This is a genomic window from Glycomyces niveus (assembly GCF_017592475.1).
Lineage (GTDB): Bacteria > Actinomycetota > Actinomycetes > Mycobacteriales > Micromonosporaceae > Glycomyces > Glycomyces niveus.
Genome location: NZ_JAGFNP010000007.1, coordinates 1 through 115,343, shown reverse-complemented (window position 1 = coordinate 115,343; position 115,343 = coordinate 1). Strand labels below are relative to the sequence as shown.

97 protein-coding genes (1 of these 97 running past the window's edge) are annotated in these 115,343 nt (G+C 71.1%); 43 read left to right on the top strand and 54 right to left on the bottom strand.

The window, feature by feature from the left end; all coding sequences use genetic code 11:
* Nucleotides 1-526, top strand: the 3' portion of a protein-coding gene (locus tag J5V16_RS14185) for a glycoside hydrolase family 6 protein (RefSeq protein WP_208497003.1). 1,241 nt of this gene lie to the left of the window's left edge; only the last 526 of its 1,767 coding nucleotides appear in the window; its start codon lies beyond the left edge, outside the window; it ends in the stop codon at nt 524-526.
* A 237-nt stretch (nt 527-763) separates the two neighbouring features.
* Here J5V16_RS14185 and J5V16_RS14180 read toward each other — a convergent pair whose 3' ends face one another.
* Both J5V16_RS14180 and J5V16_RS14175 read right to left on the bottom strand, forming a co-directional pair.
* Nucleotides 764-1,456: a TetR/AcrR family transcriptional regulator gene (locus J5V16_RS14180; protein ID WP_208497002.1), complete on the bottom strand. Its 693-nt coding sequence runs from the start codon at nt 1,454-1,456 to the stop codon at nt 764-766.
* Nucleotides 1,457-1,470: 14 nt separating this feature from the next.
* The gene (locus J5V16_RS14175; RefSeq protein WP_208497001.1) at nt 1,471-3,063 is read right to left on the bottom strand and encodes an MFS transporter; all 1,593 of its coding nucleotides are present in this window, start codon (nt 3,061-3,063) and stop codon (nt 1,471-1,473) included.
* A gap of 282 nt (nt 3,064-3,345) precedes the next feature.
* On the opposite strand from J5V16_RS14175, the gene J5V16_RS14170 reads away from it, so the two are divergent.
* The 3 genes from J5V16_RS14170 to J5V16_RS14160 all read left to right on the top strand — a co-directional run bounded on the left by J5V16_RS14170 (nt 3,346) and on the right by J5V16_RS14160 (nt 7,210).
* Nucleotides 3,346-4,806, top strand: a complete 1,461-nt coding sequence (locus J5V16_RS14170; protein WP_307792962.1) for a menaquinone biosynthesis decarboxylase — start codon at nt 3,346-3,348, stop codon at nt 4,804-4,806.
* Nucleotides 4,799-5,686 carry a menaquinone biosynthesis prenyltransferase MqnP gene (mqnP, locus tag J5V16_RS14165; RefSeq protein WP_208496999.1) on the top strand — a complete coding sequence of 296 codons (888 nt, stop codon included), beginning with the start codon at nt 4,799-4,801 and terminating at the stop codon, nt 5,684-5,686. The genes J5V16_RS14170 and mqnP overlap by 8 nt, the downstream gene beginning before the upstream one ends.
* A gap of 75 nt (nt 5,687-5,761) precedes the next feature.
* Nucleotides 5,762-7,210 (top strand): ATP-binding protein, encoded by a 1,449-nt coding sequence (locus J5V16_RS14160; RefSeq protein WP_208496998.1) that lies wholly within the window; start codon nt 5,762-5,764, stop codon nt 7,208-7,210.
* On the opposite strand, the gene J5V16_RS14155 is transcribed toward J5V16_RS14160, so the two are convergent.
* Both J5V16_RS14155 and J5V16_RS14150 read right to left on the bottom strand, forming a co-directional pair.
* Nucleotides 7,134-7,706 carry a GntR family transcriptional regulator gene (locus J5V16_RS14155; protein WP_208496997.1) on the bottom strand — a complete coding sequence of 191 codons (573 nt, stop codon included), beginning with the start codon at nt 7,704-7,706 and terminating at the stop codon, nt 7,134-7,136. The two genes, J5V16_RS14160 and J5V16_RS14155, sit on opposite strands and share 77 nt — an antisense overlap.
* 196 nt (nt 7,707-7,902) lie before the next feature.
* Complete coding sequence (locus tag J5V16_RS14150; RefSeq protein WP_208496996.1) at nt 7,903-8,616, bottom strand: NAD(P)-dependent oxidoreductase; 714 nt, start codon at nt 8,614-8,616, stop codon at nt 7,903-7,905.
* Nucleotides 8,617-8,734: 118 nt separating this feature from the next.
* Here J5V16_RS14150 and J5V16_RS14145 point away from each other — a divergent pair, with 118 nt between their 5' ends.
* From J5V16_RS14145 to htpX, 6 genes are all read left to right on the top strand, one after another.
* A complete protein-coding gene (locus J5V16_RS14145; protein ID WP_208496995.1) occupies nt 8,735-9,406 on the top strand; it encodes a TetR/AcrR family transcriptional regulator C-terminal domain-containing protein in 672 nt (223 codons plus the stop codon).
* 185 nt (nt 9,407-9,591) lie between these two features.
* Nucleotides 9,592-9,912 carry an NADH-quinone oxidoreductase subunit NuoK gene (nuoK, locus tag J5V16_RS14140; RefSeq protein WP_208496994.1) on the top strand — a complete coding sequence of 107 codons (321 nt, stop codon included), beginning with the start codon at nt 9,592-9,594 and terminating at the stop codon, nt 9,910-9,912.
* Entirely contained in the window at nt 9,909-11,699 is a 1,791-nt protein-coding gene (locus J5V16_RS14135) for an NADH-quinone oxidoreductase subunit 5 family protein (RefSeq protein WP_208496993.1), read from the top strand. The genes nuoK and J5V16_RS14135 overlap by 4 nt, the downstream gene beginning before the upstream one ends.
* The gene (locus J5V16_RS14130) at nt 11,699-13,252 is read left to right on the top strand and encodes a complex I subunit 4 family protein (protein ID WP_243901247.1); all 1,554 of its coding nucleotides are present in this window, start codon (nt 11,699-11,701) and stop codon (nt 13,250-13,252) included. The genes J5V16_RS14135 and J5V16_RS14130 overlap by 1 nt, the downstream gene beginning before the upstream one ends.
* Nucleotides 13,253-14,833 (top strand): NADH-quinone oxidoreductase subunit N, encoded by a 1,581-nt coding sequence (locus J5V16_RS14125; protein WP_208496991.1) that lies wholly within the window; start codon nt 13,253-13,255, stop codon nt 14,831-14,833. It begins immediately after the preceding gene.
* A gap of 73 nt (nt 14,834-14,906) precedes the next feature.
* On the top strand, nt 14,907-15,770 hold the full coding sequence (gene htpX, locus J5V16_RS14120; RefSeq protein ID WP_208496990.1) for a zinc metalloprotease HtpX: 864 nt from the start codon (nt 14,907-14,909) through the stop codon (nt 15,768-15,770).
* Nucleotides 15,771-15,854: 84 nt separating this feature from the next.
* Here htpX and J5V16_RS14115 read toward each other — a convergent pair whose 3' ends face one another.
* The 10 genes from J5V16_RS14115 to J5V16_RS14070 form a co-directional block, all read right to left on the bottom strand.
* Entirely contained in the window at nt 15,855-16,181 is a 327-nt protein-coding gene (locus tag J5V16_RS14115; RefSeq protein WP_208496989.1) for a DUF2516 family protein, read from the bottom strand.
* A 43-nt stretch (nt 16,182-16,224) separates the two neighbouring features.
* Nucleotides 16,225-16,326, bottom strand: a complete 102-nt coding sequence (locus J5V16_RS14110; RefSeq protein WP_081687713.1) for a 30S ribosomal protein bS22 — start codon at nt 16,324-16,326, stop codon at nt 16,225-16,227.
* Nucleotides 16,327-16,470: 144 nt separating this feature from the next.
* Complete coding sequence (locus tag J5V16_RS14105; protein ID WP_208496988.1) at nt 16,471-16,674, bottom strand: helix-turn-helix domain-containing protein; 204 nt, start codon at nt 16,672-16,674, stop codon at nt 16,471-16,473.
* A 198-nt stretch (nt 16,675-16,872) separates the two neighbouring features.
* Nucleotides 16,873-18,660: a hypothetical protein gene (locus tag J5V16_RS14100; protein WP_208496987.1), complete on the bottom strand. Its 1,788-nt coding sequence runs from the start codon at nt 18,658-18,660 to the stop codon at nt 16,873-16,875.
* Nucleotides 18,661-18,854: 194 nt separating this feature from the next.
* Nucleotides 18,855-19,775: a proline dehydrogenase family protein gene (locus J5V16_RS14095; RefSeq protein WP_208496986.1), complete on the bottom strand. Its 921-nt coding sequence runs from the start codon at nt 19,773-19,775 to the stop codon at nt 18,855-18,857.
* A gap of 182 nt (nt 19,776-19,957) precedes the next feature.
* Entirely contained in the window at nt 19,958-20,590 is a 633-nt protein-coding gene (locus J5V16_RS14090; RefSeq protein WP_208496985.1) for a hypothetical protein, read from the bottom strand.
* Nucleotides 20,587-21,918 (bottom strand): glycosyltransferase, encoded by a 1,332-nt coding sequence (locus J5V16_RS14085; protein WP_208496984.1) that lies wholly within the window; start codon nt 21,916-21,918, stop codon nt 20,587-20,589. Before J5V16_RS14085 ends, J5V16_RS14090 begins: the two co-directional genes overlap by 4 nt.
* Complete coding sequence (locus J5V16_RS14080) at nt 21,908-22,432, bottom strand: hypothetical protein (RefSeq protein WP_208496983.1); 525 nt, start codon at nt 22,430-22,432, stop codon at nt 21,908-21,910. Before J5V16_RS14080 ends, J5V16_RS14085 begins: the two co-directional genes overlap by 11 nt.
* Nucleotides 22,429-23,640, bottom strand: a complete 1,212-nt coding sequence (locus J5V16_RS25505) for a glycosyltransferase family 4 protein (protein WP_208496982.1) — start codon at nt 23,638-23,640, stop codon at nt 22,429-22,431. The genes J5V16_RS14080 and J5V16_RS25505 overlap by 4 nt, the downstream gene beginning before the upstream one ends.
* Nucleotides 23,637-25,151, bottom strand: coding sequence for a glycosyltransferase family 4 protein (locus tag J5V16_RS14070; RefSeq protein WP_208496981.1), 1,515 nt, complete (start codon nt 25,149-25,151; stop codon nt 23,637-23,639). The genes J5V16_RS25505 and J5V16_RS14070 overlap by 4 nt, the downstream gene beginning before the upstream one ends.
* A gap of 229 nt (nt 25,152-25,380) precedes the next feature.
* Here J5V16_RS14070 and J5V16_RS14065 point away from each other — a divergent pair, with 229 nt between their 5' ends.
* Nucleotides 25,381-25,983: an acyltransferase gene (locus tag J5V16_RS14065; protein WP_243901215.1), complete on the top strand. Its 603-nt coding sequence runs from the start codon at nt 25,381-25,383 to the stop codon at nt 25,981-25,983.
* A complete protein-coding gene (gene wecB, locus J5V16_RS14060) occupies nt 25,980-27,059 on the top strand; it encodes a non-hydrolyzing UDP-N-acetylglucosamine 2-epimerase (protein WP_208496979.1) in 1,080 nt (359 codons plus the stop codon). The genes J5V16_RS14065 and wecB overlap by 4 nt, the downstream gene beginning before the upstream one ends.
* Before the next feature lie 57 nt (nt 27,060-27,116).
* Here wecB and J5V16_RS14055 read toward each other — a convergent pair whose 3' ends face one another.
* The 5 genes from J5V16_RS14055 to J5V16_RS14035 form a co-directional block, all read right to left on the bottom strand.
* A complete protein-coding gene (locus J5V16_RS14055) occupies nt 27,117-28,688 on the bottom strand; it encodes a glycosyltransferase family 4 protein (RefSeq protein ID WP_208496978.1) in 1,572 nt (523 codons plus the stop codon).
* The gene (locus tag J5V16_RS14050; RefSeq protein WP_208496977.1) at nt 28,685-29,968 is read right to left on the bottom strand and encodes a nucleotide sugar dehydrogenase; all 1,284 of its coding nucleotides are present in this window, start codon (nt 29,966-29,968) and stop codon (nt 28,685-28,687) included. Before J5V16_RS14050 ends, J5V16_RS14055 begins: the two co-directional genes overlap by 4 nt.
* 25 nt (nt 29,969-29,993) lie before the next feature.
* Complete coding sequence (locus tag J5V16_RS14045) at nt 29,994-31,004, bottom strand: Gfo/Idh/MocA family protein (RefSeq protein ID WP_208496976.1); 1,011 nt, start codon at nt 31,002-31,004, stop codon at nt 29,994-29,996.
* Nucleotides 31,001-32,101: a DegT/DnrJ/EryC1/StrS family aminotransferase gene (locus J5V16_RS14040; protein ID WP_208496975.1), complete on the bottom strand. Its 1,101-nt coding sequence runs from the start codon at nt 32,099-32,101 to the stop codon at nt 31,001-31,003. The genes J5V16_RS14045 and J5V16_RS14040 overlap by 4 nt, the downstream gene beginning before the upstream one ends.
* Nucleotides 32,102-32,312: 211 nt before the next feature.
* Complete coding sequence (locus J5V16_RS14035; RefSeq protein ID WP_208496974.1) at nt 32,313-33,113, bottom strand: sugar phosphate isomerase/epimerase family protein; 801 nt, start codon at nt 33,111-33,113, stop codon at nt 32,313-32,315.
* A gap of 78 nt (nt 33,114-33,191) precedes the next feature.
* Here J5V16_RS14035 and J5V16_RS14030 point away from each other — a divergent pair, with 78 nt between their 5' ends.
* The 6 genes from J5V16_RS14030 to J5V16_RS14005 all read left to right on the top strand — a co-directional run bounded on the left by J5V16_RS14030 (nt 33,192) and on the right by J5V16_RS14005 (nt 43,122).
* Nucleotides 33,192-34,016, top strand: coding sequence for a hypothetical protein (locus J5V16_RS14030; RefSeq protein WP_208496973.1), 825 nt, complete (start codon nt 33,192-33,194; stop codon nt 34,014-34,016).
* 326 nt (nt 34,017-34,342) lie between these two features.
* Nucleotides 34,343-35,824 carry a bifunctional cytidylyltransferase/SDR family oxidoreductase gene (locus J5V16_RS14025; protein WP_208496972.1) on the top strand — a complete coding sequence of 494 codons (1,482 nt, stop codon included), beginning with the start codon at nt 34,343-34,345 and terminating at the stop codon, nt 35,822-35,824.
* Between the two features lie 74 nt (nt 35,825-35,898).
* Nucleotides 35,899-37,986, top strand: a complete 2,088-nt coding sequence (locus tag J5V16_RS14020) for a hypothetical protein (RefSeq protein WP_208496971.1) — start codon at nt 35,899-35,901, stop codon at nt 37,984-37,986.
* Between the two features lie 7 nt (nt 37,987-37,993).
* A complete protein-coding gene (locus tag J5V16_RS14015; RefSeq protein ID WP_208496970.1) occupies nt 37,994-39,637 on the top strand; it encodes a CDP-glycerol glycerophosphotransferase family protein in 1,644 nt (547 codons plus the stop codon).
* A 184-nt stretch (nt 39,638-39,821) separates the two neighbouring features.
* Nucleotides 39,822-41,414 (top strand): glycosyltransferase family 2 protein, encoded by a 1,593-nt coding sequence (locus tag J5V16_RS14010; protein WP_208496969.1) that lies wholly within the window; start codon nt 39,822-39,824, stop codon nt 41,412-41,414.
* A 76-nt stretch (nt 41,415-41,490) separates the two neighbouring features.
* Nucleotides 41,491-43,122 (top strand): glycosyltransferase family 2 protein, encoded by a 1,632-nt coding sequence (locus J5V16_RS14005; RefSeq protein WP_208496968.1) that lies wholly within the window; start codon nt 41,491-41,493, stop codon nt 43,120-43,122.
* A 40-nt stretch (nt 43,123-43,162) separates the two neighbouring features.
* Here J5V16_RS14005 and rfbC read toward each other — a convergent pair whose 3' ends face one another.
* The 12 genes from rfbC to J5V16_RS24470 form a co-directional block, all read right to left on the bottom strand.
* Nucleotides 43,163-43,756 carry a dTDP-4-dehydrorhamnose 3,5-epimerase gene (rfbC, locus tag J5V16_RS14000; RefSeq protein ID WP_208496967.1) on the bottom strand — a complete coding sequence of 198 codons (594 nt, stop codon included), beginning with the start codon at nt 43,754-43,756 and terminating at the stop codon, nt 43,163-43,165.
* A 26-nt stretch (nt 43,757-43,782) separates the two neighbouring features.
* A complete protein-coding gene (locus J5V16_RS24475) occupies nt 43,783-45,783 on the bottom strand; it encodes a glycosyltransferase family 2 protein (protein WP_307792973.1) in 2,001 nt (666 codons plus the stop codon).
* Complete coding sequence (locus tag J5V16_RS13995) at nt 45,665-47,725, bottom strand: glycosyltransferase family 2 protein (protein WP_208496966.1); 2,061 nt, start codon at nt 47,723-47,725, stop codon at nt 45,665-45,667. Before J5V16_RS13995 ends, J5V16_RS24475 begins: the two co-directional genes overlap by 119 nt.
* Nucleotides 47,726-47,730: 5 nt before the next feature.
* Complete coding sequence (gene rfbD, locus J5V16_RS13990; RefSeq protein ID WP_208496965.1) at nt 47,731-48,603, bottom strand: dTDP-4-dehydrorhamnose reductase; 873 nt, start codon at nt 48,601-48,603, stop codon at nt 47,731-47,733.
* Entirely contained in the window at nt 48,600-49,586 is a 987-nt protein-coding gene (gene rfbB / locus J5V16_RS13985; RefSeq protein WP_208496964.1) for a dTDP-glucose 4,6-dehydratase, read from the bottom strand. The genes rfbD and rfbB overlap by 4 nt, the downstream gene beginning before the upstream one ends.
* Nucleotides 49,583-50,650, bottom strand: a complete 1,068-nt coding sequence (locus J5V16_RS13980; RefSeq protein WP_208496963.1) for a glucose-1-phosphate thymidylyltransferase — start codon at nt 50,648-50,650, stop codon at nt 49,583-49,585. The genes rfbB and J5V16_RS13980 overlap by 4 nt, the downstream gene beginning before the upstream one ends.
* A 162-nt stretch (nt 50,651-50,812) precedes the next feature.
* Nucleotides 50,813-51,508 (bottom strand): phosphocholine cytidylyltransferase family protein, encoded by a 696-nt coding sequence (locus J5V16_RS13975; protein WP_208496962.1) that lies wholly within the window; start codon nt 51,506-51,508, stop codon nt 50,813-50,815.
* A gap of 81 nt (nt 51,509-51,589) precedes the next feature.
* Nucleotides 51,590-52,768, bottom strand: coding sequence for a glycosyltransferase (locus J5V16_RS13970; RefSeq protein WP_208496961.1), 1,179 nt, complete (start codon nt 52,766-52,768; stop codon nt 51,590-51,592).
* A 41-nt stretch (nt 52,769-52,809) separates the two neighbouring features.
* A complete protein-coding gene (gene topA / locus J5V16_RS13965) occupies nt 52,810-55,569 on the bottom strand; it encodes a type I DNA topoisomerase (protein ID WP_408612442.1) in 2,760 nt (919 codons plus the stop codon).
* A 154-nt stretch (nt 55,570-55,723) separates the two neighbouring features.
* Nucleotides 55,724-58,057 carry a sodium-translocating pyrophosphatase gene (locus J5V16_RS13960; protein ID WP_208496959.1) on the bottom strand — a complete coding sequence of 778 codons (2,334 nt, stop codon included), beginning with the start codon at nt 58,055-58,057 and terminating at the stop codon, nt 55,724-55,726.
* Between the two features lie 222 nt (nt 58,058-58,279).
* A complete protein-coding gene (locus J5V16_RS13955; RefSeq protein ID WP_208496958.1) occupies nt 58,280-58,795 on the bottom strand; it encodes an ATP-binding protein in 516 nt (171 codons plus the stop codon).
* Entirely contained in the window at nt 58,792-59,151 is a 360-nt protein-coding gene (locus tag J5V16_RS24470; RefSeq protein ID WP_307792961.1) for an STAS domain-containing protein, read from the bottom strand. The genes J5V16_RS13955 and J5V16_RS24470 overlap by 4 nt, the downstream gene beginning before the upstream one ends.
* Nucleotides 59,152-59,421: 270 nt before the next feature.
* Between J5V16_RS24470 and J5V16_RS13945 the strand changes: the two genes are divergently transcribed.
* On the top strand, nt 59,422-61,746 hold the full coding sequence (locus tag J5V16_RS13945) for a DEAD/DEAH box helicase (protein WP_408612457.1): 2,325 nt from the start codon (nt 59,422-59,424) through the stop codon (nt 61,744-61,746).
* 416 nt (nt 61,747-62,162) lie between these two features.
* Here J5V16_RS13945 and J5V16_RS13940 read toward each other — a convergent pair whose 3' ends face one another.
* Nucleotides 62,163-62,753, bottom strand: a complete 591-nt coding sequence (locus J5V16_RS13940; RefSeq protein ID WP_208496956.1) for an FABP family protein — start codon at nt 62,751-62,753, stop codon at nt 62,163-62,165.
* 151 nt (nt 62,754-62,904) lie between these two features.
* Between J5V16_RS13940 and J5V16_RS13935 the strand changes: the two genes are divergently transcribed.
* Both J5V16_RS13935 and J5V16_RS13930 read left to right on the top strand, forming a co-directional pair.
* Complete coding sequence (locus tag J5V16_RS13935) at nt 62,905-63,690, top strand: HAD-IIA family hydrolase (protein ID WP_208496955.1); 786 nt, start codon at nt 62,905-62,907, stop codon at nt 63,688-63,690.
* A gap of 11 nt (nt 63,691-63,701) precedes the next feature.
* Entirely contained in the window at nt 63,702-64,094 is a 393-nt protein-coding gene (locus J5V16_RS13930) for a DUF3263 domain-containing protein (RefSeq protein ID WP_208496954.1), read from the top strand.
* 101 nt (nt 64,095-64,195) lie between these two features.
* Here J5V16_RS13930 and J5V16_RS13925 read toward each other — a convergent pair whose 3' ends face one another.
* The 3 genes from J5V16_RS13925 to mdh form a co-directional block, all read right to left on the bottom strand.
* Nucleotides 64,196-65,434: an APC family permease gene (locus J5V16_RS13925; RefSeq protein WP_208496953.1), complete on the bottom strand. Its 1,239-nt coding sequence runs from the start codon at nt 65,432-65,434 to the stop codon at nt 64,196-64,198.
* A 36-nt stretch (nt 65,435-65,470) separates the two neighbouring features.
* Complete coding sequence (locus J5V16_RS25065) at nt 65,471-66,214, bottom strand: phosphatase PAP2 family protein (protein ID WP_208496952.1); 744 nt, start codon at nt 66,212-66,214, stop codon at nt 65,471-65,473.
* 114 nt (nt 66,215-66,328) lie between these two features.
* Nucleotides 66,329-67,279: a malate dehydrogenase gene (mdh, locus tag J5V16_RS13915; RefSeq protein WP_208496951.1), complete on the bottom strand. Its 951-nt coding sequence runs from the start codon at nt 67,277-67,279 to the stop codon at nt 66,329-66,331.
* Nucleotides 67,280-67,642: 363 nt separating this feature from the next.
* Between mdh and J5V16_RS13910 the strand changes: the two genes are divergently transcribed.
* The gene (locus tag J5V16_RS13910) at nt 67,643-68,545 is read left to right on the top strand and encodes a sulfite exporter TauE/SafE family protein (protein WP_208496950.1); all 903 of its coding nucleotides are present in this window, start codon (nt 67,643-67,645) and stop codon (nt 68,543-68,545) included.
* A 142-nt stretch (nt 68,546-68,687) separates the two neighbouring features.
* On the opposite strand, the gene J5V16_RS13905 is transcribed toward J5V16_RS13910, so the two are convergent.
* The gene (locus J5V16_RS13905) at nt 68,688-69,854 is read right to left on the bottom strand and encodes an acyl-CoA dehydrogenase family protein (RefSeq protein WP_208496949.1); all 1,167 of its coding nucleotides are present in this window, start codon (nt 69,852-69,854) and stop codon (nt 68,688-68,690) included.
* A 265-nt stretch (nt 69,855-70,119) separates the two neighbouring features.
* On the opposite strand from J5V16_RS13905, the gene J5V16_RS13900 reads away from it, so the two are divergent.
* Nucleotides 70,120-71,514: a UDP-glucose dehydrogenase family protein gene (locus J5V16_RS13900; protein ID WP_208496948.1), complete on the top strand. Its 1,395-nt coding sequence runs from the start codon at nt 70,120-70,122 to the stop codon at nt 71,512-71,514.
* Nucleotides 71,515-71,606: 92 nt separating this feature from the next.
* Here the strand turns inward: J5V16_RS13900 and J5V16_RS13895 are convergent, their stop codons facing one another.
* Both J5V16_RS13895 and J5V16_RS13890 read right to left on the bottom strand, forming a co-directional pair.
* On the bottom strand, nt 71,607-71,858 hold the full coding sequence (locus J5V16_RS13895; protein ID WP_208496947.1) for a hypothetical protein: 252 nt from the start codon (nt 71,856-71,858) through the stop codon (nt 71,607-71,609).
* A 2-nt stretch (nt 71,859-71,860) separates the two neighbouring features.
* Nucleotides 71,861-72,445, bottom strand: coding sequence for a non-oxidative hydroxyarylic acid decarboxylases subunit B (locus tag J5V16_RS13890; protein WP_208496946.1), 585 nt, complete (start codon nt 72,443-72,445; stop codon nt 71,861-71,863).
* Between the two features lie 51 nt (nt 72,446-72,496).
* Between J5V16_RS13890 and J5V16_RS13885 the strand changes: the two genes are divergently transcribed.
* Nucleotides 72,497-73,381, top strand: coding sequence for a polysaccharide deacetylase family protein (locus tag J5V16_RS13885; RefSeq protein WP_208496944.1), 885 nt, complete (start codon nt 72,497-72,499; stop codon nt 73,379-73,381).
* A gap of 91 nt (nt 73,382-73,472) precedes the next feature.
* On the opposite strand, the gene J5V16_RS13880 is transcribed toward J5V16_RS13885, so the two are convergent.
* From J5V16_RS13880 to J5V16_RS13860, 5 genes are all read right to left on the bottom strand, one after another.
* Entirely contained in the window at nt 73,473-73,922 is a 450-nt protein-coding gene (locus J5V16_RS13880) for a hypothetical protein (protein WP_208496942.1), read from the bottom strand.
* Nucleotides 73,923-74,067: 145 nt separating this feature from the next.
* Complete coding sequence (locus tag J5V16_RS13875) at nt 74,068-76,050, bottom strand: CDP-alcohol phosphatidyltransferase family protein (RefSeq protein ID WP_208496940.1); 1,983 nt, start codon at nt 76,048-76,050, stop codon at nt 74,068-74,070.
* Nucleotides 76,047-76,901 (bottom strand): ABC transporter ATP-binding protein, encoded by an 855-nt coding sequence (locus J5V16_RS13870; protein ID WP_208496938.1) that lies wholly within the window; start codon nt 76,899-76,901, stop codon nt 76,047-76,049. Before J5V16_RS13870 ends, J5V16_RS13875 begins: the two co-directional genes overlap by 4 nt.
* Before the next feature lie 130 nt (nt 76,902-77,031).
* Entirely contained in the window at nt 77,032-77,379 is a 348-nt protein-coding gene (locus tag J5V16_RS13865) for a hypothetical protein (RefSeq protein ID WP_208496936.1), read from the bottom strand.
* The gene (locus J5V16_RS13860; protein WP_208496934.1) at nt 77,376-79,904 is read right to left on the bottom strand and encodes a glycosyltransferase; all 2,529 of its coding nucleotides are present in this window, start codon (nt 79,902-79,904) and stop codon (nt 77,376-77,378) included. Before J5V16_RS13860 ends, J5V16_RS13865 begins: the two co-directional genes overlap by 4 nt.
* Nucleotides 79,905-80,160: 256 nt before the next feature.
* On the opposite strand from J5V16_RS13860, the gene J5V16_RS13855 reads away from it, so the two are divergent.
* Together J5V16_RS13855 and J5V16_RS13850 are read left to right on the top strand one after the other, a co-directional pair.
* On the top strand, nt 80,161-81,561 hold the full coding sequence (locus J5V16_RS13855) for a glycosyltransferase (protein WP_208496932.1): 1,401 nt from the start codon (nt 80,161-80,163) through the stop codon (nt 81,559-81,561).
* On the top strand, nt 81,558-83,048 hold the full coding sequence (locus tag J5V16_RS13850) for a glycosyltransferase (RefSeq protein WP_208496930.1): 1,491 nt from the start codon (nt 81,558-81,560) through the stop codon (nt 83,046-83,048). Before J5V16_RS13855 ends, J5V16_RS13850 begins: the two co-directional genes overlap by 4 nt.
* On the opposite strand, the gene J5V16_RS13845 is transcribed toward J5V16_RS13850, so the two are convergent.
* Nucleotides 82,971-84,161: a glycosyltransferase family 2 protein gene (locus J5V16_RS13845; RefSeq protein ID WP_208496928.1), complete on the bottom strand. Its 1,191-nt coding sequence runs from the start codon at nt 84,159-84,161 to the stop codon at nt 82,971-82,973. The genes J5V16_RS13850 and J5V16_RS13845 overlap by 78 nt on opposite strands.
* Nucleotides 84,162-84,497: 336 nt before the next feature.
* Here J5V16_RS13845 and J5V16_RS13840 point away from each other — a divergent pair, with 336 nt between their 5' ends.
* Nucleotides 84,498-85,775 carry a nucleotide sugar dehydrogenase gene (locus J5V16_RS13840; RefSeq protein WP_208496927.1) on the top strand — a complete coding sequence of 426 codons (1,278 nt, stop codon included), beginning with the start codon at nt 84,498-84,500 and terminating at the stop codon, nt 85,773-85,775.
* Between the two features lie 197 nt (nt 85,776-85,972).
* Here J5V16_RS13840 and J5V16_RS13835 read toward each other — a convergent pair whose 3' ends face one another.
* A complete protein-coding gene (locus J5V16_RS13835; RefSeq protein ID WP_208496924.1) occupies nt 85,973-86,734 on the bottom strand; it encodes an ABC transporter permease in 762 nt (253 codons plus the stop codon).
* A 1-nt stretch (nt 86,735) separates the two neighbouring features.
* On the bottom strand, nt 86,736-87,704 hold the full coding sequence (locus J5V16_RS13830; RefSeq protein ID WP_208496922.1) for an ATP-binding cassette domain-containing protein: 969 nt from the start codon (nt 87,702-87,704) through the stop codon (nt 86,736-86,738).
* A 131-nt stretch (nt 87,705-87,835) separates the two neighbouring features.
* On the opposite strand from J5V16_RS13830, the gene J5V16_RS13825 reads away from it, so the two are divergent.
* The 3 genes from J5V16_RS13825 to J5V16_RS13815 all read left to right on the top strand — a co-directional run bounded on the left by J5V16_RS13825 (nt 87,836) and on the right by J5V16_RS13815 (nt 92,074).
* Nucleotides 87,836-88,537, top strand: a complete 702-nt coding sequence (locus J5V16_RS13825; protein WP_208496920.1) for a PadR family transcriptional regulator — start codon at nt 87,836-87,838, stop codon at nt 88,535-88,537.
* Between the two features lie 175 nt (nt 88,538-88,712).
* Nucleotides 88,713-90,455, top strand: a complete 1,743-nt coding sequence (locus J5V16_RS13820; protein ID WP_208496919.1) for an acetyl/propionyl/methylcrotonyl-CoA carboxylase subunit alpha — start codon at nt 88,713-88,715, stop codon at nt 90,453-90,455.
* A 182-nt stretch (nt 90,456-90,637) separates the two neighbouring features.
* Nucleotides 90,638-92,074, top strand: a complete 1,437-nt coding sequence (locus tag J5V16_RS13815) for a GuaB1 family IMP dehydrogenase-related protein (protein WP_208496917.1) — start codon at nt 90,638-90,640, stop codon at nt 92,072-92,074.
* Between the two features lie 310 nt (nt 92,075-92,384).
* Here the strand turns inward: J5V16_RS13815 and J5V16_RS13810 are convergent, their stop codons facing one another.
* Together J5V16_RS13810 and J5V16_RS13805 are read right to left on the bottom strand one after the other, a co-directional pair.
* Nucleotides 92,385-93,035 (bottom strand): response regulator, encoded by a 651-nt coding sequence (locus J5V16_RS13810; RefSeq protein ID WP_208496914.1) that lies wholly within the window; start codon nt 93,033-93,035, stop codon nt 92,385-92,387.
* Nucleotides 93,032-93,898, bottom strand: coding sequence for a sensor histidine kinase (locus J5V16_RS13805; protein WP_208496912.1), 867 nt, complete (start codon nt 93,896-93,898; stop codon nt 93,032-93,034). Before J5V16_RS13805 ends, J5V16_RS13810 begins: the two co-directional genes overlap by 4 nt.
* Before the next feature lie 108 nt (nt 93,899-94,006).
* Here J5V16_RS13805 and J5V16_RS13800 point away from each other — a divergent pair, with 108 nt between their 5' ends.
* From J5V16_RS13800 to J5V16_RS13790, 3 genes are all read left to right on the top strand, one after another.
* Nucleotides 94,007-94,753, top strand: a complete 747-nt coding sequence (locus J5V16_RS13800) for an ABC transporter ATP-binding protein (protein ID WP_208496911.1) — start codon at nt 94,007-94,009, stop codon at nt 94,751-94,753.
* Entirely contained in the window at nt 94,750-95,505 is a 756-nt protein-coding gene (locus tag J5V16_RS13795) for an ABC transporter permease (RefSeq protein WP_208496908.1), read from the top strand. The genes J5V16_RS13800 and J5V16_RS13795 overlap by 4 nt, the downstream gene beginning before the upstream one ends.
* 197 nt (nt 95,506-95,702) lie before the next feature.
* Complete coding sequence (locus J5V16_RS13790) at nt 95,703-96,731, top strand: L-type lectin family protein (protein ID WP_208496907.1); 1,029 nt, start codon at nt 95,703-95,705, stop codon at nt 96,729-96,731.
* Nucleotides 96,732-96,787: 56 nt separating this feature from the next.
* Here the strand turns inward: J5V16_RS13790 and J5V16_RS13785 are convergent, their stop codons facing one another.
* A complete protein-coding gene (locus J5V16_RS13785; protein WP_208496906.1) occupies nt 96,788-98,173 on the bottom strand; it encodes an NAD(P)H-quinone dehydrogenase in 1,386 nt (461 codons plus the stop codon).
* A 60-nt stretch (nt 98,174-98,233) separates the two neighbouring features.
* Between J5V16_RS13785 and J5V16_RS13780 the strand changes: the two genes are divergently transcribed.
* Nucleotides 98,234-98,677 (top strand): gamma-glutamylcyclotransferase family protein, encoded by a 444-nt coding sequence (locus J5V16_RS13780; protein ID WP_208496905.1) that lies wholly within the window; start codon nt 98,234-98,236, stop codon nt 98,675-98,677.
* Nucleotides 98,678-98,732: 55 nt separating this feature from the next.
* On the opposite strand, the gene J5V16_RS13775 is transcribed toward J5V16_RS13780, so the two are convergent.
* Nucleotides 98,733-99,923: an amidohydrolase gene (locus J5V16_RS13775; protein ID WP_208496904.1), complete on the bottom strand. Its 1,191-nt coding sequence runs from the start codon at nt 99,921-99,923 to the stop codon at nt 98,733-98,735.
* Between the two features lie 515 nt (nt 99,924-100,438).
* Nucleotides 100,439-102,025, bottom strand: coding sequence for an acyl-CoA mutase large subunit family protein (locus J5V16_RS13770; protein WP_208496903.1), 1,587 nt, complete (start codon nt 102,023-102,025; stop codon nt 100,439-100,441).
* 184 nt (nt 102,026-102,209) lie between these two features.
* Between J5V16_RS13770 and J5V16_RS13765 the strand changes: the two genes are divergently transcribed.
* Both J5V16_RS13765 and J5V16_RS13760 read left to right on the top strand, forming a co-directional pair.
* Nucleotides 102,210-104,291 carry a serine/threonine-protein kinase gene (locus J5V16_RS13765; RefSeq protein WP_208496902.1) on the top strand — a complete coding sequence of 694 codons (2,082 nt, stop codon included), beginning with the start codon at nt 102,210-102,212 and terminating at the stop codon, nt 104,289-104,291.
* Between the two features lie 56 nt (nt 104,292-104,347).
* Nucleotides 104,348-106,006: a phospho-sugar mutase gene (locus J5V16_RS13760; protein WP_243901212.1), complete on the top strand. Its 1,659-nt coding sequence runs from the start codon at nt 104,348-104,350 to the stop codon at nt 106,004-106,006.
* Between the two features lie 45 nt (nt 106,007-106,051).
* Here the strand turns inward: J5V16_RS13760 and upp are convergent, their stop codons facing one another.
* A complete protein-coding gene (upp, locus tag J5V16_RS13755; protein WP_208496900.1) occupies nt 106,052-106,684 on the bottom strand; it encodes a uracil phosphoribosyltransferase in 633 nt (210 codons plus the stop codon).
* 93 nt (nt 106,685-106,777) lie between these two features.
* Between upp and deoC the strand changes: the two genes are divergently transcribed.
* From deoC to J5V16_RS13725, 6 genes are all read left to right on the top strand, one after another.
* Entirely contained in the window at nt 106,778-107,692 is a 915-nt protein-coding gene (deoC, locus tag J5V16_RS13750; protein ID WP_208496899.1) for a deoxyribose-phosphate aldolase, read from the top strand.
* A 3-nt stretch (nt 107,693-107,695) separates the two neighbouring features.
* A complete protein-coding gene (locus tag J5V16_RS13745) occupies nt 107,696-109,120 on the top strand; it encodes an aldehyde dehydrogenase family protein (protein WP_208496898.1) in 1,425 nt (474 codons plus the stop codon).
* Nucleotides 109,113-109,988: an aldehyde dehydrogenase family protein gene (locus J5V16_RS13740; protein ID WP_208496897.1), complete on the top strand. Its 876-nt coding sequence runs from the start codon at nt 109,113-109,115 to the stop codon at nt 109,986-109,988. Before J5V16_RS13745 ends, J5V16_RS13740 begins: the two co-directional genes overlap by 8 nt.
* 131 nt (nt 109,989-110,119) lie before the next feature.
* Entirely contained in the window at nt 110,120-110,938 is an 819-nt protein-coding gene (locus tag J5V16_RS13735; RefSeq protein WP_208496896.1) for a hypothetical protein, read from the top strand.
* A gap of 322 nt (nt 110,939-111,260) precedes the next feature.
* Complete coding sequence (locus tag J5V16_RS13730) at nt 111,261-112,847, top strand: hypothetical protein (RefSeq protein WP_208496895.1); 1,587 nt, start codon at nt 111,261-111,263, stop codon at nt 112,845-112,847.
* Nucleotides 112,844-113,266, top strand: coding sequence for a roadblock/LC7 domain-containing protein (locus J5V16_RS13725; protein ID WP_208496894.1), 423 nt, complete (start codon nt 112,844-112,846; stop codon nt 113,264-113,266). Before J5V16_RS13730 ends, J5V16_RS13725 begins: the two co-directional genes overlap by 4 nt.
* A gap of 43 nt (nt 113,267-113,309) precedes the next feature.
* Here the strand turns inward: J5V16_RS13725 and J5V16_RS13720 are convergent, their stop codons facing one another.
* On the bottom strand, nt 113,310-114,149 hold the full coding sequence (locus tag J5V16_RS13720) for a formate/nitrite transporter family protein (RefSeq protein WP_208496893.1): 840 nt from the start codon (nt 114,147-114,149) through the stop codon (nt 113,310-113,312).
* A 129-nt stretch (nt 114,150-114,278) separates the two neighbouring features.
* A complete protein-coding gene (locus J5V16_RS13715) occupies nt 114,279-114,620 on the bottom strand; it encodes a YciI family protein (RefSeq protein ID WP_208496891.1) in 342 nt (113 codons plus the stop codon).
* Between the two features lie 435 nt (nt 114,621-115,055).
* On the opposite strand from J5V16_RS13715, the gene J5V16_RS13710 reads away from it, so the two are divergent.
* Nucleotides 115,056-115,343: hypothetical protein (locus tag J5V16_RS13710; protein ID WP_208496889.1), on the top strand; the 288-nt coding region annotated here is incomplete at its 3' end.

The following is a 115,343-nucleotide window of genomic DNA, read 5'->3' as shown; positions in this document are numbered from 1 at the left end:
GAACGGCGACGTCAAGTGGGTCGACTGGAACGCCTACAACGGCGAGATCGACTTCGCCACGGCACTCCGTGAAGAGCTGATCGACAACGGCTTCAACTCGAACATCGGCATGCTGATCGACACCAGCCGCAACGGCTGGGGCGGCGACTACCGCCCGACCGGCCCGTCGACCTCGAACGACCCGATCACCTTCGTGGACGAGTCCCGGATCGACCAGCGCTACAACAAGGGCAACTGGTGCAACCAGGCCGGCGCCGGCCTCGGTGAGCGCCCGACCGTCTCGCCCGAGCCGGGCATCGACGCCTACGTCTGGATGAAGCCTCCGGGCGAGTCCGACGGCTCCTCGCAGTACATCCCGAACGACGAGGGCAAGGGCTTCGACGAGATGTGCGACCCCGACTACCAGGGCAACATCCGCAACGGCAACAACCCCTCCGGTTCTCGCGACAACATGCCGCTCTCGGGCCACTGGTCCTCTGAGCAGTTCGCGGAGCTCCTGGAGAACGCCTACCCGCCGGTCAACTAGTCGGCCTTGGAGCTCCGCGAACCAAGAAGCACAGCGCGGAGCTCCTGCCGGCGAACTAAGGCGGAACGACGGCCCGGCTCGCCGGGAGGCGGTGAGCCGGGCCCCCTAGACCAGATCCTCGGTTCCTTCCGGTGACCGGGCCCCGCGGGACGGCGGGGCCCGGTCGCATCTGGTCGGAGGAACGGACGCGGCCTTCACGATCGGCGGATCGTGAAGGCCGCGATACGTTTGCGCGCCTTAAGAAGCCAGCGCGGTGCCGATCCCCTTCAGGAAGGAGTCGACGAGGCGCTCGATGGTGTCGGGCGCCTGGACGTCGGCGTACTGGCCGTACACGTAGATCGTCAGCAGCGGGCTGATGAACATGGCCACGGCCAGGTGCAGGTCGAGATCGGGCCGGGCCTGGCCGCGGTCGATCCAGTACGAGAACGTGTCGCGCACGAACTTGCGGCGGTGCTCGACGAACCGGTGGTGGTGATGCTGGTAGTCGGGGTCGTTGACCGCCAGCATCATGCATTTGACGACCTTCATGTCACGCGGGTCGACGACCCGGGTCATGCTGTGCGCCAGGTGGATCAGGTCGTCGCGCAGCGAGGTGCGGGGCATGTCGGCCGGGAGCGGGGCCTTGACGCTCTCCATGGCCGCGGCGATGATCTCGCCCTTGGCCGAGAAGCGCCGATAGATGGAGGCCTTGGAGACGCCGGAGCGCTCCGCGATGGCCTCCACGCTGACCTCGGTGACGTTCTCGTACTCGGCGATGAGGTCGAGGGTGGCCTCCAGGATGGCCTGGCTGACCGCCTCGCTGCGGGGCCGGCCCTTGTTGGGGGCCGGGGCCGCGGCGCCGCCGGGGGCAGTGTCGCCGGCAGCGCCGGTGGCGCTGTCCGGAGCGGCATGGTCCGGGACGGTCGGCGTCTCGCTGAGCTCGGCAGGCATGGCCCGATTCTCCCCTAGGCCTCGATGAGGGCGGCTTCGGCGGCCTCCGCAGGGGTCTCGGTCTCGCGGCGCTGCCGTCCGGGGAAGAAGAGCGCGATGATGACGAGGCCCACGAGGGCGACGCCGATGGCCGAGAACGCGGTGATGTGCAGGGCGTCGATGAACGAGCTGTCGGCCGCGCTGGTGACGGCTGCGGCGGCGTCGGCCGGGAGGGCCCCGCTCTCGAGGGCGCCGTACGTGGCGGCGTAGGACTCTCGGGCGGCGTCGGGCAGCTGCGGGGCGGCGTCGCCGATGCGGGACTGGTAGGCCTGGGCCATGACGGTGCCGAGCACGGCGACGCCGAGTGCGCCGCCGACCTGGCGGAGCGTGTTGGCGAGCGCGGAGCCGACGCCGGCCTTCTCCTTGGGCACCGAGGACATCAGCGTGTTCATCGCGGGCGGCATGAGGTTGGCCATGCCGGCGCCGGTGATGAGGAAGAGGACGATGACGACCCAGACGGGGGTGTCGGCCTCGAAGACGAGCGCGGTGACCGTGAAGTTGGTGATGACCAGGAGCATCGCGACGATGCCGACGGTCTTGGCGCCGAAGCGCTGCACGAGGGTGTTCGAGAGCGGGGCGAAGACGAGCATCGAGGCGCCGAACGGCAGGAACAGCAGACCGGTCTCCAGCGGGGTGTAGCCCTTGAGGAGCTGGAGGTAGAAGGTCATGAAGAACATCAGGCCCATCATCCCGAAGAAGGTGAGGGTGATGATGGCCGAGGAGGCCGAGAACCGGGTGTTCTTGAAGAGGTTCATGTCGAGCGAGGCGTGCGGGATGCGCTTCTCCCACAGGACGAAGCCGACGAGGACGATCACGCCGAGCGCGATGGTGCCCCAGACTTCGATGCCGGACCAGGAGCCGGAGTCGCCGGCTTCGATGATGCCGTAGGTGAGGCTGACGAGGCCGATCATGGAGAGGGCCATGCCGACGAAGTCGGCCTTGGCCTGGCTGCCCTTGGACTCGGGCGCGAGGATCGAGACGGCGACGATGCCGAAGACGACGATCGGCACGTTGATGAGGAAGACCGAGCCCCACCAGAAGTGCTCGAGGAGCGCGCCGCCGACGATCGGGCCGATGGCGCCGCCGATGCCGACCGCGCCGGTCCAGATGCCGAGGGCCTTGGGGAACTCCTTGGCGGAGAAGACGTTGCGCAGCAGCGACAGGGTGGAGGGCATCATGACGGCGGCGCCGGCGCCCATGAGGGCGCGGTACCAGATGAGCTGGTCGGGCGTGCTGGCGTAGGCGGAGAGCAGCGAGGCGAGGCCGAAGACGACGAGGCCGCCGATGAGCATGCGCTTGCGGCCGATGCGGTCGCCGATGATGCCGGAGGCGAAGAGGAGTCCGGCGAAGACGAGGGTGTAGGAGTTGATCATCCAGGCGAGGTCGCTCTGGCTGGCCTCGACGCCTTCGGGCGCGGGCGCGGCCAGGGTCTTCATGGCGACGTTGAGGACGGTGTTGTCGAGGACGACGACGATGAGGCTGATGACCAGGACGCCGAGGATGGCCCACCGGCGGGGGTGGCCTTGGTCCTCGACTTCAGGGGTCGGTTCGGAACGGGTGTCGCTCACAGGGTTTCCGTTTCTGTGTTTCAGAGAGTCAGTGCATCTTGGCGATGTCTCGCCGCGGCGCCGACCGCGGCTCGCGCGCGGCGGGCTCGGCCCGGGGCGCGCTGGTGTTCGACCGGCGGGGTTGTCGTACCCCGCTCGTATCGTGGTGTTGCCTCGAGCCTACGCCTTTTCGAAACGAGACGGTACCGTATCGTAATGTACCTCACAGGTGCAGTGCCCGCCATCACCAGGTCGAAGTAGAGCCCGGAAATGTGACCGCGGGCGGGTGGTTGAATGAACTCCGTGGCACCCAAGTTCCCGTACGAAGACCTGCAGGCGTTCCTGGCCGCCCTCGAAGCCGACGGCGACCTCAAGCGCGTCAAGGCCGAGGTCGACCCGCACCTCGAGATCTCCGAGATCACGCAGCGGGTGATCCGCGAGGACGGCCCGGCCCTGCTCTTCGAGAACCCGGCCGGCAGCCACATCCCCGTGGCGATCAACCTCTTCGGCACCGAGGCGCGCATGGCCAAGGCCCTCGGCGTCGACTCCCTCAACGAGATCGGCGACCGCATCGGCGCCCTCGCCAAGCCCGAGCTGCCGGTCGGCTGGGCGGGCATCCGCGACGGCCTCGGCAAGCTCATGCAGCTCAAGTCCGTGCCGCCCAAGAAGATCCGCAAGGCCCCGTGCCAAGAGGTGGTCTTCACCGGCGACGACGTCGACCTGGACATGCTCCCGGGCCTCCAGGTCTGGCCCGGCGACGGCGGCGTCTTCCACAACTTCGGGCTCACCCACACCAAGCACCCCGAGACCGGCAAGCGCAACGTCGGCCTCTACCGGCTCCAGCAGCACACCGAGCGCTCGATCGGCCTGCACTGGCAGATCCACAAGAACTCGACCTCGCACTACGCCGAGGCCGAGAAGCGCGGCGAGCGGCTGCCCGTGGCGATCGCGATCGGCCCGGACCCGGTGATGGCGTACGCCGCGACCGCGCCGCTCCCGCCGGACATCGACGAATACCTGTTCGCGGGCTTCCTGCGGGGCGAGCGCGTCGAGATGGTCGACTGCCTCACCGTCCCGCTCCAGGTTCCGGCGAACTCGCAGATCGTGCTCGAGGGCTGGGCCGAGCCGGGCGAGCGCCTGCCCGAGGGTCCGTTCGGCGACCACACCGGGTTCTACACGCCAGTGGAGCCGTTCCCGGTCATGCACATCGAGGCGATGACGATGCGCCAGAACCCGATCTACCACACGATCATCACCTCGGCCCCGCCCCAGGAGGACCACGGGCTGGGCAAGGCGACCGAGCGGATCTTCCTGCCGCTCGTCAAGATCATGATCCCGGAGATCGTCGACTACGACATGCCTGCGGCCGGGGTCTTCCACAACTGCGTGATCGTCTCGATCGACAAGAAGTTCCCGAAGCAGGCGCAGAAGGTCATGAGCGCGATCTGGGGCCTGCAGATGATGAGCCTGACGAAGCTCATCGTCGTGGTGGACGCCGACTGCGACGTGCACGACTACCGCGAGGTCGCCTGGCGCGCACTGGGCAATGTGGACTACTCGCGGGACCTGCTCCTCACCGAAGGCCCCGTCGACCACCTCGACCACGCCTCCTACCACCAGTTCTGGGGCGGCAAGGCCGGCATCGACGCGACCGCGAAGTGGCCCGAGGAGGGCTACACGCGCGGCTGGCCCGAGGCGATGCAGATGAGCTCGGCAGTCAAAGCGTCCGTCGACCGCCGCTGGAAAGAGTACGGACTTGACTGAGACCCTCACCCCGAAGCCCAACCACGTCAAGGACTTCCTGAAGCTCGTCGCCTTCGAGCACTCGGTGTTCGCCCTGCCCTTCGCGTACCTCTCGACCCTGACGGTCATGACCCTGGAGGACGCCTTCAGCTGGTGGGTCCTCGTCCTGGTCACCGTCGCGATGGTGAGCGCGAGAACCCTGGCGATGGCCGCCAACCGCATCATCGACCGGAAGATCGACGCGAAGAACCCGCGCACCGCGAAGCGGGAACTCGTCACCGGCAGAGTCTCGCTGAAGACCGCCTACATCGGCTGCGGAGTCAGCCTCGTGGCACTCCTCGCCTCGGCCTGGTTGCTGAACCCGCTCTGCCTGGCGCTGAGCCCGCTCGCCGTCGCCCCGCTCATCGTCTACCCGTACGCGAAGCGGTTCACGGACTACCCGCACGCGATCCTTGGCTTGGCCCAGATGGTCGCCCCGGTGGGCGCGTGGCTCGCGGTGACGGGCACGTTCGAGGGCTCGGCCCCTTCGATCGTCCTCGGCGCGGCCGTTGGCCTCTGGATCGGCGGCTTCGACCTCATATACGCCTGCCAGGACATCGACATCGACCGCGAAATCGGCGTCCACTCCACCCCGGCCCGCTGGGGCGTCAAGGTCGCCCTCCACGCCTCCACCGTGACCCACGCGATCGCCTGGGCCGCCTTCGCCTGGTTCGGCGCCCTGACCGGCTTCGGATGGATCTACTGGATCGGCCTCGCGGTCGTGGCGATCGCCCTCGCCTACGAGCACGCGGTCGTCAAACCGCACGACCTCTCCAAGGTCAACCGCGCCTTCTTCACCGCCAACGGCTTCGTGGCGGTGGCCCTCTTCGCCTTCGCCCTGGCAGACCTGCTGCTCCGCTGAGGAATTTTTCATGGAACTATAGTTCATGGAAGTATACTTCTATAAACTATAGTTCCATGAAAGACAGGGTAAGTGATGGACAAACCCGACCTTCTCTTCGCCCGCGATCGAGAGTGGCAGGCGCTCGACCAGTTCGTGACCAGCCCTGAACCGGATCTGACCCTCGCCATCGTCAGCGGGCGCCGACGCCAGGGCAAGACCTTCCTTCTCCAGGCGTTGACACGCGCCACCGGTGGCTTCTACTTCGCTGCGGAATCTGCGACAGAGCACGAATCTCTGGCCCAGTTCGGACAGGCGTTGGCCAGCTACCTGCAATTCCCGATGGCCTTCACCTTCGATTCATGGAAGGACGCCTTCGATCAGATGCTGGAGCACTGCCGCGGGCGAACCATCGTCATCGACGAATTCCCGTACATCCTTCGCGCCTCGCCGTCGGTGGCTTCCATGATCCAGCACCAGATCGACGGCCGTCAGCAACCGTGGAGCGACGCTGGCGGGACCCGCCTCATTCTTTGCGGGTCTGCGATGGCCGTCATGGGCGGACTTCTGAAAGGCAACGCCCCACTACGAGGCCGCGCCTCCCTCGAACTGGTCGTCAAACCCTTCGACTACCGGACCGCTGCCCGGTTCTGGGAGGCCGACGATCCTCGCCTGGCCGCGCTGCTCCACTCGGTTACCGGCGGTACCCCCGCGTACCGAACTCGGTTCGTCAGGTTTCAGACGCCGGCGGACCTCGCGGAATTCGACGAGTGGGTGGTCAGGAGCGTGCTCGACCAGGGATCGCCGCTGTACCGCGAGGGCCGCTATCTCATCGCGAGCGAGGGCGAGGTCCGAAGCGATTCGCTGTATCACGCAGTGCTCGGTGCAATCGCCTCCGGACGGCGCACTCGCAGCGGCATCGCCGAGCACTGCGGCCGACAGGCCGCCGACCTCACACATGCGCTGTCAGTACTGGAGGACTGCGATCTGATCCGCATCGAGCCCGATGCGTTCAGATCGAACCGTCATCTGTTCCGCATTAGTGAACCGCTGATCCACTTCTACGAGGCGATCATGCGCCCGGAGTGGTCGCGACTCGAACTCGGCAAGGCCGAAGCGGTGTGGCGCGAGAGCGCGCCGAAATTCGACAGCCGGGTCATGGGACCCCACTTCGAACAGCTCTGCCGTGCTTACGCCGCCACGACCGACCGCTTCGGCGCCTACCCCGCCGAAGTCTCCTCGGGAACTTTGACCGACAAGGAGACCAGGACCCCTATCGAGGTCGATGTCGTCGCAACGACAGCGGCTGATGCCAATCGGCCCAAGCGACTGCTGTGCGTCGGCGAGGCCAAGTGGGGCACACGCATGGACTTGCACCACCTCGCGCGCCTCGCCCGGGTCCGAGACCTGCTCGCGGCCAAGCACGACGTGTCGGAGGCCGCATTGGCATGCTTCGGCGCCAAGGGCTTCAGCGACGACCTCGTCGCGGCTGCCTCGAAAGACACGCGAATTCACTTGGTCGGCCTTGCAGACCTCTACCGATAAAGACAGGGCTCTGGATCGAAGCGTGGTATTCGAGCTCGTAGGCGCTGCTGTCGAGGATCATCTCGGTGACTTCGACGCAGCGGTCTTCGGCGTCGTAGGCGGTGCGGGTGATCGCGATGACCGGTGTGCCGCCGGGGAGTTCGAGCGCGGTCCGCTCCGCCGGGAACGGCATTCGGGCGTGCAGGCGCTCGGTGAAGCGGATCGGTTCACGGCCGATTTCGGCGAGGCGCGCGTAGACGCCGCCGGGACCCGTGTCGGTGTAGACGATCGGGGTGGCCCGGACCATGCCGACCGGGTAGAAGGAGTCGGCGAGCTGCACGGGCCGCTGCTCGACCGCGAACCGCCTCGAACGGCACAGGACCGGGTCCCCGGGCGCGATGTCCAGACAGGAGGCGACTGTCTCGCTCGCGGGCCTCTCGCCGACGGTCACCTCGACTACACGTCCCCGCTTGCCGGTGTCGGTGTCCTGGATCGCCTCGATGCTGGTCGTCCGCATACCCTTCGGATCCTTGGACGGCGATGTGGTCGTTGATGGGGTCGGCGAGCGCGGGAGCGGCGACCGCCCAGGACGCCATGGGAATGCCGACGACGGCCGCGACCAGGGCCGCACGGATCTTGCCTTCTTTGACCATTGTGTACTCACACCGTGGCGGCTAGGTCGAATAGGCGGTTGAAATACATGGCGGTCGAGGTCAGGCGGCTGCTTGCTTGTGGGCGAGGGCTGAGGGGGTTTGGCAGCCGACGATGGCGGGGGCCTCTTGGACGAGGGCGTCGTTGCCGGCGGCTTCGACCATGAAGAGGGCGAAGTCGGTGCGGCGGGTCATGTTGCTCTCGAGGACGGGGTCGCCGACGTGGCGGGTCCAGACGGGGAGGCCCTGACTCGGGCCTTCTTCGAGGTCGGAGCCGCGGACGACCGTCCAGCGGGTGCCGCTGTTGAAGATCAGGTCGGTGGCGCGGTACTGGTCGTCGAGGTCGATGAGGCGGGTGATCCGCATGAACCGGGCGAAGGCGACCTGGGCCTTGAGGAGCCGGGAGTACTTGTCCCGGCCGTCGCGGGTGATGTGCCAGCCGCACGAGAAGATCAGGCGCGCATCGGGTTTCGCGAAGTCGATCACGGCCCGGGCGGTGCCCGAGGAGTAGTCCTGGACACCCCAGGGCACGAGCACCGTCAGCACGGCGTCGCAGCCTTCGACGGCCTTCTTGATGACCTCGCGGTCGTTCGTCTGGCCGCCGATGATCGTGATGCGGTCGGCGTAGTCGGCGAGCTTCGGGATGCTCTTCTCGCGGCAGACGCCCACGACCTCGTAGCCCCGGTCCAGCGCGTGCTGCACCATGTAGCGCCCGAGCTTGCCGGAGGCGCCGACGATGCAGAGCTTCTTGCCCGTGTGCTGCTCGATGGGTTCCATGACGTGCTCCTCAGAGTGAAGGGTGGCTCGAACTCTTAATCCGTACCTTTACACTGTACAGGAAAACTGTACGGTGTAAAGTACGGCGCGGGAGACTTCGGCGGACCGGGAGTTCTGAATGACGGAAGAGGCTGCGCCCAAGCACGGCCGGGGGTCGTTGAGCAGGGAGAAGGTGCTGCGCGAGGCCGTCGCGATGGCCGACGCGGCCGGGGGCGAGGTGCCGAGCACCCGCAAGCTCGCCGAGCGGCTGGGGGTGCGGGCCATGGCGCTCTACCACCACTTCAAGAACAAGGACGAACTCCTCGACGGCATGGTCGACCTCGTGTTCGCCGAGATCGAGCTGCCCGAGGACGGCGTCGCCTGGGACGAGGCGATGCGTCGGCGCGCCTCCTCGATGCGCGACGCGCTCAACCGGCATCCGTGGGCCATCGCGCTCATGGACTCGCGGGCCGACCCCGGCCCGGCGACGCTGCGGCACCACAATGCGGTGATCGGCTGCCTGCTCGCGGGCGGGTTCACGATCGCCGGTGCGGCGCATGCGTTCTCGCTGCTCGACAGTTACGTCTACGGCTTCGCGATCCAGGAGCAGGCGCTGCCGTTCGAGAACGGCGCCGACATGGAGGAGGTCGCCGCGGGCCTCGTGACCGAGGAGGCGGCCGCGGCGTTCCCGCACCTCGCGGCAATGGCGCTCGAGCTCACCCTCAAGCCGGGGTACCGGTACGGGGACGAGTTCGCGATCGGGTTGGGGCTCATCGTGGACGGGCTCGCCGCGCGCCGCGAATCCTGGTAGGCCGAGCCGGGAGCTCATTTCGGCGGCAGGGCCGCCGCCGTGGCGACAATGGGTTCCGTGCCCCCGCCTGCCGGTTTTTCAACGGCATCGACACGGCCCCGGGTCTGGACTTTCGCAGGCCGCGTGGTCCAAGATGGGGCCATGTGGCCCCGATCGACCGATCCCTTCCCTTCGGGGAGGATCCCGTGCACCCGCTTATCGGGTTCCTGATCGCCGTGGGGCTGTTCGCGATCGGCCTCTACGGGGTCCTCACGCGCCGCAACGCCGTCCTCCAGCTCGCCGCCGCCGAACTCATGCTCGGCGGCGTGCACCTCGTGCTCGTGACCGCCGACCTCGTCCACAATGCCTACACCGGGCAGAGCTTCGCCCTGTTCATCGTGGTCATCGCCGCCGCAGAGGTCGGCGTCGGACTCGCGCTCATCCTCAACCTGTGGCGCGAGCGCGCCACGATCGACACCGACGACCTCCCCGAAGAACCGCCGCACGACGCCGGGAGCGGCCGATGACCCTCGGACTGCTCCTCATCGGCGTCCCCGCCGCGGCGGGCCTCGCCGGGCTGCTCATCCGGCACCGCGGCCTCGCGAGAGTCCTCGCGATCGCCGGACCCGCGGCCGCACTGCTCCTGGCGGCCTGCTGCGCCGTCGCCAACCCCCGGTTCGCCTTGACGCTCGCGGACTTCGGCTCGATCCAGGTCGACCTCGCGCTCGACCTGTCCGGGACGGCGACGGCGGTGGCTCTCGCGAGCGCATTCGTGACGCTCCTCGTCCAGGTCTACTCGGCCGCCTACCTGCGCGACGACCCCCGATATGCGCCGTTCGCGGCGCAGGTCAACCTGTTCTGCGCCGCCATGCTCCTCGTGGTGGCCGCCGACGACCTCGTGTTCCTCCTCATCGGATGGGAGGTCATGGGCGCCTGCTCCTACCTGCTGATCGCCCACTACGCGAAACTGCCCGAAGCGCCGGGCGCGGCGGCGAAGGCGTTCCTCGTGACGCGGTTCGGCGACGTGGCGTTCGTGCTCGGCGTGATGGTCCTCGGCGCGGCCGCCGGATCGTTCCGGGTCGAAGCGGCCGCGGCCGCGCCCGAAGGGGCCGCGGCGGCGGGCATGCTGCTGATCCTGTTCGGCTGCATCGGCAAGTCCGCGCAGTTCCCGCTGCAGATCTGGCTGCCACCGGCGATGGCCGGCCCGACGCCGGTGAGCGCGCTCATCCACGCGGCGACGATGGTCGCGGCGGGCGCGTACGTGCTGACCCGGCTGGCGCCGGTCTGGCCCGAGCCGCTGCTGCTCGTGGTCGCTCTAGTGGCGGCGGTGACGATGGTCGGGGCGGGCCTGTGCGCGCTGGCGGCGAGGGACCTCAAGGGCGTGCTGGCGTGGTCGACGGTGAGCCAGGTCGGGTTCATGTTCGCGGCCGTGGCGGTGAGCGCCGGGGACGCGGCGCTGTTCCATCTCGTCTCGCACGCGGCGTTCAAGGGGCTGCTGTTCCTCACGGCGGGCGTGATCATCGCGGTGGCGGGCACGAACGGCTCGCTGCTGACGACCCGGCTGCGGCCGGGCGACGCGCCGCTGGCGTTCGCGGCCATGACGATCGGGCTCGCGGCGATGGCGGGGCTGCCGCCGCTGGGCGGCTTCTACAGCAAGGAGGCGGTCCTCGGCGCGGCGTACGAGGCCGGGAGCCCGGCCGGGGTGGTCGTGTTCTGGGCCGGGGTCGGGGCGAGCATCCTGACGGCGGCGTATTCGGCCCGGTTGTGGCTGCTGCTGTTCTGGCGCGGCGCGCCCGAACGGGAGGAGCGGGCGGCGGTGCCGGGTGCGGAGTCGTTCAGCTTGTGGGCGTTGATGATCGCGACGGTGGCGGTCGGGGCGGTGTACTACGCGGGGCCGTTCGACGTGCCGGAGCTGCACTTGGACTTGATGGCGTTGCTGCTGCTGGTGACGGTCGGCGGGTTCGCGGTGATCGCGGACGCGTGGTGGCGCCGGCGGCGGGCGACCGGGATCGACCGCGACCCGGCGGGCGTCCTGGGCCGGACGCGGCCCGCGTTCGCGGAGGGCTTGTACGCGGAACGGATGGCAGGCAAGGCGACGCGGGCGCTGGCCCGGGGCGCGAGCGCGGCGGCGCGGGAGCTCGATGAGCGGCTGGTGGACCGGACGGTCGTCGAGGGGTCGGCGCGGGCGACGCTCGTTGCGGCCGAGGACACCGCGACCGGGCACCGGGGCGGGCTGGTGCGGTACCTGCGGTTGAGCGCGGCGGGGACGCTGCTGGTCGCGGTGGCGGCGATCGGGGTGAGCCTGTGGAGCTGATGCTGGTGCTCGCGGTGGCGGCGCCGCTCTTCGGGGCGGTGCTGGTCTGGGCTTGGCGCGAGCGGGCGGCCGCGCACTGGGTTGGCGTAGGTGCGGCGGCTGCGGCACTGGTGGCGGTGGCGTTGCTGCCGATCGGGCGCGGCAACGGGAACTGGATGACCTACGGGGCGAGTTTGGAGGGAGGGTGGTGGCACCAGGTCGATTTCACCTGGGCGCCTTCGCTCCACCTGGACTTCGCGATCGCGGTCGACGGCATCTCGTGGCCGCTCGCGCTGTTGACGGCACTGCTCGGCTTGCTGTGCTGCCTCCACAATGCCCTGGGTGCGGAACGGCACACTTCAGGTTCGCTTCAGGTCGGCGCGGCTAACGTTGCAACCGGGGGCCCTTCCCTGGCCGCGGGTAAGACGGTCGGCGTGCCCGGGAAACCGTCGCCCATGTTGACCGTGCTGCTGCTGGCGGTCCAGTTCGCTTCGACGCTCGTGTTCTTCGCGGACAACCTGATCCTGTTCTTCATCGCGTTCGAGGCCGTGCTCCTCCCGATGTGGGCGATGATCCGCCGGTACGGCGATCCGGCCGCGCGGCGGCATGCGGCCGCGAAGTTCGCGCTGTTCACCGTCGCCGGGTCGCTGCTCATGGCCACGGGCCTGTTCGTCGCGGTCGCCGACATCGGGACCGCCGACCTCGGGGCGATCATCGTCGCCGGAGGCGTCAGCCCGGGCCTCTCGCTCCTCGTGTTCGCCTTGCTGGCCATCGGGTTCGCGGTCAAAGCCCCGCTCTGGCCGCTCCACTCGTGGCTCCCCGACGCGCACACCGCCGCCCCCACGGTCGGCTCCGTGCTCCTCGCGGGCGTGCTCCTCAAACTCGGCACCTACGGCCTCATCCGAGTCGCCGGCGGCCTCGCCCCGCAAGGCGCGGCCGACGCCGCGCCCGTGCTCGCGGTGCTCGCCGCGCTCGGCATCCTCGTCGCCGGCCTCGTATGCCTGAGCCTCCCCGAACTCAAGCGGCTCATCGCGTACTCCTCGGTGGGCCACATGGGCTTCGTGGTCCTCGCGTTCGCGACCGGCACCGAAGCGGGCGTCAACGCCGCGCTCTTCGGGAACCTCGCGCACGGCCTCATCACGCCCCTCCTGTTCTTCCTCGTCGGCGCCCTCAAAGCCCGCACGCACACCGGCCTCCTCGGCTCCCTCGGCGGCCTCCGGCTCGCCGCGCCGATGCTCGCCGGGGTGCTGGGCTTCGCGGCGCTGGCGTCGCTCGGGCTGCCGGGGCTCGCGGGCTTCTGGGGCGAGGCCTTCACGGTCTACGCGGCGGCGGAACGCGGCGGCGCGTGGTTCGCGCTCGCCGCGGCGGCGGCGTTCGGGGCGTTCCTGGCCGCGGCGTACCTGCTGCGGATGCTGCGGCGCGTCAGCCACGGCCCGGTAGCGCCCGCGACGAAGGGCATCGGCGACGTCTCCACTGTGGAACTCGTGGTGTGGGCACCGCTCGTGGCGGGGACGCTGCTGCTCGGCCTCGTGCCGGGGCCGCTGCTGGACCTGTTCGGGGAGGGGCTGCTGTAGATGCGGGTCCAGGCGATCGACCACGTGGCGCTGCTGCCGCTCTACCTCGCGGCGGGAGCGGCCGTGCTCGCACTGTTCGCGGGCCGGGCTGCCAAGGGCTGCATGATGATCGGACTCACAGCGGCCGCGGTCGCGGCGCTGTGGGTGGGCGGCGGTGAGGACCGGTCGACGTTCGCGGTCGGCACCTGGCACTCGTTCGTCGCCGACGACGCCGCGATGGGCGCGGCGGCCCTGTTCGCCGGGTTGAGCGTCCTCGTCGCGGCGGTGAGCGGGCGGCAGTCGGGCGAGTACTGGTTCCTGCTGGCGGTCTCGGCGGCGGGCGGGATCACGCTCGCGGGCGCGCGCGACCTCATCACGCTGATCGTCGCGCTCGAGACGCTGACCGTGCCGCTGTACGTGCTCGTCACCAAGCCCGGCCGCGACGGCGCCGAAGCGGGCGTGACGTTCCTGATCGCCTCGATCGCCTCCTCGGCAACCGCGCTCATGGGCGCGGCGTTCCTTTACGCCGCAGCGGGAACACTGCACTTGGAAGGGCTCGCGGCGGGCCTGGCGGGAGCGGACCCGGCGCTCGTGGCGGCCGGCGCGGCGCTGCTGCTCGGCGGGTTCGCGTTCAAGCTCGCGGCCGCGCCGCTGCACGCGTGGGCGCCGCTGGTGCTCGAGCGGGCGCCGCTGCCGATCGCGACGTACCTCGCGAGCGCCTCGAAGCTCGGCGGCGCGATCGCGATCATCTGGGTGGTCTTCTTCGGGCTCGAGGCGGGTGCCGGGACGGCCACCGGGATCGTGGTTGCGGCGCTGAGCGTCGCCTCGATCGCCATCGGGAACCTGGGCGCGCTGGTGCAGCGCCGGACGGTGCCGCTGCTCGCCTGGTCCGGCATCGCCCACGCCGGCTACGCGCTCGCCCCGCTCGCGGTCGTCACGACGGCGACCGGCCGCGAAGACGCCCCGGCCGCCGCCTCGGCGGCCCTCGCCTACGCGGTGTTCTTCGTGCTGCTGGAGGCGGGCGCCTTCGCTTCCTTGACGGCGGTCAGGCCGGCCTGGACTTCGGACCGGGCGGCCGGAGTGGAAGCACTGGCCGTCGGAGAGCACGCCACGGGCGAAAGACGAGATGAGATCGCGATCGGCGAGCGTCGTACCCCTCTGGAAGGATTGAAAACGGGGGGTCCCCAGGGGTCCGATTTGAAGGCTAGCGCCGGGAACATCCCCGTCCAGGGGTCGGGTGAGGGCGGCGCCATCGCGGAGCTTTCCGGGCTTTGGCGCTCTGCTCCGCTGCCCGCTTCGCTCTTCCTCTTCTCGGTGATCGGGCTCGCCGGACTGCCGCCCGCGCTCGCCGGGACCTTTGCGAAAGTCGCGATCCTGGAGGTGCTGGCCTCGTCCGCGCTGTGGCTGGCCGTGATCGTGGCCGCAGGGGCGGTCCTCGGGCTCGCCTACTACCTGCCGCTCGCGCGCACCGTCCTGCTCGGCCGCGGGCCGTCGACCGCCAAGGGCCGCTTCGCGATCGCCCTCGCCGCAGTCGGGCTCGCGCTCCTCGCCATGACGCTCGCGCCGCAGGTCGTGTTGGACTTCACCGCCGTTTCTCGGTGAATTCCCAGCTCACGAAGAAATACTGGCCGTAACCAGGATGTTGCATTTCCCACAAGGAGGGAAACCAACCACCATGAAGCACCACAACGGCCTCAAAACGGCGGTGCTGCTCGGCGCGATGTCGGCGCTCGTGATCGCCGTCGGCTACCTGCTCGGCGGCTCGACCGGCATCCTCATCGCCGGTGTCATCGCCGTCGGCATGAACGCCTACGCCTACTTCAACTCCGACAAGATCGCGCTGCGCGCCATGCGCGCCCAGCCGGTCTCCGAAGCGCAGGCCCCGCAGCTGTACGCGATGGTGCGCGAACTCGCGCACCGCGCGAACCAGCCGATGCCGCGCCTGTACATCTCGCCCACCATGCAGCCGAACGCGTTCGCCACGGGCCGCAATCCCGAGAACGCCGCGGTCGCCGTCACCGAGGGCATCCTGCAGCTGCTCACCCCCGCCGAGCTGCGGGCCGTGATCGGGCACGAGCTGTCGCACGTCTACAACCGCGACATCCTCATCTCCTCGGTCGCCGGGGCGCTCGCCAGCATCATCACGATGCTCGCGAACCTCGCGATGTTCCTGCCGTTCTTCGCCTCCGACGACGAGGACCGGCCGAACCCGCTCGTGCTGCTGCTGACGATGATCCTCGGCCCGCTCGCGGCCGGGCTCATCCAGATGGCCGTGTCGCGCTCGCGCGAGTACGAGGCCGACGCCGACGGCGCCCGCCTCACCGGCGACCCGCTCGCGCTCGCGAGCGCGCTCGAGAAGATCGCCGCCGGGGTCGACCGGATGCCGGCGCGGTCCGACAGCCGCATCGCGGAGCAGTCGCACCTGATGATCGAGTCGCCGCTGCGCGGCGGCGGGCTCTCCAGTCTGTTCTCGACCCACCCTCCGACGGCCGACCGGGTCAGGCGGCTGCGGGAGATGGCCCGCGGCATCGTCCGCTAACGGGCGCGGCACTGAAGCAGGGCATGGCGAAAGCCGCGTCGACAGATGTCGACGCGGCTTTGTCACGGGTGCCGGCGGCACCGCTCAGTACGAGGAGCCGCCGCCGTGAAGGTCTTTGAAACCGGTCCGCACGTCCAGGAGGTACACCAGCGCCGCGGCGATCGCCACCAGGGTGAAGATGAGCCCCGATCCGGGGCTCGTCAAGCCGAACAGCACGGACAGACCCAGGCTCACCGCCAGGATGCCGAGCCAGGCGCCCTTCGAGAGGGTGCCGACGGCGTTGAACGCGTCGGGCTTCTGCACCGCGCAATGAGTGAGAGCGATCACCGAAAGCAAGGCAGATCCGAGTGAGATCGCCAAGTAGACGTAGGCGCGTACATCGAAGGCGAACGCTGCTGCGAACTCTGGCATGCGAACAGCCTACCCGCAGGTACTCGGGAGCCGGTCGACTCGGTTACTTGCCGAGCTTGCGACGCTGCACGCGGGTCTTGCGGAGCAGCTTGCGGTGCTTCTTCTTCGCCATGCGCTTGCGCCGCTTCTTGATGACCGAGCCCATAGAGCTTCCTCACAGATGTTCACTAGACAATTTTTCGAGCCCGACCAGCCTAACGCGCCCATCCGGCGGCCCCCGCGCCGGGCGAGCGGAACCGCAGGCCCCGTCACAGCTGGCGCGTGGCGGGACCTGCCGGGCCGAGGGGGATCAGTCGTCGGTCTGGAGCGCTTCGGAGAGGTAGGACTTGACCGCCGACTCGGGCACGCGGAAGGAGCGCCCGACCCGCACCGCCGCGATTTCGCCGTTGTGGACGAGCCGGTACACCGTCATCTTCGAGACGCGCATCAGCTCGGCCACCTCCGTCACCGTCAAGAACTTGACCTCGTCGAGGAGGTCCCCGGGTTCGCTCATGTGTCTCACCGTTCTGTCGAGGGCTGTTGCGAGCACTGCTGCAAGGACGTGGGGTTGTGTGATGTGTTTGAGGTGCGGCGGACGCGAATGCCCATATGAACCGAAACAAGTCGGTCGTCACAGACTGTGACGTTGATGTCTTTCGATTGGGATGAGGCTCATGTTACGGCAGTCCGGGCCACCCGGCAACACCCGATCTCACACGGTCTGGGCAATGAAGGCCGTAATCTCCTCCATCAGCTCCGCATAGCTCTTCCCGTAGATCTCGGGCGCCATGTCCACCGCCGGCTCGCCCTCACGCGCCGTCGCCCCGAAGAACTCGGTGAACTTCTCGACCCCGTACTCGTCGATCATGTAGTGCACGCCGAGGAACCCGCACCCGTACTTGCCGGAGCCGGCGAGCGTGTCGTCGTCCCCGTCGGGCGGGAGGATGTCGGTCTCGCAGCCGCCCTGCTCGACGTAGTCGCGCACGTCGAGCGCGCGGTCGTACTCGTCGAGCGAGCGGTCGCCGTGGTCGATGTACTCGGCGACGCCCTCGACCATCCACCACGTGTCGTCCGCGTACCGCTCCGACGGCGCGGCCCACAGCGTCACCGCGTGCCCCAGCTCGTGCCGGATCACCGAGGTGAGGCCGTAGCCCCAGCCGGTGCGGTCGACGCCCATCACCGTCGCGTACGTGGAGGGCTGGCGCTCGCCGTTCACCGTGCCGTTGAGCGGCAGCGCGAACCCGAGCACGTCCTCGGAGTCCCAGAACCCCCCGAACCAGGACTCGAACTCGGCGTCGCTCGCGATGTAGATGACGTACCGGTCGGGCTTCTCCCAGTACGCCCACTTGTCGGCGTTCACCGCGGCGGCCTCGGAGATCTCCAGGGCCTCGTCGAGGCGGTCGGCCATCTCCAGCGGCACGGCGGTCACGGTGCGCTCGCCAACGGCCGCAACGAGATCGGTGACCTCCCACGGGTGCGGGCCCTCGCCGTACTCGGAGTTGGCGACCTCGACCATGACCATCCCGTCGTCACCCGCGCGCCAGCGCGAGTCGAAGACGATGTCGGCGGCCTTGCAGGTCTCGGCCGGCTCGACGAAGCAGTAGGAGAGCGCGACGGAGATGTCGTAGAGCGGGACGGCGCCCGACGCGTCCTCGATCGGGCCCGAGGCGATCTGGTAGTCGAAGCGGGAGACCTGCATCGAGGTGAGCGAGTCGAAGCGGCGGGTCATCTGGTCGTGGATCGTCGGGTCGTACGCGGCGAGCCAGCCGTCGAGGCTGTTGTTGAGCAGGGACTCGCTCTGGGCGTCGAGGACGAGCTGCGCCTGCTCCTTGAGGTAGGCCAGGATCTCCGCTTCGGAGGCGTTCGGGCCGGGGCTGGGGACGGTGCCCTCGCCGGGCTGGACCGCGAGTCCCTCGATGGTGCCGGTCTCGCCGGCGGGCATGCCCGGGCGCCAGCCGTTGACGAGGGCCCCGCCGAAGACGGAGCCCGTGACAAGGAGGAGGACGACGAGGATCGTCCCGAGTGGTGATCGTCGCCGATCGGGCCGCGGCGGGGGGAAGTGGACGTGGCCGCCGGGCCAGGGCGGCATGGCGCTGACCGGGATCGGGCCGGGCGGGATCTGGCCGGGCGGGACCGGGCCGCCCTGGTGCGGGACGGCCGCGTAAGGGGCGGTCGGGTAGCCGGGCGGCATCTGGCCGGGCATCTGCCCCGGCATGGGCGCCTGGGGCGGGACGGCGCCGGGCGGGAGCATGTCGACCGGGAGCGTCGAGGGCGGGGCGGTCGGCTCCGGGAGGGGCGGCATCGGGGCGGCCTGCGGGATCGCCGCGTTCCCCGTGTCCGCTTGCGGCAGCACCGGTTCCGGTGAGGTGCCGAGCGGCGTCTCGGACCCGGAGCGCTGGCCGGGCACGAGCGGGGCCGAGGCGGCCTGCCCGGGGCGGGGTTCGCCGGGGCGGTCGTTCTCGGGGGTGTCCGGGGTGAAGTCCTCGGGGGCTTGAGTCACGTTCGCAACTGTAGTCGCCGATCGCTACCCGTGCGAGCCCCGAACTGCGGGTGTGGCCTGGGCGTCCAGGGGTTGTGACCAGGACGATGCCGGGCCGCGGCCGCTCGGGTACGGCACGGTTCCTCAGAGGACTCCAAGGGACGCGGCGGGCGCGCCTCCGCCGGAGACGCGCCCGTGGCGGCTTTGCACGCGCCCTACGACTTCGTCCACAGTGAGCGGGCGAAGACGGCGAGGTTCGCGGGGCGTTCGGCCATGCGGCGCATGAGGTACCCGTACCACTGGTCGCCGTAGGGCACGTAGACGCGCACGCGGTAGCCCTCGGCGGCGAGGCGCAGCTGCTCGGTGGGGCGGATGCCGTAGAGCATCTGGAACTCGAACGACTCCTTGCCGCGGTCGTACCAGCGGGCCCGGTCGATGCCGATCTCGATGAGGCGCGGGTCGTGCGTGGCGAGCATGGGGTAGCCCTCGCCGGCCATGAGCGCGTTGATGCAGCGCACATAGGACCGGTCGACGTCGAGGCCGCGCTGGTAGGCGACGGTCTCGGGCTCCTTGTAGGCGCCCTTGCAGAGGCGGATGCGCGAGCCGGCGACGGCCTGGGACTTGCAGTCGTCCTCGGTGCGGCGCAGGTAGGCCTGGAGGACGGCGCCGGTGGAGGCGTGCGTCTCGCGGAGGCGCTGCACGATCTCCAGGGTGGAGTCGGTGACGGTGTGGTCCTCCATGTCGACGGTGACCGTGGTGCCGGCGTCGGCGGCGGCGACGCAGATCTCGCTGGCGCGCTCGTAGGCGAGTTCGGGGTCGATGCGCTGGCCGAGAGCGGAGAGTTTGACGCTGACCTCGGCGGAGGCGGAGAGGCCTTCGGCCTTGAGGGCGGCGAGGAGGCCGAGGTATTCGTCGCGGGTGGCGTCGGCCTGTTCGACGACGACGGTGTCCTCGCCGAGGTAGTCGAGGGTGGCGAGCAGTCCGTCGGCCGCGAGGGTCCTGGTGGTGGCGACGGCGTGGGCCGTGGTCTCGCCCGCGACGTAGCGGCGGACGAGCGATCGCGTCACCGGCGCGGTGCCGACGAGCCGTTCGATCTTCGATGACCGGGCGGCGGCGAGAATGACAGAACGCAGCATGCCTGCAGCGTAGCCGCCCGCGGCCCGCCGCCAGGTCACGGTGGCGTAACACGTGCGCCGCAACATTGGAAACCGCGCCTCAGGACGGGAATGATCGTCTCATTCCAAGGTTCTGAGGCGCGGATGCCTGTGTTCGAGCCGAGTGCTGGGTGGGTTTCGGGTGGTTTTGCGGGTTTCGTGGCTTAGAGCTGGCGGTAGGGGCGGGGGGCGGCGGGGCGGTCGGGGCCTTCGGGGACCGGGGCGATCACCGGGTGGTCCTGGTAGGGGCCGAGGTGGAGGGAGCGGGTGACGTCGAGGCGGGGGTGGCGTTTGGTGAGGGTCCAGCCGAGGGGGACGGCGGCGTCGTCGGCGAGGACGAGGCGGGAGGCCGTGTCGAGTTCGAGCGGGCCGAGCCGGCGGAGGGCGGCGCGGCGGACCGCGTGGGACCGCAGCGGCCGGTAGACCGGCCAGAACACGCGGCGGCGGAGCCTCCCGGCGATCTTGCGCTGCACCCGGCCCGCTTTGCCCGCGGCGCGGCCGAGCGGGCCGGGCAGGTGCTCGAGGCGGCGCAGCACGCCGCCGGGGATTCGCTCGACGAGCGCGGTGTAGGTCCACACGAAGGGCCGGCGGGATTCGGCCCGCCCCAGGGAGTACACCTCGACGCCGGCGGGGAGCGGAGGCGGGTTGTGCCAGCCGAGGCCGTCGGCGACGAGGGCGCTCACCCGCACGCCGCGGGCGGCCACGGCGTCGATGAAGGGGACGGCGCGGCGCACGGAGTTCTTGTGGAACAGGACGAGGACCACCCGGTCCGGGGCGGCTTCGCGGGGGTCGGTCATCGGGGCTTCCTCTCGGCCACGGTGTCGCGGGCCCACTGCTCGAACCCTTCGAGGGCGTTGCCGCGCGTGAACGCGGCGGCGTGGGCGCGGGCCTGGGCGGTGACGGCCGGGTCGGCTTTGCGGGCGGCGTCGCCGGCGTCGGCGAGGGCCGCGGCGATGTCGGCGGGGTCGAGGCTGGCGGGGACGAACCAGAGCGGGTAGCCGCGGAGCACTTCCTCTGCGGCGCAGCCGGGTTCGTGGATGGAGACGATGGGTTTGCCGGAGGCCATGTACTCGAAGACCTTCCCGGTGGTCACGTACTTCGAGCCGCCGGTGACGAACAGGAGCACGTCGGTGGCGTCGTAGGCCTCGGCGATGCGCGGTTTGGGGACGGCGCCGCGGTAGTTGACGCCGTCGATGGGGTCGGCGAGGCCGAGTTCGGTGCGGAGCACGGTCTCGCCGCCGGCGAAGAACCCGTAGTGGCCGTAGAGGTCGAGGGAGGCGTCGGCGTGGCGGCCGGACTCGCGCATGAGCCGGAACGCCTCGAGCATCTCGCGGATCGGCTGCACGAGGGTGATGGTGCCGATGAAGGAGAACGCGAGCGGCCGGTGCTCGTCGGCGGGCGCCGGGTCGGCGGTCTCGGCGAAGACCTCGGGGTCCCAGCCGTTGAGGACGACCTGCATGCGGTCGGCGGCCTCGGGGTACCGCTCGGCGTACCAGTCGAGCATGTTCCGGTTGACGTGCAGGGAGGCCGCGGCCGAGCGCAGGATGCGCCGCTCCCACTTCCAGGCCGGGTGGTCGGGCGGGAAGGCGGGCTCGTTCTTGAACTGGCTGAGGGTCCACGAGTCGCGGTAGTCGACGACGAACGGGCGGCCGGTGAGCTTCCCGAACGCCCACGCCGCCCCGAAGGCCGCGAACGGGTTCCCGGTGGCGACGACCATGTCGAAGGGGCGCTTGCGGTGGCGGCGCAGGGCCTCGCGGAGCGAGGAGACGCCCCAGGACAGGTAGTTGTCGGGGAAGACCTTCAGGTGCAGGAAGTCGTTGAGGCGGCGGGCGAGGACCGGGAAGTTCCCGCGGAAGCGCCCGTAGCGGCGCACGTCCGTCTCCCACTTGAAGTGGCTGACCGGCGGGGCCGCGATCTCGACGCGGGGGTCGACGGACGCGGCGAACTCGGGGTCGATCGAGCCGGTGACCCGCTCGTAGTAGTCGTCGGGGGCTTTGAAGACGGTGACGTCCCAGCCCTTGGCGGCGAAGTGGTCGGCGGTGGCGCGGGCGCGGAAGACGCCGCTGGCGCGCGAGGGCGGGAAGAAGAACGCCAGGTACAGCAGGCGGGGGCGGTCAGATCGCATGGGGGGCTCGCGGTTCGTAGGAGAACGTGGTGGTCAGTGCGGGCTTGGCGTCGAGCACGGCGGGGAGCCAGTCGACGGCGAGTTCCACCGCCTGGGGTTCGCACAGGACGATCCAGTCCGCGTCGTACTCGGCGACGGCGGCGCTGATGCGCTCGATGCGGCGGGCGACGCGCAGCGCCTCGGTGGCGCGGCGGCGGTCCTTGTCGCGCGGGTCGATCACGGTGCGCTTCCAGCGGCGCGCGACCTTCTCGGCCGGGCGGCGCAGCGGGCCGCGGCCGATGCGGCGCAGGCCGCCGAGCGGCAGGCGGCGCAGCAGCAGCCGCTGGAGGCGCGGCTCGGGGGTGTGCAGTTCGCCCGCGCTGATCCAGCGGACCTCCACGCGCGGATCGAGTTTCAGGCCCGGGTGCTCTTCGGCGACGACGCGCACGGTGTGGCCCTCGTCGAGCGCGAGCCGGGTCTCGAGGGCGAGGGCCTTGCGCCACACGCTCCTCGGGGCGATGAACAGGAGCTTCACCGGGGGCCTCCGTCGGTCCGGTCCCAGATCTCGAAGTGGCGCTCGGCCACCGTCGCATAGGAGTACTTGCCGCGCAGGTGCTCCCGCGCGGCCTTGAGGTCGGTCTTCTCGGGGTGGCGCTCGCAGAGGTCGCGGTAGGCGGCGACGAGCACGTCCGGGTCGTCGTCCACGTCGTACATGCCGCCGGCCTCGGTCTCGATGCCCTGCAGCACCTGGTCGGAGCCGCCGCAGCGGGAGACGAGGACCGGCAGGCCCGCGGCGACCGCCTCGACCACGACCACGCCGAACGTCTCGTACCGGCTGGTGTGGACGAACAGGTCGTGCGAGGCCATGAGCGACGGGACCTCCTCGGGGGCGACCGCGCCGAGGAACCGGACGGCGCCGGCGACGCCGAGGTCCTCGGCGAGGGCCTCCATCTCGGCGCGCTGCTTGCCGTCACCGGCGAGCGTGAGGGTGAGCCGCGGCCGCTCCTCGCGGCAGCGGCGGAACGCCTCGAGCAGGTAGTCGATGCGCTTGCGCTCGGTCATGCCCGCCACGGACAGCCAGTGGTCGAGCGAGGCCGGGGGCGCGGCGCGCGGCCCGTCGAACGCGATCGGGTTGGCGATGTACTCGAGCTTGTGCGCCAGGTGCGGGAACGCGGACGCGATCTGGTCGTGCAGGGGCTCGCCGACGACGAAGAACCCGTCCGCGCGGTCCAGGACCTCCTCGTACCGGGCCCGCGCCTCGGGCTGCTCGAGGACGCGGTCGAGGAAGGACGAGTGCTCGGTCATGTAGACCTTCGCGTCCGGGCGGGCGTTCTCGAGCGCCGCCCAGCCGCCGGTGATCGGCACGTGCGCGTGGACGATCGGCGCATCGAGCGGCTCGCCGCGCAGGGCGGCGGTCAGCCACCGCGCCGAGGCGTCGGAGTGCGCGATCCACGCCGGGTCGCGCGGGGTGAGCGTCACGACCCGGTGCAGGACCGCCCCGCCCGCGGTCGCCAGCGGCGCGTCGGTGCGGCCCAGGAGCCGGGTGTGCAGGTCGATGAGCGCCGGGTTCGCGTCCAGCGCGGCCCGCGGCGTCCCGACCGGCCAGCTCTTCAAGTGGTACACGGTGAGCTCGTCGCAGCCGGGCGCGACGGCCTCCACTTTGGCCTGGACGAACGCGCCGCCGTAGGCCACCTCCGGGTCGGGGTACCAGGGGGTGACGACCGCGACCCGCCGCCCGCTCACGCCCGGCCTCCGACGAGGCCGCGGTACACGCCGTCGAGGACGCGGGCCTGCGCGGCCCAGGTCCACTCCTCGAGCGGGACCTTCTCGGCGTACGCCCGCCGGTACGACTCGGGGTCCTCGAGGACCTTTTCGACGGCCCTGACGAAGTCCGCGGTGTCCTCGGCGCGGAACACCTCGCCCTGGCCGGTGCGGCGCACCTCCGCGGCGATGGTCTTCACGTCCGAGACCACCAGCGGCAGCCGGGCGTGGGAGTAGTCGAAGAACTTGGTGTTCAAGGAGATCTCGTGATTCTGGTGGTGGTGGTTGGGACTGACGCCGATGTCGGCGGCCGCGACGAACCGCACCACCTGGTGGTGCGGGACGTGGTCGAGCAGGTGGACCCGGTCGGCGACCCCGAGCTCGGCGGCGCGGGCCATGAGGGACCGCACGTACGCCCAGTGGTGCTTCGAGAGCACCAGGGCCGCATGCGCTTCCGGCAGTCGCGGCAGGGCCTCGACCATGATGTGGATGCCGCGCTGGACGAGCGGGACGCCGCTGTAGATCATGAGCGGCACCGTCTTCCCGATCCCGCACAGCTCGCGCAGGTCGGGGACCTCGTCCGCGTCCGACCAGTCGCCCTGCGGGGGGATGTCGGGGGTGTTCATGACGACCGCGGGCCGCTCGGCCAGGCCGTGCTCGGCGACGAGGAGGTCGGCGAGCGGCTCGGAGACGGTGACGACCGCGTCGGCGAACGGCGCGAACTCGCGCTCGTGCGCGACCTGCGCGGCGTGCCACCACGGGTGGTCCTTCCACGGCTTCATGCCCGGCAGGAACTCGTGCGCGTCCCACACGAGCTTCACGTCCCGTCCGGCCGCTGCCGCGCGCGCCTTGGCGCGGGCGCCGACGCCGAGCATCTGGAAGTCGTTGGCGTGGATGAGGTCCGGCTCGAGCGCGTCGACGACCGGGCCGAACGCGAGCTCGAGGTCCCACAGGGCCGGGTCGAGCCGCCGCCACGCCCGGTCGCCGAGCGCGGCCTTCCAGAACCGGAACGCGATCCGGTCGACCGGGGCGCCCGCCCGCTCGCGACGCTCGCGCACCCGGCGACTGAGCCGGGTGCGGGCCTTGATCCACCCGCTCGCGGCCTTCACCGCGAACGTGCGGCCCGCCAGCGCGAGCGAACCGGCCGCGCTCGGGTCGGCCTTCAGGCGGGCCTTCTCGTACGCGAGGTCGGCGTTCCAGGCCTGGACCTGCTTGCGGCGGTACGACTCGAGCGGCCCGGGCGGGTACGCGAACGGGCTCCGCAGCCAAGGGCGGCGCACTTCGTGGCGGCGCTTGTCGAAGTCGCGCCCGGTCGGAACGAGCCGGACGGTCGCGCCGCCGAGGTCCCATTCCTCGGCTCGTTTGTCGGTGCGTCCCAACAGGAACACCTCCCATCCCGCGGCGGCGGCCGAAGCGGCCTCCTTCTGCACGCGGGAATCGCCGACGACGCCGTTCTGGACCAGCATCACGATGCGGCCGGCGCGCTCAGTCATCTGTTCCTCCGAAAGTCCCGGCCGGAGGCGATCCGGCCGTGTTTCAAACGAAGATGATACGGAATCACTTGATTCACCTTTCGTTTTCCCGCAGTTGGCCGCTTATCCAAGTCGCGTCCGAATGGCGTTCTCTCACATTCGATTGGGTCGGATCCGAATCGGCGATCCGTATAATTCGCCCAGCGGGCGCCGGCCCTCTGCCGCGCCATTTCTCTATCGAAAGCAGCAAATGCCTTACAGGATTCAGGAATCCGCGCAAGTCGACCCGACGGCGAGCGTCGGCGACGGCTCCGCGGTCTGGGAGCTCGCGCAGATCCGCGAGCGCGCGAGCCTCGGCAGGGACTGCGTCGTCGGCCGCGGCGCCTACATCGGTGCCGGCGTGCGCATCGGCGACAACGTCAAGATACAGAACCTCGCCCTGGTCTACGAGCCTGCGACACTCGCCGACGGCGTCTTCGTCGGCCCCGCCGCGGTGTTCACGAACGACCACCAGCCGCGCGCGGTCGCCCCCGACGGCACGCCCAAGCGCGCGGCCGACTGGAAGCCGGTCGGCGTCGACGTCGCCGAGGGCGCGTCGATCGGGGCGCGCGCCGTGTGCGTCGCGCCGGTGCGGGTCGGCCGCTGGGCGATGGTCGCCGCCGGGGCCGTCGTCACGAAGGACGTGCCCGATTTCGCGCTCGTCATGGGCGTCCCGGCCCGGCGGGCCGGCTGGGTGGGCCGCGCGGGCGCGCGGCTCGAGGAGGACGGGGAGGGCCGCTGGCGCTGCCCCGAGACCGGTGCGGTGTACCGGGAGGCGGACGGCGCGCTGTCCGAGGGCGAGGAGGAGTCGTGAAGGTCGTCAGCATCGTCGGGGCGAGGCCCCAGCTCGTGAAGCTCGGCGCGGTCGCGCAGGCGTTCGCGGGCACGGACCACGAGCACGTCGTCGTGCACACCGGGCAGCATTACGACCCGGAGCTGTCGGACGTGTTCTTCGCCGAGTTCGGCATCCCCGCGCCCGACTACCACCTGGGGATCGGCTCGGGCGGGCACGGCGCGCAGACCGGCGCGATGCTCGCCGCGATCGACCCGGTCCTGGACGGCGAGCGGCCCGACTGGGTCCTCGTCTACGGCGACACCAACTCGACGATCGCGGGGGCGCTCTCGGCGGTCAAGCAGCACCTGCCGGTCGCGCACCTCGAGGCGGGGCTGCGCTCGTTCAACCGGCGCATGCCCGAGGAGCACAACCGGGTCCTCACCGACCACTGCGCGGACCTGCTGCTCGCGCCGACCGAGGAGGCCGTGCGGCACCTCGCGGCCGAGGGGCTCGCGGCGCGGGCCGTGAACGTCGGCGACGTCATGGTGGACGTGTGCCACCGCACGCGCGACGCCGTGCTCGCCGCGGGGCTGCGGCCCGAGCTGGGAGTCGACCCGGACGAGCCGTTCCTGGTGGCGACGCTGCATCGGGCCGAGAACACCGACGACCCGGAGCTCCTCGCGGCCCTGCTGGAGTCGATGGCGAACCTGCCGGTGCCGGTGGCGCTGCTGGCGCACCCGCGGCTGCGGGCGAAGGCGGACCAGTTCGGGCTCAAGCTCGCGCAAGGGTCGTTGGCGGCGGCGAAGCCGCTGCCGTACCGGGAGCTCGTGGCGGCCGTCCTGGCCTCCGCGGGGGTGCTCACCGACTCCGGCGGCCTGCAGAAGGAGGCGTACCTGCTGGGGCGTCCGTGCACGACGCTGCGCACGGAGACCGAGTGGGTGGAGACCTTGGAGGACGGCTGGAACGTGCTGGCCCCCAGGCCGGACCGCCTGCCGGTGGCCGAGTGGCACGCCCTCGCCGTGCGGGCGGCGCCGAGCGAGCGGCGCGGTGAGCCGTACGGGAACGGGCATGCCGGCGCCGCGGTCGTCGCCGCGCTGGAAGCGCACTTGCGCTGAGCCGCAACGTGAAGGAGGCCCCGCCGTTACCGGCGGGGCCTCCTCGCGTTCGCGGTTCTAGGCGCGTTCGGCGAGCGGGGTCGGCGTCATGCCGAGCAGTTCCTCGTAGAGGCGCTGGTAGTGGACGGCCTGGCGCTCCCACGTGTACTCGGCCATGAGTGCCTCGTCCTGGTAGGACACCCGGTAGGCGTCGGGGTCGACCAGGACCTTCTCGATGGCGGCGACGAGGCTGCCGAGGTCGCCGGAGGTGAAGACCTCGCCGTTGCCGAGGCGGCGGACCTCGGCGGCCATGGTCTTGACGTCGGAGACGACGAGCGGCAGTTTCGCGTGGCTGTACTCGAAGAACTTGTTGGGCAGCGCGATCTCGTGGTTGATCGGGCCGGTCTCCATCGGGTGGATGCCCATGTCCGCGGTCGACAGGTAGCGGGGCAGGTCCGCGTAGGCGACGTAGTCGAGCCAGTGGAGGCGGTCGTCGATGCCGTACTCCTCGCCGAGCGCGACGAGCGACTTGAAGTACGGGTCGTTCGGCCGGCTCGTCAGGAACGCGACGTGCAGCTCGGGGATGAGCCGGGCGGCCTCGATGATCGTCTCGATCTTGCGTTCCGGTGCGACCCAGCCGGAGTAGACCGCGAGCGGCGTCTCGGCGTCGAGCCCGCACGTGGCGCGCACGTTCCCGGGGTCGGGCCGGGAGGCGTCGGCGGCGAGCGGCGCGTTGAGGACCACCGTGGGCAGCCGCGGGAGGCCGTGGCGCTCCTGCAGCAGTTCGGCGAGCGGCCCGGAGACGGTGACGACCGCGTCGGCGTAGGGCATGTAGCGGCGCTCGTACCGGGTCATCCCCTCGAGGCGGTTCGCCGGGAGCGAGTCGCAGCCGGGCACGAACTCGTGCGCGTCGTAGAGGAACTTCACGTCGCTCCCCTTGCGGCGCATGGCGAGCACCGCGCGGGCGCACAGGCCGACCGGGATCATGTCGTGGGCGTGCACGAGGTCCGGTTCGAGCCGCATGATCTCGGGGCGCAGGGCCGCCTCGATGCGGATCGCGTCGAAGTCGAGCTTGCGCCAGACGCGGTCGCCGAGGAGCAGGACCCACCAGCGGCGCGAGAGCCGGTCGAGGAACCGGTCGTCGTCCTCCAGGGACCGGGCGCGGGCGCGGGTCTGGTCGATGCGGCGGCCGATCCAGAACCGCTGCACCTTGCGGCCGAAGCGCCGGGCCAGGCGCGGGACGCGCAGCAGGCCGTCATTGCCGCCGCGGCCGGCCTCGTCGCGGCTCGCCTCGAGCTCGATCCGCTCGACCTTGATGCGGGTCTGGCGGTGGTTGGCGCGCAGCGAACTCGGGTAGGCGAGCGGGTACCGCAGGCGCGAGAGCCGGTTGCGCAGGCTCTTGGGGGCGTTCATCTTCGGCACCTGGATCTTGTGGTACTCGACGTCGCCCTGGCGGTAGTGCTGGTGCTTGGTGGTGGTGAGGCCGACGAGGTGGACCTCCCAGCCGTTCTCGGCCATGGACTGCGCGGACTTCTGCACCCGCGAGTCGCCGTCGATCTGGTTGGCGACGACCATGACGACGCGCCCGGGCGCGCCCTCCGGCCGGGGGCCGAGCGGCCCGGGGTTGCGCGTCCCGCCGGCGCCGCTCATGCGCCGAGCACCAGGTGCCGGACGCCCTGCCAGCGCTCGGGGTCGGTGACGCGCCGCCCGTCGAGCAGCACCCGGGCCTCCGGGAAGTCCTGAACGGACAGTTCGCGGTACTCGGCGTGGTCGGCCTGGACCACGACGGCCGTGACCGTCTCGCCGCGGTGCGCGGGCAGCCCCTCGTGCTCGAGCTCCTCCACCGAGTACATCGGGTCGGACACGAACGGCACGGCGCCCTTGGCGCGCAGCGACTCCACGAGCGGGAACACGCCCGAGAACGCCGTCTCCTTCACCGCGCCCCGGTAGGCCGCGCCGAGCACGAGCACGTTCGCGCCCGCCAGGTCGCCGTAGGCGGCGGCGAGCACGTCGACCGCATAGGCCGGCATGTCCGCGTTCGCCTCGCGGGCCGCGCGCACCACCGTCGCCTCAGGGTCGTTCCACAGGTACATCTGCGGGTAGATCGGGATGCAGTGCCCGCCGACCGCGATGCCCGGCCGGTGGATGTGGCTGTACGGCTGCGAATTGCAGGCCTCGATGACCTTCATGACATCGAGCCCCTGCTTGTCGGCGAAGCGCGCGAACTGGTTCGCCAGGCCGATGTTCACGTCCCGGTACGTCGTCTCGGCGAGCTTCGCCATCTCCGAGGCCTCGGCCGAACCGAGGTCCCACACGCCGTTCGCCCGCGGCAGGTCCTCGCGCTCGTCGAAGTCGAGCACCGACTCGTAGAACGCCACGCCGGCCTTCGCCGACGACTCGTCCACGCCGCCCACGAGCTTCGGGTACCGGCGCAGGTCCGCGAACACGCGGCCCGTCAGCACCCGCTCGGGGCTGAACACCAGCGGGAAGTCCACGCCCGCGCGCAGGCCCGACCCGGCCTCCAGCATCGGCGCCCAGCGGCCCCGCGTGGTCCCCACCGGCAGCGTCGTCTCGTACGACACCAGCGTCCCCGGGCGCAGGCCCGCCGCCACGGCCTTCGTCGCCGCGTCCATCCACCCGAAGTCGGGCGTGCCGTCCGCGTCCACGAACAGCGGCACGACGATCACGACCGCCTCCGACTCGGCCACGGCCGCCGTCGTGTCGGTGGTGGCCCGCAGCGTCCCGTCCGCGACCGCGGCCGCCATGAGCTCCTCCAGGCGGTGCTCGCCCGGGAACGGCTCGCGCCCGGCGTTCACCGCCTCCACCACGGCCGGGTTCACGTCGGCCCCGACGACCTTGTGGCCCTTGGAGGCGAACTGGACCGCCAGCGGCAGCCCGATCTTGCCCAGGGCGACCACGCAGATGTTCATGTGATCCATTCTCTCGATTGCGATGTCAAATGCCGGCGGGCGCGGCGTCGGCCAGCGCCACCGTCGAACCGGTCTCGGCCGACAGCAGCATCTGCTCGGAGACCTCCACGGTCGCCAGCCCCTGCCGCAGCCCCACGATGTCGGACTCCTGGCCCAGCACCGCGTCCCGGAAGTGCTCGTGCTCGACCAGCAGCGGCTCGCGCTTGCGGATCGCGTACCGCACCATGTCCCCTTCGGACACGCCGCGGAACGCCCGCAGGGCCTCCCACTCAGTGTCGACCACGCCGTTGGCGTAGAACGTCAGGTCGGCCGTGAGCGTGTCGGCGATGAAGCAGCCCCGATCCCCGGTCACGACCGCGGTGCGCTCCTTGAACGGGCTCAGCCAGTTCACCGAGTGGTTCGCGATCGCCCCGCCCGACAGGCGCCCGATCGCCGACACCAGGTCCTCGTGCTCGCGGCCCGACCGCGACACGGTGCTCGCCGCGATCGACCGGTACGACTGGCCCGTCACCCACGAGGTGAGGTCGATGTCGTGCGTCGCCAGGTCCTTCACGACCCCCACGTCCGCGATGCGGTGCGGGAACGGGCCCTGGCGGCGGGTGACGACCTGCAGGATCTCCCCCAGCTCGCCCGCCTCGAGCCGCTCTCGCAGCGACATGATCGCCGGGTTGCACCGCTCGATGTGCCCGACCCCGCCGACGAGGCCCCGCGACTCGAACGCCTCCGCGAGGCGGCGCGCCGCCTCCGTCGTGTGCGCCAGCGGCTTCTCGATGAGCGCGTGCACGCCCGCCTCGGCCAGCGCCAGGCCCACCGGCTCGTGGTACGCCGTCGGGCACGCCACGACCGCGTAGTCCAGACCGAGCGCGATCAGCTCCTCCACCGTGGCCACCAGCTTCGCCCCGGAGGGGACGGCCGAGCCGTCCGCGACCGGGTCGGCGATGCCCACCAGGTCGACCCCGTCGAGGCCGCCCAGGACGCGGGCGTGGTTGCGGCCCATGGCCCCCAGGCCGATCAGGCCCGCTCGCAGCGTGCTCACAGCCGCCCCTCCAGTCCGGTCAGGGCCGCGGCGATCCGCTCGAGGTCGAGGTCGGTCAGCGACGGGTGAATCGGCACCGACAGCACCTCCGCGGCGGCCCGGTCCGTCTCCGGCAGGTCCGCTTCCATGTGCGCGTACGGCGCGAGCCGGTGGATCGGCGTCGGGTAGTACACCGCCGACCCCACGCCCGCCTCCGACAGGAGCTCCTGCGCGCGGTCGCGGCCTTCGGGGATGCGCACCGTGTACTGGTGGTAGACGTGCCGGGCGCCCTCGGCGACCGGCGGGGCGACGACCGCGGTGAGCTCCTTGAGGGCCGCGTCGAGGCGCGCCGCGTTGCTCCGCCGCGTCTCGGTCCAGCCCTCGAGCCGCCCCAGCTGGACCCGGCCGATCGCGGCGGCGACGTCGGTCATGCGCATGTTCGCGCCGACGATCTCGTTCTGGTAGCGCGCCTCCATGCCCTGGTTGCGCAGCAGCCGCAGCGTGCGCGCGAGCTCGGCGTCGTCCGTGGAGACCATGCCGCCTTCGAGGGCGTGCATGTTCTTCGTCGGGTAGAAGCTGAACGTCCCGGTCTTCCCGAAGGAGCCGACCGGCTTCCCGTCCACGGCCGCGCCGTGGGCCTGGCAGGCGTCCTCGATGACCGCGAGCGAGTGCCGCTCCGCGACCGCGGTCAGCGCCGTCATGTCGGCGGGGTTGCCGTACAGGTGGACCGGCATGATCGCGGCGGTCGCGGGGCCGACGAGCGCTTCGGCGGCGGCGGGGTCGAGGTTGAAGCTCGCCGGGTCGATGTCGGCGAACACGGGCTCGGCGCCGACGAGGCGGACGGCGTTCGCGCTGGCGGCGAAGGAGAAGGAGGGGACGATGACCTCGTCGCCGGGGCCGATGCCCATGGCCAGCAGCGCGAGCTGGAGCGCGGACGTTCCGGAGTTGACCGCGACGCAGTGGGCGGTGCCGGCGACGGCGGTGAAGCCCGCTTCGAACGCGGCGACCTCCGGTCCCTGGACGACCATCCCGCTGCGGAGCACCGCGACGGCCGCTTCGATCTCGGCTTCGCCGATGTGGGGCCGGGCCGGGGGGATGACCCCGAGTTCACTTGGCATCGGATCGCGCCTCTTCCTGTCGACGACGGCGTCTTTCGCTCCGTTATCTTTGCCAGGCGAGGGTTACATCGGGGGGAACGCCACCGGAAAAACCAGTGGCACGTGAATGTCGCGGCGGTGGCGACGGTCCATGAAGGATGTTCAACGGCAACGTTCGGCACCGTGTGTCACGCGGCGGGAAGCCTTGGCACGGTTCGGCAGCGGCGGCTTTTCAGGGCCGCTTGTCCGCGTTGAGGGCGTCGCGGGCGAACTTCACCGACTCGTAGAGGTCTTCGGCGCGCCGCGTGCGGTTGCCGCTCTTGCGGGTGCTCACCTCGACGGTGATGGAGCCGTCCCAGTCGGAGGCGCCGAGGGAGCCGAGCAGCTCGGCGCACGGCTGCGTGCCGCGCCCGGGGACGAGGTGCTGGTCGGCGCCCGGTTCGGTGCCGTCGCACAGGTGGATGTGGCGCAGGCCCTTGCCCATCCGCTCGGCCATGGCGATCGCGTCGGCGCCGGAGGCGGCGCAGTGGGAGAGGTCGAGGGTGTAGGAGTCGTAGCCGTGCCGGGTGGGGTCCCAGTGGGGGCGGTAGGGCACGAGCTTCCGCTTGCCGAGCTTGAGCGGGAACATGTTCTCGACCGCGATGGTCACGTGCGGGTAGCGGGCGCGCAGCCCGTCGAGGACGGTGGAGAACTTCGCGGCGTAGTCCTTCTGCCAGGAGAACGGCGGGTGGATCACGACGGTGGGCGAGTCGAGGTACTCGGCGGCCTGCACGGAGCGGCGCAGCCGCGTCCACGGGTCGGCGCTCCACACCCGCTGGGTGACGAGGAGGCACGGGGCGTGGACGGCGCCGATCTTGACGCCGTAGTGCTTGGCGAGGCTGGCCGCGGCCGCCGGGTCCTGGGAGACCCGGTCGGTGAAGACCATCAGCTCGACCCCGTCGTAGCCGAGCTCGGCGGCGAGCTCGAAGCCCACGGCGGTGGGCTCCGGGTAGACGGAGGTGGTCGACAGCAGAACCGGGACGGACTGGGTCACGACCTCCAGGGTACGCCGTAGTCCCTGTCGCGGTGGCGCGTCCCGTTCGAGACGGGTCCGGGCGGGTACCTTGGTGGGATGACCGACGAGGTGGCGCAGGACTTCGACCGCGAATGGGTGGAGTTCCTCGATCCCGACGACCCCGAGACGATGGTCCGGGCCGATCTCACCTGGCTGCTGTCGCGCTGGGGGTGCGTGTTCGGCAAGCACCCCGATGAGGGCGGCTGCCCCGGCATCGAGGCCGACCAGCCCGCGGACGGCTGCTGCCTGCACGGGGCGTTCTACACCGACGAGGACGACATCAAGCGCACCAGGCAGATCGTGAAGAAGCTGACGCCGGAGACGTGGCAGCTGCACCGGCGCTGGAAGGACACGATCGTCGACGACACCCTCGAGAACGAGGACGGCGAGGAGGAGCCGGCGAAGAAGACCGCGGTCGTCGACGGCGCGTGCGTCTTCCACAACCGCGAGGGCTTCCCGGCGGGCGCGGGGTGCGCGCTGCACCAGCAGGCGATGCGCGACGGCGTCCACCCGATGGCGTACAAGCCCGAGGTGTGCTGGCAGCTGCCGGTGAAGCGGGACTTCAAGACCGAGCACCGGGCGGACGGCACCGACGTGTCGGTCACCCTCATCACCGAGTTCGACCGGGCCTCGTGGGGCCCGGGCGGGCACGACTTCGACTGGTGGTGCACCGCCTCGCCGACCGCGCACACCGCGTCGGAGCCCGTATACCTCTCTTATGCGGTGGAGCTGACCGAGCTGCTCGGCCCGGCGGCGTACGAGAAGCTCGCGGACCTGTGCGACGCCCGCGCGAAGCTGGGCCTGGTCGCGCCGCATCCGGCGACGGTGCAGGCCCAGGCCGCGAAGGCGGCGACGGCGCTGGGGATGCCCGTCCGCCTCTGAGGTTCCGCGTGCGGTCCCGCGCCCCCGGCGCGGCGGCGGGTTGTGAGCCTGTTCTCGGCCGGACGGCCGGTGCGTGTCGGACAACCGTGCGAGCGAGTAAATTCACGGCAACATCCGGGAAAACGGACATCGTCGCGATGCTAAAATCCACCGCGACCCGGGGCCGTCGGTATCCGGCGCCTCCCGGCCGCCCCTGATCTCGCGACGCACCGGCCCGACCGCACCCGCGGGCCGTCCCAGGCGGCGACCCGCCGCCCACCGAGCAACCGTACGAGGCCTCCGGCCGCTCCAGTCCGGCCGGGCCGCACACCAGAGGAGGACTTGACTTGTCGAGTCACGGAGACAGCCGGCGCCCGGGGACCACCGCGGTGATCCTGGCGGGCGGCACCGGCCAGCGGGTCGGGCTGAGCATCCCCAAGCAGCTCATCAAGATCGCCGGCAAGCCCGTGATCCTGCACACCCTCGAGGCGTTCGAGGCGGCCGCCGAGGTCGACGACATCCTCGTGCTCATGGCCGAGGGGTACATCGACGAGGTCAAGGCCATGATCGCCAAGGCCGGGCTGCAGAAGGTCGCCGACGTCATCCCCGGCGGCGCCACCCGCTCCGACTCGACCAAGGCCGCCATCGCGCACGTCGAGGCCCGCCCCGACGCCGACGAGCGCCACCGCCTCGTCTTCCACGACGCGGTCCGCCCGCTCATCTCGCGCCGGGTCATCGCCGAGACCGTCGCCGCCCTCGACCGCTACGACGCGGTCGACGTCGCCATCCCGTCCTCCGACACCGTGATCGTCACCCGCACGCACGGCGACGACGGCGAGTTCATCACCGACGTGCCCGAGCGGGCGCGCCTGCGCCGCGGCCAGACCCCGCAGGCGTTCACCCTCGCGACCATCCGCGCCGCCTACCAGGCCGCCGACAAGGACCCGCAGTTCGAGGCCACCGACGACTGCTCCGTGGTCCTCAAGTACCTGCCGAGCGTCCCGATCCACGTCGTCGCCGGCGACGAGTGGAACATGAAGGTCACCCAGCCGGTCGACCTGTACATCGCCGACAAGCTGTTCCAGCTCGCCTCCACCGCGGTGCCGTCCCCGGACGACGCCTCGTACCGGGAGCGGCTGACGGGGAAGACCCTCGTGGTCTTCGGCGGCTCATACGGCATCGGCGCCGACCTCGCCGACCTCGCCGAGTCCTACGGCGCGGACGTGTTCCGCTTCGGCCGCTCGACCACCGGCACCCACGTCGAGGACCCCGCCGAGGTCGAGGCGGCGCTGAAGACCGCGCACAGCGCGACCGGCCGCGTCGACTACGTCGTCAACACCGCCGGCATCCTCCAGATCGGACGGCTGAACGAGACCTCGCAGGAGGACATCGACCAGACGTTCAAGGTCAACTACCTCGCGCCCGTGCAGATCGCCCGTGCCGCCTACCCGTACCTGGCCGCCACCCAGGGCCAGCTGCTGCTGTACACCTCCTCGAGCTACACGCGCGGGCGCCGCGACTACAGCCTCTACTCGTCCACGAAGGCCGCCATGGTGAACCTCACCCAGGCCCTCGCCGAGGAGTGGAGCGACGACGGCGTGCAGGTCAACTGCGTCAACCCCGAGCGCACCGCGACCCCGATGCGCACCAAGGCGTTCGGCTCGGAGAACCCGGACACGCTGCTCGCCTCCGAGACCGTGGCCCGCACTTCGCTCGACGTGCTGCTCTCGGCGCTCAACGGCGCCGTGATCGACGTGCGCAAGGACGACCCGACGACCGGCGGCTTCGAGCAGGCCATCGCCCGGGTCCTCGACACCGGCATCGAATAGCCCGACCGCCGCGGCCCGGCGCCTCCCGCGCCGGGGCCGCGGCGACCTCCAGCCAGACAGGAACCGACCAGCCCATGTCAATGCGCGCACTGTGGAACAGCCCCGCGGTCCAGGAGGCCGGGCGAGCCGGGCTCGGACTCACCGTCCTCATGCTGCTCACGTACCCGGCGATGCTCATCGCCGCGCTCGTGCCCTCCCCGGCCGCGTTCGCCGCCGCGCTCGTCGTCAGCTACGCCACCGACATCGTGCTCCACAGCCGCTACCAGGACCTCATCGTCCGGCTGCGGCAGCTGCGTTTCGGCATCTCGAACCGGTTCCTCGTCCGCGAACTGCTCGTCATCCTCCTGGTCAGCCGCCTCGCCGGCTCGCACGGCCTGAGCTACCGGGCGGTCCTGCTCGCCACGCTCGCGTTCGTGGCGCTCGTCGCCGTCCAGGTCCTCCACGGCGGCCTCACCGCGATGGTCCGCAAGACCCGGTCGCTGCCGTTCGCGGCCCGCAACATCGACCTGTCGACCCTGAAGATCTCGGACGCGCCGCCGCCGTGGCTGGAGAACCGCGCGGGCGAGAAGGTCCTCCACACCGACCTGCCGCTCGTCATCGGCCTCGTCGTCTCCTCGTTCACGCTCACGAACACGCCCGGGTACCTCGGTGCGGCCGTCACGTTCGCGCTCGCCCTCGGGTACCTCGCGGTCCTCAGCGTCTGGGCGGGCCCGTACCACCAGGTGCCGAGCCCGGGCCGGGCCATGAAGTGGCTGAACCAGTGGCTCACCGAGGGCTACCGGCCCACGGTCGCGCTCTCGTTCTCCGGCACGAAGGACGCGACCTACCAGGTCAACATGTGGCTCGAGACGCTCGAGCGCATGGAGGGCGAACGGCCCCTGGTGATCCTGCGCGAGATGCACTCCATGCCCGACCTCGCGCGCACCACCGTCCCGGTCCTCGTCGTGCCCAGCGCCGTCGACCTCATGAACATGGACTTCTCCACGGTGCGCGTCGCGCTCTACCCCGCGCACGTGGGCAAGAACCTGCACCTGCTGCGGGTCCCGACCATGAAGCACGCCTTCATCGGGCACGGCGACAGCGACAAGGTCGCCTCCATCAACCCGTTCGGCAAGGCCTACGACGAGCTGTGGACGGCCGGGAAGGCCGGGCGCGACCGCTGGGCCCTCGCCGACGTCGGCGTCCGCGACGAGGACATCGTCGAAGTGGGCCGCCCCCAGCTCGACGTCATCTCGACCGAGCCGCCGGGCCGCGACCTCCCCACGGTGCTGTACGCCCCGACCTGGGAGAACTGGACCGACGAGCCGGGCACGACCTCCGTGATCGTCCAGGGCGAGATCATCGTCAAGGCGCTCCTCGAGGCCGAGCCGCCCGTCCGCGTCGTCTACAAGCCGCACCCGTTCACCGGCACCCGCTCGGCCAAGGCCCGCGCCGCCGACCTGCGCATCAAGGCCCTCATCGAGGCCGCGAACCTGGCCTCCGGGGCCGCCCCGACCGCCGAGGTCCCGCCGCCGCCCGGCCAGGTCGACACCGACGCCGCCGGTCTCAAGTGGACGGATGCGGCCGCGTCGCGCGACGCCCTCGCCCCCCCCGAGCACGTCGCCGCCGAACGCGACGCCGCCCGCGCCTGGAACACCGCGTACTGGGCCGCCCAGCCCGCGAACCGGCACCTCGTCGTCACCGGCTCCCAGCCGAACGTCTTCGACTGCTTCAACGAGGCCGACGCGCTCGTCTCCGACATCTCCAGCGTCGTCTCCGACTTCATCGCCAGCGGCAAGCCCTACGCCGTGGTCGACTCCGCCGGCGTCGGCGAGAAGGCCTTCAAGGCCGCCAACACCGCCGTCCGCGCCGCCTACATCCTCGACCCGCAGGCCGAAGGCCTCGACGAGCTGCTCGCCGCCGTCCGCGACCCCGAGCGCGACCCGCTCAAGGCCGAGCGGACCGAGCTCAAGACCTACCTCCTCGGCCCCGACGAGCCCTCCTCGCAGGAGCGGTTCAACGCCGCCTCCCGCGACCTCGCCCGCCGCGCCGAGCAGCGCAACCGCGCCCAGGACGGCGACACCGACGAGGAGCCGGTGAGCCACGACGCCGAGACCGCCACCGCCCCGGCCACCGAGATCATCGCGCCCGACCCGGCCCCGGCCGAGACCAGCATCGACTAGGACGGCCGTGAACCTGCTCCGCAAGCTCCTGTCCCGCACCGCGACCACCGGGCTCGCCGCCGCCGCGCTCGCGGCCGCGCTCCTCCCGTGGGACTGGAGCGCCTGGGCCGCATGGGCGTGCGCGACCGCCGCCCTCGCCCTCGCGTGGCGGGCGCACCCCGAGCTCGGCCCCGACCGGGACCGGTTCGCGCGCGGCGCCGCCATCGCGGCCGTCGGCGTGCTCGCGGCGCAGCAGGGCCCGGTTCCGGCCGCGATCGCCGCGGGCGCGCTCCTCGTCGTCGTCGGCTTCGAACCGCTGCTCGCCGTCGCCGTCGCCACCGGACACATGACCACCGCCAACCTCGCCGTCCAACGCGACCGGGCCTGGTTCACGCCGCGCGTCACCGGCGAGGCGATCACCGCCGGAGGCGGCGTGTTCGCGCTCGCGGCCGCAGGATCGCTCATCACCGGGTCGGCCGGTCCGCTGTGGATCGCGGCGGCCGCCGCGATCGCCACCGCCGGCACCGCCGCCGCCGGCGCGGCGGGAGCACTCCTGCACCGCCGCCGCTCCGCCCACGCCGGGGACGGGGCCGTGATCGCGGCCCTCGAAGCGCTCGAACCGGCGTTCATCGTCCACTTCTCCGGCCCGCCCGGTTCGGTCTACCAGCTCGACATGTGGCTGCCCTACCTCGACCGGCTCGGCGACCCGTACGCGATCGTCGCCCGCGAGAAGGCCCACCTCGAGGAACTGCGCGGCCGCACCGAAGCGCCGATCATTGTCGCCCCCTCCATGTCCGAGCTCGAACGGCTCCTCGTGCCCAGCGTCAAGGCCGCGTTCTACGTCAACGGCTCCGCGCTCAACACGCACCTCGTGCGGTTCGGGCACCTCAAGCACCTGCAGCTGTTCCACGGCGAGTCCGACAAGGCCTCGAGCTTCAACAAGGTCACCTCGATCTACGACGCCGTGTTCGTCGCCGGGCAGGCCGCCGTCGACCGGTACCGCGCCCACGGCCTCGACCTCGACTTCCGCAAGGTCGGCCGCCCCCAGCTCGCCGCCGTCGCCACCGGCCCCCGCACCGCCTCCGGCCCGCGCCCCGTGCTCCTGTACGCCCCCACCTGGACCGGGCTCACCAGCGAGTTCGACTACTCCTCCCTCGCCATCGGCAAGCGGATCGTCGAAGAGGCCCTGCGCCGCGACCTCGCCGTCATCATGCGCGCCCACCCCTACACGCGGTTCAACCTCGCCGCCGCGCGCCGCCTCGACGAGATCGAACGCCTCCTCGCCGACGACGCCGAACGCACCGGCCGCGCCCACCTGTGGGGCACCCAGGCCACCGGCCCCAGCCTCGTCGACTGCGTCAACGCCGCCGACATCGCCGTCTGCGACGTCTCCGGCGTCGCCACCGACTGGATCGCCTCCGACCGGCCCTTCGCCGTGACCGACATGGCCGGACTCGGCGAACGCTTCCCCGACGAGGCCTGGATCGCCAAGGGCGCCTACCGCGTCGACCGCGACGCCGCCAACCTCGCCGCCGTCTTCGACGAGCTGCTCCACACCGACTCGAAGGCCGCCCAGCGCAAGGAGACCCGCGAGTACTTCCTCGGGGCGACCACCGGCGACGCGGCCGTCGAGCATTTCATCGCCGAAGCCCGCCGCGCCTACCGCGGCTAACTCGCGCGGCCACCACCGCATATAGACCGTCTTCATTAGGCAACCGGCGACCGCCGGACCAGCCCGAACCCCAAGTCACCCGCGGAAAATGCAACCTTCCGGGGGTGCTCGCGCGTATGCTCTCTAGGCCCGCGATCCCGCAGGCCGCGAGCAACCGTACGGGGGAGTCGTGAGACCGCCAGTCGTGTCAGTGATCATGCCGGCGCACAACGCCATGCCATACCTGCACAAGGGACTGTCCTCCGTCACCAGGCAGACCATCGGGGTGCGCAACCTCGAGCTCATCGCCATCGACGACGGCTCCACCGACGGCAGCGGCGACGCCCTCGACGCCTTCGCCGCCCAGCACCCCGGCCTCGTCCAAGTCCACCACCAGGAAGCCAGCGGCACCCCGAGCGCCCCCCGCAACCGCGGCATCGACCTCGCCCGCGGCGAATACGTGTTCTTCCTCGACGCCGACGACTACCTGGCCGACCGCGGCCTCGAACGCATGGTCGCCATGGCCGAGGCACACGACTCGGACGTCGTCCTCGGCAAAGTCGTGGGCCACGGCGGCCGCGGCGCCCCCCGCTCGATGTTCCACCACGACCAGCCCCGCGCCGACCTCTACACCTCCCGCGTGTACTGGACCCTCGGCCCCTGGAAGCTCTTCCGCCGCAGCCTCCTCGAAGACCACCACGTCCGCTTCCCCCTCGACCGGCGCACCGGCGAAGACCAGGTGTTCACCTTCCTCGCCTACTACCACGCCCGCAACATCTCGGTCGTCGCCGGCCACGACTGCTACCACATCGTGCAGCGCGACGACGGCGGCAACCTCACCAGCGGCGGCATGAAACCCCCCGCGCACGCCGAATTCAACCGGCAGACCACGCTCGAACTCATGACCGACCTCGTCGGCACCACCGTCCCCGCCGGACCCGGCCGCGACCACCTCATGAAACGCCACTGGGAGGTCGAGGGCGCCAACGAACTCGCCCGCCTCCTGCGCATGCGCACCCCCGAGGAGCAGCAACGCCACTTCGAGAAGCTCCGCGACCTCCTCGAACGCTGGTACACCCCCGGCACCGCCGCCACACTCCACCCCGACCTGCGCCTCGCCTACCACCTCATCCTCACCGCCGGCCTCGACGACGTCCTCGAAGCCCGCCGCCGCAAGGACGACATGGACCTCACCGGCGCCGCCGGCCGCCTCTGGGCCGCCCTCCCCGGCCGCGGCCCCGACGCCCTCGCCAAAGGCGACACCACCACCGGCCCCTGGGTCGAGGTCACCGACGGCGTCCCCGTCATGCAATGGCTCGACGAGGCCGCCGCCCGCGGCACCCGCCTCCACCTGCGCGGCACCGGACGCCTCGACGGCGTCCCCTCCGACCGCCTCACCCTGCACCTGGAACTCGCCCACACCGGCACGGGCGAGACCCACCGCGTCCCCGCACCCCACGAGGACGGCAAGTTCACCGCCGAATTCGACCTCTGCGACGCCGTCGGCCCGCTCGACGACGCCGACGGCGTCTGGGAGGTGCGCCTCAACGTCGCCGTCGGCGGCTACGAGACCACCGTCCCGTACGGGGTCCGGCTCGGCGGCCCCATGCGCCGCTACCGGCGCCTGCGCGTCCACCTCATGCCGCGCTGGCGCGGCCGGTTCGGGCGCGTGAGGGCCGAGCTGGGGTTCGGTCCGGACGGTGCGCTGCAGCTGCGCTGCGGCGACCGGGCGGTGCCGGTGCTGCGCGGGATCGCGCGGCGGCTGCGCGCCACTGGCGAGTCGCCCCACCACGTCTGATCAGGCAATTCCGGTTATCATCGATAGCCGCCCCCGCCACCCCCCAACGAGGAAAGTACGGAGCCAGGAAGCCCACATGGCCACACCCATCGTCTCAGTCGTCATACCCGTGCACAATGCGATGCCGTACCTGCTCAAGGGCATCGAGTCGCTGCTGGGCCAGTCCATCGGCAAGGACCGCCTCGAGGTCATCGCGGTGGACGACGGCTCGACCGACGGCAGCGGGGAGGCCCTCGACGAGTTCGCCGCCGCCGAACCCGACTGCGTGCGGGTCGTCCACCAGGAGGCGAGCGGGACGCCGAGCGTGCCGCGCAACCGGGGCATCGAGATGGCGCGCGGGAAGTACGTGTTCTTCCTCGACGCGGACGACTACCTCGGGGTCGAGGCGCTCGAGCGCATGGTCGAGATGGCCGAGGAGAACGAGTCGGACGTGGTGCTCGGCAAGCTCGTGAGCGTGAACGGCCGGGGCGTGGCCCGCTCCATGTTCGAGCGCGACCAGCCGCGCGCCGACCTGTACTCCTCCCGCGTGTACTGGAACCTGCCGTGCCTCAAGCTGTTCCGCCGCTCGATGCTCGAGGAGCACGGGCTCCGGTTCCGCACCGACCGGCGGTTCATCGAAGACCTGCTGTTCACCATCGAGGGGTACATCCGCGCCCGCAACATCTCCGTGGTGGGCGAGTACGACTGCTATTACGTGGTGCTGCGCGAGGACGGCGGCAACCTCACCAGCGGCGGCATGAAGGCCCCCGAGCACTTCCAGCAGTCCGAGGGCACGCACCTGCAGCTGCTCGTCGAGCTCGTGGGCGGCCTCCTCCCCGAGGGGCCGAAACGGGACTTCCTGCTGAAGCGCCACTGGGAGGTCGAGGGCCTCAACGAGACGCGGCGGCTCCTCAGCGACCCCACCGAGGAGTCGCGGAGGCAGCGGTTCGAGGCGCTGCGGGACCTGGTGCTGCGCTGGTACACGCCGGGCGCGGGCGCGAAGCTGCCGGTGATGCGCCGCCTGTACTACGAGCTCATCGTCGAGGACCGGCTGGACGACCTGATGCGGCTGCTGCGCGAACCCGCGGACCTGATGTTCGCCGGGCGCGGCGACCGCGTGTACGCGACGCTGCGCGGCTACGAGGACGCCGTCGCGCCCGAGCCGGGCCCGTGGCTCGACCTGAGCGAGTCGCTGGAGGTCCGCCACTGGTTCAAGGGCGTCCGGTTCACGCCGGAGGCGCTGCGCATCGAGGGCACCGGCCGCATCGCGCCGATCCCCTCGGACCTGATCGGGGTGCGGCTCGAGGCCGTCCACTCGGCGACCGGCGAGGTCGTCGCGGTCGACGCGGCGCATGAGGACGGGCATTTCACGGTCGAGTTCGACCGGGCCGCGCTCCTCGCGCAGGGCAAGGGCGTGTGGCGGTTCGAGGTCGTGGTGACCGTCGGCGAGACCGAGCGGCGGGCGCCGTTCGGCGGGCGCCTCGGCGGCGGCCTGCAAGGGAAGGCCCGGCCCCGTCCGGCGGCCGTGGCGGGCGGACGCCGCCTCGCCCTGGGCTACGCCAAGGGCGCGAACCAGCTGCAGGTGAGTGTGGAGCCGCGGTTCACCGCGCGGCGCATCGTGAAGGGAGCGGCGCGCCGGGCGGGCCTGGGCCGCGTGAAGGCCCGGCTCACGAAGCCGCGGCAGCAGCCGAGCGGCGTGCGGGCCGTGCGGGTCGCCCGGCCGATCTAGGGCGCCGCCGCGGGAGGCCGGAGCCTCCCGCGGCGGGCCGCTACGCGTTCAGCTCGGCGTAGTACGCCTGGCAGGCGTCCCACGTCGGGAGCAGGCCCTGGGCCTCGGCTTCGGCCAAGGTCGGGGCGGCGGCGTCCTTGTCGGACAGCAGCGGCTCGAACCCGGACGGCCATTCGATCCCGATCGCGGGGTCGAGCGGGTTCACGCCGTGCTCGCGTTCGGGCGCGTACCCTTCCGAGCACAGGTAGACCACGGTGGCGTCGTCGGTGAGCGCCATGAAGCCGTGCCCGAGCCCCTCGGAGAGGTACACCGAGTGGTGGTCCTGGTCGTCGAGGCGCACCAGCTCCCACTGCCCGAAGGTCGGCGAGCCGACCCGGATGTCCACGATGAGGTCGAGGATCGCGCCGCGCACGCACTTGACGTACTTGGCCTGGCTCGGCGGGACGTCCGCGAAGTGGATGCCGCGCAGCGTCCCCTTGCTGGAGACCGAGCAGTTGGCCTGGACCAGGTCGAGCTTGTGGCCGACCGCCTCGGCGAAGGCGGGCGCCTTGAACCACTCGTGGAAGGAGCCGCGGCTGTCGCCGAAGACCTTGGGTTCGAAGACCCAGGCGCCGGGGATGTCAAGCTGTCGCATGTGGAGTCACTTTCCGGTTCGGTGGGTTACAGCCGGGCGGCCAGGCCGCGCAGGCGCTTGCGCGCGGAGGCGGGCAGCTTGCGCGCGATCGGGACGCCGACGCTGCGCACGGCCCGCTTGAACAGGTCCTTGCGGCGCTTCGCGGCAATCTCGGCGAGCGTCGCCGGGTCGAGCAGGTCCACACCGGTCACCGCGAGGCGGCCCGAGCCGTCCACGGTCGCGCCGCACAGCCGCACCCCGGGCTTCTCGGGGTTGGTGAGCAGCGCCGTCAGGTCGTACTCGCCGGCGGGGACGCCGCGGACCTTCCCGGGCAGGCGCAGGTGCGCGCGGTCGAGCGCGGGCACGAGGGCGGCCTTGACCCGGTGCGCGCCTTCGGCGTTCGCGAGCTCGACGACGGTGTCGCGCGGCGCGGTGCGCGCGGACGTGTAGATCTCCAGCCGCAGCTCCGCCGGGTGCTCCGATGCCAGGTGCAGCGGCTTGCCCTCCATGACCTGCGAGAGGTCGCGGGCGCCGCGGGAGACGTCGAGCGTGAGGTTCCCGTACGGGTCGGTGAAGTAGGGGATGACGCGGCGCGCGGGCGAGCCGAGCAGCGCCGGGAAGCAGTTCGCGTCCAGGGCGGTGTCGCGGTCGGCGCCGATGCGCGCCTTCTTGACGACGCCGAGGCCGCGCACGGGCGCCCACACGTCCCACATGCCCTTGCCGATCCGGCCGCGGCCCTTGACCGCCTCGGTCGGCAGGTAGCCGGTGCCGCGCAGGACCACGCGCTTGCGGCCGCCGGCGGCGTCCTCGAGTTCGGCGGCGAACGTCGCCGGGCACGGCCACTCGACCGCGCTCTCGCGGTTGCGCAGCGAGAGCTCGGCGGCGAACCCGTCGAGTTCCCCGGTCACGTCCACCGGCTCGTCCGAGCCCAGCAGCTCCCGGGTGAGGTCGGGCGAGAGGAAGTAGCGGCCGTCCCGCTCCTCGAACTCGAACGGGACCTGCTCCTCGCCGTGCACGAGCTGCGCGCTCAGCGCGACGCGCATGCGCCCGTTCCCGGTCCACTCGGCGTCCTCGAGGCGCGCGGTCGCCTTCACGGAGGCGGAGAACCGCGCGATGCGGATGAGGCCTTCGCGGTCGTTCGAGCGCAGCAGGCTCGAGCGCATCCGCTGGATCGCCCCGAGCCCGTCGTGGACGCCCTCGGTGACGAAGTCCCGCTCCAGGGCCTGGATCTCGTCGATCATCTCGTCGCGGTAGTCGTCCTCGTAGCGCAGGATCGCCGGCTCCGAGATCCGGCCCAGCATCTCCACCCGGTAGAAGCGGCGCAGCAGCTTGTCGCGGAACTCGCCGGGCTCGGTGTTCGCCACGACCACGTCCAGGACCTCGCGGAGGTTCTTGTAGTAGCCCGAGGGCACCAGCTTCGCCGAGCCGGCGTTCTTGCCGTCGTCGCGCTTCGAGTAGTAGTAGCAGGTGTACGAGCCCAGGATCGAGACGACCTTCGCGGGGAAGTACGTCTCCATCATGTACAGCTGGTCCTCGAGGCGCCGCTTGCCCTCGGGGTAGGCGATCTTGTTCTCGCGCAGGAACGCCGTGCGGAACATCTTGTGCGGGGTGAGGCTGTCGTACAGCGGGAAGTTCGTGATGTCGACCTTGTCGCGGTCGGCCTTGAACACGCCGTGCGGGACGCCCCGGAAGTTCGAGGCGACCTTGCCGATGACGATGTCGGAGCCGTTGCGGTGCCCCATCTCGTACAGGCGGCGCAGCGCGTCCGACGCGAGGTAGTCGTCCTGGTCCAGGAACTGCACGTACTCGCCGCGCGCCTCGTCGACCCCGACGTTCCGCGGCTTGCCCGGCCACCCCGAGTTCGGGATGTGGATGGCCCTGAAGTGCGCGTGCTCGGCGGCGAGCTTGTCGAGCATCGCCGGCGTGTCGTCACTGGAGCCGTCGTTCACGAACAGCACCTCGAACTCCGACGCCGGCAGCGTCTGGCGCAGCAGCGAGTCGATGGCCGGTTCGATGTACTTGCCCGGGTTGTAGACCGGGATGATCACGCTGACCTTCACCGTCATCGGTTCGAGTCCTTCCGTTGGCATGGCATGGGTGGCTGCGGCGCCGCGCCTGGGCGCCGAGCGCTAACAGGTCTTCGGGCAGGGCGAGGGCGCCGTCGAGTCCGATGCGGACGGCGCCGAGCGGCAGGGGCGGCACGCCGCCCGGGTCGAGGCGCGCGAACAGCCGCCCCTCCCCCGGCGCGAGGCCGGCCACGGGGCCGGGCAGCTCCAGCCGCCAGCGGCCCTCGAAGGGGCGCACGGACGCCGGCACCTCGTACCAGTCCCCCGCGCCGTCCTCGACGAGCAGTGTCGCGCCGACCGGCGCGGTCGACGGCGACGTCGCCGCGTCCAGCAGCAGCGCCCGGTCGCCGGCCCGCGCGACCGCGCGGCCCGACAGGTGGTCGCCCAGGGCGCGGGCCTTCTTGCCGACGTCGATCGTCAGCTCGCCCTTCACCGCGGTGAAGAACGGGAGCACGCCGCGCGCGGGCGCGCCCAGCACCGCCGGACGCAGATCGATGCCCGCCTCGCGGTCGGCGCCGAGCCGCAGGTCGCGGGCGAGCCCGAAACCGGACAGCTCCAGGTGCGCGTCCCACAGGCCGCGCGACAGCCGCTCCCGCGCGCCGTCGGCCTCGGTCCGGATCGCACCGGACACCTTGAACGCCACCGTGACCACGCCCTCGGCGTCCGCGGCGAGCGTCCGCTCGAACCCGGCCGGGCACGGCCAGCGCAGGCCCTCCTCGCGGTGCGACACCGACAGCGCGCCGGTGAACGACTCGAACTCCTCCGTCACATCGAGCAGGTCCGCTTCGAGCGCGAACCGCTCCGCGAGCGACCGGTCCAGGAACACGCGCCCCTCGACCCGCTCGAAGCGGATCGGCGACCCGTCGGCCCACACGAGCCGCGCGGTCGCATCGAGCTCCAGGCCCCCGTCGGCGGCCCACTCGGCCCGCTCCAGGTGCGCGTCGACCCGAACCGCCCGCGCCAGCCGGTACCAGTCGGCGAGCCGGTCGCGGTCCCCGCGCTCCAAGAGCGCGGCCGCGACCCGCCCGAACACGCCCAGGCTGCTGCCCGCAGTGGACGGCATGTGGGCGGCCACGGTCTTGCGCGCCGCCTCGAACCACGCGTCGAACCCCTGCCCGGCGTCGACCCAGTCGATCCGCCGCGACAACTGCCCGTGCACCTCGGACTCGTACACGCGCCCCAGCGCCCGGTCCCGCGCGGGACCGGCCTCCAGCTTCGACGCGAACACGTCCATCAGCGCCGCCGCATGCGCGAACCAGGCCTCGACTTCGTGCAGACCGCCCGCGCCGCGCACCGCATGGTGCCGGCTGCGCCACTGGTACACCGGATAGTCCGCGTACACGCCGATCCGCTCCGTCGCGCAGTACGCCTCGGCGGCGAAGACCGCGTCCTCCAGCACCCGCTTGGACTCGTCGAACCGCAGCCCGCGCTCGGCCAGGAACGACCGCCGGAACAGCTGGTGGTCCGTCAGCGCCCACGCCAGGTCCGAGTCCCCCAGCCCGCACCGGGCCGCCGTCCGCCGGTACACCGGGTGCGCCGCCTCAGGGAACCCCGCGACCAGCTTCGGCTGCACGATGTCCGCCTCATGCTCGACCGCGAACTCGTACAACCGCCGCAGCGCGTCCGGCTCCAGGAAGTCGTCGTCGTCGACGAACAACACGAACTCGCCGCGCGCCCGCTCGAGCCCCAGGTTCCGCGGCCCCGCATACGAACCCGCGTGCTCGGACCGGATCACCCGCAGCTGCGCGTGCCCCGCGGCGGCCCGCTCGAGCCGTTCCAGCGAATCGTCGGTCGACCCGTCGTCGACGTACAGCACCTCGACATCAGTGCCCGGCATCGTCTGGGCCAGCATCGACTTGACGTTCCGGCCGATGTCACCCCCGATGTTGCGCACGGCCACGACGACGCTGACCTTGATCGCCAAGAGCTTCAGTCCTTCGGGAGCGCCGGGAACGCCGCGTCCAGGGCCTCGCGCCAGTCGCGGATCGGGTCGATGCCCGCCGCCTGCCACCGGTCGTGCCCCAGCACGCTGTACGCCGGGCGCGGCGCCGGGCGCTTGAACGCCTCGCTCGTGGTCGGCCGCACCCGCTCCGGGTCGGCGCCCAGCAGCTCGAAGATCCGCCGCGTCAGCCCGAACCAGGTCGTCTCGCCCGAGCTCGTGCCGTGGTACACCCCGGCGGGGGCCGTCCCGGCGAGCGCGCCCTCCCCGAGCCGCACGAGGCGGTCGGCGAGGTCGGCGGTCCAGGTCGGCTGCCCGCGCTGGTCGTCGACGACGTCGAGGGTGTCCTTGACGCCTTCGAGTCTGATCATGGTGCGCACGAAGTTGCCGCCGCCGGCGCCGTAGAGCCAGGCGGTGCGCACGACGTACCCGGTGTCGGGGAGCAGTTCGAGAACGGCTTCCTCGCCGGCGAGCTTGGTGCGGCCGTAGGCGCTGCGCGGCGCGGTGGGGGCGTCCTCGGCGTAGGGCGCGGTGGCGTCGCCGGCGAAGACGTAGTCGGTGGAGACGTGCAGGAGCACGGCCCCGGTCTCGCGGCAGGCCTCGGCGAGGCGGCGCGGGCCGTCGCCGTTGACGGCGAGGGCGGCGGCCTCCTGCTCCTCGGCGTCGTCGACGGCGGTCCAGGCGGCGCAGTTGACCACGACGGCGGGGGCGTGCTCGGCGAGGGCGGCGGCCACCGACGCGGGGTCGGTGATGTCGAGTTCCTTGCGGGACAGGACGACCGCGCGCTGCCCGGCGGCTTGGACGCGGGCCTCGACGTCTTGGGCGAGCATGCCCGCGCCGCCGGTGATCAGCCAGGTGCTCACAGGGCGGCCTTGTCCTTCAGGGGCTCCCACCACGCGCGGTTGTCGCGGTACCACTGGACGGTCTCGGCGAGGCCGGCCTTGAAGTCGGTCTTGGGCTGGTAGCCGAGTTCGGTGCTGATCTTGGTGCAGTCGACGGAGTAGCGGCGGTCGTGGCCCTTGCGGTCGGTCACGTATTCGACGGACTCGTCCCAGTCGGCGCCGCAGGCGTCGAGGAGGAGCTGCGTGAGCTCCTTGTTGGAGAGCTCGGTGCCGCCGCCGATGTTGTAGACCTCGCCGGCGCGGCCCTTGGTGCGGACGAGTTCGATGCCCTGCACGTGGTCGTCGATGTGGAGCCAGTCGCGGATGTTGCCGCCGTCGCCGTACAGCGGGACCTTCTTGCCGTCCAGCAGGTTCGTGATGAACAGCGGGATGACCTTCTCGGGGAAGTGGTGGTGCCCGTAGTTGTTGGAGCAGCGGGTGACGCGCACGTCGAGCCCGTGGGTCCGGTGGTAGGAGAGGGCGATGAGGTCGGAGGAGGCCTTCGCCGCCGAGTAGGGCGAGTTCGGGGCGAGCGGGTCGGTCTCGGGCCAGGAGCCCTCGTCGATGGAGCCGTAGACCTCGTCGGTGGAGACGTGCACGAACGTGTCGATGCCGGCGAGGTGGGCGGCGTGGATGAGGGTGTGGGTGCCGACCACGTTGGTGCGCACGAATTCGGCGCCGCCGTCGATGGAGCGGTCCACGTGGGACTCGGCCGCGAAGTGGACGACCTGGTCGTGCTCGGCCATGAGCTCGGCGACGAGGTCGGCGTCGCAGATGTCGCCCTGGACGAACGCGAAGCCGGGGTGGGAGCGGACCTCGTCGAGGTTCGCCGGGTTGCCGGCGTAGGTGAGCTTGTCGAGGACCGTGACGGCCACGTCGGCCGGGCCGTGCTCGCCGAGGACGGTGCGCACGTAGTGGGAGCCGATGAAGCCGGCCCCGCCGGTCACGAGGATCTTCGTGGTCATGAGGAAATCTGCACCTTGCTGTAGTCGCCGATGACGAGCCGGTGGGCCGCGGGGACGCGCGGCGCCGGGGTGATCTCGACGTTCCGTCCGATGAGCGAGGCCTCGATGCGGCGGACGCCGACGATCGAGGACTCCTTGAGCAGGATCGAGTACTCCACTTCGGCGTCCTCGATCCGGCAGTCGTCCGAGATGGACGTGAAGGGCCCGACGTACGCGTCCGCGACGACGGAGCCGGCGCCGACGATCGCCGGGCCGACGATGCGGCTGCCGGTGACCTTGGCGGTCTTGTGGATCTGGACGCGGCCGATGATCTCGCTGGCCTCGTCGATCTCGCCGTCGAGGGAGGGTTCGAGGGTCTCGAGCACGGTCCGGTTGACCTCCAGCATGTCGGTGACGTTGCCGGTGTCCTTCCAGTACCCGTGGATGGTGGTCGAGCGGACGTCCTGGCCCTGCTCGATGAGCCACTGGATGGCGTGCGTGATCTCGAGCTCGCCGCGCCACGACGGCTTGATGGAGCGCACGGCCTCGTGGATGTTGGGGGTGAAGAGGTAGACGCCGACGAGGGCGAGGTCGCTCTTGGGCTCCTTGGGCTTCTCCTCGAGGCCGATCACCTTGCCGTCCGCGTCGAGTTCGGCGACGCCGAACGAGCGGGGGTCGGAGACCTGGGTGAGGAGGATCTGCGCGTCGGGCTTCTCGGCGCGGAACTGGTCGACGAGGCCGGAGATGCCGCCGACGATGAAGTTGTCGCCGAGGTACATGACGAAGTCGTCGTCGCCGAGGAAGTCCTTGGCGATGAGGACGGCGTGGGCGAGGCCCAGCGGCGCGTCCTGGGGGATGTAGGTCACCTTGATGCCGAGCTCCGACCCGTCGCCGACGGCTTCGCGGATCTCCGCGGCGGTGTCGCCGACGATGATGCCGACCTCGGTGATCCCGGCCTCGGCGATCGCCTCGAGGCCGTAGAACAGGACCGGCTTGTTCGCGACCGGTACGAGCTGCTTGGCCGAAGTGTGGGTGATCGGCCTGAGGCGGGTGCCCGCGCCGCCGGAGAGTACAAGAGCCTTCATGTCGCCCACCCTAACAGTTCACGCCCAGGCCACCGCTCGTTCCCTCTCTCGTTCGAGCGATATTCACATCGCGCGGATTCCGCAGGTCACCGGTGCCGCGAAGGGTCCCCGGAGGGGGTCCGCGGCGGGGCTCGCCGGGGACTTCGGGCGGGGCGGGGGCGGCTAGCGGAAGCGGCGGTTGGCCTCGGTGAGGTCCTCGGCGAAGTCGATCTCGATGACGTCGTGGGCGGAGATGTCGATGGCCTCGAAGTGCACGCCGTCGTGCTCGATGGCCAGCTCGATGCCGCGCTCGAAGTAGTCCTGGTCGCCGACCTCGGCGAGCCGCTTGGCGAGGATCGCCCGGTCGCCGGAGGAGACGTAGTTGACGCCGACGGCCTCGCCGAGCGCGCCGTCGCGGACCTCTTTCGACAGGCGCCGGATGTACCCGTCGGGGCCGAGCGTGTACTTGATCTCCTCTTCGGCGACGGAGGCGGTGTTCACCGAGATGAAGGAGCGGTCCATGGCGATGTGCGGCAGGAGCGCGTCGAGGACCCGGGGGTCGAAGACGACGTCGCCGTTGAGCCACAGCACTCCGCCCGGGCCGAGGATCGTGAGGGCCTTGAGGAGGCTCTTCGCGGTGTTGGTGTCGCCGTACGCCTGGTTGTAGATGAAGCCGACGTCGGGCACCTCCTCCATGATGACCTCTTTCTTGAAGCCGACCACGAGGTGGATGGAGTGGCGGGAGAAGCGGGAGGTGAGCAGCCGCAGCGACCGGCCGAGGATGGTCTCCCCGGAGGCGAGCGGCGTCAGGGGCTTGGGGTGCGGCTTCCCGAGGCGGGAGCCGACGCCGGCCGCCAGGATCACGATGTTCGTGGACACGACGCTCTCATCCGTTTCAGTCACTCTGGCCTCAAACAGCACGAATGGCCCTCACGCTACCAGTGCGGGAGCGGGAGCCGTTCAGCCCACTGTACGGCCCCGCCGTGACTCGACCGCCCGCCGCAGGAGCGCCTCGTGACGTCCGACCACCGCGTCGGGCTCGTATTCGCGGGCCTTCGCCCGCCCGCTCTCGCCGAGCGCGGCGCGCAGCCCGGGGTCGCCCATGAGCCGGTCGAGGCCGGCGGCGAGCGCGGCGGGGTCCTCGGGGGCGACGAGCAGGCCGTTCTTCCCGTCTTCGACGATCTCCAAGGGGCCGTGCGGGACGGCCGTGCACAGCACCGGCAGCCCGGCGGCCATGGCTTCGACGATCACGAGCCCGAACGGCTCGAACCGGGAGGGCACGACCGCGATCGACGCGTCGGCGCGGGCGGCGTCGAGCGGCGCGACCCCGCCTTTCAGCGCGATCCGGCCCTGCATGCCGAGTTCCTCGACGCGCGCTTCGAGCCGCTTCCGCTCGCTGCCGCGCCCGTAGAGGTGCAGGGACCATTCGGGGCGGGCCGCGGCGAGGGACGCGAACGCGTCCACGAGCAGGTCGAACCCTTTCATGCGGGTGAGGCGGCCGACGGCCATGACGACGGGGCCGCGCTCGGCCGCGGACGCGGGCGCGGCGGGGATCGAGTTGGGGATGTGCGCGACGATGCCGGCGCGGGCGGGCGCGGCTTCGCGGTAGGCGGCGGCGTCGGCTTCGGTGATGGTGGCGACGGCGTCGAAGCGGCGGCAGTCGCGCAGGATGCGGCGGCGGACGCGGGGCCGGTAGTGGTCGAGGAAGAGGTGCTCCTGGGCGACGACGGGCATGCCGCGGCGGGCGTAGCGGGCGAGGTAGGAGTTGAGGTTGGCCTGGGTGCCGACGAGGACGTCCGCGTCGGCGGCGCGCACGTACCGCTTGACGCGCCGGTCGAGGAGCATCGAGACGTCGTCCATGTTGACGGCGCGCTGCCAGTGCAGGAACGACGGGAGCCTGCGGCGGATCCGGTCGGCGCGGGACAGGGTCTCGCCGCCCTGTTCGGGCTTGCGGATGTCCCAGAGGGATTCGACGCGGATGCGCGGGTCGGTGTCGAAGTCGGGCCGGACCTTGTGGCGGGTGCAGGAGACGATGGTGACCTCGTGGCCGCGCTCGACGAGGGCGTGCGCGGTGTTCAACGTGGTCTTGATCGTGCCGCCGAGACCCCAGGCATTGCGGAGGAGGAAGGTGATGCGCACCCGCCAAGCCTAGGGCGGCTCGGCAAGGCGCGCTCGGTTCCTCAGTCTTCCTGTGGCGCAGCCGCTTTCTTCGCGGCCTTCTTCACCGTCTTCTTCGCCGCCGCCTTCTTCACGGTCTTCTTCGCGGCGGTCTTCTTCGCGGCCGCCTTCTTCACTGCTTTCTTAGCGGCTTTCTTCGCGGTCTTCTTCGCGGGCACCGCCCCGGAAGCGACCTTCTCCCGCCGTTCGGCGAGGAGTTCGGCGGCGCGGTCGATCGTGAGGTCCTCGATCGAGTCGGTCTTGCGGATCGACGCGTTCGTCTCGCCGTCGGTCACGTACGGGCCGAACCGGCCGTCCTTGAGCGTGACCTCCTTGCCGGTGACCGGGTCGGGGCCGAGCTCTTTGAGGAGGGTCTGGGCGCGCTGCTGGCGTCCGCGCGTCTTGGGCTGCGCGAGCAGCTTCTCCGCTTCGTCCAACGTGAGCGTGAACAGCTGCTCCTCGTTCTCGAGGGACCGGAAGTCGCGGTTCTTCTTCACGTACGGGCCGTGCGGGCCCAGGCCGGTGCGGATCTCCTCGCCGTCGGCGGCGGTGCCGACCAGGCGCGGCAGCGTCAGGAGCTTGACGGCGTCGGCGAGCGTGATCTCGGAGAGCTTCTGGCCGGTCAGCAGGGACGAGGACTTCTCGCCGCTGGTGACGTACGGCCCGTACCGGCCGGTCTTGGCGAGCACGGGCTCCCCGGTCTCGGGGTGGGTGCCGAGTTCGCCTTCGTTCTCGGCGAGTTCGAACAGCTCCTGGCCCCGCTCCGGGGTCAGCTCGTCGGGCGCGAGGTGCTCGGGGATCGACGGCCGCTTGCCCGGCTCGGCCCCGTCCTCCTGCCCGGGCGTGGTGCGCTCGAGGTAGGGCCCGTACCGGCCGACGCGGGCGACGACGTGGCGTCCCTTGTCGTCGGTGTACAGCGGGATCGAGTTGACCTCGCGGGCGTCGATCTTCGCGAGCTCCTCTTCGATCATGTGCCGCAGCCCGCCGGAGGCGGCGACGGTGCCTTCCTTGTCCTGCCCGCCGAAGTAGAACTTGCGCAGGAACTCCTCGCGGGACTCCTGGCCGGCGGCGACCTCGTCGAGCTCGTTCTCCATGCCCGCGGTGAAGTCGTAGTCGACCAGGCGCGGGAAGTGCCGCTCCATGAGCCCGATGACGGCGAACGCGCGGAAGGCGGGCACGAGCGCCTGGCCCTTCTTGAACACGTACTCGCGGTCCTGGATGGTCTGCATGATCGACGCGTACGTGGAGGGCCGGCCGATGCCGCGCTCTTCGAGGGCTTTGACGAGGCTGGCCTCGGTGTAGCGGGCGGGCGGCTGCGTGGTGTGCCCGGCGGCTTCGAGGCCGCGTTCGGCGAGGTGCTGCCGCTCGGTGAGCTCGGGGAGGCGCTTCTCGGCGTCGTCGGCGTCGCCGTCGTCGATGGACTCGACGTAGGCGAGGAGGAAGCCGGGGTTGGTGATGGTCTTGCCGGAGGCGCCGAAGTCGGCCTCTTCCCCGTCGGCGGTGGTGGCGCGGGCGCGCACCGAGGTCGAGTTCCCGGTGGCGTCGACCATCTGGGAGGCGAGCGTGCGCCGCCAGATGAGGTCGTACAGCCGGAACTCTTCGGCCGAGAGCTGGCTCTTCAACTGGTTGGGGGTCTTGAACCGGTCCCCGGAGGGCCGGATGGCCTCGTGCGCCTCCTGCGCGTTCTTCACCTTCCGGGCGTACCGGCGCGGCTCGGAGGGCACGTACTGGGCGCCGTAGAGTTCGGCGGCCTGGGCGCGGGCGGCGTTGATCGCGGTGTTCGACAGGTTCGTCGAGTCGGTCCGCATATACGTGATGTGGCCGTTCTCGTAGAGCCGCTGGGCGACCCGCATGACCTGCGCGCTGGAGAGGCGGAGCTTGCGTCCGGCCTCCTGCTGCAGCGTCGAGGTGATGAACGGCGCGTACGGCTTGCGCCGGTACGGCTTCTTCTCGACTTTGAGGACGGTGAAGTCGCGGCCTTCGAGGCGGTGCGCGAGCCCGCGGGCGCCGGCCTCGTCGAGGTGGACGACGTTGCCCTTCACCTGCCCGGTGGCGGCGTCGAAGTCCTTGCCGGTGGCGACCCGGTCCCCGTCGACGGCGATGAGCGTGGCCTTGAACACCTGGTCGTCGTCGGTGGCGAGGTTCGCGGAGACGTCCCAGTAGTCGGCGGCGCGGAACGCCATGCGCGCCCGCTCCCGCTCGACGACGAGCCGCGTCGCGACCGACTGCACGCGCCCGGCCGACAGCCGCGGCATGACCTTCTTCCACAGGACCGGCGAGACCTCGTACCCGTAGAGCCGGTCGAGGATGCGCCGCCCTTCCTGGGCGTCGACGAGGTCCTGGTTGAGCTCGCGCGGGTTCGCGGCGGCCTCGGCGATGGCCTGCGGCGTGATCTCGTGGAACACCATCCGCTTGACCGGGACCTTCGGCTTCAGGGTCTCGAGCAGGTGCCAGGCGATGGCCTCCCCCTCGCGGTCCTCATCGGTGGCGAGGAAGAGCTCGTCGACCTCCGCGAGGTAGCCCTTGAGCTTCTTCACATGCGCGGACCGGTCCGGGTTCACGATGTACAGCGGCGCGAAGTCGTTGTCGACGTCCACGCCGAGGCGCGACCAGGCCTTGTCCTTGTATTTGGCCGGGATCTCCTTCGCGCTGCGCGGAAGGTCCCTGATGTGCCCGAGCGAGGAGTCGACGATGTAGCCGGGGCCGAGATAGGAGGCGATCGTCTTGGCCTTCGCCGGGGACTCCACGATGACCAGGCGCTTGATGTCCGCCACTGCTCCCACCGTTCACTCGGAAAATGCACTCGATTCGTTACGGTAGCTCACGCTTCCGCATTGCGTCCCCTGAGTATGGGTGTGCCCCGGTCCGATCGACCGGGGCACACGCGGACGGCATCCCAGATTCAGCGAAGTTCCGGACTGCGCTTGCGCTCAGCCGCTAGCCGACTTTCACCGACTCACGCTGCTCCGGGGCGGCGGCTTCCCCCGCCTCCACCACCGCTGAACGCCGCTTGGAGACGAGGATCGCCGCGACGAGGGCGGCGACCGCGACACCCGCGATGATCCACCGGACCGGGCTGTCGGCCTGGTCGCCGACGCCTTCGACCGTGTACACGACGACGGCCGGGGCGATGATGAGGCTCACCAGGTTCATGACCTTGAGGAGCGGGTTGATCGCGGGGCCGGCGGTGTCCTTGAACGGGTCGCCGACGGTGTCGCCGATGACCGCCGCGGCGTGGGCCTCGGAGCCCTTGCCGCCGTGGTTGCCGTCCTCGACGTCCTTCTTCGCGTTGTCCCACGCCCCGCCGGAGTTGGCGAGCATGACGGCCATGAGCACGCCGCACGCGATCGCGCCCGCGAGGTAGGCCGCGAGCGGGCCGACGCCGAGCCCGAAGCCGACCGCGATGGGCGCGGTGATGGCGAGGAGCCCGGGCGTGACGAGTTCGCGCTGGGCGTCGCGGGTGCAGATGTCGACGACGCGGCCGTACTCGGGCCGCTGCGTGCCCTCCATGATCCCGGGGAAGCGCGCGAACTGGTCGCGGACCTCGGTGACGACGGCGCCGGCGGAGCGGGCGACGGCGTTGACGGCGAGGCCGGAGAACAGGAACACGACGCTCGCGCCGATGATGAACCCGACGATGTTGACCGGGTCGGCGATGTTCAGCGTCTCGAACAGCGCGCCGCCGGCGAGCCCCTCGGAGACCACCGCGTCGGTGTAGGAGCCGAACAGGGCGGTCGCGGCCAGGACCGCGGTCGCGATCGCGATGCCCTTGGTGATCGCCTTGGTGGTGTTGCCCACCGCGTCCAGGTCCGTGAGCGTCTGCGCGGCGTCGCCTTCGACGTCGCCGGACATCTCGGCGACGCCTTGCGCGTTGTCGCTGATGGGCCCGAACGTGTCCATGGCGACGATGACGCCGACGGTGGTGAGCAGGCCGCAGCCGGCGAGCGCGACCGCGAACAGGCTCACGAGGAACACGCCGCCGCCGAGCAGGTACGCGCCGAGGACCGCGGCCGCGATCGTCAGCGCCGTGTACACGGCCGACTCGAGGCCGAGCGAGAAGCCCGACAGGATGGTCGTGGCCGCGCCGGTGCGGGTCGAGGCCGAGACGGTCTTCGTCGGCTTGTACCGCGTGTCGGTGTAGTAGCCGGTGAGCGCCAGGATCGCCGCGGCGAGCGCGATGCCGATGACGACCGCGACGACCGCGAGGACCTGCGGGTTCACGGGGATGCTGGCGATGTCCTCGGCGGCGATCTTCCCGCCGAGCTCCGTCCAGGACGAGGGCACGTACCAGAACACGGCGACCGCGGTCAGGGCCGCGGCGACGACCGCGGAGATGTAGAACGCCCGGTTGATCGCGGTCAGGCCCGACGCGTCCGAGGCGCGCATGCGGGTGATGATGACGCCGAGGATCGCGCACACGATGCCGACCGAGGCGACCAGCAACGGCAGGACCAGGCCGGTCTCGCCGAACGCCGCGCGGCCCAGGATGAGGCTCGCGACCAGGACCACCGCGTACGACTCGAACAGGTCCGCGGCCATGCCGGCGCAGTCGCCGACGTTGTCGCCCACGTTGTCCGCGATCGTCGCCGGGTTGCGCGGGTCGTCCTCGGGGATGCCCTGCTCGACCTTGCCGACGAGGTCCGCGCCGACGTCGGCGGCCTTGGTGAAGATGCCGCCGCCGACGCGCATGAACATCGCCAGGAGCGCCGCGCCGAAACCGAAGCCCTCCAGCACGACGGGCGCGTCGCCCTTGTACAGGAACACGACGACCGCCGCGCCCAGCAGGCCCAGGCCGACGGTGAGGAACCCGACCACGCCGCCGGTGCGGAAGGCCAGGTGCATCGCGGCGGTGGGCTTGCCGTCGCGGGCCGCGGCGGCGACGCGCACGTTCGCGCGTGTGGCCATGTTCATGCCGGCCCAGCCGATGAACGAGCTGAACAGCGCGCCCACGATGAAGAAGGCGCTGCGCCCGATCCGGACGTCCGTGCCCCCCTCAGCCGGGAGCAGGAACAGCAGGATCACCGCGATGACGACGAAGACGCCGAGCGCCTTGAACTGGCGGTTGAGATAAGCCGAGGCGCCCTCCTGGACGGCCCCCGAGATCTCCCGCATCTTGTCGGTGCCGGTGCCGGCCGCCAGGATGCTCTTCACGAGCGCGGCGGCGCCGCCCAAGGCGACCAGCGCGAGCGCGGCGGCGACCACGACGAGGCTCAGGTTCGAGCCCGCGAGTTCGCTTACGCCCTCGTCGCCGTTGGCGAGCAACGTATGCATGTAGTTCCTCCATATGCAAGACAGGTCCATGGCCCGGAGCCATGCGTCCCGCGGGGCACCGCGGGACCGGTATCGCAGTCACGTAGGGGGCCGCGGGACGGGTAGGACGGCGCGGCCGGGAGCCGGGCCTGCGGCCCGGCAGAACTTAACGTGCGGAGTGTAACGATGTGAGCGCTTTAGCAGTGGGGACGGTCACGCGCACCCGCGGGCGTGTCCAATCCCTCAGTGATCGGCGCCGGGACCCGAACCCGGTAGCGGCCACGACATGCTGACCGTCGTGCTCCCGTCCGCGCCGGGACCGGTCACGACCAGGTCTTCGACCAGTCCGCCCAGCACGATCAGGGTGATCTCCTCCGAGAAGGTGTCCTCTTCGATCGCATCGTGATCGTTCGCTCGCGCATCGCCGCCGCCCACCCCCGCAGGGATCCGCCCGTCCGAGCGCGCGCGCAGATCCTGCGCGTTATCCGTGATTTTCGCAACAAAACGATCACCGATCGCGAACTCTACGCGCACGAGATCCTCGATCCCCCGGTCCCGATGACGCAGCACCGCGCGCGTACACGCCTCGCCCACCGCCTGCCGCACCTCGTCCAGCAGCCCCGTCGCCACCCCCGCGTGCGCCGCTACGTCGGCCGCCACCAACCGCGCCGCCCGCACATACGCGGCCGCGGGCGTGAACGCGAACCGGACCGTCACCGCCTCGGCCCGTCCCGAGCGGTCGTGCCTCGAGCCGTTCACTCGCCGGGCACCGCTTCCCGGACATCGAGCACCTTGTCGAGACCGGTCAAGTCCAGCAGCTTCCGGATCCGCGGATTCGCGCACACCACCACGAGACTCCCGCCCGAATCCGACAGGCGCCGCCGCGCCCCGATGAGCACGCCCAGACCCGTCGAATCGCAGAACTCCGTCGTCGTCAGGTCGATCGCGACCCGCATCCGACCCTCCGCGGCCAGCTGCCGCACGGCCTCCCGCAACTGCGGCGCCGTGTACATGTCGATCTCACCGGTCACGCTGATGACCGCGTAATCGCCGACCTCGGAGAGGCCCAGCCCCAGCTCGGGCTCGGCCGCGCCATCACCTGATGTTCCCCTCACGCCGTCGCTCCCCTCTCTCGGCGAAACCCGCGGCCACGGCCGCGGCGGCGCGCGCAGGCGGGCCTCGGGCGGGCCCGGTCCCCGCTCGGGCCGGTGATCACTGTGTCTTGGCCCATAAGCGTACTGCGTTCCCAGTGGAGTGGAGCCGGGAGCGTATGACCGAATTGCGGGTGCCCGCCCCCGCCGCCGCACCACCCTGTCGGCGGGCTGCGGCATCATTGGACGGTGTCCGTCGACCAGCTGATCGCCGCCCTCGAAGCCGACGAGCCAATGTATGGCTCGCAAGCTTCGCCAAGGATGGGCGGCCTGCGCCACCTGCGCCGCCTCCCGCCGCGCCGACCCGTGCGCACCGACTGGCCCCAATGGGTCCCCGACACCGTCCGCGACGCCTTGGGCGACACCGGCATCACCCGCCTCTGGCCCCACCAGGCCGAAGCCGCCACCCACGCCCACGAAGGCCGCGACGTCATCGTCGCCACCGGCACCGCCTCCGGCAAAAGCCTCGCCTACCTCCTCCCCCTCCTCACCGAAGCCGCCACCCAAGGCGAAGGCCGCACCATCTACCTCGCCCCCACCAAAGCCCTCGCCGCCGACCAAGCCCGAGCCGTCGGCGAATTCGACCTCCCCGGCCTCATCCCCGCCATCGTCGACGGCGACACCCCCTTCGAACACCGCCAATGGGCCCAGCGCTTCGCCAACCTCGTCCTCTCCAACCCCGACCTCCTCCACCACTCCCTCCTCCCCCGCCACCGCATGTGGCGCTCCCTCCTCAAAAACCTCAAATACGTCGTCATCGACGAATGCCACGTCTACCGCGGCGTCTTCGGCGCCCACGTCGCCCTCACCCTCCGCCGCCTCCTCCGCCTCGCCGAGCACTACGGCGCCCACCCCACCGTCATCGCCGCCAGCGCCACCGCCGCCAACCCCGCCGCCTCCCTCGCCGTCCTCACCGGCCGACCCGCCGTCGCCGTCACCCACGACTACTCACCCCACCCCGGCGCCACCGTCGCCCTCTGGGAACCGGTCACCTACGAGATCGAAGGCGAACCCCAACAGGCCTCCACCCTCAGCGAAACCGCCCGCATGCTCGCCCAACTCACCCGCCGCGGCATCCGCACCCTCGCCTTCGTCCCCTCCCGCCGCGGCGCCGAAATCGTCGCCGCGGAAGCCAAATCCCGCCTCGGCGCCGACCCCGCCGCCGACCGCATCGCCGCCTACCGCGCCGGCTACCTCCGCGAACACCGCCGCGACCTCGAATCCGACCTCCGCGAAGGCCGCCTCCTCGGCGTCGCCACCACCAACGCCCTCGAACTCGGCATCGACGTCACCGGCCTCGACGCCGTCCTCCTCTGCGGCTACCCCGGCCGGCTCGCGAGCTTCTGGCAGCAGATCGGCCGCGCGGGCCGGGGCGACACCGAGGCGCTGGCGGTGATGCTCGCGAAGGACGACCCGCTCGACACGTACCTGGTGCACCACCCGGAGGCGATCTTCGACCGGCCGGTGGAGGCGAGCGTCTGCGACCCGTCGAACCCGTACGTCCTGGCCGGGCACCTGTGCCTGGCGGCGGAGGAGCTGCCGCTGAAGGACGCGGACCTGGACGCGATCCCGGGCAGCCGGGAGGTTGCGGAGCGGCTGTGCGAGCAGAAGCTGCTGCGGCGCCGGCCGGGCGGGCGGTACTACTGGATCGGGTCGGAGCGTCCCGAGGTCACCTTGCGCGGTTCAGGTCCCATGGGCGTCGACATCGCGGAGACGAAGACGGGCCGGCTGATCGGCACGATCGACACGGCGGCGTCGCACCGGCTGGTGCACCAGGGGGCGCTGTATCTGCATCAGGGCGAGTCGTACATTGTGGACGATCTCGATCTCGAGGACGGCCTGGCGCTGGTCCACGCGGCGAAACCGCCGTGGATGACGAGCGCGCAGGAGATCACGCACCTGGAGGTGCTGTCGGAGCGCGAGCGCCTGGAGATGGGCGACGTGACCCTGTGCCTGGGCGAGGTCGAGGTGACGTCGAACGTGATCTCGTACCAGCGCCGCAGGCTGCCTTCGGGCGAGGTGATCGACACGCAGCCGCTGGACCTGCCGCCGCAGACGCTGCGCACGGTCGCGGTGTGGTGGACGGTGGAACCCGAAGCGCTGGAAGGGGTCCCGGACCTGGCGGGTTCGCTCCACGCGGCCGAGCACGCCTCGATCGGACTGCTGCCGCTGGTCGCCACATGCGACCGGTGGGACATCGGCGGGCTGTCGACGCCCGCGCACATGGACACGGAGCTGCCGACGGTGTTCGTCTACGACGGCCACCCGGGCGGTGCGGGTTTCGCGGAGCAGGCGTTCCGCAAGTGGACGGACTGGCTGCGCGCCACGCAGGAGGCGATCGCGAGCTGCGACTGCCGTTTCGGCTGCCCGAGCTGCATCCAGAGCCCCAAGTGCGGCAACGGCAACGAGCCGCTGCACAAGAAGGGCGCGATCGCGGTCCTCAGCCTGCTACTGAAGGCGGGCGAAGGTCCGATCAAGTCGACGGTGTTCAGGGACAAGCCCGAACTCGAACCCGAGCCCGCCGAGGCGGACGACGACCTGTGGCCGGGAGACTTCTAAGCGCCCCAGCGCTTCCCAAAGTTATCCACAGGCAAGAAACTCGTCGTTGCCGCTCCGCAACAAGGCGTGACACGCTTGATGAATGCGCCGCACAACCGCCACCACCAGCCACGCAACCACGAAGCCCCGCAAGGCGACGGCGCGCGCTGCATCACACCATCAAGAAGTTATCCACAGCCGGAAACTTTCTGTCGCCGACCAATTGCGGAACGTGTCAGCCTTGAGGCAAAAAAGCCATCTGGCCCTGCGGGATGGCGGCGAGACAAGGGGATTCGCGAACGTCGCCATACCGAGACCGCGCGCGGGAAGCCACCCGCGCGCGGTCCCCGCACGGACTGCGCACCTCCACGTGGAGGACACCAGCGGGCGGCCGGACACACCAGCCCGGCCGCCCGCCACAACGAAATACTCGACGCCTACCCGGCCACGCGGTTCAAGCTGGCGCTCAAGTGGGGGCTCAGCGGCTTGCCTTCGGCGGCCATCTCCTGGGCGTACATGAGCGCGCCTTCCACGATGCCGTACAGCCGCTTGCCAGCGGTGACCTCTTTCGCCTGCGGGCTGCGCACCACCGCGTCGGTGGCGATCTCGATCTGCATGCCGTCCACGTGGCCGTAGTACAGGTCGAGGATCCCGGTGGGGTGCGAGAGGAGCACTTCGATCTCGGGGCGCTTGGGGTCGTCGCCCTTGACCACGCGCCACCAGCCGGTCTCCTGGGCCGCGGGGCGTACGGGCTTGCCGTCGGCGTCGATGATCCAGGAGCGCGCGTGGTAGCGCAGGAACGGCCGGCCGTCGTGGACGAAGCTGATCTCCTGGGCGTACAGGAAGTCCTCGGTGCCGGGGTAGCCGCCTTGGCCGCGGCCGCGCCAGCGGCCGACGAGGGGCAGCAGGGGCAGGAGGTCGTCGTGCAGGTTGGGCCCGCGGCGGAGGTCGTCGGTCTCCTCGAACGGGTAGGGCTCGACCTTTTGGAAGGTCGAGGCGAACTCTTCGGGTACTTCGCGCTCGCTCATTTGTTCCTCGCGGTTCGAATGGTCCAGTAGCCGAGTGCGCCCGCCATGGCGCCTGCGGCGATGACGAGCACGGCCGTCAATGCCGTCTCCACGGGCACCACTTTACGTCCGGTCCTCGTCGTTTTCTCCGAGCGATGGCAAGATGTTGAGCATGACTACACCTGGACCCTTCGACAGCTGGCTCTCGGACATGGACGGCGTGCTCGTCCACGAGGGCGTGCCGGTACCCGGCGCCAACAAGCTCATCGAGAAGCTGCAGACGGCGGGGAAGCGGTTCCTCGTCCTGACGAACAACTCGATCTACACTCCGCGCGACCTGCATGTGCGGCTGAAGAACTCCGGGCTGCAGGTGCCGGTCGAGTCGATCTACACCTCGGCGATGGCGACGGCGGACTTCCTGCAGTCGCAGCGGCCCAAGGGCTCGGCGTATGTGATCGGCGAGGCGGGCCTGACCACGGCCCTGCACGAGATCGGGTACGTGCTCACCGACTACCGGCCCGACTACGTGGTGCTCGGGGAGACCCGCCGGTACGACTTCGGGGCGCTCACGACGGCGGTGCGGCTGGTCAAGTCCGGCTCGCGGTTGATCTGCACGAACCCGGACACGACCGGGCCGAGCCCGGAGGGCTTGATGCTCGGTGTGGGCGCGGTTGCGGCGATGATCACTGCCGCGACGGGTTCAGAGGCGTACTTCCCGGGGAAGCCCAACCCTCTGATGATGCGGAACGCGTTGCGCCGCATCGGGGCCCACTCGGAGACGACGGTGATGATCGGCGACCGCATGGACACCGACGTGCTGTCGGGCCTCGAGGCCGGGCTCGAGACGGTCCTCGTTTTGTCGGGGGTCACTGACACTATGGAAGAAGTCGAGCGCTACCCCTTCCGGCCGAACCACGTCAAGGATTCGGTGGCGGACCTCATCGACTGGATCGAGTAAGGAGCTGCCCCATGCCTCCCGGCCAACGCCCCGCCGAGTCCGTTTCGCGTGCGCGCCAGGGAGGTGAGGAGCTCCTGCCGGTGCCGCGCCCTGCGCGCGGGCCGCATGAGGCCTCTCGTCCGGCACGGGAGGCGCCCCCGAAGCAAGCCGCTCCCCAGCGGGAGTCGCGCGAGCCCGAGTCGAAGCTGAGTGCGCTCGAGTCGCGGCTCCTGGCGTTCGAGGCGCGCTGGTGGCGCGCGTCGGGCGCGAAGACGCAGGCGATCAGCGACGAGCTGGAGCTCTCCCCCGAGCGGTACTACCAGCATCTGGCGCGGCTCATCGACCACCCGGAGGCGGCCGCGGAGCAGCCGGCGGTGGTCCGCCGGCTCAGGGCCGCCCGGGATCAGCGCCGCGCTGAACGGTAGACGCCAAGCAAGGCGGGTGCTGCGCCGGCGCGCCGCTTTGGTGAGCGGTGATGGCGGGCTTCTTCTTCGGCGCGTCCGCCGCCGCATCAGCGGCCGCGTGGTCAGGCTGTGCGCGTTCGGTGTTCGGTGATCGCGTACCAGCCGGCGCCTGCGGCGAATACGGCGAGGCCGCCGAGTACTGACGGGAGCGGGAGGCTCGCGGCGACGAGGAGGCATCCGGCGAGGCCGAGCCATGGGAGCGGGTCGCGCCGGTCGAGGGTGGTCGCGGAGGCGTTGGCGACGCCGTAGTAGACGAGGACGCAGAAGCTGGAGAAGCCGATCGCGCCCGTCAGGTCCATTGTGGTCACCAGGATGAGGACGAGGGCGCTCGCGGCGACTTCGGCCGCCCAGGGGACCCCGAAGCGTTCGGAGACGGCGGCGAGCGCGCCCGGGAGGCGCCGGTCGCGGGCCATGGCGAGTGCGGTGCGGCCGATGCCGGCCAGGAGGCTGAGGAGGACGCCGGCGACGGCGACGCCCGCGCCGATGGCGACGACGGGTTTGAGGGCGGGTGCGCTGGCGCCGGCGAGGTCGGCGAGGGGTGCGGTGGAGTCGGCGAGGGTGCCTGCGCCGAGGACGGTGAGGACCGTGATGGCGACGGTCAGGTAGACGGTGAAGGTGATCGCGAGGGCGATGGGGACGGCCCGGGGGATCGTGCGTTCGGGGTGTTTGACCTCTTCTCCGAGGGTGGCGATGCGGGCGTAGCCGGCGAAGGCGAAGAAGATGAATCCGGCGGCGGTGAGGACGCCCCAGGGGTGGGTGTCGCCGAGGGGCCTGGCGGCGGCGGGGCCGGTGGTGCCGGCGATGACGACGGCGGCGAGGACGGCGAGGGTGATGGCGGTGAAGACGGCGGAGGCGAGGGCGGTCTTCTTGACGCCGAGGAGGTTGATCGCGCAGAAGGCGAGGACGGCCGCGGCGGCGAGGGCGCGGGGGTGTTCGGGGAGGAGGTAGGCGCCGAGGGTGAGGGCCATGGCGGCGGCTGAGGCGGTCTTGCCGACGAGGAAGGCCCAGCCGGCGGTGAAGCCGGCGGCGGGGTGGAGCCTGCGGGTGCCGTAGATGTAGGCGCCGCCGGCTTGGGGGTGGAGGGCGGCGAGGCGGGCGGTGGAGCGGGCGTTGCAGTAGGCGATGACGCCGGCGATGAGGAGCGCGGTGAGGAGTCCGGGGCCGGATCCGGCGGCGCGGGCGGCGGGGGCCCAGACGGCGAAGACGCCGGCGCCGAGCATGGAGGCGAGCCCGATGGTGATGGCGGAGGGGAGTCCGAGGCGGCGCTGGAGGGTCGGCCGCTCGCGCGGCGGTGTGGGCATGTGTCGAAGATACCGTGCGGGTTTCGGGTGGCTCGGTTAGCGATATCGCCGTTCGGGTTCGAGCCAGAGGGGGAGTTCGACGGTGTCCCATGGGACGCGTTGGACGGTGCGGAGGATGACGATGCCGATGCAGAGTCCGGCGGGGGTGTCGGTGAACCAGTGGAAGCCGAGGTAGGTGGTGGAGAAGGTGACGATGATCGGCGGGAGGATGAGGAAGGCCCGCCGCAGGGCGGGGTGCCAGCGCGAGCCGACGAGGAACACGATGAAGCCGTACCAGATGATGGTGTTGAGGACGTGGCCTGAGGGGTAGGCGCCGGAGGGTTCGAGTCCGGAGAAGAGGACGGCTTGTGCGGCGTCGGCGTAGGGGGGGTTGGAGGCTTCGGGCCAGTGGGGGTAGACGCGGGGGAGGGTGTATTTGAGGGCGAGGACGGCGCCGGCCATGGCGTAGGCGGCGAGGAAGGCGATGAGGGGGCGGACGTTGCGGCCGCGCCAGGCGAGGATGGCGGCGATGCCGAGGGCGATGCCGCCGAGGAGGCCGCCTTGGCCGAGGCGGTTGGTCTGGATGGCGATGAGGTTGGCCCAGTCGGGGCGGTTGGCGTCGGCGAGGTCGCGGATCCAGATGTCGAGGTCGATGAGGGGGCTGGGCCAGGCGAGGGGGATGGTGATGGCGGTGAAGGCGACCGCCATGGCGATCTCGGGGAGCCATGAGCGTGGTCGTCTGAGGACGAAGGGCCGCCATACCTGGGTGTCGGTCTTGCGGCGCTGGTCTACGGCGGTCACGGGCTTTAGCCTAGCGACCGTGGTGCGGTGGTCGAATCCGATATCGGGTGCATGGGGGGAAACGGTGCAGGGGCGCTCCGTTGCGGGAGCGCCCCTGCGTCGTGTCAGTGGGGTTTAGAGTCCGGCGACGTCGGCCTGCTTGGTGCGGACGGCTTCGGCGGCTTCTTTGAGGTTGGCGAGTTCGGTGTCGGTGAGGGGGGTTTCGACGATGGCTTTGACGCCTTCGGCGCCGATTTGGGCGTTGACGCCGAGGTAGACGCCGGAGATGCCGTATTCGCCGTCGACCCAGGCGCAGACGGGCATGACGGCGCCGGAGTCTTCGGCGACGGCTTTGGCCATGCGTGCGGCGGCGGCGGAGGGGGCGTAGTAGGCGGAGCCGGTCTTGAGGAGGGCGACGATCTCGGCGCCGCCGTTGCGGGTCTTCTCGACGAGTTCGTCGATCTTCTCGGCGGGGAGGAGGTCGGCGAGCGGCTTGCCGTCGACGGAGGACTGGCTGGGGACGGGGACCATGGTGTCGCCGTGGGAGCCGAGGGTGAGGGTGGTGACGGATTTGACGGGGACCTGGAGCTCTTCGGCGACGAAGTTGGTGAAGCGCGCGGTGTCGAGCATGCCGGCCTGGCCGAGGACCCGGTTCTTGGGGAAGCCGGAGGCGAGTTGGGCGAGCGCGGTCATTTCGTCGAGGGGGTTGGAGACGACGATGATGACGGCGTTCGGGGAGTGCTTGACGAGGTTCTCGGTGACGCCGCGGACGATCTTGGCGTTGACTTCGAGGAGGTCCATGCGGCTCATGCCGGGTTTGCGGGGGAGGCCGGCGGTGATGACGATGACGTCGGAGCCGGCGGTCTTCTCGTAGCCGTTGCCGTCGTTGTCGGTGGTGGCGCCGACGACTTTGGTCTCGAAGCCTTCGATGGTGCGGGACTGGTTCATGTCGAGGGCGATGCCCTCGGGCTTGCCGTCCACGATGTCGGTGAGGACGACCTCGTCGAAGATGTCGTACTCGGCCAGGCGCTGGGCGGTCGTGGAGCCGTAGAATCCGGCGCCGACGACCGTGACTTTCTTACCCATCGAATGCTCCTCTGCATTAAGGCTGCCTGTGCGGTTCGCAGGCCCTCGGGTTGGTGGCGGCGGCGCGAGCGTCGCCTTGTGCCAGGTGAATGGCACGCTACGCGAGCGTAACCAGGTCTGTTCGTTCACGCTATGACGCTCGTCTCGGGGAGTGCATCCGGCCCCTGACCGGGTGGCGGAGGCCTCCAAATGCGGCGGTGCGCGGTGTGAGGTCGGGGGGTGGCGGGGGCGGGGGATGATGTGGGGACGGGTGGGTTCCCGGTGCCGTGTCTCATTGCGCGTCCCGAAGCGTGGGCATTCGTTGACTTGTCCTATTGAGCTGGTGGACTATTCAGGGGCCGTCCGTATCCGAGGGAGCCGCGCGTGCTGTTCGCGACCACTGTTCTGTATGCCGTCGCCGCGGGGTTCGTCGCCCAGCTGGTCGACGGCAGCCTCGGCATGGGCTTCGGCACGATCACGATGACGTTCCTGCTGGGTCTGGGTATCGCTCCGGCGGTGGCGTCGGCGTCGGTGAACGTGGCGACGATCGCGACGGGCGCGGTGAGCGCGGTGTCGCACCACCGGCTGCGGAACGTGCACTGGCCGACGACGTTGAAGCTCGGCATTCCGGGCGCGGTCGGGGGTTTCGCGGGTGCTTGGGCGCTGGCGTCGTTGACGCGTCTTGACGCGGCGACGCCGGTGACGAGCGCGATCTTGATCGCGTTGGGCGCGGTGATCGTGTGGCGGTTCGTGCGGGGCCGGGGCGCGGGTCATGGCCCGGTGCGGTCGGGGTTCGCGGTGCCGACGGGCCTGGTGGGTGGTTTTCTGGCGGCGGTCGGCGGGGGCGGCTGGGGTCCGGTGACGATGCCGATCACGTTGACGACGTCGCGGCTGGAGCCGCACCGGGTGGTCGGTTCGGTGTCGACGGCGCAGGTGTTCGCTTCGGCGGCGGCGGTGCTGGGGTTCTGGATGGCGGTGCCTGACACGTTGACGGTGCTGTGGCCGGTGGTCGCGGGCATGGCGGTGGGCGGGATGGCGGCGGCGCCGTTGGCGGCGTGGTTGACGCGCAGGATTCCTACGGCGAAGCTGGGTTCGACGATCGGGATGCTCGTGATCGCGTTGAACCTGCGGACGCTTCTGGGGAATTTCGCGGTGCCGTGGCCGGTTGTGACGGGCCTGTTCTTGGCGCTCGCGGCCGTCTGGGCGTTCGTGCTGGTGGCGCCGAGGCGGCGAGCGGCGCGGCGGGGCGCGGCGGTCGATCCGGACCCGGTGGAGGCCGAAGCGTAGCCCCGGAAGTCTTCGTGCAGGGCGTCCTGGACGGGTCGGTCCGGTGGCGCTCTTTGCTGGTGCCGCTCGGGGGCGGGAGAAAAGGCCCGGACCGATGACTGTCCGGGCCTTTTCCACTCGCGATGCGAGTCCTGGGTAGGTCTTAGAAGGCGTTGCCGCGTTGGAGTTCGCGGGCGATGACGATGCGCTGGACCTGGTTGGTGCCTTCGTAGATCTGGGTGATCTTGGCGTCGCGCATCATGCGTTCGAGCGGGAAGTCCTGGGTGTAGCCGTAGCCGCCGAGGACCTGGACCATGTCGGTGGTGATCTGCATGGCGGCGTCGGAGGCGAAGCACTTGGCGGCCGCGCCGAAGTAGGTGAGGTCGGCGTCGCCGCGCTCGGAGCGGGCGGCGGCGGCGTAGGTGAGTTCCCGTGCGGCGCTGATCTTCATGGCGGCGTCGGCGAGGAGGAACTGGACGCCTTGGAACGCGGCGATGGGCTTGCCGAACTGCTCGCGTTCGGCGGCGTAGGCGGTCGCGGCGTCGAGCGCGCCTTGGGCGATGCCGAGGGCCTGCGCGGCGATGGTGACGCGGGTGTGGTCGAGGGTGCGCATGGCGAGCGAGAACCCTTGGCCGACTTCGCCGATGAGGCGGTCGGCGGGCAGGCGCACCGAGTCGAAGTACACCTCGGCGGTCGGGGAGCCCTTGATGCCGAGCTTCTTCTCGGGCTTGCCGAAGGACACGCCGGCGTCGGCCTTCTCGACGATGAACGCGGAGATGCCCTTGGCGCCCTTGCCGGGTTCGGTGACGGCGAAGACGGTGTAGTACTCGCTGACGCCGGCGTTGGTGATCCACCGCTTGACGCCGTTGAGGACCCACTCGTCGCCTTCGCGCACCGCGCGGGTGGTCATCGAGGCGGCGTCGGAGCCCGCTTCGGGCTCGGAGAGGCAGTAGGAGAACATGGCGTCGCCCGCGGCCACGGGCGGCAGGTAGCGGCGCTTGAGGTCCTCGCTGCCGTCGAGGATGAGCGGCAGGGAGCCGAGCTTGTTGACGGCCGGGATGAGCGACGAGGACGCGCAGGCGCGGGCCACCTCTTCGATGACGATCGCGGTGCCGAGCGCGTCGATGCCCGCGCCGCCGTACTCGGCGGGGATGTGCGGGGCGTGCAGGTCCGCCGACTTGAGCGCCGCATAGGAGTGCTCCGGGAAGGTGGCGGTGGCGTCCGCCTCGGCCGCGTGCGGCGCAACGCCGGTGTCGCAGACATCGCGGGTGGCGGTGCGGATGTCGGCGTACTCTTCTGGCAACTGGTAGGGGCTGAACCCGGTGGACATCGATGGCTCCCGCGTTTGTTACTCGTCAGTAAGATAGGCCGAGTGTAACCCACCGCGGACCGGACCGGTGATGGCCGCCACCGCGAATTTTCTACGGCTTCGCCGCAACTTAGGACGAAGTTCATGCGTGAGGCTGAATATACGACTGCGCAGGCCATAGTCGCATTCACGTACAATTCGAGGTCGCCGCGCACGGATCCAACGCCGCACGGGCGGGCCCGCACCGGGCGCACCCGCCGCACGAACAGACAGGGCACGCCACAGCATGGTCAACGCGATCCAGACCCCCTCGCAGAACACCACCACCCGGCCCCGCATCGCCTTCCTCGGCTGCGGGTACCTCGGGGCGACCTACGCGATCTGCTTCGCGGAGCTGGGCTACGAGGTGATCGGATACGACGTCGACGCCGCCAAGATCGAATCGTTCAGCAACGGGGTCCTCCCCATCCACGAGCCCGGCCTGCCCGAACTGCTCAAGAAGAACCTCGAATCCGGGCGCCTGCGGTTCACCACCGACATCCAGGCCGTCGCCGACTTCGCCGACGTCCACTTCATCTGCGTCGGCACCCCGCAGCGCAAGGGCGAGCACGGCGCCGACCTGTCCTACATCGAGGCCGCCGTCGTCGACCTCTCCAAGCACCTGAGCCGCAAGGTCCTCATCGTCGGCAAGTCCACCGTGCCCGTCGGCACCGCCACGTGGGTCCAGGAGCTCGTCGACCGCCACGCGCCCGAGGGGCTCGGCGTCGAGGTCGGCTGGAGCCCGGAGTTCCTGCAGGAGTCGAACGCGATGCACGACGTCCTGCGCCCCAACCGGATCGTGTACGCCGCCCAGTCCGAATGGGCCTCGCAGCTGCTCAAGGACGTCCACCGCGGCATCCTCGAACTCGCCGCCGTCGAAGACCGCGAAGTGCCGGTCGTCGAGACCGACCTCGCGACCGCCGAACTCGTCAAGGTCGCCGCGAACGCGTTCCTGGCCACCAAGATCTCCTTCATCAACGCCATGGCCGACCTCAGCGAGGCCGCCGGCGCCGACGTCGTCGACCTCGCCCGCGCGATCGGCTACGACCAGCGCATCGGCAACAAGTTCCTGCGCGCCGGCATCGGCTTCGGCGGCGGCTGCCTCCCCAAGGACATCCGGGCCCTCTCGGCGCGCGCCGGCGAGCTCGGCGTGGGCGAGTCGTTCCGCTTCCTCGACGAGGTCGACACCGTCAACACCCGCCGCCGCTCGCACACCGTGCGCGCGGTCGCGAACCTCGCCGGGCGGACCACCGGCCCGAACGGCCCCGACCTGTCCGGGGTGCGGATCGCCTACCTGGGCGCGACGTTCAAGCCCGACACCGACGACATCCGCGACTCCCCCGCGCTCGACATCGCACGGCGGCTGCGGGCCGCCCGCGCCGACGTGGTCGTGTACGACCCGGAGGGCCTGGAGAACGCGAAGGCCGCCGCGCCCGAGCTGAGCTTCGTGAAGACCCTCGCCGAGGCGGTCGCGGGCGCCGACGTCGTGTGCGCGATGGTGCCGTGGGAGGAGTTCCGCACGCTCGACCCGGAGGCGCTGGGCCAGCAGGTCGCGGAGCGGCGCATCCTCGACGGCATGAACGCGTTCGACCCCGAGCGCTGGCGCGGCCACGGCTGGACCTACCAGGGCGTCGGCCGCTAGACTGCGAGACGCGAATTCCCCGAACCGCCCGGCGCGCACGACGCGCCGGGCGGTTCGCCGTCCACGGCGGCCCGATCCGGCCCGGACCCCGGTCAGGGCGCGGGGTTCACCCGCGTGAACGGCCACGCGTGGGGGGCGCGCTCGATGAGCTCCCCGGGCGGGTCGGGGAGGCGGCGGGGCGGGTTCGGGCCGACGGCGATGACGACGACGCGTTCGCCGGCGATGAAGACCTCCAGGCGCACCTCGGGTTCGGCGACGGCGTGCACGCCCTCGTCGAGCACCCAGCGGAGCAGTTCGGCCCCGCGGCCGGCAGCGGCCTTGGCCTCCCACATGAGCGTGTCCACCACTACTCCTCTTCCGCGTCAGGGCCTTGCAGGCCGTCCCAGCGCCGCGCCTTCGGCGACTCGAGCCCGAACTGGTCGAGCGCGCGCGCCACCACGTGGTCCACGATGTCGTCGATCGTCTCAGGCCGGTTGTAGAACGCGGGCACCGGCGGCAGCACGACCGCGCCCATGCGCGAGAGCGCCAGCAGGTTCTCCAGGTGGATCTCCGAGAGCGGGCTCTCCCGGGCCAGCAGGACGAGCCGCCGCCGCTCCTTGAGCGTCACGTCCGCCGCCCGCCCGATCAGGCCCTCCGTGTACCCGGTGCGCACGGCCGCCACGGTCTTCATCGAGCACGGCGCGATGACCATCCCGTCGGTGCGGAACGACCCCGACGAGATCGGCGCGGCCTGCTCCCCCGGCCCCCACGCGTGGTCGGCGAGCGCCGCGACCTCGGCAGGCGTGTACGGGGTCTCGAGGCGGAGCGTCGTACGGGCCCAACGGCTCATGACCAGGTGGGTCTCGACGCCGTCGAGGTCGCGGAGGGCTTCGAGGAGGCGGACGCCGAAGATCGCGCCGGTCGCTCCGGTGATGCCGACGACGAGTCGCATGTCCCCTCCAGCTTTCCCTGCATTGTGTCCTAAAACACTTACAATCACGACATGGTTCGTCACCAACTGTGCATTGCGGCCGCTGCCGCCGCGCTGCTCGCGCTCGCCTGGGTGTGGCCCGAAGGGGCGGAGCCTCCGGCGGACGCGGTGACCGCGAATGAGCCTACTGGGTCCGCGTCGCAGGCGCCTTCGAGTGCGGGCGAAGGGGAGGCCGATGACACGGCGGCCCCCGAGACGCCCGCCTCGTCGGCAGCGGCGCCGGAGCCGGAACCGGGGTCGAACGCGGCGAGCGACCCGGCGCCGTCCCCGCCGGGGGTCGAGCTGTCCGCGAACATGTACGACGGCCCGCTGGGGACCCGCAACCACACCGGGGACGAGCGGGTGGCGCTCACGTTCGACGACGGGCCGTCTCCGGAGTGGACGCCGAAGGTCCTCGACATGCTGCGCGAGCAGGGGGTCAAGGCGACGTTCTGCCTCATCGGGGCGTACGCGGAGGCGTACCCGGAGCTGGTGGCGGACATCGCGCGGGAGGGGCACACGCTGTGCAACCACTCGTGGTTCCACGAGTTCGACCTGGGCAGGTGGAGCGAGGCGGAGATCGGCGCGAACCTGCAGCGCACGAACGACGCGATCGTCAAGGCCGCGCCCGGCGCCGAGGTGCGGTACTTCCGGCACGCGGGCGGGCAGTGGACGGACCGGGCGATCGCGGTCGCGGCCGACCTGGGCATGGAGTCGCTGCATTGGACGGTGGACCCGTCCGACTGGGACGACCGGGTCACCGAGGCGCAGATCCGCGACCACGTGATCGACCGTTCGGCCCCGGGCGCGATCGTGCTGCTCCACGACGGCGCGTCGAACCAGAAGGACATGTGCGGGGCGCTCCGGTCGATCCTCGCGGAGTTCACGCGCCGCGGCTACGTGTACACGGCGATGTAGAAGCCGCGAGCCCGGGCGAGGCCCGGGCTCGCGGCCGTGACGTCACGGCAGCGGTTCACGGTGCGCGGCACCGGTTCACGCCTCGCGCCGGTCAGCGGAGGTCGGCGGGCATCTTCCGGCCCGGCAGGAGCGCGAGGAACGCGAGGGCGAGAAGCCCGACGCTCATGCCCGCCTGGAGGGGGAACGCGAGGCCGAGCAGGCCGCCGTCGCCGCCCCGGTCGTCGCCCCCGCCCTTCGGCCCGGTCTCGGGGGTCGCGCCGCCCGGGTCCGGGGTGCCGTCGCCGTCCGAGTCCGCCGGGCCGGTGCTGTCGGGGTCGGAGGTGCCGTCGCCGTCGTAGCTGGGGCTCGGGGTGGGTGAGCCGGGCGGGATGGGGTAGGTCTCGTCGACGTTCGTCCAGTCCACATGGGAAATACCGGAATGGCTTGCAGTGGCGGCATCGTTCGCGGTCGGGCTCCCGGGGATCAAGGGCAGCGAGAAGAGCCCCGCCACCCCGATCACGGTCGCGGCGAGCACCAGACGCGAGAGCCGGAACTTGCGCACAGGTACACCTTAGTCGTGGGAGACCAGCGATGCTCGCCTGTCGGGGCATGTAACCCGAACGAGTTCGCTTGGCGGTCAAGCATGACGGTCCGATCGGGCCGCACCGCGGTGCGGGGGCGGCGGTTTCGGGGCCGGGGCGGCGCGGTCAGGCGGCGGCCGCGCGGGAGGCGCGGACCGTGCCGGTGACGACCGCGCCCACGAACACCGCGGCGACGTACACCGCGAGCGCCCCGTAGACCACAGTGGCCACTGCAGGAACGGTCGCCACAGCGATCGCGGCCGCCGCGATCGCGATGAGGCTCCGGGCGGGCCAGCCGAGGCCGAGGTCGCGGCGCGCCACCGGGGAGGCGGCCTTGTCGAGCCCCGCGGCGAGGTCGTAAAAGTACAGGGCGATCACCGTCAGCAGCGTGTACAGGACCGGCCACGACACGCCCGCCGCGATCCCGGCCGCACTCACGGCCCCGAGCTCGACCGCGCGCAACCCGGCCGGGATGAACCAGTCGAGCAGTCCCTCATGGTCCGTGCGGGCCACCGAAGCGGCCAGGACCAGGGCCAGACCGGCGAGCCCGAACGGCACCCACGGCGGCGTCCCGAACGCGGCCGCGACCACGGCCGCACCGGCGGCGAGCACGGCCGCGGCGGTCGCCGCGAACGGCGTCATGTCCCCGCCCACGGGGCTGCGCGGCACGAGCTTCCCGAGCGGCCCGTCGTCGCGGTGCGCGGCCCGGTCGGGCCGACGCAGCGCCGCCGTGCGGGCCGCCAGGGACCGGAGCGTCCGCCCCGCGGTCGTATACCCGAGCGCGAGCAGCTGCCACACCAGGAGCGCCGCGAGCGCGGCCTGCGGCCCGAAGGCGACGGCGGCGACGGCGAGGAGGAGCCAGCGTTCGCCCACGGGCGCGACGATGGTCCGCTTGATCCAGTACAGGGGGGTGCGGTGGGCGCCCATGACCTGCTCGGAGGCGGAGCCGAGGCGCTGGCCGAGGTGGGCGGCCCGGCCCACGGGCGGGGCCGATTCGCGGGTGCGGGCCTGGCGGACCACGGCGGTGTCGAGGAGGACGGCGTACCAGGTGTCGGCGGTGTGCCGGATGGTCTGGGTGGCCATGGCGGCGATCGCGAGGCCCCACGCGGCGGGCGCGGGGACGCCGCCGGCGGTCGCGCCGGCGGCGAGGCCGGCGTAGATGAGGAACTCCTTGGAGCGGTCGGCCATCATGTCGAGCCAGCCGCCGAAGGAGGAGAAGTTCTGGGTGTAGCGGGCGAGCTGCCCGTCGACGCAGTCGAACACGAAGCTCGCGTACATCAGGAGGGCCGCGGCGAGGTACCACCAGGACCAGCCGGCGGCGAAAACGGCGGCGGCGCCGACGGCGAAGGAGATGGAAACCCAGGTGATGGGGGTGGGGGTCCAGCCGAGGCGGGCGCTGAGCTTCACCAGGTGCGGGGTCCAGGTGGAGACGGCGTACGTGGCGAAGAAGTCGTCGTCGTGCTTGATGGCGTTCTTGAGCCGCCACGCGTCCATGTCGACCGCTTCGAACGCGGCGATGGTCGCACGCGCCTCGTCGCCGGTGGCGACCTGCCGGTGCTCGAGGCCGGCGGTCCGGTAGGCGTTGACGGGAATGGCGCGGGCGTGGAGGGCCGCGAGCAGGGAGGCGAACGCGTCGCCTTCGGCGCGGCGCGGCCAGTGCCGGCGCAGGCGGGCGAGGTGGGCGGCGGAGACCTTCGCGAGGCCGCCGAGGCGCACCGGCCCGGGCCCGGGCCCGGTGACGAGGCCGCGCTCGCAGTGCACCGGTTCGGCGGTCGGGTCATCGCCGCCGACGAGGACGCCGGAGCGGCGCGAGGAGTCCGAGAGGACCGCCGCGATCGTGGTCGGGGAGGCGACGAGGTCGGCGCAGGCCACGAACAGGGCGCCGTCGCCGGCGAACGCGAGCTCGGCGAGGTGGCGCAGGTCCGCGGTCGCGTCCGCCGATTCGATCTGGGCGGCCTTCACGGGCCGGTCGGTGCCGGGCCGGGTGAGGACGGTGACGTCGTCGCAGCCGGCGTCGCGGATCTGCGCGATGAGCCGGTCGACGACGGTGGTGTCTTCGGTGATCTCGGCGTAGCCGCCCCGAGCCGGCAGGATGACGGCTCGGCTCACGTGGCCGCCTCGACCGCTCCCGGGACGGGGGCCGGAGCGGCGGCCTGCTCCGCGGCGGCCTTCGCCGCCTGCTCGCGCTTCTTCTTCTCGGCCTTGGCGTCGGCGTCGCGCTTCTCGGCGGCCTTGTACGCGGCGAGGGCCTCTTCGACGGTGCCGTCGGTCTCGAGCGTGCCGGCGTCGAGGAAGATCCCGCGCTTGCAGTACTTCTTCAGGTCGCCCTCGGAGTGGGAGACGAACACGAGGGTGCGGCCCTGCTCGAGCAGGTTCGCGATGACGGCCTGGCACTTGCGCTTGAACGCGGCGTCGCCGACGGCGAGCGCCTCGTCGACCAGGAGGATCGGGTGCGGCAGCTGCGTGATGACGCCGAAGCCGAGGCGCACCTTCATGCCCGACGAGTAGTGCTTCAAGGGCGTGTCCATGAAGTCCTCGAGCTCGGAGAACTCGACGATCTCGTCGTACTTGGCCTTGATCTCCTTGTTGGTCATGCCGTGCAGCGCGCCCACGAGGTTGACGTTCTCGCGGCCGGTGAGGTCGCCAGAGAAGCCCGCGGAGAGCGCGATGAGCGGGGCCACGCGGCCCTCGCGGCGCACGTACCCCTCGTCGGGGATGAGCACGCCGGTGATGAGCCGCAGCAGCGTCGACTTGCCGGTGCCGTTGCGGCCGATGATGCCGACGGCCTCGCCGGGGAAGATGTCGAAGTTGACGTGGCGCAGCGGCCAGAAGTCCTGCGCCGCGGCGCCCTTCTTGTTGGCGGAGCGCCTGACGAAGAGGTCTTTGACCCGGCCTTTCTTCTGCTTGCCTTTCGCGAAGCAGATCCCGAGGTCACGAGCCTGGATGATCGGCTCTTCCATGGGGGCGGCCCTCCCGGACAGGTGGTTGCTGTGCAGCTGGTCGATGGCGCGCCAATAGTACCGCCCGGCGGTTTTCGGCAGCTCGCGGCAGATCGGAGAGCTTCCTCATGTCCCCCCGGGGGCGCTCCGGTCAGGCCGCGCGGTCGCGTTCGGCGGCGCGCCGCCGCTCCGCTGCCAGGCGTTCGACCTCGAACGCGGCCAGGATGCGGCGCAGGGTGACCTCGGCGCGCTCGGCGGACGCGCGCGCCTCGAGGCGGGTCTGGCGGCTCTCGTTCCACACCAGCGCGAGCGCGCCCAGCGTGATCAGGCTCATCAGCGATGAGACGACCCACACCAGGCGCTGGCCGCCGAAGAGGGCGACGGCGAGGAGCGCGAGCGCCGCGAGGACCGCCGCGGCGGCGGCGACGTGCGCGGGCGCGGGTCGGCCGAGGCGGTTGTAGGCGGCTTTGAGGATCTGCTTCATCGCGGTCTCTCTCATCGGGCGACGGGACTGGGGCGGGCGGGCTGCTCGGCGACGGCCGCGAGGTCCGCGGCGACGTCTGCGCCGGCGGGTCGGGCGAGGAGGTCGGCCACGAGCCGGCGGTAGGAGTCGTGGCTGAAGCGTTCGCGGACGCGCTGTTGGGCGAGGGCGCTCTGGTCGAGGAACCGGTCGGGGTCGGCGTAGAGGCCGTCCACGAGTCCGGCCACTTCGGACGGTTCGCAGTAGAGGGCGGCGTCGCCGAAGACGGGCGCGAACCGGTGGGGCAGGATCGCGACGCATCCGGCGGCGAGCGCTTCGAGGACGGCGCGGCCGAACGCCTCGTACTGCTGCGGGTGGGGGAAGTAGATCCAGAAGTCGAGCTGGTACAGGAAGGATTCGACGTCGGTCTCGTCGAAGCCGTAGCAGGTCCAGGCGGTGGGCGGGTCCTGGCCGGTGATGCGGGCGACGGCGGCGGCGCCGCCCATGATGCGCACGTCCCAGCGGCCGTCCCCGGGGTAGATGAGAGAGAGGTCGGCGGCGGCGGGCCATTTGGTGCGGTCGTCGCGGGAGTGGCGGCCGACGACGGGGAGGACGGACCGGAACCCGGTGCGGGCGGGGGCGATCGCGGCGGCGTCGAGGATGCCGGGCATGTCGAAGTCGGCGAGGGTCCCGGCGGTCAGATCGGCGAGCGCTTCGCGCACTTGGGGTCCCTGCGGGACCCAGAGGGGTTCGACGCCGAACATGTCGACGGCGTTGGCGTGGCAGGCGTCGGGGACGTAGCGGGCGTCGGAGCCGTCGCGTTCGTGCGGGGCCTGGTTGGCGAGGACGATCATCCGCTCGGGGCGCACGTTCGAGCGCTCCCCGGACCGGAACTGCAGGATCGGCGGGTAGCGGAGCACGAGGAGGTCGCAGACGACGTCGTCGGTGACGAGGACCTGCTCCACGGCGCCGCTGTTGACGAGCCGCTGGAACGGCCTGCACATGGGCCGGTCCTCGACGGTCATGTGCCGCCACGACTCCAGGTGCATGACGGCGACGTCCAGGCCGGCGGCCTGGAGGGCGCGGATCTCCTCCAGCATGGACTTCTGGGGGCCGCCGAAGGGCCGCCAGTCGAGGCAGAACACGACGTCGAAGCGGCGCTGCCGCTGCTCGGCCCTGGCCACGGCCGCGTGGTAGGGGGCCCAGAACGGGCGCCGCGCGGGGGCTTTGGGCAGGTACGGGTCGGCGCCGGCGCGGATCGCGTCGTGCCAGAGGGGGTACGCGGACTGGTAGGCGCGGCGCGCGGGGTGCTTCCAGCCGGGCCCGAACTCGTCGCGGGAGAGCGACCCGGGCGCCTGCCGCATGATCGTGTCCCGCACGGGGAGGCGGCGGACCGCGCCGTCGCCGAACGCCGCCGCGACCCGGTGCAGGAACTCGGTGTCGGCGCCCTTGCGGACCTCGTCGTAGTAGCCGATCCGGTCGAGGATGCTGCGGCGGAACGTCATCGACGCCGTCGACACCGTCGTCAGCACCCGGCCGGGCCGGGTGACGGTGAGGTCCTCGTTGCACAGGAACGCCTCCCCGTACGTCAACTGGAGTCCCGGCTCAGCCAGGAGCGGCGCGACCGACCGCGCCAACCGGCTCGGCGCCGCCCAGTCGTCCGAGTCCAGACCGGTCACGAACTCCCCGGTCGCGGCGTCGAACGCGGTGTTGCGGGCCGCGAACGTCCCGCCGTTCACCTCCCGGCGTATCACCCGCACCCGCTCGTCGAGCGCCGCCGCCGCGTCGAGGACCGCGTCGAACTCCGGCCCCGACGCGTCGTCGACGACGAGGACCTCAAGGTTCGCCCACGCCCCGTCGAGCAGCGACCGCACCGCCGTCAGCAGCGCGCGGCCGGGCCGGTACGCGGTCATCACCACCGACACCAGCGGCCCCGAACGGACCTTCGGCACCGGCACCGCCCGCAACCGGTCGAACCACGGCAGCACCTCGCCGTCCGCTGAGGCCGGACCGAGCCGCAGCCCCCGCTGCCCCGACAGCGCGCCGAGCCGCTTCACCCACGCGACCTCGTCCCCGCCCGCGTCCGGATGCGCCAGATCCGCGGCCAGCGCCGCCCGCTCCAGCCCCGGCAGGTGCCTGCCGTAGCGGCGCATGAGGCTCCGGGCCTTACCGGGTTCGCCGAGGACGTACGCGAGCTGCGCGTGGACGGCGGCCTCGCGCGGGCTCACCCGGCGCACGCCGCCGGTGTCGAGGGCGAGGTCGAAGAGCGCCAGGGCGTCCCGGCGGTCCTGTTCGGCGCCGGTCTGGAGGCCGACGACGTACGCGAGGGACGCGAGCGCGGCGGCGTTCACCTCCGGTTCCCTGTCGCGGGCGTGCGCGGCGGCGATGAGCGAGGGCAGGTCGAGCGAACGTGATGCGGCCCTGGCGAGCAGGTGCCGGGCCCCCGGGGAGCGGGTCCGCAGCGCGGTCGCGGCCATCGTGCCGGGCGCCCGCTCGCCCGCGCGCACCAGGAGGTCGTCGGTGAGTCGGCCCGGATAGCGCGCGGTCTCGTCAGCTGCGTTCATCTTGTCCGTTCATCTCCAGGTTGCATTCCGCCCAGATCTTCGCGTGTCCAATGGCAATAAGGCTGAATTGAATAAGAACAATGCTCTTCTCTCGCGTAAACAGCTGTTGAACTGGGAAGCCGGTCAATCCTCATTTACGGGCGCGGGATATCGTGGGCGCGAAATGAGCGACTCACCGAAACGCCCGCGCATCGTCCGCAACGACTATAGGGCCCTGCACCCGCCAGTTCCGGGTGATTGGAAGCCGAGTCTCGCGGTGAGCGTCATCGTTCCCGCCTATGGGGGACAGGGCGAACTGGACCTGGTATTGGCGGCGCTCGCCGCGCAGTCCTATCCGGCCGGCCTCATGGAAGTCGTCGTCGTCGACGACAATTCCGCGCCCCCCTTGCGCCTGCCCGAACTGCGGCCCGAGCACACGCGGCTCGTCGCGACCGCGGGCGAGTCCTGGGGGTCGGCGCACGCCGTCAACACCGGTGCGGGCCATGCCGACGGGCAGGTGCTGCTGCGCCTCGACGCCGACATGGTCGCCTACCACGACCACGTCGAGCAGCAGATGCGCTGGCACCACGCCGCCGACTACCTGGCCGTGCTGGGGCACAAGCGGTTCGTCGAGTGGGAGCCGGGGCGGTTCACGCCCGAGCAGGTGCATGAGAAGGTGGCCGCGGGCGAGGCGGAGGCGCTGTTCGCGGTCGAGGACTCGGTGCCGCACTGGATCGAGAACGTCATCGCCGACACGGGCGGGCTCGTCCAGCACCATCCCGGGATCTTCCGGGTCTTCGTGGGCGCCACCAACTCCGTGCACCGCGACTTCTTCAAAGCGGTCGGGGGGCTCGACACCGCGCTGCGGCTCGGTTCCGACACCGAGTTCGCGTACCGGCTGGCGCAGGCCGGCGCCGTGTTCGTCCCCGAGACCGCGTCCTCCGCATGGCATCTGGGCATGCCGCAGATGGTGCAGAAGTGGGACGAGGGCCGCCACCAGCGCGTCCCGTACATCGCGCAGCGGGTGCCCCTGCACGGGATGCGCCTCACCGCGCCGCCACGCGCGTGGCGGGTCCCGCTGGTGGACGTCGTCATCGACGTCGCGGACGCGACCGCGGCCGAAGTGGACGCGTGCGTCGCGCCCGTCCTCGCCGGGCAGGACGCCCGGATCACGCTCGTCACCGGGCAGGGCCCGGCCCCGCAGGACCGCGCCTCGATCCTCGCCGGCGACGGCGCGCAGCTGCGCCTCATCGAGGAGGCCTACGACGTCGAGGCGCGCGTGCGCATCGCGGCCGAGGCGCCCGCCGCCGACCCGGCCGTCCCCTACCGGCTGCTCCTCCCCCGGCCGGTCCCGCTGCACGCCAAGAGCATCGGGAAGCTCCTCGCCGCGATGGAACGCGTCGACGCCGGCCTCGTCCTCGCCGATCTCCCCGACGCGCCGCCCGCGCGGCTCGAACGCACCGCCGCGTTCGCCCGCGCCCGGCACATCACCGGTGGCACCGGCCTCGACCAGGTGGTCGCGGGCATCTGGGGCGCCGACCGGTACACCGGGCTCGCCGCCCGCGAACCCGGGCCGACGGTGTACGAGCCCGGCCCGCCTGACGCCGCCCGCCGGATCCTGCGCCGCTTCTTCGACGCCCGCCAGCGCGCGCGCCTGCGCGCCCTCCTGCGCCGGTGAACGCCGTGCCCTCGCCCGCGCTGCGCGGCAACGACTACGGGCCACTCGTGCGGCCCGGCGACGGCTGGGAGCCGCACCTCTCGGTCACGGTCGTCGTCCCGGCGCACGGCCAGCAGGACAAGCTCGACGTGACGCTCGCGTCCCTGGCCGCCCAGACGTATCCGGCGGCGCTGCTGGACGTGGTCGTCGTCGACGACGGCTCCGATCCGCCGCTGCGGCTTCCCGAGATCCGGCCCGAGTCGACTCGGATCATCGCGTCCCCGCCGGGTGGGTGGGCGTCGGCGCACGCCACGAACGCCGGCGTCGCCGCGAGCGGCGGCGACGTGGTGCTGCGGCTGGACGCGGACATGCTCGTCTTCGCCGACCACGTCGAGTCGCAGTTGCGCTGGCACCACGCCGCGGACTACCTGGCGGTGCTGGGCCACAAGCGGTTCGTCGCGTACCGGGCGGGGGACCTGGACCCGGCGGCGGTGTTCGACGCGGTCCGGGCGGGCAAGGCCGGGGACCTGTTCGATGCCGAGGCGTCGGAGCCGCAGTGGATCGAGCGGATCGTCGACGCGACCGCGGGGCTGCGCCAGGCGGACCACCGGGCGTTCCGGGTGTTCGTGGGCGCGTCGTTCTCGGTGCACCGCAGCCTGTTCGACGCCGCGGGCGGGATGGACGCTGAGGTCCTGCTCGGTTCGGACACGATCTTCGGGTACCGGCTGCATCAGGCCGGGGCGGTGTTCGTGCCGGACGACCGGTCTTCGGCGTGGCATCTGGGGCCGCGGCAGATCGCCGAGCGCGGCGCGCTTGCGAAGGCGTACCGGCGGCCGCGCATCGCGAACCGGGTCCCTGAACTGGATGTGAAGCGGCCCAGGGCCGCGCGTGGGTGGGCGACGCCGCTGGCGGAGGTGGTCGTCGATGCGGGCGAGGACCCGTCGCTCGACTTGGAGGCCACGGTGGACGAGCTGCTGTCGGGGTCGGTGCCGGACGTGCGGGTGACGCTCGTCGGCGATTGGCCCGAGCCGCACAGCGGCCGGCATTCGCCGCTGGACGACCCGGCGCTGGAGGCGCGTCTCCTCATCGAATCGTTCCGCGGCGAGACGCGCGTCGCGTTCGCGGCGGGGTGGGAGCCGGACCCGAAGGTGCCGTATGTGATCCGTCTCCCTGCCGCGGTGCGGCCGGGGCCGGACGCGGTGGCGTCGCTCGTCTCCTACGCGAACCGGCACCGGCTCGGGCTCGTCGAGGTCGCGACCCCGCACGGCGTGGCGAGCCTCGAGCGGACCGCCGCGGCGGCGCGCGCGGCGCGGTTGGGCGTCGGCATCGACGCGGTGTGGGGCAGTGCGAAGCTCACCGCGCCCGCCGACCGTCCTGTCAAGGGCGGCAGCGGGAGTGCGTTCAACGGTGCGCTCGCCGAGGGCGGCGGGTCAGGGCACGCGCGGGGCGGGCAGCGTGGGCTGCGCGGGAAGGCCCGGCGACTCGTCCGCCGCCTGCTGGGCCGCTGAAGCGCCGACGCCGCTCGGGGCGCCCATCGAGCTGTTCGCGGAGGACGCCTCGACTTCGGACGCGGTCGGCTCCGGTGCGGGCGCCGGACGGCCCGGCTGCCCGGACCGGTTGACGCGCTTGGCGATCCGGTACACCTGCCGGAACGCCTCGTATCCGAGGTAGGCGCGGGCGGCGAGGAGCCGCTGCTTGAGGCCGGTCACGCCCGCCGCGGGCTGCCAGGCCTCCGGGCCCGGGTGGTAGCGGCGGTACAGCTCGGAGGTGCGGCGGAAGAACGCACGCCGCTGCTTCGGCTCGACCCGCTCGGTGTTGCCGATGACGAGCAGGAGGTGCCAGACCATGTGGTTGAACAGGGCGACGCGGATGCCGGGGTCGTCGACGTCCTCGAAGTCGTCCCAGGTGCGCTGCCACTGCGTGAACACGTCGAAGTGGCGGTCGTCGCGGGTGCGGGTGATGGAGGACCCGGCCCTTTGGCGCCACTGGTAGCAGCATTCGGTGACGACCGAGATCCGCTCGGCGCGGCGCAGCAGCGCGTACGTCCACGGGATGTCGGTGTACCAGCCGGTGGGGAAGCCGAGGCCGGTGGCGGTGAGGAACTCGCGGCGGGAGACCTTGGTCCACGGCGTGTGGGTGTAGTCGACGATGCGGGGCCATTCGGCGAGTGTGAACCCGCTCGGGTCGGCCGGGCAGTGCTCGGCGAGTTCGGGGAGTTCGCCGGTCTCGATGGCGCCGGTGTCGCGGCGCTTCTCGTGCTGGACGAGGACGACGTCCGGCGGGCGGGGGCCGGCGACGGCGGCGAGGACCCGCTCGACGGCGCCGGGTTTGAGCTCGTCGTCGGCGTCGACGAACCAGACGTAGTCGCCGTTCGCCTGCGCCAGACCGAAGTTGCGGGCCGGGCCGGAGCCGGCGTTGGCGGGCGTGGTGATGACTTTGATGCGGCCGTCGCGGGCGGCGTAGCGCTCGGCGACGGCGCGGGAGCCGTCGGGCGAGCAGTCGTCGACGACGACGATCTCGAGCGCGTCCCCGCCGGCGCCGTCGCCGATGACGGTGTCGAGGCATCCGGGGAGGTAATCCTCGGCCTCGTATACGGGGATGACAATGCTCAGAGCGGGCATGGGTCGATAGTAGCCCCAGCCGCACACGCGGATTGGGCAGCGAATAGGGCGCGTGTCACGTCGCAGGAAGTGTATCGGCGCATGTAAACGGCGAATTTCCGCCGCCATTGGCGAACCATTCTCGAGTTCTCGCGGCCGCGCAATGAATGGTGAACTCTTTTCGAGCACCAGGTGAACAACCTGACAAGGCAACGAAAGGCTTGACCCGAGGTGTCCTCGGAATGAACGAGTGATCTACAAGGACCCCCATCTCACCTGGTCAGGATCGGAGTGTTCGCCATTGCTAATGTGGCCCGGAAGACTCCGAGACGCCTCTGAATCGCAAAGGACTCCACTGTGGCAACTGTTGACGAAGCAGCGCGCCCGATCGACCTGGTCGTGGTCGGCCAGGGCTATGTCGGCCTGCCGCTCGCCCAGGCGGCGATCGCCAAGGGCCTCACGGTCGTCGGCCTCGACCGCTCCCAGCGGGTGGTCGACGCGCTCAACGCGGGGTCCAGCCACATCGACGACGTCTCGGACGCCGAACTCGCCGCCATGATCGAGGGCGGGTACACCGCCTCGACCGACGCCGCGGTGCAGTCGCGCGCGAAGGCGATCGTGATCTGCGTGCCGACGCCGCTCGGCGAGGCGGGCGGGCCCGACCTCGCCGCCGTCATCGGCGCGTCGCACGCGGCCGGGCGGCACCTGCAGCGCGGGGCCCTCGTGGTCCTGGAGTCCACGACGTACCCGGGCACGACCGAAGAGGTCGTCGCCCCGATCCTGCGCGAGGAGTCCGGGCTCGAGGCGGGCGTCGACTTCCACCTGGCGTTCTCACCCGAACGGGTCGACCCGGGCAACCCGGTGTACGGGATCGTCAACACGCCCAAGGTCGTCGGCGGGCTCACCCCGGCGTGCACCGCGGCCGCGAAGGCCCTGTACGGGCAGTTCATCGACCAGATCGTGGAGGCGAAGGGGCCGCGCGAGGCGGAGATGGCGAAGCTGCTGGAGAACACGTACCGGCACGTGAACATCGCGCTCGTCAACGAGATGGCGGTGTTCTGCCGGGAGCTCGGCGTGGACCTGTGGGACGCGATCAACCTCGCGAAGACCAAGCCGTTCGGATACCAGGCGTTCTACCCCGGGCCGGGCGTCGGCGGGCACTGCATCCCGATCGACCCGAACTACCTGTCGTACAAGGTGCGCACGCTCGGGTACCCGTTCCGGTTCGTGGAGCTGGCGCAGGAGATCAATAATCGGATGCCCGAGTACGTGGTGACGCGCGCGATGGCGAAGCTGAACGCGAGCGGCCTCGCGCTCTCGCGCGCGCGGGTGCTGCTGCTGGGTGTGACCTACAAGCCGGACATCGCCGACCAGCGCGAGTCGCCGTCGACGCCGGTGGCGCGCAAGCTGCTCGCGGCGGGCGCGGAGCTGTCGTACCACGACCCGCACGTGCCGGCGTGGAGTGTCGGCGCGGAGCCGGTCGAGCGGGTGACGGAGCTGGCGACGGCGAAGGCGGACCTGATCGTGCTGCTCACGCACCACGCCGAATACCAGGCGGGCGCGCTGCCGGCCGGGGTGCCGGTGCTGGACACGCGGGGCGCGCTGCGCGGTGTCGAGGGTGTCGAGACCCTCTGACCCGCCTCCGGGCAGTCCCCCGCCCTCCCAGGGGGGCGTCCCCTGCTCAATTGTTTCGCGGGGGTCCGACAAGAAACCCCCGTTCTTACCGTCGTAAGGAAAAGTGTCACCCGAAAGCGTGAACACCGCCGCCGCGGGCCTGTTGGCCAGCGGCGGCGTTTCGGTTCCCGGTTTCCTTGGGGCCCTAGCGGATCGGTCTAGGCGACCGCGCGTGCGAACTTGCGCGTGGCCCACCACACGAGCAGGACCGCGAGCGCGCCGATGTAGGCCGCGGCCTGCCAGATGGCGTTGGCGCCCATGTCCCCTTCGAACAGGGAGCGGGCGGCCTCGACCGCGTAGTAGAACGGGTTGAAGTCGGCCACGCTCTGCAGCCAGGCCGGGGCCAGCGCCATCGGCAGCATGATGCCCGACAGCAGCATGATCGGCTGGACGAACGTGTTGAGGACCGGCGCGAGCGTGTCCTCGCTCTTGAGGACGATCGCGACCCCGTACGAGAGCGCGCCGAGCATGAACGAGGTCAGGATGATGATCCCGAACATGAGGAACACGCCCGGCCAGTAGATCGTCAGGCCGCCGATCGGCGCGGCCAGGACGACCAGGAGGAGCGCCTGGATGAGCGTGGTCGTGACCGTGGCGAGGGTGCGTCCGATGAGGAGCGCGGCGCGGCTGACCGGGGTGACCCGCATCCGCTCGATGACGCCCGCGCGCAGCTCGGCGATGAGGCCGAAGCCGACGAACGTGGAGCCGAACAGGGCCATCATGATGATGAGGCCGGGCACGAACGTCTCCATGGCGCCCGCTTCGAAACCGGGCGCGCCGTCGAGGCCGTTGAGCAGCGGGGCGAAGAAGATCAGGAAGTACAGCGGCTGGATCAGCATGACCACCAGCCACACCGGTTGCTTCAGATTGAGCGTCATGGCCCTCGCGTAGACGAGCCAGGTGTCGCGGAATGCCTTCATGTCAGTGCTCCTCTCGCAGCGAGCGGCCGGTCTGCTTCAGGAAGACGTCGTCGAGGCTGGGCCGGTGCAGCTCGATGGACGCGGGGGCGATGTCCTTGCCGTCGAGGGAGCGCAGGAGCTCCGGGAGCGCGGCGGCGCCGTCGTCGACGTACATGCGCAGGAGCGCGACGCCGGTGGCCGGGTCGGGCGCGCCCGCTTCGATCTCGCGGACGAAGTCCTTGCCGCCCAGGAGTTCGACCGCGGCGGCGGCGCCGTCGGTGACGCCGATGGCGACGACGTCCCCGGCGACCTCCTTCTTCAGGTCGAGCGGCGTGCCCTCGGCGACGATCTCGCCGTGGTCGATGATGGCGAGCCGGTCGCACAGCGCGTCGGCCTCGTCGAGGTAGTGGGTGGTCAGGAAGATCGCGGTGCCGCGTTCGCGCAGGGCGCGGACCTCGTCCCACATGTGCGCGCGCGACTGCGGGTCGAGGCCCGTGGTCGGCTCGTCGAGGAAGAGGAGCTTCGGCTCGTGCATGATGCCGAGCGCGATGTCGAGGCGGCGCTTCTGGCCGCCGGAGTACGTCTTGACGTTGCGGTCGGCGTACTCCTCGAGCTGGAAGGCACCGAGGACCTCGACGGCGCGGGCGGCGGCCCGCTTCTTGGACATGCCGTACAGGCGGCCCTGCAGGACGAGCTCGTCGCGGGCGGTGACCTCGCCCCAGGTGCCGCCCTCCTGGCCGACGTAGCCGATGTCGCGGCGGACCGCGGCCTGGTTCTTGGCGAGGTCGTGGCCGCAGACGCGCGCCACGCCGTCGGTGGGCTCGATGAGGGTGCTGAGCATCCGCATCGTGGTGGTCTTGCCGGCGCCGTTGGGGCCGAGGAGGCCGAACACCTCGCCTTCCTTGACGGCGAGGTCGACGCCGCGGACGGCCTCGACCTCCTTGCCGCGGGACTTGAAGGTCTTCTTCAGGCCCTTCGTCTCGATGAGCATGGGTTCCTCACGGGTAGTTGAACGGTAGTCCTATTTCCTTGTTCAAGTTTGACTATAACCATGGGGTAGCGGAGGGCACAACCAGGTATAAGCGAGTCCGTGAGATTAGTCAAAGGTATAATATTGCGGGCATGTGGAGTACGCGTCTTCTCGTCCTCGGCCTCGTCCGGTGGCTCGGTCCCGTCCACGGCTACCTGGTGCGTCGGGAGCTGGACACGTGGCGGATGCCCGGCAAGCCCGAGATCGGCGCGGGCTCGATCTACCACGCGCTCAAGAAGCTCACCGCGGACGGCATGATCGAGGTCGTGTCCACCGAGTCGGTCGACGCGCGCCCGGCCCGGACCACGTACTCCATCACCGCCCGGGGCGAGGCGGAGTTCCAGCGGACCCTGCGCGAGAAGCTGTGGGACGTCGAGGCCGGCGAGGACCCGTTCAGCACCGCGTGGTCCTTCGCGCAGGTGCTCACCCAGGCCGAGAACATCGCGCTGCTGCGCCAGCGGGCCGACGTCCTCTTCTCCCGCGTCGAGCAGGTCACCGCGCTGCTCGCGGCCACCACCCCCGAGTTCGTGCCCGGCGACGAGGGGTCCTTCGTGCCCGCGCACGCCCGCGCGATGATGAAGCGCCAGATCGACCTGTGGATCACCGACGCCGAGTGGTGCGAGGAGACCGCGGGCCGCATCGAGTCCGGCGACCTCGTGCTCGGCCCCGACCTCGACGCCGAGCACGCCGCCTACTGGCGGGAGGCCATCAAGGGCGACCGGTTCGTCGACCACGCCCGCGAACGCCAGGCCATGATCGAAGGAATCGGCTCCTCCGAGGCCCGCGACGGCTGACCGCGACAGGCCGGACTGCGCCACACCTGAACGGCCGTTTAGGAGATCACCCGAAAAAATCCACAACCCTCCTTATGGAGACCCTCCAAAACTTGTGCCGTTTATATCGTTTCGTCCGCTCTTCTGATGACGGCGTCGCCCCGCTCTCGGATATGCGGCCATTACACTGCGGAACGTGCGCAAGGTTTTGATCGCCAACCGCGGCGAAATCGCAGTGAGAGTCATCCGGGCCTGCCGGGACGCCGGGTACGAGTCCGTCGCCGTCTACGCGGACGGCGATCGCGATGCCCCCCACACGCTTCTGGCCGACGAGGCCTTCGCCCTCGACGGCCTCACCGCCGCCGACACGTACCTGCGGATCGACAAGCTCATCCGGATCGCCGAACGGTCCGAAGCGGACGCCGTCCACCCCGGGTACGGGTTCCTCTCCGAGAACGCCGAGTTCGCGCAGGCCGTCATGGACGCCGGACTCACCTGGATCGGCCCCACGCCGCAGTCCATTCGCGACCTCGGCGACAAGGTCACCGCCCGCCACCTCGCCATGAAGGCGAACGTGCCGCTCGTGCCCGGCACCAAGGACCCCGTCAAGGACGCCGCCGAGATCCTCGCGTTCGCCGACGAGCACGGGCTCCCCGTCGCCATCAAAGCCGCCTTCGGCGGCGGCGGCCGCGGCCTCAAGGTCGCCCGCGAACGCGACGAGATCCCCGACCTCTTCGAATCCGCCGTGCGCGAAGCCGAGGCCGCGTTCGGTCGCGGCGAATGCTTCGTCGAGCGCTACCTCGACCGGCCCCGCCACGTCGAAGCCCAGGTCCTCGCCGACACGCACGGCAACGTCATCGTCGTCGGCACCCGCGACTGCTCCCTCCAGCGCCGCCACCAGAAGCTCGTCGAAGAGGCCCCCGCACCGTACCTCACCGACGAGCAGCGGGCGACCATCCACAACGCCGCCAAGGCCATCTGCAAGGAAGCGGACTACCACGGCGCCGGCACCGTCGAGTTCCTCGTCGCCGTCGACGGCACCATCTCCTTCCTCGAAGTGAACACCCGCCTCCAGGTCGAGCACCCCGTCTCCGAGGAGACCAGCGGCCTCGACCTCGTGCGCGAGCAGTTCCGCATCGCCTCCGGCGAACCCGTCCCGCTCACCGAGGACCCCGCGCCGCGCGGCCACTCCATCGAGTTCCGCATCAACGGCGAAGACCCCGGCCGCGGCTTCCTGCCCGCCCCCGGCACCGTCACCAAGCTGCGCCTCCCGGCCGGCCCCGGCGTCCGCGTCGACACCGGCATCGAAGAGGGCACCGTCATCGACGGGAACTTCGACTCCCTGCTCGCCAAGGTCATCGTCACCGCCCCGACCCGCGAAGAGGCCCTGCGCCGCTCCCGCCGGGCGCTCGCGGAGATGGAGGTCGAAGGCCTCGCCACCGTGCTGCCGTTCCACAAGGCCGTGATCGAGGACCCGGCGTTCGCCGAGGACTTCACCGTCCACACCCGCTGGATCGAGACCGAGTGGGACAACACGCTTGAGCCGTACGGGGCGGGCGCCGCCGCGGGCGGCGAGAACGAGGAGCGCACCAGCCTCGTCGTCGAGGTCGGCGGCAAGCGCCTCGAAGTGTCGATCCCCGCCGGGCTGCTCAACCCCGTCGCCTCGGCCAAGCCGAAGAAGCGCGGCCCCAAGAAGCAGGCCGACGCCGGACCCGCGATCGGCGGCGACGGGCTGCCCTCCCCGATGCAGGGCACCATCGTCAAGGTCGCCGTGACCGACGGCCAGTCCGTCGTCAAGGGCGACACCATCGTGGTCCTCGAGGCCATGAAGATGGAGCAGCCCATCGAGGCCCACAAGTCCGGCACCGTCTCCGGGCTCGAAGTGGGCATCGGCGACGTCGTGGCCGCCGGGGCCCCCATCTGCCAGATCTCGGAATGAGGCGGGGAGCCGGTTTACCGATCTGTCAGATCGCAGACTTACAACGGGACGTTCGCGGAGGGACAATAGTCAGTGCTGTGCGTAGCACCACAAGCACTGCTCTCAACGACCGAAAAGGGTTAGGGTTCCCGGCGGCGGAATTCCCCGCCCGGCACCCGACCACTCCCTACAGGGGGACAGCCATGCGCTTCATCGACGGACAACCCGGCCACGACCTCACTTACGCGGACGTGTTCATGGTCCCGAACCGGTCGAACGTGGCGTCGCGCCTCGACGTCGACCTGTCGACCGCCGACGGCACCGGGAACACCATCCCGATCATCGCGGCCAACATGACCGCGGTCTCGGGCCGGCGCATGGCCGAGACCCTGGCGCGCCGCGGCGCGCTCGCGGTCATCCCCCAGGACATCCCCGTCGACGTCGTCGCCGACGTGATCGCCCGCGTCAAGTCCCGCCCGCTCGACTGCGACGCGGCCCTGACCCTCCCGCCCACCGCGACGGTGGCCGAGGCGATCGCCCTGTTCCCCAAGCGCGCCCACGGCGCGGTCATCGTCACCGACTCCGAGCGCCGCCCGCTCGGCGTGGTTACCGAGGCCGACTGCCGCGGCGTCGACCGCTTCACGCAACTCGAGCAGGTCGCCTCCGACCGGCTCGTCACCCTCCCCATGGGCCTCTCGGACGCCGAGGCGTTCAAGATCCTCGAGGAGGCGAACGTCAAGCTCGCGCCCGTGCTCGACGGCGAGGGCCGCCTCCACGGCGTGCTCACCCGCGCCGGCGCGCTGCGCAACACCATCTACACGCCGAACACCGACGCGAACGGCAAGCTCCGCATCGCCGTCGCCATCGGCATCAACGGCGACGTCACCGGCAAGGCCGCCGCGCTCGTCGAAGCCGGCGCCGACGTCATCGTCGTCGACACCGCGCACGGCCACCAGGAGAAGATGCTCGACGCGCTCAAGCTCGTGCGCGACGCCGCCCCGCACCTGCCCATCGCCGCCGGCAACGTCGTCACCGCCGAAGGCACGACCGACCTCATCAACGCCGGGGCCGACATCGTCAAGGTCGGCGTCGGCCCGGGCGCCATGTGCACCACCCGGATGATGACCGGCGTCGGGCGCCCGCAGTTCTCCGCGGTCCTCGAATGCTCCGCGACCGCGCGCCGCCACGGCAAGCACGTGTGGGCCGACGGCGGCGTCCGCCACCCGCGCGACGTCGCCCTCGCACTCGCCGCGGGAGCTTCGAACGTCATGATCGGCTCCTGGTTCGCCGGGACCCACGAGTCGCCCGGCGACATGCACTACGACGCCGACGGCCGGGCCTTCAAGGAGTCCTTCGGCATGGCGTCCGCCCGGGCCGTGAAGGCCCGCAGCGCCAGCGACTCCTCCTTCGACCAGGCCCGCAAGGCCCTGTTCGAAGAGGGCATCTCGACCGGCCGCATGTACCTGGACCACAAGCGGCCCGGCGTCGAAGACCTGCTCGACTCGATCGTGGCGGGCGTGCGGTCCGCCGCGACCTACGCCGGCGCGACGAACCTCGAGGAGTTCCACGAGCGCGCGGCCGTGGGCGTCCAGTCCGCCGCGGGCTACACCGAAGGCGCGCCCGTGCCGAGCAGCTGGTAAGCGCCGCAAGGCCTCTTGGTGCGGGCGCGTCGGCTGGTCGCCGACGCGCCCGCGCTTTTCACCTCGCGAGGTGTTCTGGCAGGAGCCGCGCGGGAGTGCACTCCCGCGCGGTCTTCGGGGGCGGCCCCCGGGGTTCCCACTTCGCCGCCAGTCCTGCCGGGACCGGTTCGCCACTCCGCACTTCCACCTCCACCGGCGAAGCAGCCGTTTTTGCTATTAACGATCACAGGTCCGGTGCTGGGTGGCAAGGACTGTTTTCTGCCTGTGGATAACTTTTAGGCCTGTGGATAACTTTTCCGCCACGGTGGGGTCAGCGTCCTGTGCTTCCAGCGTCCCTGGCCAGCATCGCCGCCTGGACTCGGTTGGTGCAGTCGAGCTTTGCGAGGACCCGGCTGACATAGGTCTTCACCGACGCTTCGCTCATGTGGACCCGGCGCGCGATCTCGGCGTTCGACAGCCCTTCCGCGACCGCTTCCAGGACTTCGCGCTCGCGGGCGGCCAGCCGGGCCACGCGTTCCACCGCGTCGCGCCGCCGCGGCGCCGACTCCGGGGCGACCAGGCCCAGGACCATGCGGGTCACGACCGGGGACAGGTACGCCTCACCCGCCGCCACCGCTCTCACGGCCGCGACCAGTTCCTCTGGCGCGCAAGTCTTCAGCACGAACCCGGCCGCGCCCTGCTCCACGGCGGCGAGCACGTTCTCCTGGTCCCCGAAGGAAGTGAGCACCAGCGCCCGCGTCCCCGGCGACGCCTCCCCCAATCGCGCGGCCACCGCGAGGCCGCCGAGGCCGGGCATGTGCAGGTCCAGCAGCGCCACCTCGGGCCGGGCCTGTTCGATCGCGGCCAGCGCTTCGTGTCCATTGTAGGCGGTCGCGGCGATGGTGATGCCGGCCGCTTCGAGGACGGTGCGGACGCCTTCGACGACGAGGGGTTCGTCGTCGGCGATCACGACGCGCGTCATCCGGCCCGCACCCCGGCGATGGAGGTGAGCGGGAGCAGCACGAGGAGGAGGACGACGGTGCCGACGGCGGCGGCGCGGGCGGCGCGGGTGAGCGGGGGGCGGGCGGCGGGGAGGGGCAGCATGGCGTTGAGGCGGAAGCGGGTGGCGTCGGCGCGGTGGTCGAGGAGGCCGCCGGCGGCGTCGACGCGTTCGCGGAGGCCGGTGAGGCCGTGGCCGCCGGGGAGGTCGGGGGGCGGTGCGGTGAGGGGGTTTTCGACGGCGATGAGGAGGGCGTCGGTCTCCCAGGTGACGGTGGCCGTGACGGGGGCGCCGGGGGCGTGTTTGGCGGCGTTGGCAAGGCCTTCTTCGAGGACGGCGTAGGCGGCGCGGGCGGCGGTGGCGGGGAGGGGGCCGGGTTGTCCCCGGTGGTGGAGTTCGACGGGGACGCCGGCTTCCATGAAGGCGGCGGCGATGGTCGCTGCGGCGGCGGGGTCGAAGGCGGTCGCGGTGTCGGCGCCGGTGCGGAGGAGGGCGACGAGGCCGTGGAGGTCGTCGACGGCGGCGCGGACGGTGTCGCCGACCTGTCGGGTCTCGGCGCGGCGGGCGGGGTCGGTTTCGCGGACCTCGAGGGCGGCGACTTGGACGGCGGCGAGGCCGAGGCGGCGGCCGATGCGGTCGTGCATGTCGCGGGCGAGGCGGAGGCGTTCGCGTTCGACGGCGACTTCCTGTTCGCGGAGGGAGCGGCGGTAGACCTGCCAGAGGGCGACGATGACGGCGGCGGCGAGGATGGCGAGGATGCCGGCGGGGAGGGGTCCGGCGGGCAGGAGGGCGAGCAGCGCGAACTCGGCGAGCACGATCGCGATGGCGCCGAGGAGTCCTCTCATACCGTCAGGGTACGCATCGGGTCGGGGTGGGCGGCGTTCACTTTCGTCTCGGGTTTCGGCGACGTTCGGCGACTGTCGGCGCGGGGCCGGGATTCCTACGGTGGCAATGTGATCGAAGTACAGCATTTGACGAAGCGGTATCGGGGCGGCACGGCCGTCGACGACCTGTCGTTCGCGGTGGAGCCGGGGCGCGTGACCGGTTTCCTGGGGCCGAACGGGGCGGGGAAGTCCACGACGATCCGGTTGATCCTCGGCTTGGACCGGCCGTCGGCCGGGTCCGCGGTGGTGAACGGGCGTCCGTATACGTCTTTGGAGCGGCCGCTGACGGCGGTCGGGGCGCTCTTGGACGCCGGGGACCTGCATCCGACGCGGAGCGTCCGGGAGCACCTGCGGTGGCTGGCGCGCACGAACGGGATCGGCGAGCGGCGGGTCGGGGAGGTGCTGGAGGCCACGGGGATGGCCGGGGCGGCGCGCAAGCGCGCTAAGACGCTGTCGCTGGGGATGAAGCAGCGGCTGGGTGTGGCGGCGGCGCTGCTCGGGGATCCGGGGGTGCTCATTCTGGACGAGCCTGTGAACGGTCTCGATCCCGAAGGGGTGGTGTGGATCCGGCATCTGATGAAGGGTCTCGCGGCGGAGGGGCGGACGGTGCTGGTGTCGAGTCATCTCATGTCGGAGATGGCGTTGACGGCGGAGCACCTGGTGGTGATCGGGCGCGGCCGGCTGCTGGCGGATACGTCCACTGAGGATTTCATCGCGGCCCATGCGGGCGCGGACGGCGGCGGGGCGAGCCTGGAGGAGGCGTTCATGCGGTTGACGGGTGCGTCGGTGGAGTTCCGGTCGGGGGGCGCGCGATGACGGGTTTCGTGCGGGCGGCGTCCGCGGAGTGGGTGAAGATCCGTTCGGTGCGGTCGACGGCGGTGACGTTGGGGCTGTTCGCGTTCGTGGCGCTCGGGCTGTCGTGGGTGATCGCGAGGGGGTTCAGTGCGGGCGGTCCGGAGTCGGATGCGCTGCTGCCGGTGTTCTTCGGGCTGCTGACAGCGCAGCTGGTGCTGGTGACGTTCGCGGTGTCGGTGGCGGGTGCGGAGTTCTCGACGGGGACGATCCGGGCGTCGCTGGCGGCGGTGCCGTCGCGGGGCCGGTTCTTCGCGGCGAAGATGACGGCGGTCGGGGTGACCGTAGCGGTGGCGGCGCTGGTGGTGGAGTTGGCGGTGTTCGGGGTCGTGAGCGTGATGCTCGGTGACGCGGCGGCGCCGCTGACCGAGTGGTGGACGATCGAGGCGCTGCTGGGCGGCTGGATCCATTTGACGCTGTTGAGCGTGTTCACGGCGGCGTTGGCGGTGATGCTGCGGAGCACGGTGCTGTCGCTGTCGATCCTGCTGCCGGTGCTGTTCCTGTCGGGGCAGGGGCTGGGGAACCTGGAGGCGCTGAAGCCGGTGGTGCAGTACTTCCCGGACCAGGTGGGCCTTGTCATCATGCGGATGACGGTGCCGGGCGATCCGCAGTTCGGGCGGGATTACGGGGCGTGGACGGGGATCGGGATCCTGGTGCTGTGGACGGCGGCGGCGCTCGTGGGCGGCTGGTTGGCGATGCGCCGCAGGGATGCCTGATCCGGGGAACCGGGACGGCCGCTGCGGCGATACGCCGCGGCGGCCGTCCGACGACACTGGTTTGTAGACAGTGCACAGTTGCCCGAACGAAGTTCATCGCTCTTCGTGTTCATATAGCTTCATTCTGTAATCGGCTCGGTTCGCCGGGCCGCGGACTTCGCGCGGCGTGCCGCGCGGCGCAGACCGAAGGAGCTCCAGTGAAACGCATTGCCAAGTTCGGGGCGGGTTCGATGATGCTCGCGGCGGCTCTCGCGGCCCTGCCGGCCGCCGCCGGGGCCGAAGCGGCCGACGCGAAGGCGAAGGAGGAGGCGAAGGACCTCCTCGTCACCGAGAGCTTCACCGGCGACGCGGTCACCGACCCCGACCTCCACTCCCTCAACGCGTGCCTGACGGCGGCCACCGTCCTCGGCGGCGCGAACGACTTCGACTCCTGCTCCGACCAGGCGGTCGGCCCCGTGCCCGAGTCCGGCAAGGCCCCCGGGTACCTCCAGCTCACCGACGGCGAGAACTACGACACCGGCGCGGTCATCCACAACGAGGCCCTGCCCTCCGAGAACGGCATCGAGGTGACCTTCGCGCAGTACCAGTACGGCGGCAGCGCCGCCGACGGCATCGCGTTCTTCCTCGTCGACGGCGACACCGACCTCACCGAGACCGGCGCCTACGGCGGCAGCCTCGGCTACGCCCAGTTCAACGCCGACGGCCACGTCAACGACGGCATCGACGGCGGCTACCTCGGGCTCGGCCTCGACGTCTACGGGAACTTCTCGGGCGACACCGAAGGCCGCGGCAACGGCTGCCCCGAGGGCCGGCAGGCGCCCGCGCATCTGCGGATCGAGACCAACAAGGCGCCCAACAACGTCGCGCTCCGCGGCCCCGGCCAAGGCCACGAGGGCTACTGCCTGCTCGCGACCACGGCCACCGACGAGCACGTCGGCACCTACCCCGACGGCGACATCTACGGCTCGAACCTCGCCGAAAGCCTCGGCGGGACGACGCTCGACGACGCCAAGCGCCTCGTCAAGCTCAAGGTCCTGCCCGAGGGCGACCACGCGAACGTGACCGTCGACATCGACTTCCAGGACGGCGACGGCTGGGTCCGCGTCCTGAAGGCCGAAGTGCCCGAGGCCCTGCCCGAGACGTTCAAGTTCGGGTTCGCCTCCTCCACCGGCGGCAAGACCGACGTCCACCTCATCCGCCACCTGCGGGTCGAGACCTTCCAGTAACCGAGACGACGAAGCGGCCCGCGGCATGACGCCGCGGGCCGCTGCCGTGTCCGCGGTCAGAACTCCATGAGCTGGCGCGCGGCCTCGGCCACCGAGCCCGACAGCGACGGGTAGATCGTGAACGTGCGCGCCACCTGCTCGACCGTGAGCCGCTGCTCCACGGCCAGCGCGATCGGGGTGATGAGTTCGGAGGCGCGGGAGCCGACGACGACGCCGCCGGCGACGATCCCCGAGGAGTTCCAGGCGAAGAGCTTCACGAAGCCTTCGGTGCGGTCGACCATCTTCGCGCGGGGGTTGGACGCGAAGGGGAGGAGGACGCCGCGGCAGTCCACTTTGCCGGAGTCGACGTCGGCTTGGGTGACGCCGACGGAGGCGAGTTCGGGGTCGGTGAAGACGTTGGCGGCGACGTGGGCGAGTTTGATGGGGCGGACGGCTTCGCCGAGGGCGTGCCAGATGGCGATGCGGCCCTGCATGGCGGCGACGGAGGCGAGGGCGTGGACGCCGGTGACGTCGCCGGCGGCGTAGACGCCGGGGACGTTGGTGCGGGAGACCTTGTCGACGGGGATGAAGCCGTGCTCGTCGACGGTGATGCCGTAGGCGTGGAGGCCGAGGTTGTCGGAGTTGGGGATGGAGCCGACGCAGATGAGGGCGTGGGTGCCTTCGATGACGGTGCCGTCGTCGAGTTCGACTTCGACGCCGTTGTCGGTGCGGCGGGCGGCGGCGGCGCGGGAGTGGTTGCGGACGTCCATGCCGCGGCGGACGAAGACGCGGCCGACGGTTTCGGCGGCTTCGGCGTCTTCGTGGGGCATGACGCGGTCGCGGGAGGAGATGAGGGTGACGCCTGAGCCCATGGCGAGGTAGGCGGAGGCGAATTCGGCGCCGGTGACGCCGGAGCCGACGACGATGAGGTGTTCGGGGAGTTCTTTGAGGTCGTAGAGCTGGCGCCAGGTGAGGATGCGTTCGCCGTCGACGGGGGCGGAGGTGAGGGTGCGGGGGGTGGCGCCGGTGGCGAGGAGGACGACGTCGGCTTCGGTGTCGTAGGGTTCGCCTTCGATGGGGACGATGTGGAGTTCGTGGACGTAGTTGTAGCCCTTGTCGACGCGGAGTGCGGCGCGGCCGTAGACGAGGTCGACGCCGGCATTGACGAGTTTCTGGGCGATGTCGGCGGACTGCTGGGTGGCGAGGCGGCGGACGCGGCCGTTGACGGCGGCGGGGTCGGCGGTGGCCTCTTTGGTGCCGATGCCGAGTTCGGAGGATTCGTGGATCTCGGTGAGGACGGAGGAGGCGGCGATGAAGGTCTTGGAGGGGACGCAGTCGGAGAGGACGCAGGCGCCGCCCGCTCCGGTGGCCTCGATGAGGGTGACGTCGGCGCCGAGTTGGGCCGCCACGAGGGCGGCTTCATACCCGGCCGGGCCTCCGCCGATGATCGCTACTCGTGCCACGGTGCGCCTTTCGGTTTCGGGATGCTTCAGTGCGGGCTGGTTTAAGGGTATCTTCGAGTCGTGCATCTCTATGCCGCGTATGGCTCGAATCTCGACCCTGCCCGAATGCGCGCCACGTGCCCGCGGTCGCCGCTTGTGGGGACGGGCTGGCTGGAAGGCTGGCGTCTGACGTTCGGCAACGCCGACCTGGGCTCGGAGACGGCGGTGGCCACGGTGGTGGAGTCGCCGGGCGAGCGCGTGTTCGTGGCGCTCTACGATCTGGATCCGGCGGACCGGCAGGTGCTGGACGAGCTCGAGGGTTTGAACTCGGGGCTGTACCGGAAGATGCACACCCTCGCCGCGACGCTGGAGGCGAACCGGCCGGTGTGGCTGTACGTGTTCGAGGGTTTCGAGGGCGGTCTGCCGAGCCAGTGGTATCTGGACGAGATCATGCAGGCGGCCGAGGCGGCGGGTGCGCCGCAGGATTATGTCGAGGCGCTGCGCAAGCGCCCGACCGCCGAGTAGACGACATGCGACAGGGGGAGCCGCGGAGCGGTTCCCCCTGTAGGTGTGCGGTCGTCTAGAAGGCGGGGTTCGCGGCGGCGGCGAGGACGGTGTGGGTCATGACGCGGATGCCGTGGCCGAGGGCGGTCTCGTCGATGTCGAAGTTGCCCTGGTGGATGTCGAGGTGTTCGCCGGGGCGGCCGACGCCGAGGCGGGCCATGGCGCCGGGGACCTGCTCGAGGTAGTAGGCGAAGTCTTCGCCGCCCATGGACATGGGGGCTTCGGCGACGGCGTCGTCGCCGAGGGCGGCGGCGGTGGCGCCGGCGAACATCGCGGAGGCGAGGCGGTCGTTGACGACCGGGGGGACGCCGCGGCGGTAGTCGATCTCGCATTCGACGCCGGAGGCGCGGGCGACCGAGCGGGTGACCTCTTGGACGAGGTCGGGGATCATGTCCCAGGTCTCGTGGCCGTGGACGCGGACGGTGGCGCGCGCGAGGGCCTCCTGCGGGATGGCGTTGGCGGCCTCGCCGGCTTGGACGGCGCCGAAGACGATGGCGACGGACTGGCGCGGGTCGAGGCGGCGGTTGACGAGGGCGGGCACGTCGACGACGACGCGGCCGATGGCGTTCACGAGGTCGGTGGTGAGGTGCGGGCGGGAGGTGTGGCCGCCGCGGCCGCTCATGCGCACTTCCATGACGTCGCATGCGGCCGTCAGGGGGCCGTTGCGGACGGCGATCTTCCCGGCCGGGAACTGCGGGTCGCAGTGGAACGCGAAGATCGCGGCGACGTCGGTGAGCGCCCCGTACTTGATCATGGTGGGCGCGCCGGAGGGGAACTGCTCCTCGGACGGCTGGAAGATGAGGCGGAAGCGGCCGGGGAGGCCTTCGCGGCGGTCGAGTTCGGCGAGGACCCGGCCGAGGCCGATGAGCATCGCGGTGTGCGCGTCGTGCCCGCAGGCGTGGCAGACGCCTTCGACGGTGGAGCGGTACGGGACCTGCTTGGGGTCGTGGATGGGGAGGGCGTCCATGTCGGCGCGGATCGCGATGACGCGGTCGCCGGTGCCGATGTCGCAGGTGAGGCCGGTGCCGTCGGGGATGAGCTGCGGGTCGAGCCCGGCTTCGGCGAGCGCGGCGGCGACGTAGTTCGCGGTGTCGTGCTCCTGGCGGGAGAGGCGCGGGTTCGCGTGGATGTGGCGGCGGGCCGCGATGACCTCGCCCGCGTGGGCGGCGAGCCACCCGTCCAGGAACTCGGGCAGCGACGTGGGCATGGCCTGCTCCTCAGCGGGATCGCCGGAATGGTCGAACGAGGGAAGGGCACCGGGTACCAGGAGACACGATTGGGGCGCTATCGCGTCCGGAATCGGCTCATTGGATTTTGTGGCGGTACCCATGTCGACGACTTTCTCCGCAGTGAGCGTAAACATTCCTTCGCGCCTCGCAATTCGCGTTCGAGGATCAAACCGAGGGAGGAGCGATCCGGCTAGCTTAATCCGATCGCACTCCGTTGCCGAGCGCGCCGTGATTTGCGACGCCCCGGCGTCCGCCCCCAGGTCCCCGTGCCAGTGGTGACGGTCACGCGACATGCGGTCACGGCCCCTGAGGCTGTACCCGCCGTCATGAGGCATAACGCTTACCGGGGCGATAAGTTACGGCCGGGATCCGGTTTTCATTCCGAACACCGACACCGGAACCGGACTTGGACGCGTCCGCGGACCAGTCTTTCCAGCGATTGAGATTTCGGCGACAGACGCATTGTGCGCTTCGGCGATACGTGACGAACCGGTCACCAATTGTCGGTCGGAATGTACCGTCCCCATTCGGCGGCGAGCGCGCCGCAGACCTCGCCGACGGTGGCGCCCGCGGCGAGCGCGGCCTTGAGCGGGTAGAGGACGTTGTCGGTGCCGGCGGCGGCGGCGGTGACGGCGGCGAGCGCGGCGGCGAGGGCGTCGGCGTCGCGGCCGGCGCGGTGCTCGGCGAGGCGGGCGACCTGGGCGGCCTCGATCGCGGGGTCGACTTTGAGGGGCTTGTAGGGGGCTTCGGCGCCGGTGAGGGTGTAGGCGTTGACGCCGACGACGATCTGCTCGCCGGCGTCGATGCGCTTGGCGGTGGCGTAGGCGCTGCGTTCGATCTCGCTCTTCTGGAAGCCCGCTTCGATGGCGGCGACGGCGGAGCCGTGCGCGAAGACGGCGTCGATGAGGCGCAGGGCCTCGGCTTCGACGGCGTCGGTGAGGGCCTCGACGGCGTAGGAGCCGGCGAAGGGGTCGACGGTGTCGGTGAGGTCGGTCTCGTTGGCGATGACCTGCTGGGTGCGCAGGGCGAGGCGCGCGGAGGCGTCGGTGGGGAGGGCGATGGCCTCGTCGTACGCGTTGGTGTGGAGGGACTGGGTGCCGCCGAGGACGGCGGCGAGGGCCTGGACGGTGACGCGGGCGAGGTTCACTTCGGGCTGCTGGGCGGTGAGTTCGACTCCGGCGGTCTGGGTGTGGAAGCGGAGCTTCATGGAGCGGGGGTCCTTGGCGCCGAAGCGGTCGCGCATGATGTGGGCCCAGAGGCGGCGGGCGGCGCGGAACTTGGCGACCTCGGTGAGGATCGTCGAGCGGGCGACGAAGAAGAAGGAGAGGCGGGGGGCGACGGCGTCGACGTCGAGTCCGGCGTCGACGGCGCAGTTGACGTATTCGATGCCGTCGGCGAGGGTGAACGCGAGCTCCTGCGCGGGGGTGGCCCCGGCCTCGGCCATGTGGTAGCCGGAGATGGAGATCGTGTTCCATTGCGGCAGTTCGGCGGCGCAGTACGCGAACGTGTCGGCGACGAGGCGGAGGCTGGGCGCGGGCGGGAAGATGTAGGTGCCGCGCGCGATGTACTCCTTGAGGATGTCGTTCTGGATCGTGCCGCGCAGGGAGCTCGGGTCGACGCCCTGCTCTTCGGCGACGAGCTGGTAGAGCAGGAGGAGGACGGCGGCGGGGGCGTTGATGGTCATCGAGGTGGAGACCTCGTCGAGGGGGATGCCGCCGAAGAGGACGCGCATGTCGGCGAGGGAGTCGATGGCGACGCCGACCTTGCCGACCTCGCCGGCGGCTTCGGGCGCGTCGGAGTCGTAGCCCATCTGGGTGGGCAGGTCGAAGGCCACGGAGAGCCCGGTGGTGCCCGCTTCGAGGAGGTCGCGGTAGCGGCGGTTGGACTCGGCGGCGGTCGCGAAGCCCGCGTACTGGCGCATGGTCCAGGGCTTGGAGGTGTACATGGACGGGTGGACGCCGCGCGTGTAGGGGAAGGACCCGGGTTCGCCGAGCCGTTCCGGGAGGTCCTTCGCGGCGTCGTCGGGTCCGTAGACGGGCCGGATCTCGATCCCGTCGGAGCCTTGCGGTGACGACTGCATGGCTGCCATCCTAGGGGTCCGACCGCGTCTTCGGGAAGGTCCGACCCGCCTGCCCGGGGCGCCGCCGCGCCCGAGCCCGCCCGCCCCCTTACGTGCCTGTCGGGGAACCGTTACCTAAACCCGGTACCGACCGGTTGGCCCGGACACGGCAGACTAGTGGGGATCCCTCGCGAGGAGTGGCCGAATGACGTACTCATCTGACTACGGTCGCGGTGGTCCCGGCGCATATGAGGACCCCCGCCCCGACGCGGTACCGTCCCCTCGGTACTCCCCCGGACCCGAAGCGTCCCACGGGTTCTCCGGCTCATCGTACGGAGACGAGCTGGGCGGCGGTGATCCGCACCCCTCCTTCGGCGCCGGCGGTTGGAGAGGCGCGGCCACCGGATCCGACCCGTACCGCGGGCAGGGCCGGGAGCAGCCCGGCCACGGCCCGTCCGAGCCGGGCTACGGGCGGTCGAACCCGAACTACGGGCAGTCGAACCCCGGTTTCGGGCAGTCGAACCCGAACTACGGCCAGTCGAACCCCGGGTTCAACCGGGACGCGTACGGCGGCGACTCGTACGGCGACTCCTCGCACCGGAACAGCTCCTCGTACGGCAACTACGGGAACCTCGGGCAGAGCTTCGCCGTCGGCGGGCAGGACCCGCGCGGCGCCGGCCCCTCGCCCTCGGGCAACCGGGCCGGGCCCGGCGACCTCGTCGCCGAGCGGTACCGGCTCGTCGACCTGGTCGGCAAGGGCGGCAACGGCTCCGTGTGGCGCGCCCACGACATCGTGCTGCGCCGCGAGGTCGCGCTCAAAGAGGTGTTCCTGCCGCCGGACCTGCCCGCGCCCGAACGCGTCCAGCTCATCGACCGGTCCCGGCGCGAGGCCCAGATCGCCGCGGCCCTGTCGCACCCGTCGATCATCCGCATCTTCGACGTCGTCGAGCACATGGGCCTGCCGTGGATCGTCATGGAGCTCCTGCAGGCGCGCAGCCTCGCCGAGATCCTGACGCAGGACGGGCCGCTCGCGCCCCGCGTCGCCGCAAAGATCGGGCTCGCGCTCGTCGGCGCCCTCCAGGCCGCGCACGACGCCGGGATCGTCCACCGCGACATCAAACCCGGGAACGTGCTCATCTCCACCGACGGCCGCTGCGTCCTCTCCGACTTCGGCGCCGCCCAGCAGCACCAGGTCTCGGGCGGCACCACGCCCGGGAAGGTCCTCGGCTCGGCGCACTACATCGCGCCCGAGCGGGCCGTCGGCCAACCGGCCGAGCCCGCCAGCGACGTGTTCAGCCTCGGCGTGACCCTGTACGCGGCCGTCGAGGGCCGCCCGCCGTTCGACCGCGGCGACGCCGTCTCGACCATGCGCGCCGTCGTCCAGGAACCGCCGGAGAGCCCGCGCCACGCCGGGCCGCTCACCCCGCTCATCGGCGGGATGCTCGCGAAGGACCCGCAGCAGCGCGCGCCGCTCCCGCAGGTGCGCCAGGAGCTCCAGGCCCTGCTCGCCGGGCCGCTCGGCACCGGCGGCATCCCGCAGCAGTCCCCGCCGTTCCGCCAAGGGCCCCAGGGCTACCAGGAGGGGTCGCCGCCGCACACGGGCGGGCGGCCGCAGGTGCGCGAACGCGACCCGGAGCCCGACGAGCCGGCCGGGAACGTCTGGAAGTCCACTTCGGTCATCGCGGTCTGCGTCCTGCTCGTGCTCGTCCTGGGCTGGGGCGCCTACAAGTTCCTGTTCGGCGACACCGGCGGCGGCGAGGAGCCGGGCGCGTCCGAGAGCTCCGAGGGGGAGCCGTCCGGCGACGGCGGCGAATCCGAGGGCGGCGAACAAGAGGAAGGCCCGGCCTTCGAGACCGCGGCGCACGACGGCGACGGGTTCACCGCGAACTACCCGGCGGACTGGGACGCGGGCCAGGGCGACGAGGACTACGTCACCTACTACAACCCCGAGGACGACACCCAGTGGGTGCGGTTCTACTTCGGATCCGACAACGGCGCCGACGGGACCGAGGACTACCTCGGCGACTACTGGGACGGCCTGCCGGACGGCATGGAGGACCTCGACCAGGTCCGGCTCGAAGACGTCTCCTTCGCCGACATGGACGGCTCGGTCCTGGAGTACACCGGCACGAACCTCGACGACGGCGCCGACCGCCACTCGATCTGGGCGCTCGTCGACGCGGGCGACGGGACCACGTTCGGCGTCTTCGTCTCCGGCGACGCCGATGCATGGGACCTATCACAGCAGGTGTACGACGAGGCCGTGGCGTCGTTCCAGACCGGCTGAGGCCACACCGTCCACAACATCGGCCTCCCGTGACGCGGGTATGCGACGATTTCCGCATGACGGAGGAGATGAACCTGGATGCGCTGCGCGCCGACGTGCTGCAGTGGATCACCGACGACCCTGACAAGACCTCCCGCGACGAGCTGTACCGGCTCCTCGACGGCCTCCCCGCGACCGGCCCCGAGCTCGCCGACCGCTTCGCCGGGCGCCTCAAGTTCGGCACCGCCGGACTGCGCGGGCCGCTGCGCGCCGGACCGAACGGCATGAACCTCGCCGTCGTGCGCGCCGCCGCCGCAGGGCTGGCGAACTGGCTCGACGCCAAGGGCGCCGACGGGCCCGTCGTCATCGGCTACGACGCCCGCCACCTCAGCCGCGAGTTCGCCGCCGAGACCGCGCGCGTCGTCACCGGCTCCGGCCGCCGCGCCCTCGTCATGCCCGGCCCGCTCCCCACGCCCGTGACCGCGTACGCCGTCACGAAACTCGACGCCGCGGCCGCCGTCCAGGTGACCGCCAGCCACAACCCGCCGCAGGACAACGGCTACAAGGTGTACCTGGGCCGCGAACTCGGCGGCGACCTCGGCGCGGGCGCCCAGATCGTCCCGCCCGCCGACACCGAGATCGAGGCCGCCATCGAAGCGCTCGGCCCGCTCTCCGAGATCCCCCTCGGCGACGAGGGCGAGACCCTCGACGAGACCATCGTGGACCAGTACCTGACCGCGGTCGCCTCCGTCGTCGACCCCGACGACCCCAAGCGGCTCGCTTCCGTCGCCACCCCGATGCACGGCGTCGGCGGCGCCACCTTGGTCCGCGCCATGGAACGCGCCGGATTCCCCGCCCCCACGCTCGTCGCCCAGCAGGCCGACCCGGACGCCGACTTCCCCACCGTCGCGTTCCCCAACCCCGAGGAGCCCGGCGCGATCGACCTCCTCAAGGCCCTCGCCGTCGAGGAGGGCGCCGACGTGGCGCTCGCCCTCGACCCCGACGCCGACCGCTGCTCCGTGGCCGTCCCCGCCGGCGACGGCACCTGGCGCCAGCTCAGCGGCAACGAAGTCGGCGTGCTCCTCGCCGACCACTGGATGCGCAAGGGCCGCAAGGGCACCTACGCGACCACGATCGTCTCCACCACGCAGCTCAAGGCCATGTGCGCCAAGCGCGGCTACGGCTACATGGAAACCCTCACCGGCTTCAAATGGCTCGCCCGCACCAGCGCCGACCTCGCGTTCGCGTTCGAAGAAGCCCTCGGCTACTGCGTCGCCCCCGAGTTCCTGCGCGACAAGGACGGCATCTCCGCGTCGCTCATCGTCAGCGAGATCGCCGCCGGCCAGGCCGCCCGCATGGCGACCCTCCAAGACCGCCTCGACGAGCTCGCCGAGGAGTTCGGCGTCTACGAGACCGGGCAGCTCTCGGTCCGCGTCGAAGACCTCGGCGAGATCGCCGCGTGCATGAAGCGGCTGCGCGCCCACCAGCCGACCTCGCTGCTCGACGAGCCCGTCACCGAATACCTCGACCGGCTCCCCGACGCCGACGTCGTCACCATCACGACCGCCGACGCACGGGTCGTCTGCCGCCCCAGCGGCACCGAGCCGAAGCTCAAGGCGTATCTCGAAGTCCGCGAAGACGTCGGCGGCGACCTGGGCGCGGCCCGCGAGCGCGCCCGCGCGAGCGTCGAAGCGCTGAAGGCCGAGATCGCCGCCGTCCTCGGCGTGCCGCACTGAGGGCACGAAAAAGGGGGGCCGGTGCCGGCCCCCCTTTTTTGACGGTCAGAAGCGGCGGTAGGCGCCGAACTGGCGGTCGCCGGCGTCGCCGAGGCCCGGGATGATGTACGCGGCCTCGTTGAGCTCGGGATCCACGGCGGCGGTCGTCATGCGGAGGTTGAGGCCCGAGGCCTCGAGCTTCGCGATGCCGTCCGGCGCGCACAGGACGCTCACCAGGTCGATGTCGGTGCAGCCGCGCGCGGCGATCATCTCGCAGCAGCGCAGCAGCGAGCCGCCGGTGGCGACCATCGGGTCCAGCACGATCACGTGCCGACCCGCGAGGTCGTCGGGCAGGGACTCCATGTACGCGTACGGCTCGTGCGTCTCCTCGTCGCGGGCCAGGCCCACGAACCCCATCGAGGCGTCCGGGATCATCGACTGGGCCGCGTCGGCCATGCCGAGCCCGGCGCGCAGGACCGGCACGAGCACCGGCGGGTTCCCGAGCCGGAAGCCCTTGGCCGGGGCCACGGGCGTCCTGATCTCGTATTCGGTCACGGCCACGTCGCGCGTGGCCTCGTAGACGAGCATCATGGTGAGCTCGCGCAGGGCAGCCCGGAACCGCGGTGAGTCCGAGCGCTCGTCCCGCATGGCGGTGAGCCGTTCAGCGGCGAGCGGGTGTTCGACGATCTTGACATCCACGGTTCCCAACCTTAACGCCCAGTTCGCCGCGCTAATGTGAGCCTGTCGCCACACTCTGAACGTCACGTCACAGCGAACGGATACGATCGGGTCATGGGATCTATTTTGAGCGGCGCCGAGGCCGCGTCCCTCGTCCGCGCCCTCCCCGGCGTCGACGCGGTAGGCCTCGAAGCGCGCGCGGCGGGGCTCGCCACCCGCTCGGTCAAGGCCGAGTCGAAGGCCAAGGCCATCGACCTCGCCATCAGCATGATCGACCTCACCACCCTCGAAGGCGCCGACACGCCCGGCAAGGTCCGGTCGCTCGCGTCCAAGGCCATGCGGCCCGACGGCGACGCGCCCGCCACCGCCGCGGTCTGCGTCTACCCGGCCATGGTCGCCGTCGCCGCCGAAGCCCTCCAGGGCTCCGGCGTCAAGGTCGCCTCCGTCGCCACCGGGTTCCCGGCCGGCCAGGTGCCCCTCGACATCCGCCTCGCCGACACCGAGGCCGCCGTGCGCGCCGGCGCCGACGAGATCGACATGGTCATCAGCCGCGGCGCGTTCCTCGCCGGCGACCTCGAACGGGTCTTCCACGAGATCAAGGCCGTCAAGGCCGCCAGCGGCGACGCCCGCCTCAAGGTCATCCTCGAGACCGGCGAACTCGTCACCTACGACGACGTGCGCCGCGCCTCCTGGCTCGCCATGTACGCCGGGGCCGACTTCATCAAGACCTCCACCGGGAAAGTCGGCGTCAACGCCACCCTCCCGGTCACCCTGCTCATGCTGCAGGCCGTGCGCGACTTCCGCGCGCTCACCGGCACCCAGGTCGGCGTCAAGCCCGCGGGCGGCATCCGCAACACCAAGGACGCCATCAAGTACCTGGTGTGCGTCAACGAGGTCCTCGGCGACGACTGGCTCTCCAACGAGTGGTTCCGCTTCGGCGCCTCCAGCCTCCTCAACGACCTGCTCATGCAGCGCCAGAAACTCAAGACCGGCCACTACTCCGGCCCCGACTACGTGACGGTGGACTAAGCGATGTTCGAGTACGCGCCCGCACCCGAGTCGGTGCGGCCCCCGATCAAAGAGCACTACGGGCTCTTCATCGACGGCGAATTCAGGGACGCCGCCGACGGCGCCGTCTTCAAGTCCGTCAACCCCTCCACCGAGGAGGCCCTGTTCACCGTCGCCGAAGCCGGCGAAGCCGACGTCGCCGCCGCGGTGGCCGCCGCCCGCCGCGCGCAGGAGGCCGTGTGGGGCCCCATGAGCGGGACCGAGCGCGGCAAGTACCTGTTCCGCATCGCCCGGCTCCTGCAGGAGAAGGCCCGCGAGTTCGCCGTCGCCGAATCCCTCGACAACGGCAAGCCCATCAAGGAGACCCGCGACTTCGACGTGCCGACCGCGGCGCAGCACTTCTTCTACCACGCGGGCTGGGCCGACAAGCTCGCCTACGCCGGGCTCGGCTCGGACCCGCGGCCGCTGGGCGTCATCGGCCAGATCATCCCCTGGAACTTCCCGCTGCTCATGCTCTCGTGGAAGATCGCCCCCGCGCTCGCGTGCGGGAACACGGTGGTGCTCAAGCCCGCCGAGACCACGCCGCTGACCGCGCTCATGTTCGCCGAGCTGTGCCAGGAGGCCGAACTCCCGCCGGGCGTCGTCAACATCCTGCCGGGCGCGGGCGCGACCGGTGCGGCGCTGGTGGACGGCGCCGTGGACAAGGTCGCGTTCACCGGCTCGACCGCGGTGGGCCGCGCGATCGCGAAGTCCATCGCGGGCTCCAAGAAGAAGCTCACCCTGGAACTGGGCGGCAAGGCCGCGAACATCGTGTTCGACGACGCACCGCTCGACCAGGCCGTCGAGGGCATCGTCAACGGCATCTTCTTCAACCAGGGGCACGTGTGCTGCGCGGGCTCGCGGCTCCTCGTGCAGGAGTCCGTGGCGGACGAGGTGCTGGAGCGGCTCAAGGCCCGCGTGGAGACGCTGCGCGTGGGCGACCCGCTCGACAAGAACACCGACATCGGCGCGATCAACTCCGCCGAGCAGCTCTCGCGGATCCGGGACCTCACCGAGACCGGGGCCGGCGAGGGCGCCGAGGTGTGGCAGCCCGCGTGCGACCTGCCCGAGCGCGGGTTCTGGTTCCGCCCCACCGTGTTCACCGGCGTCCAGCAGTCAATGCGGATCGCCAAGGAGGAGATCTTCGGGCCGGTGCTCAGCGTGCTCACGTTCCGCACCCCCGACGAGGCGATCGCCAAGGCCAACAACACCCCGTACGGCCTCTCGGCCGGGGTGTGGACCGAGAAGGGCTCCAAGATCCTGTGGGCGGCCGAGCGGCTGCGCGCGGGCGTGGTGTGGGCCAACACGTTCAACCAGTTCGACGCCGCCAGCCCCTTCGGCGGCCTGAAGGAGTCCGGTTACGGCCGCGAAGGCGGCCGCCAGGGACTGGAGGCGTACCTCGATGTCTGATCGTCTGCGGGTCAAGAAGACCTACAAGCTGTACGTGGGCGGGAAGTTCCCGCGCTCGGAGTCCGGAAGGAGCTACGCCGTGAGCAGCCCGGACGGGACCGAGCTGGCGAACGCCGCGCTCGCCAGCCGCAAGGACGGCCGCGACGCCGTCGCCGCCGCCCGCAAGGCGCAGCGGCCGTGGGCGGGCCAGACCGCGTACCTGCGCGGCCAGATCCTCTACCGCGCCGCCGAGATGCTCGAGGGCCGGGCCGGGCAGTTCGCCGAAGAGGTCGCCGAAACCGGCGGGGTGGAACCCGGTGCGGCGCTTGCAGTCGTGGAGGCCGCGATCGACCGGCTCGTGCACTTCGCGGGCTGGACCGACAAGTACACGTCGGTGCTCGGCGGGGCCAACCCGGTCGCGGGACCGTACTTCAACCACACGACGCCCGAACCGCTCGGCGTCATCGCCGTCGTCGCGCCGCAGGACGACCCGTTCCTCGGCTTCGTCGAGGCCGTCGCGCCCGCGATCGCCACCGGGAACACCGTGGTCGTGCTCGCGAGCGAGTCGAAGCCGCTGCCCGCGTTGAGCTTCGGTGAAGTCCTCGCCACCTCGGACCTGCCCGGCGGGGTCGTCAACATCTTGAGCGGCAAGGCCGCCGAAGTCGCGCCGCACCTGGCCGCGCACGCCGACGTCAACGGGCTCGACCTGAGCGGCGTCGCCGACGCCGACCTCGCCGCGAGCCTGGAGGCCGCCGCCGCCGAGACCCTGAAGGTCGTGCGCCGCCCCGGGAAGCCCGGCACCTCGCTCGACCTGCTGCGGCAGTGGACGGAGTACAAGACCGTGTGGCACCCGGCCGGGATGGCCGCCGCCGCCGGAGGGGCGTACTAGACCCGTCGTTGCCACGGGGCCCTGCGCGAGCCGCGCAGGGCCCCGTCGGCGTATGGGACACCGGGTACGACCGGGCGTGTCGCGTCGTCGTAGGCTGTTCCCCAGCTAGATCACTACGGGAGGGACGCGACATGGCGGCCGATTCGGACGGGCCGGTGCGCAGCGCCGAGACGGACAAGCTCTGGAACGAGACGAGCGTCGACCCGGTGGAACTCCACCTGGGCAAGGACTCCGGTTTCACCCTGCGCGCGTACCGGATGTCGGACACCCTCCCGGGCGCCAAGACCGCTCCCGAGCCCGAGCCCGAAGAGGAAGAGGATGTCGAGGAGCCTCGCGGCAAGCACCGGGATGCGGACGACGCCGAACCCGAGGACGAGGACGCGCCCGAGCCCGACGCGGCCGACTTCGCCGATGAGGAAGAGGAAGCCGCGGACGACGACGAGGACGCCCTCGACGCCGAACCCGAAGAGGTCCCGGTCTTCCTGACCCGCAAGGGGAAGCTGCTCGTCTTCCGCGAGGCCGAAGCGCTCGTCGAGTACGTCAAGGCGAACGACGACCACGACCTCGCCGCGATCGAGGAGTACGCGGAGCTGCAGGAGCGGCTCACCGCCGCCGACATCGCGTGTGACGAAGACGACATCTACGAGCTGGACCTGGTGGTCGCCAACCTCCGCGGCGGCCAAGAAGGCTGGGAGCCCGAGCTGCTCATCAAGGCCGCCGAGGTCGGCCGCGACCTCGGGTACGCGCTCAAGAACGACTCGATCATCGCCTCCCTCGCCCCCGGCTCCCCCCTCGACGACCTCGACGAGACCTTCCGCGTCGTCGTCGACGGCGGCATGCGCGGCCGCTTCGCCAAGCGCCGCTTGAAGAGGAGCGACTCGCAGCAGGCGGCCATCGCCTGGCGCGGCGTCATCGCCAAGATCAACGACCATGTGGAATGGCGCGGCTAGCGCCGCCGCCATCGGCCGAACAGCCCATCGCGACTCATACTCCGAGTCCGATTCCCAGCGCCGCCGCGGCGACACGCGGTGGTGCCGGTGCGTTTTCCATCGTTATTCCACAAGGGAATCCCCTGGTGGGCACCGTCAAGGAATTGACGGAAATGCGTGTTATGGCCTTCCATCCCTTCGTGAACCCGCACTGTCCGTCCGCTTGCAGAACCGAGTATTCTGCGGAAAACTGATAACGGACTGGTAAATACTGGCGGGGCTGCGACCCCGCCGACAGGGCCGGCGCCCACCCCGGGCGCGCCCTACGAGAGGAGCCCCGCGGGTGCAAGTGTTCTGCGGCATCACCATCGACCAGCAGGTAGCAGGAGCCGGACAAGGCGACACCGCCTGCGCCGTCGCGCTCGTCGCGGCCGGCGGCGGCCTCATCGCCACCGACACCTTCGGCGACGACCCCCGCGGGTGGGTCCGCCTCAACAGCCTCTTCGCGCGATCGGCGCCCGGGCAGTCAGTCTCGGTGGCCGTCGACGGCGAGGTGGTCCAGCTGGCCGAGTTCGCCGCAGCCGCCGGACAGCTCGTCGTCCGCGCCGCCGGCCCCACCGGCCGCTCCAAAGACGCCCTCGACGACGCCATCGCGCTCGCCCGCCGCATGGCCACCGGCGAAGTCGGCGGCCAGCCCTTCGCCGCGCGCCCTGAGATGAACGCTCTGCGCCCCATCCTCGACACCGTGGCCTCGGCCGCCCGCGCCCGCCACGACGCCGCAGAGGCCCTCACATGCCTCCTGCGCGCCGTCTTCCCCGCCGCGCTCGCCGCCTGGGACGACCCCAGCGAGGCCAACGCCGTCGCCATCCTCACCCGGCTCCCCCAGCCCGGTGCGCTCCAGTCGATCTCGACCGAAGAGCTCGCCGCCGACCTCGCCACCGTCGCCGACCCCGGCCAAGTGGCCGCCATGGCCGGCGCCCTCACCGAGGCCATCCGCGAACTCGGCGGCGGCGACGACCCCTCCGTCGCCCCCTCCGTCTCCGCCACCGCCGCCGCGATCTCCGCCTGGGACCGCTCGCTCGAAGGCCTCATCGGGCTCCTCCAGGCCAAGCGCCCCCGCCTCGAGGCCGCGCCCCCGGCCCCCGCCGCCGCCGCGTACGACGACGACGAAGACCGCGCCCCGCGCCGCCACGGCCACGACACGCACACCACCGTCCGCCTCCCCGGCGACCTCCCCGACCGCCAGAGCCTCCGCGCCCTCGACCCCGCGTCCCAGCTGCACTCGGTCGTGGACCTCGAAGCGACGCAGGTGATCCCGGAGTCGATGGTGCAGGCGCAGCTCCCGGTCGACGGCGAGAGCCACACCCGCTCCATCCGCCGGCGCCGCCGGGCCCAGCCCGCCGAACTGCCGCAAGCCGAGGAGACTGAGCTGCATTCGCGTCCGGCGCTGGCCGACGTCTTCCAGTCCGAGAGCATGCGCCAACCGGACCCCGAACCGCGCCGCCACCCGTGGCAGCCGAAGGACGACGTCCACATCGTCGACGTCGCCAGCCTCATGGCCGACGACGACGGCCTCATGATCCTCGGCCAGGCCCGCAGCGCCTGGTTCAAGCGGCCCGAGAGCGAAGAGCCCGAACCGGAGTCGTGGAACCTCCCCGGCGACGAGGGCTGGCGCATGGCCCGCCACGTCACCGAAGCCCCCGAGACCGAGGAGCCGACCACGCCCGCCGGGCTGCCGCGCCGCAAGCCGCAGGCGAACCTGGTCCCCGGCGCCGTCGTCGCCGACGAGCACCCGCGCTTCGACGAGCCGATCGACCGCGACCCCGAACTGCTGGCCCAGAACACCGCCGGCTACTTCAAAGGCTGGGGCCGCGCCCGCGGCGGCCGCCCCGGCGCGCCCGCCCGCAATGAGCGGATGGCGACCCGATGAGCAACCTCGGCGTCTACGAGCGGTCCCTGAGCATGCTCCTGGGCTCTCTCGTGGCGCGCACCCCCGGCCTCTCACACGCCGTCCTCGTCAGCGTCGACGGCCTGCCCCTCGCCGTATCCGCCGGGCTCCCCAAGGAGCGCGCGGACCAGCTGGCGGGCATCGGGTCGGGCCTCCTGTCGATGGGCGAAGGCGCCGGGCGCTCGATGGACCACGGCCCGACCCAGCAGGTCATCGTCGAGATGGCCGAGGGCGTCCTCCTGGCCGCCCCGGTCGGCCCGCAGATCTGCCTGACACTCCTGGCGGTCTCGCAGTGCGACCGCGAGCAGCTGGGCTACGAGCTGGGCCAGTTCACGATGCAGGTGGGGCCGTTGCTGAACGAGGCGCTGACGAACACGGGCTCGATCCCCAGAGTCGTCTGAGACCAAGCGAAACGGGCCACGAGGCGACTCGTGGCCCGTGCTGCTACGCGTCGACTTTCTCCGGCAGGGTCATCGGACGGGTCCTCGCCGATCCGGTGCGGGCGTGAGTGGCGTAGAGCGTGAGGCCCACGAAAGTGAGACCGCCCACCAGGTTGCCGACGACCGTGGGGATCTCGTTCCAGATCAGGTAGTCGCCGACGGAGAACTCGCCGCCGAGCATGAGGCCCGCCGGGAACAGGAACATGTTGACGATCGAGTGCTCGAAGCCCATGTAGAAGAACACGAGCACCGGCATCCACATGCCGATCACCTTGCCGGGCACCGAGGTCGACATCATCGCGGCGACCACGCCCGTGGAGACCATCCAGTTGCAGAGCACGCCGCGGATGAACAGCGTGAGCATCCCGGCCGCGCCGTGCTCGGCGTACCCGACGGTCCGGCTCTCGCCGATCACGCCGAGCTGCTGGCCGATCTGGTTGGGCTCCACGGAGAACCCGTAGGTGACGATGATCGACATCATGAGGGCGACGGTGAACGCGCCCGCGAAGTTCCCGACGAACACCAGGCCCCAGTTGCGGAGCACGCCGCGCAGCCGCACGCCCGGGCGCTTGTCGATGAGTGCCAACGGGACCAGCGTGAACACGCCGGTCAACAGGTCGTAGCCCAGCAGATAGAGCATGCAGAACCCGACCGGGAACAGCAGCGCCCCCAACAGCGGCTGGCCGGTGTTCACCGAGATCGTCACCGCGAACGCCGCGCCCAGCGCCAGGATCGCCCCGGCCATGAAGGCGCGCAGGACGGTGTCGCGGGTCGACATGAAGACCTTCGCCTCGCCGGCGTCGATCATCCTGGCGGTGAACTCCGCCGGTTTCACATAGGACATGGGGGCTCCTCGGGGGTCGTCGGTTCGGCCGCGACGAGTCTCCCGATCCCTGATTTCCTCCGTGTGAACGGCGCACGTTCGTCATGTCACAAACGCCGCACCACAACGCATCCGGGCCCTGTGACCTCGCTAGCTGGCAGGGTCGTACATGAACTCGCGGACCTCCTGCGCACAGCGGCAGGCGGCGGCGATCTTCGCAGCCCACTCGTACGCCGCCTCCCGCGTCGGCAGCTCGAGGACGCAGTAGCCGCCGTTGGGCACCATGTGCCCCGGGTACGTCCCCTCGGTGACGCCGCCGTCAGCGGCGACGAGCACCGGCCCGACCTCCTCATTGAGCCCGCCGCCGAACACGTACACGCCGGCGGCCTTGGCCTCTTCGATCACGGCATGGGAATCGTCGACCACCGCCTGGAACTCCTCCTCGGGGAACACCATGGCCTCACTGGGAAACGAGATCAAGAACTTGGTCATGCGAGATCCTCCGTTGCGCTTCTCGGCACTGAAATGGCGTCGAGCCTGATTATGGCCTCGGGGTCCGACATCTCGGGGTCTTTCCGTTCGGCTGCGGGGTCCAATGGGCGCAAGGTTCAAGCGGCGGCGACAAAGAGGCCACGTATTGCCGGGGCAGGACTTCGGCCGCCCGGCCGATTTCGGATGCGGTTCAATCGGGCAGCGACAAAGAGGCCTGAGAACGGTTGGGTGTGCAGTGCGGCCGCCAGGCAGCGCGCGACTCGCCCTGATTACCCTGCGCCGCAGAGGATCCGACGCCGCCCATGAATGTCCCTCATGGAATGTTCACTCCTTTGAGTGATGACACCGATGCACTCACCTGTCATCATTGAAGTACGAACAGGCAAGCGAAAACAGGCAGACCATTCGAGAACAGTGGAAGGAGGCGAGCCCCCGATGAGCAGCTGCACCCCCACTCCCCCGGCCTCTGAGCGCGCGGCCGCCATCCGCACCGCCCTCGATGACGCCGCCTCCCTCATCAACGTCCAGCACGCCCAGGTCCTGTCGGCGGTGATCGAGATGAAGGAAGCCAACCTCCACCGCTCCGCGTTCGGGTTCTCCGCCCTGCGCGATCTGCTGGTCTCCCAGTTCGACTTCCACAACCGCACCGCCGCCGACATCGCCGCCATCGCCCGCCTCTCGGGAAAGTTCCGTCTCCTCGCTAAGGCGGCCACCTCCGGGAAG

Excerpts from the sequence above, each read along its gene's own strand:
- deoC (WP_208496899.1), top strand. The coding sequence starts at position 106,778 with ATGGGATCTATTTTGAGCGGCGCCGAGGCCGCGTCCCTCGTCCGCGCC.
- J5V16_RS13940 (WP_208496956.1), bottom strand. The coding sequence starts at position 62,753 with ATGAGCGAGCGCGAAGTACCCGAAGAGTTCGCCTCGACCTTCCAAAAG.
- J5V16_RS14125 (WP_208496991.1), top strand. The coding sequence starts at position 13,253 with ATGCGGGTCCAGGCGATCGACCACGTGGCGCTGCTGCCGCTCTACCTC.
- J5V16_RS13775 (WP_208496904.1), bottom strand. The coding sequence starts at position 99,923 with ATGCCCACGTCGCTGCCCGAGTTCCTGGACGGGTGGCTCGCCGCCCAC.
- rfbC (WP_208496967.1), bottom strand. The coding sequence starts at position 43,756 with ATGCGACAGCTTGACATCCCCGGCGCCTGGGTCTTCGAACCCAAGGTC.
- J5V16_RS13835 (WP_208496924.1), bottom strand. The coding sequence starts at position 86,734 with ATGAAGGCATTCCGCGACACCTGGCTCGTCTACGCGAGGGCCATGACG.
- J5V16_RS13770 (WP_208496903.1), bottom strand. The coding sequence starts at position 102,025 with ATGCAGTCGTCACCGCAAGGCTCCGACGGGATCGAGATCCGGCCCGTC.
- J5V16_RS14105 (WP_208496988.1), bottom strand. The coding sequence starts at position 16,674 with ATGAGCGAACCCGGGGACCTCCTCGACGAGGTCAAGTTCTTGACGGTG.
- J5V16_RS14090 (WP_208496985.1), bottom strand. The coding sequence starts at position 20,590 with ATGACCGACCCCCGCGAAGCCGCCCCGGACCGGGTGGTCCTCGTCCTG.
- J5V16_RS14145 (WP_208496995.1), top strand. The coding sequence starts at position 8,735 with ATGACGGAAGAGGCTGCGCCCAAGCACGGCCGGGGGTCGTTGAGCAGG.
- J5V16_RS13810 (WP_208496914.1), bottom strand. The coding sequence starts at position 93,035 with ATGACGCGCGTCGTGATCGCCGACGACGAACCCCTCGTCGTCGAAGGC.
- mdh (WP_208496951.1), bottom strand. The coding sequence starts at position 67,279 with ATGGGTAAGAAAGTCACGGTCGTCGGCGCCGGATTCTACGGCTCCACG.
- J5V16_RS13740 (WP_208496897.1), top strand. The coding sequence starts at position 109,113 with ATGTCTGATCGTCTGCGGGTCAAGAAGACCTACAAGCTGTACGTGGGC.
- J5V16_RS14055 (WP_208496978.1), bottom strand. The coding sequence starts at position 28,688 with ATGAGCGGCGCCGGCGGGACGCGCAACCCCGGGCCGCTCGGCCCCCGG.
- J5V16_RS13890 (WP_208496946.1), bottom strand. The coding sequence starts at position 72,445 with ATGCGACTCGTCGTCGGCATCACCGGAGCGACCGGCGCGATCTTCGGC.
- J5V16_RS13885 (WP_208496944.1), top strand. The coding sequence starts at position 72,497 with ATGGTTCGTCACCAACTGTGCATTGCGGCCGCTGCCGCCGCGCTGCTC.
- J5V16_RS14050 (WP_208496977.1), bottom strand. The coding sequence starts at position 29,968 with ATGAACATCTGCGTGGTCGCCCTGGGCAAGATCGGGCTGCCGCTGGCG.
- J5V16_RS13845 (WP_208496928.1), bottom strand. The coding sequence starts at position 84,161 with ATGCCCGCTCTGAGCATTGTCATCCCCGTATACGAGGCCGAGGATTAC.
- J5V16_RS13830 (WP_208496922.1), bottom strand. The coding sequence starts at position 87,704 with ATGCTCATCGAGACGAAGGGCCTGAAGAAGACCTTCAAGTCCCGCGGC.
- J5V16_RS14095 (WP_208496986.1), bottom strand. The coding sequence starts at position 19,775 with ATGCTGCGTTCTGTCATTCTCGCCGCCGCCCGGTCATCGAAGATCGAA.
- J5V16_RS13760 (WP_243901212.1), top strand. The coding sequence starts at position 104,348 with ATGACGGAGGAGATGAACCTGGATGCGCTGCGCGCCGACGTGCTGCAG.
- J5V16_RS14115 (WP_208496989.1), bottom strand. The coding sequence starts at position 16,181 with ATGCCAGAGTTCGCAGCAGCGTTCGCCTTCGATGTACGCGCCTACGTC.
- rfbB (WP_208496964.1), bottom strand. The coding sequence starts at position 49,586 with ATGACCACGAAGATCCTCGTGACCGGCGGGGCCGGCTTCATCGGCTCC.
- J5V16_RS14110 (WP_081687713.1), bottom strand. The coding sequence starts at position 16,326 with ATGGGCTCGGTCATCAAGAAGCGGCGCAAGCGCATGGCGAAGAAGAAG.
- J5V16_RS13720 (WP_208496893.1), bottom strand. The coding sequence starts at position 114,149 with ATGTCCTATGTGAAACCGGCGGAGTTCACCGCCAGGATGATCGACGCC.
- J5V16_RS13865 (WP_208496936.1), bottom strand. The coding sequence starts at position 77,379 with ATGAGAGAGACCGCGATGAAGCAGATCCTCAAAGCCGCCTACAACCGC.
- J5V16_RS14070 (WP_208496981.1), bottom strand. The coding sequence starts at position 25,151 with ATGACTGAGCGCGCCGGCCGCATCGTGATGCTGGTCCAGAACGGCGTC.
- J5V16_RS13795 (WP_208496908.1), top strand. The coding sequence starts at position 94,750 with ATGACGGGTTTCGTGCGGGCGGCGTCCGCGGAGTGGGTGAAGATCCGT.
- J5V16_RS13905 (WP_208496949.1), bottom strand. The coding sequence starts at position 69,854 with ATGTCCACCGGGTTCAGCCCCTACCAGTTGCCAGAAGAGTACGCCGAC.
- J5V16_RS13945 (WP_408612457.1), top strand. The coding sequence starts at position 59,422 with ATGTATGGCTCGCAAGCTTCGCCAAGGATGGGCGGCCTGCGCCACCTG.
- J5V16_RS14005 (WP_208496968.1), top strand. The coding sequence starts at position 41,491 with ATGGCCACACCCATCGTCTCAGTCGTCATACCCGTGCACAATGCGATG.
- J5V16_RS13870 (WP_208496938.1), bottom strand. The coding sequence starts at position 76,901 with ATGGAAGAGCCGATCATCCAGGCTCGTGACCTCGGGATCTGCTTCGCG.
- J5V16_RS13735 (WP_208496896.1), top strand. The coding sequence starts at position 110,120 with ATGGCGGCCGATTCGGACGGGCCGGTGCGCAGCGCCGAGACGGACAAG.
- J5V16_RS14135 (WP_208496993.1), top strand. The coding sequence starts at position 9,909 with ATGACCCTCGGACTGCTCCTCATCGGCGTCCCCGCCGCGGCGGGCCTC.
- htpX (WP_208496990.1), top strand. The coding sequence starts at position 14,907 with ATGAAGCACCACAACGGCCTCAAAACGGCGGTGCTGCTCGGCGCGATG.
- J5V16_RS13860 (WP_208496934.1), bottom strand. The coding sequence starts at position 79,904 with ATGAACGCAGCTGACGAGACCGCGCGCTATCCGGGCCGACTCACCGAC.
- J5V16_RS13900 (WP_208496948.1), top strand. The coding sequence starts at position 70,120 with ATGGTCAACGCGATCCAGACCCCCTCGCAGAACACCACCACCCGGCCC.
- J5V16_RS14030 (WP_208496973.1), top strand. The coding sequence starts at position 33,192 with ATGACCGACGAGGTGGCGCAGGACTTCGACCGCGAATGGGTGGAGTTC.
- J5V16_RS14150 (WP_208496996.1), bottom strand. The coding sequence starts at position 8,616 with ATGGAACCCATCGAGCAGCACACGGGCAAGAAGCTCTGCATCGTCGGC.
- J5V16_RS14160 (WP_208496998.1), top strand. The coding sequence starts at position 5,762 with ATGGACAAACCCGACCTTCTCTTCGCCCGCGATCGAGAGTGGCAGGCG.
- J5V16_RS14180 (WP_208497002.1), bottom strand. The coding sequence starts at position 1,456 with ATGCCTGCCGAGCTCAGCGAGACGCCGACCGTCCCGGACCATGCCGCT.
- J5V16_RS14130 (WP_243901247.1), top strand. The coding sequence starts at position 11,699 with ATGCTGGTGCTCGCGGTGGCGGCGCCGCTCTTCGGGGCGGTGCTGGTC.
- J5V16_RS14085 (WP_208496984.1), bottom strand. The coding sequence starts at position 21,918 with ATGCGATCTGACCGCCCCCGCCTGCTGTACCTGGCGTTCTTCTTCCCG.
- J5V16_RS13805 (WP_208496912.1), bottom strand. The coding sequence starts at position 93,898 with ATGAGAGGACTCCTCGGCGCCATCGCGATCGTGCTCGCCGAGTTCGCG.
- J5V16_RS14020 (WP_208496971.1), top strand. The coding sequence starts at position 35,899 with ATGTCAATGCGCGCACTGTGGAACAGCCCCGCGGTCCAGGAGGCCGGG.
- J5V16_RS13715 (WP_208496891.1), bottom strand. The coding sequence starts at position 114,620 with ATGACCAAGTTCTTGATCTCGTTTCCCAGTGAGGCCATGGTGTTCCCC.
- J5V16_RS14040 (WP_208496975.1), bottom strand. The coding sequence starts at position 32,101 with ATGCCAAGTGAACTCGGGGTCATCCCCCCGGCCCGGCCCCACATCGGC.
- J5V16_RS13935 (WP_208496955.1), top strand. The coding sequence starts at position 62,905 with ATGACTACACCTGGACCCTTCGACAGCTGGCTCTCGGACATGGACGGC.
- J5V16_RS14065 (WP_243901215.1), top strand. The coding sequence starts at position 25,381 with ATGCCTTACAGGATTCAGGAATCCGCGCAAGTCGACCCGACGGCGAGC.
- J5V16_RS14155 (WP_208496997.1), bottom strand. The coding sequence starts at position 7,706 with ATGCGGACGACCAGCATCGAGGCGATCCAGGACACCGACACCGGCAAG.
- J5V16_RS13960 (WP_208496959.1), bottom strand. The coding sequence starts at position 58,057 with ATGCATACGTTGCTCGCCAACGGCGACGAGGGCGTAAGCGAACTCGCG.
- J5V16_RS13980 (WP_208496963.1), bottom strand. The coding sequence starts at position 50,650 with ATGAAGGCTCTTGTACTCTCCGGCGGCGCGGGCACCCGCCTCAGGCCG.
- J5V16_RS13825 (WP_208496920.1), top strand. The coding sequence starts at position 87,836 with ATGTGGAGTACGCGTCTTCTCGTCCTCGGCCTCGTCCGGTGGCTCGGT.
- J5V16_RS13765 (WP_208496902.1), top strand. The coding sequence starts at position 102,210 with ATGACGTACTCATCTGACTACGGTCGCGGTGGTCCCGGCGCATATGAG.
- J5V16_RS13815 (WP_208496917.1), top strand. The coding sequence starts at position 90,638 with ATGCGCTTCATCGACGGACAACCCGGCCACGACCTCACTTACGCGGAC.
- J5V16_RS13725 (WP_208496894.1), top strand. The coding sequence starts at position 112,844 with ATGAGCAACCTCGGCGTCTACGAGCGGTCCCTGAGCATGCTCCTGGGC.
- J5V16_RS13925 (WP_208496953.1), bottom strand. The coding sequence starts at position 65,434 with ATGCCCACACCGCCGCGCGAGCGGCCGACCCTCCAGCGCCGCCTCGGA.
- J5V16_RS13745 (WP_208496898.1), top strand. The coding sequence starts at position 107,696 with ATGTTCGAGTACGCGCCCGCACCCGAGTCGGTGCGGCCCCCGATCAAA.
- J5V16_RS13930 (WP_208496954.1), top strand. The coding sequence starts at position 63,702 with ATGCCTCCCGGCCAACGCCCCGCCGAGTCCGTTTCGCGTGCGCGCCAG.